88 protein-coding genes, 4 tRNA genes, 3 rRNA genes and 1 pseudogene (2 of these 96 cut by a window edge) are annotated in these 115343 nt (G+C 62.3%); 33 read left to right on the plus strand and 63 right to left on the minus strand.

The genetic code is table 11. The annotated features are described in order from the left end of the window. Positions 1-929: the 5' portion of a sugar ABC transporter ATP-binding protein gene (locus tag GMOLON4_RS09880; RefSeq protein ID WP_035732381.1), read on the minus strand. 607 nt of this gene lie to the left of the window's left edge; the window shows 929 of its 1536 coding nt (coding positions 1-929); its start codon is at positions 927-929; its stop codon lies off the left edge, out of view. A 250-nt stretch (positions 930-1179) separates the two neighbouring features. Between GMOLON4_RS09880 and GMOLON4_RS09885 the strand changes: the two genes are divergently transcribed. Together GMOLON4_RS09885 and GMOLON4_RS09890 are read left to right on the plus strand one after the other, a co-directional pair. Continuing rightward, positions 1180-2313: an FAD-dependent monooxygenase gene (locus tag GMOLON4_RS09885; RefSeq protein ID WP_026936504.1), complete on the plus strand. Its 1134-nt coding sequence runs from the start codon at positions 1180-1182 to the stop codon at positions 2311-2313. A gap of 91 nt (positions 2314-2404) precedes the next feature. Further along, entirely contained in the window at positions 2405-2887 is a 483-nt protein-coding gene (locus GMOLON4_RS09890) for a MarR family winged helix-turn-helix transcriptional regulator (protein WP_265415363.1), read from the plus strand. 143 nt (positions 2888-3030) lie between these two features. On the opposite strand, the gene rrf is transcribed toward GMOLON4_RS09890, so the two are convergent. The 3 genes from rrf to GMOLON4_RS09905 form a co-directional block, all read right to left on the minus strand. Further along, positions 3031-3147: ribosomal RNA gene (rrf, locus tag GMOLON4_RS09895) — 5S ribosomal RNA — on the minus strand. 126 nt (positions 3148-3273) lie between these two features. Further along, positions 3274-6350 (minus strand): 23S ribosomal RNA (locus GMOLON4_RS09900). Between the two features lie 361 nt (positions 6351-6711). Continuing rightward, positions 6712-8240: ribosomal RNA gene (locus GMOLON4_RS09905) — 16S ribosomal RNA — on the minus strand. Together the 16S, 23S and 5S rRNA genes form the textbook arrangement of a ribosomal RNA operon. A 662-nt stretch (positions 8241-8902) precedes the next feature. On the opposite strand from GMOLON4_RS09905, the gene GMOLON4_RS09910 reads away from it, so the two are divergent. Then, positions 8903-9241: an MGMT family protein gene (locus GMOLON4_RS09910; protein ID WP_035733985.1), complete on the plus strand. Its 339-nt coding sequence runs from the start codon at positions 8903-8905 to the stop codon at positions 9239-9241. On the opposite strand, the gene GMOLON4_RS09915 is transcribed toward GMOLON4_RS09910, so the two are convergent. The 3 genes from GMOLON4_RS09915 to GMOLON4_RS09925 form a co-directional block, all read right to left on the minus strand. Beyond that, a complete protein-coding gene (locus GMOLON4_RS09915) occupies positions 9238-9489 on the minus strand; it encodes a type II toxin-antitoxin system death-on-curing family toxin (protein WP_169516552.1) in 252 nt (83 codons plus the stop codon). The two genes, GMOLON4_RS09910 and GMOLON4_RS09915, sit on opposite strands and share 4 nt — an antisense overlap. A 440-nt stretch (positions 9490-9929) precedes the next feature. Further along, positions 9930-10019: transfer RNA gene (locus GMOLON4_RS09920), tRNA-Ser, on the minus strand. 53 nt (positions 10020-10072) lie between these two features. Further along, positions 10073-11221 carry an ISAs1 family transposase gene (locus tag GMOLON4_RS09925; protein ID WP_106486788.1) on the minus strand — a complete coding sequence of 383 codons (1149 nt, stop codon included), beginning with the start codon at positions 11219-11221 and terminating at the stop codon, positions 10073-10075. Between the two features lie 201 nt (positions 11222-11422). Here GMOLON4_RS09925 and radA point away from each other — a divergent pair, with 201 nt between their 5' ends. Beyond that, positions 11423-12766 carry a DNA repair protein RadA gene (radA, locus tag GMOLON4_RS09930; protein ID WP_026936426.1) on the plus strand — a complete coding sequence of 448 codons (1344 nt, stop codon included), beginning with the start codon at positions 11423-11425 and terminating at the stop codon, positions 12764-12766. An 87-nt stretch (positions 12767-12853) separates the two neighbouring features. Here the strand turns inward: radA and GMOLON4_RS09935 are convergent, their stop codons facing one another. From GMOLON4_RS09935 to GMOLON4_RS09950, 4 genes are all read right to left on the minus strand, one after another. Continuing rightward, entirely contained in the window at positions 12854-13525 is a 672-nt protein-coding gene (locus tag GMOLON4_RS09935; RefSeq protein WP_026936425.1) for a hypothetical protein, read from the minus strand. A 283-nt stretch (positions 13526-13808) separates the two neighbouring features. Continuing rightward, on the minus strand, positions 13809-16532 hold the full coding sequence (locus GMOLON4_RS09940) for a bifunctional metallophosphatase/5'-nucleotidase (RefSeq protein ID WP_051266508.1): 2724 nt from the start codon (positions 16530-16532) through the stop codon (positions 13809-13811). Positions 16533-16698: 166 nt separating this feature from the next. Continuing rightward, positions 16699-19404, minus strand: coding sequence for an ExeM/NucH family extracellular endonuclease (locus GMOLON4_RS09945; RefSeq protein WP_051266506.1), 2706 nt, complete (start codon positions 19402-19404; stop codon positions 16699-16701). Positions 19405-19640: 236 nt separating this feature from the next. Beyond that, positions 19641-20144: an amino-acid N-acetyltransferase gene (locus GMOLON4_RS09950; RefSeq protein ID WP_026936424.1), complete on the minus strand. Its 504-nt coding sequence runs from the start codon at positions 20142-20144 to the stop codon at positions 19641-19643. A gap of 35 nt (positions 20145-20179) precedes the next feature. Here GMOLON4_RS09950 and GMOLON4_RS09955 point away from each other — a divergent pair, with 35 nt between their 5' ends. Then, positions 20180-21121, plus strand: coding sequence for a Ppx/GppA phosphatase family protein (locus GMOLON4_RS09955; protein ID WP_026936423.1), 942 nt, complete (start codon positions 20180-20182; stop codon positions 21119-21121). Between the two features lie 7 nt (positions 21122-21128). On the opposite strand, the gene GMOLON4_RS09960 is transcribed toward GMOLON4_RS09955, so the two are convergent. Then, the gene (locus tag GMOLON4_RS09960) at positions 21129-22907 is read right to left on the minus strand and encodes a helix-turn-helix domain-containing protein (RefSeq protein ID WP_035732273.1); all 1779 of its coding nucleotides are present in this window, start codon (positions 22905-22907) and stop codon (positions 21129-21131) included. Positions 22908-23053: 146 nt separating this feature from the next. Here GMOLON4_RS09960 and GMOLON4_RS09965 point away from each other — a divergent pair, with 146 nt between their 5' ends. The 3 genes from GMOLON4_RS09965 (at position 23054) to GMOLON4_RS09975 (ending at position 27050) form a co-directional block, all read left to right on the plus strand. Then, the gene (locus GMOLON4_RS09965) at positions 23054-24232 is read left to right on the plus strand and encodes an alcohol dehydrogenase catalytic domain-containing protein (RefSeq protein WP_026936421.1); all 1179 of its coding nucleotides are present in this window, start codon (positions 23054-23056) and stop codon (positions 24230-24232) included. Between the two features lie 173 nt (positions 24233-24405). After that, the gene (locus tag GMOLON4_RS09970) at positions 24406-25890 is read left to right on the plus strand and encodes a flavin-containing monooxygenase (protein ID WP_026936420.1); all 1485 of its coding nucleotides are present in this window, start codon (positions 24406-24408) and stop codon (positions 25888-25890) included. After that, the gene (locus tag GMOLON4_RS09975; RefSeq protein ID WP_035732271.1) at positions 25890-27050 is read left to right on the plus strand and encodes an alpha/beta hydrolase; all 1161 of its coding nucleotides are present in this window, start codon (positions 25890-25892) and stop codon (positions 27048-27050) included. Before GMOLON4_RS09970 ends, GMOLON4_RS09975 begins: the two co-directional genes overlap by 1 nt. A gap of 174 nt (positions 27051-27224) precedes the next feature. Here the strand turns inward: GMOLON4_RS09975 and GMOLON4_RS09980 are convergent, their stop codons facing one another. From GMOLON4_RS09980 to GMOLON4_RS10025, 10 genes are all read right to left on the minus strand, one after another. Next, complete coding sequence (locus tag GMOLON4_RS09980) at positions 27225-28484, minus strand: MFS transporter (RefSeq protein ID WP_051266504.1); 1260 nt, start codon at positions 28482-28484, stop codon at positions 27225-27227. Positions 28485-28694: 210 nt separating this feature from the next. Beyond that, complete coding sequence (locus GMOLON4_RS09985; protein WP_051266500.1) at positions 28695-31262, minus strand: ATP-dependent Clp protease ATP-binding subunit; 2568 nt, start codon at positions 31260-31262, stop codon at positions 28695-28697. 172 nt (positions 31263-31434) lie between these two features. Then, positions 31435-32613, minus strand: a complete 1179-nt coding sequence (locus GMOLON4_RS09990; protein ID WP_146137557.1) for a hypothetical protein — start codon at positions 32611-32613, stop codon at positions 31435-31437. 164 nt (positions 32614-32777) lie between these two features. After that, entirely contained in the window at positions 32778-32981 is a 204-nt protein-coding gene (locus GMOLON4_RS09995; protein WP_035732269.1) for a hypothetical protein, read from the minus strand. A 153-nt stretch (positions 32982-33134) separates the two neighbouring features. Next, positions 33135-34214 (minus strand): type IV toxin-antitoxin system AbiEi family antitoxin domain-containing protein, encoded by a 1080-nt coding sequence (locus tag GMOLON4_RS10000; RefSeq protein ID WP_026936417.1) that lies wholly within the window; start codon positions 34212-34214, stop codon positions 33135-33137. 259 nt (positions 34215-34473) lie between these two features. After that, positions 34474-35979 (minus strand): lysine--tRNA ligase, encoded by a 1506-nt coding sequence (gene lysS / locus GMOLON4_RS10005; protein ID WP_026936416.1) that lies wholly within the window; start codon positions 35977-35979, stop codon positions 34474-34476. Positions 35980-36033: 54 nt separating this feature from the next. After that, positions 36034-36924, minus strand: coding sequence for a pantoate--beta-alanine ligase (gene panC / locus GMOLON4_RS10010; RefSeq protein WP_026936415.1), 891 nt, complete (start codon positions 36922-36924; stop codon positions 36034-36036). A 109-nt stretch (positions 36925-37033) separates the two neighbouring features. Continuing rightward, a complete protein-coding gene (locus tag GMOLON4_RS10015) occupies positions 37034-37768 on the minus strand; it encodes a Rossmann-like and DUF2520 domain-containing protein (RefSeq protein WP_026936414.1) in 735 nt (244 codons plus the stop codon). A 5-nt stretch (positions 37769-37773) separates the two neighbouring features. Further along, complete coding sequence (locus GMOLON4_RS10020; RefSeq protein ID WP_084147395.1) at positions 37774-39969, minus strand: PH domain-containing protein; 2196 nt, start codon at positions 39967-39969, stop codon at positions 37774-37776. Next, positions 39969-40451 (minus strand): PH domain-containing protein, encoded by a 483-nt coding sequence (locus tag GMOLON4_RS10025; protein WP_035732267.1) that lies wholly within the window; start codon positions 40449-40451, stop codon positions 39969-39971. The genes GMOLON4_RS10020 and GMOLON4_RS10025 overlap by 1 nt, the downstream gene beginning before the upstream one ends. Before the next feature lie 338 nt (positions 40452-40789). Here GMOLON4_RS10025 and GMOLON4_RS10030 point away from each other — a divergent pair, with 338 nt between their 5' ends. Both GMOLON4_RS10030 and GMOLON4_RS10035 read left to right on the plus strand, forming a co-directional pair. Continuing rightward, positions 40790-41791 (plus strand): ABC transporter permease, encoded by a 1002-nt coding sequence (locus tag GMOLON4_RS10030; protein WP_146137558.1) that lies wholly within the window; start codon positions 40790-40792, stop codon positions 41789-41791. Further along, positions 41775-42683, plus strand: coding sequence for an ABC transporter ATP-binding protein (locus GMOLON4_RS10035; protein WP_051266496.1), 909 nt, complete (start codon positions 41775-41777; stop codon positions 42681-42683). The genes GMOLON4_RS10030 and GMOLON4_RS10035 overlap by 17 nt, the downstream gene beginning before the upstream one ends. A gap of 72 nt (positions 42684-42755) precedes the next feature. Here GMOLON4_RS10035 and wecB read toward each other — a convergent pair whose 3' ends face one another. From wecB to GMOLON4_RS10090, 11 genes are all read right to left on the minus strand, one after another. Continuing rightward, entirely contained in the window at positions 42756-43919 is a 1164-nt protein-coding gene (gene wecB / locus GMOLON4_RS10040) for a non-hydrolyzing UDP-N-acetylglucosamine 2-epimerase (protein WP_026936411.1), read from the minus strand. Positions 43920-44105: 186 nt separating this feature from the next. After that, on the minus strand, positions 44106-45884 hold the full coding sequence (locus GMOLON4_RS10045; protein WP_169516486.1) for an asparagine synthetase B family protein: 1779 nt from the start codon (positions 45882-45884) through the stop codon (positions 44106-44108). A gap of 132 nt (positions 45885-46016) precedes the next feature. Beyond that, positions 46017-48167 carry a hypothetical protein gene (locus GMOLON4_RS10050; protein ID WP_156892033.1) on the minus strand — a complete coding sequence of 717 codons (2151 nt, stop codon included), beginning with the start codon at positions 48165-48167 and terminating at the stop codon, positions 46017-46019. Positions 48168-48180: 13 nt separating this feature from the next. After that, positions 48181-49617 carry a glycosyltransferase family 4 protein gene (locus tag GMOLON4_RS10055; protein WP_265415364.1) on the minus strand — a complete coding sequence of 479 codons (1437 nt, stop codon included), beginning with the start codon at positions 49615-49617 and terminating at the stop codon, positions 48181-48183. 153 nt (positions 49618-49770) lie between these two features. Beyond that, positions 49771-50754 carry a Gfo/Idh/MocA family protein gene (locus GMOLON4_RS10060; RefSeq protein ID WP_035732262.1) on the minus strand — a complete coding sequence of 328 codons (984 nt, stop codon included), beginning with the start codon at positions 50752-50754 and terminating at the stop codon, positions 49771-49773. 2 nt (positions 50755-50756) lie between these two features. Continuing rightward, a complete protein-coding gene (locus GMOLON4_RS10065; protein ID WP_026936407.1) occupies positions 50757-51854 on the minus strand; it encodes a DegT/DnrJ/EryC1/StrS family aminotransferase in 1098 nt (365 codons plus the stop codon). A gap of 13 nt (positions 51855-51867) precedes the next feature. After that, complete coding sequence (locus tag GMOLON4_RS10070; protein WP_026936406.1) at positions 51868-52470, minus strand: acyltransferase; 603 nt, start codon at positions 52468-52470, stop codon at positions 51868-51870. Beyond that, positions 52470-53786, minus strand: a complete 1317-nt coding sequence (locus tag GMOLON4_RS10075) for a nucleotide sugar dehydrogenase (protein ID WP_026936405.1) — start codon at positions 53784-53786, stop codon at positions 52470-52472. The genes GMOLON4_RS10070 and GMOLON4_RS10075 overlap by 1 nt, the downstream gene beginning before the upstream one ends. Positions 53787-53895: 109 nt before the next feature. Continuing rightward, entirely contained in the window at positions 53896-56106 is a 2211-nt protein-coding gene (locus GMOLON4_RS10080) for a glycosyltransferase family protein (protein ID WP_026936404.1), read from the minus strand. Then, positions 56103-56864, minus strand: a complete 762-nt coding sequence (locus tag GMOLON4_RS10085) for a hypothetical protein (RefSeq protein ID WP_146137458.1) — start codon at positions 56862-56864, stop codon at positions 56103-56105. Before GMOLON4_RS10085 ends, GMOLON4_RS10080 begins: the two co-directional genes overlap by 4 nt. Positions 56865-56894: 30 nt before the next feature. Beyond that, positions 56895-58658, minus strand: a complete 1764-nt coding sequence (locus tag GMOLON4_RS10090; RefSeq protein WP_035732261.1) for a glycosyltransferase family 4 protein — start codon at positions 58656-58658, stop codon at positions 56895-56897. Positions 58659-58868: 210 nt separating this feature from the next. On the opposite strand from GMOLON4_RS10090, the gene GMOLON4_RS10095 reads away from it, so the two are divergent. Both GMOLON4_RS10095 and GMOLON4_RS10100 read left to right on the plus strand, forming a co-directional pair. Next, on the plus strand, positions 58869-60521 hold the full coding sequence (locus GMOLON4_RS10095) for a heparinase II/III domain-containing protein (RefSeq protein ID WP_026936401.1): 1653 nt from the start codon (positions 58869-58871) through the stop codon (positions 60519-60521). A gap of 121 nt (positions 60522-60642) precedes the next feature. Continuing rightward, entirely contained in the window at positions 60643-62418 is a 1776-nt protein-coding gene (locus tag GMOLON4_RS10100) for a glycosyltransferase family protein (RefSeq protein ID WP_051266492.1), read from the plus strand. Positions 62419-62504: 86 nt separating this feature from the next. Here GMOLON4_RS10100 and GMOLON4_RS10105 read toward each other — a convergent pair whose 3' ends face one another. The 3 genes from GMOLON4_RS10105 to GMOLON4_RS10115 form a co-directional block, all read right to left on the minus strand. Beyond that, complete coding sequence (locus tag GMOLON4_RS10105) at positions 62505-64304, minus strand: glycosyltransferase family 4 protein (protein WP_026936400.1); 1800 nt, start codon at positions 64302-64304, stop codon at positions 62505-62507. 51 nt (positions 64305-64355) lie between these two features. Continuing rightward, complete coding sequence (gene wecC, locus GMOLON4_RS10110; protein ID WP_026936399.1) at positions 64356-65621, minus strand: UDP-N-acetyl-D-mannosamine dehydrogenase; 1266 nt, start codon at positions 65619-65621, stop codon at positions 64356-64358. A gap of 100 nt (positions 65622-65721) precedes the next feature. Then, the gene (locus GMOLON4_RS10115) at positions 65722-66957 is read right to left on the minus strand and encodes a glycosyltransferase family 4 protein (RefSeq protein WP_026936398.1); all 1236 of its coding nucleotides are present in this window, start codon (positions 66955-66957) and stop codon (positions 65722-65724) included. Between the two features lie 161 nt (positions 66958-67118). Here GMOLON4_RS10115 and GMOLON4_RS10120 point away from each other — a divergent pair, with 161 nt between their 5' ends. The 3 genes from GMOLON4_RS10120 (at position 67119) to GMOLON4_RS10130 (ending at position 70083) form a co-directional block, all read left to right on the plus strand. Continuing rightward, positions 67119-68117, plus strand: a complete 999-nt coding sequence (locus tag GMOLON4_RS10120) for an ABC transporter permease (RefSeq protein ID WP_084147394.1) — start codon at positions 67119-67121, stop codon at positions 68115-68117. Then, entirely contained in the window at positions 68107-69018 is a 912-nt protein-coding gene (locus tag GMOLON4_RS10125; RefSeq protein WP_245575390.1) for an ABC transporter ATP-binding protein, read from the plus strand. Before GMOLON4_RS10120 ends, GMOLON4_RS10125 begins: the two co-directional genes overlap by 11 nt. Before the next feature lie 324 nt (positions 69019-69342). After that, positions 69343-70083, plus strand: a complete 741-nt coding sequence (locus GMOLON4_RS10130) for a hypothetical protein (protein WP_026936397.1) — start codon at positions 69343-69345, stop codon at positions 70081-70083. A gap of 647 nt (positions 70084-70730) precedes the next feature. Here GMOLON4_RS10130 and GMOLON4_RS10135 read toward each other — a convergent pair. The 6 genes from GMOLON4_RS10135 to GMOLON4_RS10160 all read right to left on the minus strand — a co-directional run bounded on the left by GMOLON4_RS10135 (position 70731) and on the right by GMOLON4_RS10160 (position 82755). Further along, positions 70731-71537: a polysaccharide pyruvyl transferase family protein gene (locus tag GMOLON4_RS10135; protein ID WP_084147392.1), complete on the minus strand. Its 807-nt coding sequence runs from the start codon at positions 71535-71537 to the stop codon at positions 70731-70733. Between the two features lie 48 nt (positions 71538-71585). Continuing rightward, positions 71586-72944, minus strand: a complete 1359-nt coding sequence (locus tag GMOLON4_RS10140) for a glycosyltransferase family 25 protein (RefSeq protein WP_169516482.1) — start codon at positions 72942-72944, stop codon at positions 71586-71588. 107 nt (positions 72945-73051) lie between these two features. Next, positions 73052-78226, minus strand: coding sequence for an FkbM family methyltransferase (locus GMOLON4_RS10145; RefSeq protein ID WP_051266488.1), 5175 nt, complete (start codon positions 78224-78226; stop codon positions 73052-73054). A gap of 137 nt (positions 78227-78363) precedes the next feature. Next, positions 78364-80289 (minus strand): CgeB family protein, encoded by a 1926-nt coding sequence (locus tag GMOLON4_RS10150; RefSeq protein WP_026936395.1) that lies wholly within the window; start codon positions 80287-80289, stop codon positions 78364-78366. A gap of 114 nt (positions 80290-80403) precedes the next feature. Then, complete coding sequence (locus tag GMOLON4_RS10155) at positions 80404-81939, minus strand: hypothetical protein (RefSeq protein ID WP_026936394.1); 1536 nt, start codon at positions 81937-81939, stop codon at positions 80404-80406. A 15-nt stretch (positions 81940-81954) separates the two neighbouring features. After that, positions 81955-82755, minus strand: a complete 801-nt coding sequence (locus tag GMOLON4_RS10160) for a DUF6270 domain-containing protein (protein ID WP_026936393.1) — start codon at positions 82753-82755, stop codon at positions 81955-81957. Between the two features lie 105 nt (positions 82756-82860). Between GMOLON4_RS10160 and GMOLON4_RS10165 the strand changes: the two genes are divergently transcribed. Both GMOLON4_RS10165 and GMOLON4_RS10170 read left to right on the plus strand, forming a co-directional pair. Next, positions 82861-83850, plus strand: a complete 990-nt coding sequence (locus GMOLON4_RS10165) for an LCP family protein (RefSeq protein ID WP_169516480.1) — start codon at positions 82861-82863, stop codon at positions 83848-83850. 21 nt (positions 83851-83871) lie between these two features. Then, a complete protein-coding gene (locus GMOLON4_RS10170) occupies positions 83872-84477 on the plus strand; it encodes a hypothetical protein (RefSeq protein ID WP_026936391.1) in 606 nt (201 codons plus the stop codon). Between the two features lie 112 nt (positions 84478-84589). Here GMOLON4_RS10170 and GMOLON4_RS10175 read toward each other — a convergent pair whose 3' ends face one another. Further along, positions 84590-85189 (minus strand): acyltransferase, encoded by a 600-nt coding sequence (locus GMOLON4_RS10175; protein ID WP_026936390.1) that lies wholly within the window; start codon positions 85187-85189, stop codon positions 84590-84592. 404 nt (positions 85190-85593) lie between these two features. Here GMOLON4_RS10175 and GMOLON4_RS10180 point away from each other — a divergent pair, with 404 nt between their 5' ends. From GMOLON4_RS10180 to GMOLON4_RS10200, 5 genes are read left to right on the plus strand one after another with little or no spacing between them, the layout of a single operon-like run. Continuing rightward, positions 85594-86277: a hypothetical protein gene (locus GMOLON4_RS10180; RefSeq protein WP_051266485.1), complete on the plus strand. Its 684-nt coding sequence runs from the start codon at positions 85594-85596 to the stop codon at positions 86275-86277. An 18-nt stretch (positions 86278-86295) separates the two neighbouring features. After that, on the plus strand, positions 86296-86832 hold the full coding sequence (locus tag GMOLON4_RS10185; protein ID WP_051266483.1) for a signal peptidase I: 537 nt from the start codon (positions 86296-86298) through the stop codon (positions 86830-86832). Further along, on the plus strand, positions 86816-87544 hold the full coding sequence (locus GMOLON4_RS10190; RefSeq protein ID WP_146137461.1) for a hypothetical protein: 729 nt from the start codon (positions 86816-86818) through the stop codon (positions 87542-87544). Before GMOLON4_RS10185 ends, GMOLON4_RS10190 begins: the two co-directional genes overlap by 17 nt. Then, positions 87541-87729: a hypothetical protein gene (locus GMOLON4_RS10195; protein ID WP_026936388.1), complete on the plus strand. Its 189-nt coding sequence runs from the start codon at positions 87541-87543 to the stop codon at positions 87727-87729. The genes GMOLON4_RS10190 and GMOLON4_RS10195 overlap by 4 nt, the downstream gene beginning before the upstream one ends. Beyond that, on the plus strand, positions 87730-89316 hold the full coding sequence (locus tag GMOLON4_RS10200) for a choice-of-anchor G family protein (RefSeq protein WP_026936387.1): 1587 nt from the start codon (positions 87730-87732) through the stop codon (positions 89314-89316). It begins immediately after the preceding gene. Between the two features lie 25 nt (positions 89317-89341). On the opposite strand, the gene GMOLON4_RS10205 is transcribed toward GMOLON4_RS10200, so the two are convergent. The 9 genes from GMOLON4_RS10205 to GMOLON4_RS10245 form a co-directional block, all read right to left on the minus strand. Continuing rightward, the gene (locus tag GMOLON4_RS10205; protein ID WP_026936386.1) at positions 89342-89596 is read right to left on the minus strand and encodes a Txe/YoeB family addiction module toxin; all 255 of its coding nucleotides are present in this window, start codon (positions 89594-89596) and stop codon (positions 89342-89344) included. Next, positions 89597-89857, minus strand: a complete 261-nt coding sequence (locus GMOLON4_RS10210) for a type II toxin-antitoxin system Phd/YefM family antitoxin (protein WP_026936385.1) — start codon at positions 89855-89857, stop codon at positions 89597-89599. It abuts the gene before it with no gap. A 141-nt stretch (positions 89858-89998) separates the two neighbouring features. Continuing rightward, the gene (locus GMOLON4_RS10215) at positions 89999-90538 is read right to left on the minus strand and encodes a DUF3180 domain-containing protein (RefSeq protein ID WP_026936384.1); all 540 of its coding nucleotides are present in this window, start codon (positions 90536-90538) and stop codon (positions 89999-90001) included. Next, positions 90535-91656, minus strand: a complete 1122-nt coding sequence (gene folK / locus GMOLON4_RS10220; protein WP_084147390.1) for a 2-amino-4-hydroxy-6-hydroxymethyldihydropteridine diphosphokinase — start codon at positions 91654-91656, stop codon at positions 90535-90537. The genes GMOLON4_RS10215 and folK overlap by 4 nt, the downstream gene beginning before the upstream one ends. A 229-nt stretch (positions 91657-91885) precedes the next feature. Then, positions 91886-92788 (minus strand): dihydropteroate synthase, encoded by a 903-nt coding sequence (gene folP, locus GMOLON4_RS10225; RefSeq protein WP_322745116.1) that lies wholly within the window; start codon positions 92786-92788, stop codon positions 91886-91888. A 98-nt stretch (positions 92789-92886) separates the two neighbouring features. Then, on the minus strand, positions 92887-93663 hold the full coding sequence (folE, locus tag GMOLON4_RS10230; RefSeq protein WP_051266481.1) for a GTP cyclohydrolase I: 777 nt from the start codon (positions 93661-93663) through the stop codon (positions 92887-92889). Then, positions 93663-93785, minus strand: a complete 123-nt coding sequence (locus GMOLON4_RS10235; RefSeq protein WP_265576747.1) for a hypothetical protein — start codon at positions 93783-93785, stop codon at positions 93663-93665. Before GMOLON4_RS10235 ends, folE begins: the two co-directional genes overlap by 1 nt. 8 nt (positions 93786-93793) lie before the next feature. Continuing rightward, a complete protein-coding gene (gene ftsH, locus GMOLON4_RS10240) occupies positions 93794-95770 on the minus strand; it encodes an ATP-dependent zinc metalloprotease FtsH (RefSeq protein WP_051266479.1) in 1977 nt (658 codons plus the stop codon). Positions 95771-95945: 175 nt separating this feature from the next. Then, a complete protein-coding gene (locus GMOLON4_RS10245) occupies positions 95946-96479 on the minus strand; it encodes a flavodoxin domain-containing protein (RefSeq protein WP_026936382.1) in 534 nt (177 codons plus the stop codon). A 329-nt stretch (positions 96480-96808) separates the two neighbouring features. Between GMOLON4_RS10245 and GMOLON4_RS16410 the strand changes: the two are divergent. Then, positions 96809-96889 (plus strand): annotated as a pseudogene (locus GMOLON4_RS16410) (hypothetical protein); the annotation flags it as partial. Positions 96890-97231: 342 nt separating this feature from the next. Next, a complete protein-coding gene (locus GMOLON4_RS10250) occupies positions 97232-97678 on the plus strand; it encodes an endonuclease domain-containing protein (protein ID WP_169516478.1) in 447 nt (148 codons plus the stop codon). 272 nt (positions 97679-97950) lie between these two features. On the opposite strand, the gene hpt is transcribed toward GMOLON4_RS10250, so the two are convergent. The 4 genes from hpt to GMOLON4_RS10270 all read right to left on the minus strand — a co-directional run bounded on the left by hpt (position 97951) and on the right by GMOLON4_RS10270 (position 101603). Continuing rightward, positions 97951-98574: a hypoxanthine phosphoribosyltransferase gene (hpt, locus tag GMOLON4_RS10255; RefSeq protein WP_035732257.1), complete on the minus strand. Its 624-nt coding sequence runs from the start codon at positions 98572-98574 to the stop codon at positions 97951-97953. Positions 98575-98577: 3 nt separating this feature from the next. Then, entirely contained in the window at positions 98578-99591 is a 1014-nt protein-coding gene (gene tilS, locus GMOLON4_RS10260) for a tRNA lysidine(34) synthetase TilS (RefSeq protein ID WP_026936379.1), read from the minus strand. Further along, positions 99588-99869 carry a hypothetical protein gene (locus GMOLON4_RS10265; protein WP_051266475.1) on the minus strand — a complete coding sequence of 94 codons (282 nt, stop codon included), beginning with the start codon at positions 99867-99869 and terminating at the stop codon, positions 99588-99590. Before GMOLON4_RS10265 ends, tilS begins: the two co-directional genes overlap by 4 nt. A 237-nt stretch (positions 99870-100106) precedes the next feature. After that, positions 100107-101603 (minus strand): SulP family inorganic anion transporter, encoded by a 1497-nt coding sequence (locus tag GMOLON4_RS10270; RefSeq protein WP_026936378.1) that lies wholly within the window; start codon positions 101601-101603, stop codon positions 100107-100109. Positions 101604-101860: 257 nt separating this feature from the next. Between GMOLON4_RS10270 and GMOLON4_RS10275 the strand changes: the two genes are divergently transcribed. Beyond that, positions 101861-102346, plus strand: coding sequence for an inorganic diphosphatase (locus tag GMOLON4_RS10275; protein ID WP_026936377.1), 486 nt, complete (start codon positions 101861-101863; stop codon positions 102344-102346). A gap of 239 nt (positions 102347-102585) precedes the next feature. Here the strand turns inward: GMOLON4_RS10275 and GMOLON4_RS10280 are convergent, their stop codons facing one another. Next, positions 102586-104058, minus strand: coding sequence for a peptidoglycan DD-metalloendopeptidase family protein (locus tag GMOLON4_RS10280; protein ID WP_026936376.1), 1473 nt, complete (start codon positions 104056-104058; stop codon positions 102586-102588). Between the two features lie 552 nt (positions 104059-104610). Here GMOLON4_RS10280 and GMOLON4_RS10285 point away from each other — a divergent pair. The 3 genes from GMOLON4_RS10285 (at position 104611) to GMOLON4_RS10295 (ending at position 104967) form a co-directional block, all read left to right on the plus strand. Continuing rightward, a tRNA-Glu gene (locus GMOLON4_RS10285) sits at positions 104611-104683 on the plus strand. Positions 104684-104754: 71 nt separating this feature from the next. Further along, positions 104755-104828, plus strand: a tRNA-Asp gene (locus tag GMOLON4_RS10290). Positions 104829-104891: 63 nt separating this feature from the next. Then, positions 104892-104967: transfer RNA gene (locus tag GMOLON4_RS10295), tRNA-Phe, on the plus strand. A gap of 210 nt (positions 104968-105177) precedes the next feature. Here the strand turns inward: GMOLON4_RS10295 and GMOLON4_RS16415 are convergent. Then, positions 105178-105432 carry a type II toxin-antitoxin system RelE/ParE family toxin gene (locus GMOLON4_RS16415; protein WP_407648557.1) on the minus strand — a complete coding sequence of 85 codons (255 nt, stop codon included), beginning with the start codon at positions 105430-105432 and terminating at the stop codon, positions 105178-105180. A 53-nt stretch (positions 105433-105485) separates the two neighbouring features. Further along, on the minus strand, positions 105486-105770 hold the full coding sequence (locus GMOLON4_RS10300; protein ID WP_026936374.1) for a ribbon-helix-helix domain-containing protein: 285 nt from the start codon (positions 105768-105770) through the stop codon (positions 105486-105488). Between the two features lie 272 nt (positions 105771-106042). On the opposite strand from GMOLON4_RS10300, the gene GMOLON4_RS10305 reads away from it, so the two are divergent. Further along, positions 106043-107134 carry an LLM class flavin-dependent oxidoreductase gene (locus tag GMOLON4_RS10305; RefSeq protein WP_211222683.1) on the plus strand — a complete coding sequence of 364 codons (1092 nt, stop codon included), beginning with the start codon at positions 106043-106045 and terminating at the stop codon, positions 107132-107134. A gap of 19 nt (positions 107135-107153) precedes the next feature. Continuing rightward, positions 107154-108197 (plus strand): aliphatic sulfonate ABC transporter substrate-binding protein, encoded by a 1044-nt coding sequence (locus GMOLON4_RS10310; protein ID WP_051266474.1) that lies wholly within the window; start codon positions 107154-107156, stop codon positions 108195-108197. 122 nt (positions 108198-108319) lie between these two features. Here the strand turns inward: GMOLON4_RS10310 and GMOLON4_RS10315 are convergent, their stop codons facing one another. The 3 genes from GMOLON4_RS10315 to GMOLON4_RS10325 form a co-directional block, all read right to left on the minus strand. After that, complete coding sequence (locus tag GMOLON4_RS10315; protein WP_146137462.1) at positions 108320-109882, minus strand: hypothetical protein; 1563 nt, start codon at positions 109880-109882, stop codon at positions 108320-108322. A gap of 131 nt (positions 109883-110013) precedes the next feature. Further along, entirely contained in the window at positions 110014-110883 is an 870-nt protein-coding gene (locus GMOLON4_RS10320) for a response regulator transcription factor (protein WP_026936371.1), read from the minus strand. Then, positions 110880-112766, minus strand: a complete 1887-nt coding sequence (locus GMOLON4_RS10325; RefSeq protein WP_026936370.1) for a sensor histidine kinase — start codon at positions 112764-112766, stop codon at positions 110880-110882. Before GMOLON4_RS10325 ends, GMOLON4_RS10320 begins: the two co-directional genes overlap by 4 nt. Before the next feature lie 191 nt (positions 112767-112957). Here GMOLON4_RS10325 and GMOLON4_RS10330 point away from each other — a divergent pair, with 191 nt between their 5' ends. The 3 genes from GMOLON4_RS10330 to GMOLON4_RS16420 all read left to right on the plus strand — a co-directional run bounded on the left by GMOLON4_RS10330 (position 112958) and on the right by GMOLON4_RS16420 (position 114742). Next, positions 112958-113674, plus strand: coding sequence for a helix-turn-helix domain-containing protein (locus GMOLON4_RS10330; protein ID WP_026936369.1), 717 nt, complete (start codon positions 112958-112960; stop codon positions 113672-113674). Between the two features lie 514 nt (positions 113675-114188). Further along, positions 114189-114458: a hypothetical protein gene (locus GMOLON4_RS10335; RefSeq protein WP_026936368.1), complete on the plus strand. Its 270-nt coding sequence runs from the start codon at positions 114189-114191 to the stop codon at positions 114456-114458. Continuing rightward, positions 114455-114742 carry a type II toxin-antitoxin system RelE/ParE family toxin gene (locus GMOLON4_RS16420; RefSeq protein ID WP_026936367.1) on the plus strand — a complete coding sequence of 96 codons (288 nt, stop codon included), beginning with the start codon at positions 114455-114457 and terminating at the stop codon, positions 114740-114742. Before GMOLON4_RS10335 ends, GMOLON4_RS16420 begins: the two co-directional genes overlap by 4 nt. A 274-nt stretch (positions 114743-115016) precedes the next feature. On the opposite strand, the gene GMOLON4_RS10340 is transcribed toward GMOLON4_RS16420, so the two are convergent. Then, positions 115017-115343, minus strand: the 3' end of a protein-coding gene (locus GMOLON4_RS10340) for a globin domain-containing protein (RefSeq protein ID WP_035732254.1). The gene runs 885 nt beyond the window's last position; the window shows 327 of its 1212 coding nt (coding positions 886-1212); its start codon lies beyond the right edge, outside the window; its stop codon occupies positions 115017-115019.

Below are 115343 nucleotides of genomic sequence, written 5' to 3' on the forward strand. Positions count from 1 at the left end.
AACAGCACGGCTTGCCCGTCGCCGGCAGGCCCCAGGACGGCGACGATCTCGCCGCCGCGAACCCGGACATTCAGCCGCTGCAACCGACGGCCCGAGCTGAGGTCTTCGAGCGCGATCCGCTCTTCACCGAGAGCGCGATCGGCTCGATCAGGGCGGGTCTGCACCACGTCGCTGCCGACCATCGCGCGGACGAGCGTCGGCACATCCAGTTCGCTACGAGGCACCGTGAGCCGCTTGCGACCGTCGCGCATGATGGTGACGCGATCTGCCAACTCGAGAATCTCATCCAGGTGGTGCGAGATATAGATGATCGCGCGCCCCTTGCTGCGCAGTAGCTTGACGAGGTCGCGAACGCGCTCCGCCGCGGCACCGCCAAGCGTGGCCGTGGGCTCATCCAGGATCAGGATGTGGCCCTGGTGGTTCTCGCGCGCAATCTCGACAAGCGTCTGTTCGGCCGACGTCAGGTTGCCGGCAAGGATGCGCGGGTCAATATCGAGCCCAATCTCGCCCAGGAGCACGCGCGCCTGCTCGTGGACCCGCTTCCAGTCGATCGCGCCGCCGCGCTTGGGGAGTCGGCCGATGAGCAGGTTCTCCCCCACGGTCAGGCTGTCCACGAGATTGCGCTTCTGCGGCACAGTGGCAATCCCGTGCTCGCGAGCCTTACGCGGGGTGAGGGAATGCACCTCCGCACCGTCGATGTACATCTCGCCCTCATTGGGCACGATGCTGCCGCTGATGACGTTGACGAGGGTGGATTTACCCGCGCCGTTCATCCCGACGAGGGCGTGCACCTCCCCCGCACGGAGGTCGAAGTCGACATCGCGCAGTGCCGCCGCACCGCCGAAGTGCTTCGAGATGCTGTGCATGTCGATCACTGTGGCGCCGCGTTCGTCCGTCGGTGGCGCTTTGAGTTGCTGATCTGGTTTCACCAGGCCTCCTGCGTCGTTGCAGTGGAAGGCGATCTACCGTGAGGCGATCGCGTTGTTGATCCGCGAGACGTCTGTGTCTCGGCGTCGTGGGACAAAGTTAGCGCGATTTCGATATATCTGCAAACATAACTTGTGGAGCGAAGGTTATATATGCCAACATATGTTCCCAAGCGATCCTCACCGTTGAGCATCGCGAAATCTGGTGCAACAGGGCACCCCCAATCACACGACAAAGGTGTAGGTGATTCGAATGACCCGAGGCAAAGCTCTCATCGTTGGTGGCGGCATTGGCGGACTCTCGACTGCGATCGCGCTGGCGAACGCGGACTACGAGGTACGCGTCGTCGAACAGCACGAGGACCTCCGCTCCTCGATTTTCGGCGTGGGCATCATCCAGCCGATCAATGCGCTGCGCGCCCTTAAGATGCTCGGCGTGCTCGACGAGTGCCTCGACCAGGGCTTCCCCGCGAAGGCGTGGGGCGCCATGTACGACGTAGACGGCAATTTCCTTCACGAGATGGCAGGCTCCAAGATCGAGGATGACGACCTCCCCCCGATGAACGGCCTCACCCGCCCGAAGTTGCACAAGATTCTCACCGACGCCACGCTCGCAGCCGGGGCCCGGATCGACTACTCGACCGCGTTCTCGGAGCTCACCGAGGAAGAGGATGGCGTCGTCGTCACCCTCGCTGACGGCTCATCCGACAAGTACGACTTCGTGGTCGGGGCGGACGGCGTCCGCTCGGCCGTCCGCCTCTACGTGCTCGACGCAGAACTGCAGCCCCGCTACATCGGCCAGTCCGCCTACCGATTGAACATTCCCCGCGAACCCGAAATCGACCGCATCATCCTGCAGGAGGGGCCGAAGGGCATGGCCGGCCTGGTGCCGATCGGTAAGGACATGGCGTACCTCTTCTTCAACGCGGAAATGCCGCGCGAGGGTCGCCCCCAGGGTGCCGAGCTCGTGTCCTCGCTGCGCGAGTACCTCTCGGACTACAAGGGCATCACCGGCAAGATTCGCGACAAGTACCTCACCGAGGATGCGGACATCGTACTTCGCCCGGAAGAGTCACTAATGGCCTACGGCGAGTGGCACAACGGTCGCGTTGTGCTCATCGGCGACGCGGTGCACGCGATTACTCCACACCTCGGACAGGGCGCCGCTCAGGCCATCGAAGATGGCGTCGTGCTCGCCGACAGTCTTGTGAACGCTGGCTCTCTCGAAGAGGCATTCGCGAACTACACTGAGCGTCGCTTCGAGCGCTGCAAGCTCATCGTCGAGACGTCGCTCGCCATTGGCGAATGGGAATGCGGCCACCTGGACGACTTCGATAACGTGGCCGCCACGAACCATGTCCTCGAAATAATGGCACAGCCGCTCTAGGCGCCAAACGCTTCGACACGTATCTCGCTGGCCGATAGGTTGCCTGACCTGTCGGCCAGCCGCATGCGCCGAGGGTTGTTAGGCTCAGCCCATGACTGACCGCCAGGATACGGTGTCGGCGGAAGAAGTTCGCGCCCCCGAATCGGATGCATCCGTTCACGCATTGACCGTGACATTACGCGAATTAGCGTGGACCGTGCACTATCGGATTCCGGATCGAGCTCAAGTGCCGTCAACCGAATTGACGCTATTGAAGCAAATCATCGATCAGCCCGGATCGACGGTCGGCCAGTTGTCGGCGGCCCTGAATATCCGGCAGTCGAATACGAGCACTGCGGTCCGCTCGCTGGTAGAGCGGGGCTTCGTCGAGCGAGTGCCCGACACCTCCGATAAGCGAGTCGTGCACATTCACGCGACGGAGCAGGGCGAGACCGAGCACGCCGAGATTGCACTCGCCTGGGCCGCCGGGCTGGACGATGCGATCGCGGCGCTATCCCCGAGCAACTCCAGCAGCTCATGGATGCACATGACGCACTGCACGCGCTCGAGCGAATCATCCGCGCAAATTAACTAAAAATAGGCCCCACTTGGCGGGGCCTATTTTTTGTGCGTATTGAAGCGGGATGCGCCCGGAGTCTGGCTGCGCTCCCACGGGCATTTGTTTCGGAAACAAAAAAAGAGGGGAACACCCAAAACGAGTGTCCCCCTCAAAAAGAAGTCCGGCAGTGACCTACTCTCCCACACAGTCCCCCATGCAGTACCATCGGCGCAAAGACGCTTAGCTTCCGGGTTCGGAATGTAACCGGGCGTTTCCATCTCGCTATAACCACCGAAACACTATCGAATTATCAACCACCACACCCCACCACGAACACCAACCCACACGGATTGACACTCGTAACAGAGCACGGCACTCGACTATATATCGAGAACCACAAAGCGGACGCAAACATCGTTACACGAATCAAATCTTCGGTCTATTAGTACCGGTCAGCTCCACACCTTACAGTGCTTCCACACCCGGCCTATCAACCCAGTCATCTACTGGGAACCTCACCCCAAAATAGGGAAGGAAGTCTCATCTCGAAGCCGGCTTCCCGCTTAGATGCTTTCAGCGGTTATCCATCCCGAACGTAGCAAATCAGCAATGCCCTTGGCAGAACAACTGACACACCAGAGGTTCGTCCTTCTCGGTCCTCTCGTACTAAAGAAAGATCTCCTCAAACTTCCCACGCGCGCAGCGGATAGAGACCGAACTGTCTCACGACGTTCTGAACCCAGCTCGCGTACCGCTTTAATGGGCGAACAGCCCAACCCTTGGGACCTACTCCAGCCCCAGGATGCGACGAGCCGACATCGAGGTGCCAAACCATGCCGTCGATATGGACTCTTGGGCAAGATCAGCCTGTTATCCCCGAGGTACCTTTTATCCGTTGAGCGACAGCGCTTCCACAAGCCACTGCCGGATCACTAGTCCCGACTTTCGTCCCTGCTCCACCTGTCAGTGTCACAGTCAAGCTCCCTTGTGCACTTACACTCACCACCTGATTACCAACCAGGCTGAGGGAACCTTTGGGCGCCTCCGTTACTCTTTAGGAGGCAACCGCCCCAGTTAAACTACCCACCAGGCACTGTCCCTGAACCGGATCACGGTCCGAAGTTAGATAACTAAAATAACCAGAGTGGTATTTCAACAACGACTCCACACCAACTAGCGTCAATGCTTCACAGTCTCCCACCTATCCTACACAAGCCATTTCAATCACCAATACCAAGCTATAGTAAAGGTCACGGGGTCTTTTCGTCCTGCTGCGCGTAACGAGCATCTTTACTCGTACTGCAATTTCGCCGAGTTCGCGGTGGAGACAGCTGGGAATTCGTTACGCCATTCGTGCAGGTCGGAACTTACCCGACAAGGAATTTCGCTACCTTAGGATGGTTATAGTTACCACCGCCGTTTACTGGGGCTTAAATTCTAGGCTTCGCCAAAGCTAACCCTTCCTCTTAACCTTCCAGCACCGGGCAGGCGTCAGTCCGTATACATCGTCTTGCGACTTCGCACGGACCTGTGTTTTTGATAAACAGTCGAGTCCCACTGGTCTCTGCGGCCACCACACCCTGTCCGGAGTAAATCCGTATAAGTGGATGGCCCCCCTTCTCCCGAAGTTACGGGGGCATTTTGCCGAGTTCCTTCACCACGATTCTCTCGATCTCCTTAGTATTCTCTACCTGACCACCTGTGTCGGTTATGGGTACGGGCAACACTGCAACCTCACGCCGATGCTTTTCTTGGCAGCATAGGATCACCGACTACGTCCCAAAAGAGACTTCCGCATCAGATCTCAGGCTATTCAGTGACGGATTTGCCTATCACTGGCCCTACATCCTTGCCCGGATACAACCATTCACCCGGCTCGGCTACCTTCCTGCGTCACACCTGTTAATACGCTACACTCACGGATTCGGTTCACAACCTCCACCCCCAAGCAACCCGAAGGCCACAAGAAGACTTCACTTGCTTAGCATCACCCGCTCGCATTGGGCGGTCACACCATCGGTACGGGAATATCAACCCGTTCACCATCGACTACGCCTGTCGGCCTCGCCTTAGGACCCGACTAACCCAGGGAAGATTAGCTTGACCCTGGAACCCTTAGTCATTCGGAGGACGGGTTTCTCACCCGTCTTTCGCTACTCATGCCTGCATTCTCACTCGCGTGCCGTCCACGATCAGTTCACACTACCGCTTCACCCAACACGCGACGCTCTCCTACCAATCCAACAAAAAATTGAATTCCACAATTTCGGTGGTGTGCTTGAGCCCCGTTACATTGTCGGCGCGGAATCACTTGACCAGTGAGCTATTACGCACTCTTTCAAGGATGGCTGCTTCTAAGCCAACCTCCTGGTTGTCACTGCAACTCCACATCCTTTTCCACTTAGCACACGCTTAGGGACCTTAATTGGTGGTCTGGGTTGTTTCCCTCTCGACGATGAAGCTTATCCCCCACCGTCTCACTGCTACGCTCTCACTTACCGGCATTCGGAGTTTGGCTGACGTCAGTAACCTTGTCGGGCCCATCGGCCATCCAGTAGCTCTACCTCCAGCAAGAAACACGCAACGCTGCACCTAAATGCATTTCGGAGAGAACCAGCTATCACGAAGTTTGATTGGCCTTTCACCCCTAACCACAGCTCATCCCCCCAGTTTTCAACCTAGGTGGGTTCGGTCCTCCACAAGGCTTTACCCTCGCTTCAACCTGGCCATGGATAGATCACTTCGCTTCGGGTCTAGAACATGCGACTCAACGCCCTCTTCAGACTCGCTTTCGCTACGGCTACCCCACACGGGTTAACCTCGCCACACATCACTAACTCGCAGGCTCATTCTTCAAAAGGCACGCCGTCACCCCAAAAGGCTCCGACGGATTGTAAGCAAATGGTTTCAGGTACTATTTCACTCCCCTCCCGGGGTACTTTTCACCTTTCCCTCACGGTACTCGTCCGCTATCGGTCACCTGGAAGTATTTAGGCTTATCGGGTGGTCCCGACAGATTCACACAGAGTTTCACGGGCTCCGCGCTACTTGGGATACACACAAACGCACACACCATGTTTCAGCTACGGGACTCGCACCCCCTACGGTCAGGCATTCAAACCTGTTCACCTACACAATGCGCAAACGCCAGCCGCCAGATAGAACGACCACGCATGTCCCACAACCCCGATCATGCAACCCCTACCTGGTATCACACACAACCGGTTTAGCCCCATCCGCGTTCGCTCGCCACTACTAACGGAATCACTATTGTTTTCTCTTCCTGTGGGTACTGAGATGTTTCACTTCCCCACGTTCCCCCTCACAGCCCTATATATTCAGACCGGAGTGACCACACACAATGCGGCCGGGTTCCCCCATTCGGAAATCCTCGAATCAACGCCCGTTTATCGACTCCCCGAGGCTTATCGCAGATTACTACGTCCTTCATCGGCTCCAGATGCCAAGGCATCCACCATTTGCCCTTAGAAATTTGATACATGAATAGAAATCGAAAAAGAATCAACAATCAAAGAATCATTGAACTTTTCAGAAACTACTTATGAAGACACCAACCAGCACCCCCTCGAAAGGGAACACCAGCGATGCTTCTAAGATGCTCGCGTCCACTATGTAGTTCTCAACATACAGTCGAACCCAACCCCACCAACTTGGTCACAACCAACCTGGCGGGAACTGGCCCGAAGAAAACCATCACACCAACCCGCCACCCACACTCAAGGGGCAACCAATTGCTGTGTCCGGTCCCCCAGGACCCAACAGCGTGCACACGTCTAACGTTCCACCCACACCCAACAACGACATTCGCGCTGTACTGGATGCTCAAAAATACTCCTTAGAAAGGAGGTGATCCAGCCGCACCTTCCGGTACGGCTACCTTGTTACGACTTAGTCCTAATCACCGATCCCACCTTCGACAGCTCCCCCCCAAAAGGTTAGGCCACCGGCTTCGGGTGTTACCGACTTTCATGACTTGACGGGCGGTGTGTACAAGGCCCGGGAACGTATTCACCGCAGCGTTGCTGATCTGCGATTACTAGCGACTCCGACTTCATGGGGTCGAGTTGCAGACCCCAATCCGAACTGAGACCGGCTTTTTGGGATTCGCTCCACCTCACGGTATCGCAACCCACTGTACCGGCCATTGTAGCATGCGTGAAGCCCAAGACATAAGGGGCATGATGATTTGACGTCATCCCCACCTTCCTCCGTGTTGACCACGGCAGTATCCCATGAGTCCCCGGCATAACCCGCTGGCAACATAGGACGAGGGTTGCGCTCGTTGCCGGACTTAACCGAACATCTCACGACACGAGCTGACGACAACCATGCACCACCTGTATACCGACTGCAAGCAGGGCGACCATCTCTGGCCGTTACCGGTATATGTCAAGCCTTGGTAAGGTTCTTCGCGTTGCATCGAATTAATCCGCATGCTCCGCCGCTTGTGCGGGCCCCCGTCAATTCCTTTGAGTTTTAGCCTTGCGGCCGTACTCCCCAGGCGGGGCGCTTAATGCGTTAGCTACGACACAGAAACCGTGGAATGGTCCCCACATCTAGCGCCCAACGTTTACGGCATGGACTACCAGGGTATCTAATCCTGTTCGCTCCCCATGCTTTCGCTCCTCAGCGTCAGTAACGGCCCAGAGATCTGCCTTCGCCATCGGTGTTCCTCCTGATATCTGCGCATTCCACCGCTACACCAGGAATTCCAATCTCCCCTACCGCACTCAAGTCTGCCCGTACCCACTGCAGACCCGGAGTTGAGCCCCGGGCTTTCACAGCAGACGCGACAAACCGCCTACGAGCTCTTTACGCCCAATAATTCCGGACAACGCTTGCACCCTACGTATTACCGCGGCTGCTGGCACGTAGTTAGCCGGTGCTTTTTCTGCAGGTACCGTCACCCCAAAAGGCTTCTTCCCTACTAAAAGAGGTTTACAACCCGAAGGCCGTCATCCCTCACGCGGCGTTGCTGCATCAGGCTTGCGCCCATTGTGCAATATTCCCCACTGCTGCCTCCCGTAGGAGTCTGGGCCGTATCTCAGTCCCAGTGTGGCCGGTCACCCTCTCAGGCCGGCTACCCGTCGTCGCCTTGGTAGGCCATTACCCCACCAACAAGCTGATAGGCCGTGAGCCGATCCAGAACCAATAAATCTTTCCAACCACAGACCATGCGGCCATGGCACCTATCCAGTATTAGCGACGGTTTCCCGACGTTATTCCAGAGTCCTGGGCACGTTGCTCACGTGTTACTCACCCGTTCGCCACTAATCCACCAAAGTAAACTCCAGCTTCATCGTTCGACTTGCATGTGTTAAGCACGCCGCCAGCGTTCGTCCTGAGCCAGGATCAAACTCTCCGTAAATGAACAACACTCCCACCAACAAAACGCCGGCGAAAGCAAACATATTCACAAACCAACCCCCGCATCACCAAAGCAACACACAGGGCTGAGTTCAATCAACTGACAAAACAAACCAACCAACCAACCAACACGGTCGGACTGGCTTTTCTTTTATCCAAAATAAGGAACCACAAAAGGATCCAAAATGGCATTAGACAATAAAAGTGCACACTGTTGAGTTCTCAAGGATCGGATGCCTACCATGTACCCAACCAACCACACCCTCACTCGGATGTTCTCTCGTGGTGGGCCTCGCGGAGGCAACTTCACTAACCTACACCAGGCAATTCCAGCATGTCAACTCGCGCACTCCCGTGAGATCTAACCGATCTTTCGAAGCCACCAACCCAACAGGGCTATTCGTGACACGCACCGAACCGTTAGGCCCTGGTGTGTTGTTCCCGTTTCCGGCAACTCGATAAGCATATGACAACCCATCGATCCCACGCAAACCCACACCCCCAAACAAGCCGACTTCCGCACCACCACGCGGCACAGAGCCTTCAACCCGGGCGTGTCAAACGCCAGTATTCGATGCTCTTTCGAGTCTCAGGAGCAATCACAGTCGATTTCAGCGTGCATCTGGCAGCCGCATCCTCAAGTGACCGCCATAGTCTTTCTCCATGCCGAGCCAAGAGTTCATCCACGAGGTCCTTGCCGTGGTTCAGCGCATCCCCGCCGGCCGAGTCATGACGTACGGCGATGTTGCCGCAGCGGTGGGCTCTAACGCTCCCCGCGCAGTTGGCATGGTGATGGCTCGGTATGGCAGCGGTGTGGCGTGGTGGCGAGTTGTTCCCGCATCCGGACTCCCGCCGCAAGGGCACTCAGGTCGCGCACTCCCCCACTATGAACTCGAAGGCACGCCGCTCGCTCGCGTGGTTTCGCCCGAGGATTATCGGATCGCTCTCACCCGCGCTCGCCTCGAACCGGATCACGAGATCTTTCGCAACGTCGAGTCTTAGCCCGCCAGCCGAGAGGAATCTTTCAGCTTGTCAACTTCCGGGCTGATCCACTCATAGCCGTTCGTTTCGAGGAACAACGTCGCGGACAAGAATGACGTTCTCTTGTTCCCATCGTGGAAATATTGAGTCGTCGCGAACCCGTGAAGCAGGGCCGCTGCTTTCTCGAATACCTTCACGAAGAGTTCCCGGCCAAAATATTCTTGCTGAGGCCGAACAGCGATGCCGCGGACGACTTCTTCATCACGCAAGAAACAGAACATGAACCTGAGTAGCTGGGTGTCGCCGCAAACATCGCTGAACACTCGCGCGCTCAGTCGCCGAAGTATGCACAAGGAAGCGTACGCGGCGCTCACCGTCCAATGGACGCCGCACCAAACGAATCCCCGTCGAACCTCGAGCACAAGCGCGGCCCGTCTCACACATTTCGCATCAGCATCACGAGTCCGCCGGGATCAGTCAACAGGACGCCTCGCGGGTTCTCTGCCACCGCCTCCAAAATGCGGCGAAGGAGGCCTACTCCGGACCGTTTGACGACGATCTCGAGGCCGTCGCGGATGCTCTCGAACAGGCACGGATTAGTTCAAGTGTGGGCAGAATGTGGGCACGGGAGCGGTCTCGCGAAACGAGAAACGAGAAACGAGAAACCCCCGACTCCGTTGGTATTCCAACGAAGTCGGGGGTTATTTCGTGGCGGTGACGGTGGGATTTGAACCCACGGTGGAGTTGCCCCCACACAACATTTCGAGTGTTGCACCTTCGGCCGCTCGGACACGTCACCGCGGACAAATATACGGGCACACTCTCCAGAAATGCAAATTCATCAGGGCTCTTTCAAAGTCCGGTGATGGTTCTGATCGTGTTCGGGCGTGTGCCAGCATGGCGCAGGGCCGCGGTGATGTTCGTCGCGCCAGCCAAACGGTGCACGGTGATCGCTAGGTTTCGGATCGTGGCCATCAAGTGCGCGGCGTTGCCGGTACGGACCTGGGAAGCATCTTCGCGGTAGGCGGTATCGCGGATCCAATGCAACCGGTTCTCGATACCCCAATGCCCGCGAATGTAGCTCGCTAGGGCGGCGGGGCTGGCCTGTTCGGGTGGCAGCGAGGTGATCACGAACACGTGCTCGCGCGTGGACTCGCGGGTGCGGGGGTTGGTGCGGTCGCGCGTCAATCGCATTGTTTGTGCCGCGTGCGGGAACCTGATTCGCGTCGGGGCGGGCAGGCAGGTCGCTTCCCAGCGAGTGATCCTGCCGTGTTTCTTCTCGGTGTCGAGAAAGCCGGGTTGGTGGTGGGCCCAGTTCTGCTGCATGATCCGATCGCGCAGTGCTCGCTGGTTCGATTTCACGGTGAAGACATAGTGTGCGCCGTGCTCGTGTAACCAGTGTGCGTGGGATGTTTGGGTGTGGAGCGCGTCCGCAGTGACGATCATCCCCTGCAGGTCACCGAGCCTGGCGAGCAGGATCGGGAAGTGCGGGATCTCGTTCGTTTTCTCCGGGATGGGTTCTTGCTCGATCACACAGCCGGTACCGTGATCGAACGCGGCCATCAGGAACACGCGTTGCCCGTTGGCGTGTTTCGCGCCGCGGACTTCTTTGCCGTCGATGGCGACGACCTTGCTGGTGACGGAGTGCTGGTTGCGGGTCCACGCGCCTAAGTGTTCGTCGAGCCAGACCGGGTCGGCGCTGGTCGCGACGCGGTGCATCGTGGCGAGGGAGGGGGTTCGTCCTGATGGGAACGGCCGGGTTTGGGCTTGGTGGGCGGCCCATTCGGTGATCATGGTGAGGGATTTTGCGCCGCAGAGTACCGCGGCCACGAAGATGCTGAGGAGTTCCGCGAATTCGTACCGGCAGCCGCGTCGGGAGCGTGGGTCTGGGGTGGTCGCGAGGAGATTGCGGAGGGCCTCGAAATCGATTTCGGGGACAGCCTCGAAGTCGGTCGGAGCAGTGGTGGTGGCGCAAATCAGGTCGATCAACGATGATGACATGTGAGAACTCCTGTGTTCCAACGGTTGTGGTAACCACCGGATTAACAGGAGTTCTCATCGGTTAAAAGCGGCCACGCCGCGCGCACGCCTCATCCAGGACTTTGAAAGAGCCCTGGCAAATTCATACGCAAAATTGGCTCGATTCCCGCGCCCTGTGGGGTGCTCCCCGGCGATGTCGGTGGGTCGGAATACCCTTACGGCATGCCTCCGAAGACAAAAGCTCGCCCCAAGTCCGCGTACGTCTGCACCGAGTGCGGGTACGAGGCCGTGAAATGGGTCGGCCGCTGCCCCGAATGCCAGACTTGGGGCACCGTCGAGGAGCGCGGCGCCACCGCGAAGGGCGTGCATTTTCAGGCGACCGCCTCGAAGCCCGCGACGAAGGCACGCCCCATCACCGAGGCTTCGGGGGTGGATGCGCACCACCTCCCCGTAGGCATCAGCGAGTTTGATCGCGTCCTCGGCGGGGGCATCGTTCCGGGTGCGGCGATCCTGCTTTCCGGAGAGCCGGGTGTCGGCAAGTCGACGCTGCTTATCGAGGTGGCTTCTCGCGTGGCCGCGACTGGCGCGAAGGTGCTCTACATCAGCGCCGAGGAGTCCGTGAACCAGGTACGGATGCGGGCGGCGCGCACCGACGCCCTGCAGCCGACGCTCTACCTCGCCAACGAAACCGACCTCGGCTCGGTGCTCGGGCACATCGAGGAAGTCGAGCCGGCGCTGCTCATCCTCGACTCTGTGCAGACCGTCTCGTCGAGCGAGGTGGATGCGTTGGCCGGGCAGCCAAGTCAGGTCCGCACCGTCGCGAGCACGATGGTGCGGATCGCCAAGGAGCGCGAGCTGCCAACGATTCTCGTCGGTCACGTCACGAAGGACGGCAATGTCGCCGGTCCCCGGCTGCTCGAGCACCTGGTGGATGTCGTGGCCCACATCGAGGGCGATCGTCAGACCGCGCTGCGGTTCGTTCGCACGCTCAAGAACCGCTTCGGCCCGACGGATGAAGTCGGTTGCTTCGAGATGGAGGGCGACGGCATGAGGGAGGTCCCCGATCCCTCCGCGCTCTTCATCAGCGAACGAGACAACGCGGTCGCCGGTTCTTGCGTCACGATGTCGCTCGAGGGCCGCCGCGCGCTGCCCGTCGAGATCCAGGCGCTCGTCGTCGCCACGCAGGCGCCAAACCCCCGTCGCGTTGTGAACGGAGTCGACGGCAACCGCGTCGCGATGGTGCTCGCCGTGCTCGAGCGTCGCATCAACCTACCGCTGAGCAAATTCGATGTGTACGTCTCGACGAGTGGCGGCGTTCGCGTCACGGAGCCTGCGGCCGACCTGGCGATTGCGCTTGCGATCGCCAGCGCTTACAAAAATCAGGCGGTCCAGCAGCGCGCGGTGGTCTTCGGTGAAGTCAGCCTCGTCGGCGAAATCCGCGGGGTGACATCGGAACGCCAACGCGTGAACGAGGCGGCCCGGCTCGGGTTTACCACACCGATCGGGTCCGGCAACGGCACGGTGAAGCAGGCGCTCGACGCGGCGCTCGTGCGGCGCGACAGTTGAGGCATCCGGACTTTCGCCGAAGGATCAACTACCACAGCCACTCTTGCCGCGCGTTAGCTAAGGCACAAGCAATGAGCTCGCCAGTAGCTAGCTCAGGGTGAAATAGACGGGGTCGGAAGTGATCCCACCAATCTTCACCGTGAGGTTGTAATACGCTCCGCCGGCGACGGCGGCCGGGCGCTGCTCATCGTCACAGGTGCTCGTGTTCGAACGCTCACGGGACCACTCAATCGCGGGCGCGGAAACGTCCTTCCCCGCGACGAGTTCGACGACCTGCGACTTCGGCTCGACCTGGCAGTGCGTCGAAACCCAGATCGTGTCGCTGCCCGACATCACCGTGTACACCTGCGAGGCGGTGCCGATGTCGATGATGCACGGCGAGTCAGAGGTGTTCTTGAGCGTCACCGAGAACTGCGGCAATTCACCTTCCGCGTAGGCTTCCGCGTCCACGACCGCCTGCACCGAAACCTCATTGTCCGTGCAGACACTCGGGGTCGGTGTGGGCGTTGGACTCGGGGTTGGTGTCTCGGTGGGTGTCGGGGTCGGTGTTTCCGTGGCCACTGGTGGTGCGGATGTACCGGCTGCTTCGGCGGCCGTCGGTGGGGGCGTTTCTTGGGAATTTCCACCCCGAACCCCACCGATGATGGCGCTTACGAGCCACCAGATCAGCGCAATCACGATGATCAGCCCGAGCAACGCCATGAGCCGTCGACGTCGGTAGACGGCCGGACTTGGCTTGCTGCGCGGACTCTTGCTCATGCCCCAAGCCTAAGGATGCGCAGCCTCACGTGACCGGAGGCGCACCGCGCAACCCGATGCCTCCACGGTGACGTGCACGTCCGCACGGACCGTGCATCCGCCCGGACCCGCGCATCTACATAGCCCCGCGCGTTCGCCGAGGCCTGCGCATCCACCACGGCGGCCAGCTTTCGCACCTGCGGAAGGCGACCAGGAAAGCCACTCGCGGCCCGCATCCGGTGTGGATGCGAGCCGCGAGTGATTAGCGAATGCTGTGGCTAGCGTTCGCTTCGGTTGCTAGAACCTATGCGCCACGCTGGCGACGGAACAGCAGGAACGAACCGCCGAGGGCGATCGCGGCTGCTGCGGCAGCAAGCAGGCCGAAGATCAGCGTGCTGTTCGCACCGGTCTGAGCGAGGTTGTCGCCCTTCACGCCGCCGTTGTCGGTGTTGTCACCGTTGTCTCCCTGAGCGCCGGTGTCGCTGTCAGCGCCATCGGTCGGGGGCACAACGCCGCCGGTTGCGTCGCCGTTAGCGTCGTCGGCGCCAGCCGAGTCGTCGGTGCCAGTTGCGTCACCGGTCGAGTCATCGTCACCGGTCGAGTCATCGGTGCCGGTCGAGTCACCGTTAGCGTCGTCCGTCGCTGCACCGTCGGTCACGGTGAAGGTGGTCGTCGCGGTCACGGTCTCGCCGTCGATCTCCTGCGAAGCGTTGATCGTGTAGGTACCGACCGGGAACGGCAGGTTCGACTCAATGACGTTGCCCGACTCATCCGTGGTCTCCCACACGAGGCCGTCGGTGAACGCACCGGCGTCGTCGGTCTCAACACCCGTGATCTCCGTCACGGTGCCATCCGGCAGCGTTACCTCGATCTTGACTGCGGCGTTCGGTGCCCAGTTCGCGCCCGCGTAGACGACGCCTTCGGCCGATTCCTCAGCGGTGTAGGTGTCCTTCTCGGCCACGATCGTGGGCTCGGCAACAACCGGAGCCTCGGTTACCTCGAGCGGAACCTGGACGGTCGAACCCGACGGGTTTGCGGTGAGCTCGAGCGTGTACGCGCCAGCGGCGAGTGCGGCCGGAACCGTGATGGTGAGCTCTGCGGTGGTGATCTCACCGTTTGCGGTCACGCCGGTGATGTCGGCCTTGCCGACTTCCTGGCCATCGATGGTGGCGACCAGTTCAGTGTTCGCGACGTGGTCAAGCGAGTAGAGGTCAACATCCGACACCGTGAAGGTGTGGGTCGCGCCCTGCTCAACCTGCGGGGTCGAACCGTCTTCGGCGAAGTAGCCGTTCAGGTTGAAGCCGTTGCGGGTCTGCTCCGGCTGAAGCTCCTTGTTCTCGAGCGACTCGACGTAGGCGATGAAGGCCGAGAGGTCGACCGAACCGGTGTCGAACTTCGAGACCGCGTTGTTCAACGCGAAGAAGTTGTCGCCACCCGCTGCGAGGAACGACGGGAGCACTACCTTGTAGGTCTGGTCGTCAACGATGGCCTCACCGTTGATGTAAACCGACTGGATGTGCGTGCCCTGCGTGGTCGCGGGGTCATCCGAGGTCGCGCCCGAGTAGGTGTAGTTGATGTTGGTCGAAAGGCCGAGCTGGAGGTACGGGCGACCCGGGACGTTGCCGTCCGCGTCGAGCTGCCACTGCTGCTCGAGGACCGTCTTGAGGTCTGCGCCGCTGAGCTCGATGATCGAGAGGTTGTTCACGAACGGCAGGACCGACTGTGCATCCTTGTAGGTGAGCGAGCCGTCGCCGAGGATGTCCGCGCGGAGACCGCCCGGGTTCATGATCGACACGTCAGCGCCCATCTCGGTGTTGGCGTTCGCCCACGTGACCATCGAGTCGGCGACGACGCCGCCGAGGGTCGATTCCTGCGCACGGTTGTCTTCAACCGCGACCGCACCGGCGTCCCATGCCTTGCCGCGGGTGATGTCCTCATTCACGACACCAACCTGCTCGGCGCCGAGAACCTCTGCCTCAGCGATCGCTGCTTCCTGGATCGCCGTGACGTTGCTGTACGTGGTCGCGGCGTCACCGGTGAAGGTTGTGGCGTCTACACGAGGCGCGTCGCCTTCGTAGGTCGGGATGACCGACGAGCTCGAGGCGACGACGTCACCCTCCGTGTTCACGTCGAGGACGATCTGACCGACGTTACCGGCGTACTCGCCGGCCTGAACGATCTGGCGGTTGTTGTACTCGTAGTTGTAGACGCGGTGCGTGTGCGCGTTGAAGATCGCGTCAACCTCGGGCGAGGTGTCGTTCGCGATTTCGGCGAACGTAGCGTTCGCGAGGTTGTTGTCGATCGGGTCGCCGTTCTCGGGACCACCCTCGTGGTACGAGGCGATGATGATGTCTGCTTCACCGTTCGACGCGTCGCCGTCCTTGAGGTCGGCTGCGACGTCGTTCACCGCGACGACCGGGTCGCCGAAGGTGAGGCCCTGGATCCCGTCGGGGCTGACGCCCGAGGGGGTCGAGGAGGTGACCGCACCGACGACGGCAACGCTGAAGCCCTGCACCTCGTAGATCTGGTACGCGTCGAGCGCGAGCGAGCCGTCTTCCTTCGTGACGTTGGCGGCAAGCAGGTGACCGAAGTCCTGCTGGATCGCGACAGCGTCGTTGACGTCGTTGTCCGCGAGGTCGTAGCCAGCGTCGAACTCGTGGTTACCAGCAGTGAATGCCTCAACCCCGAGCGCCTTGAGCGCATCGCGGGTCGGGACATCGCTGGCCACCGAAGACTCGAATTCCGAAGCACCGACCTGGTCACCGTTACCGATGATGATCGTGTTTTCCGCGCCGAACGGCTCCTGCACGTCGAGCACGTTGGCGGCGAATGCCGAGGCGTGCGTGATGCGACCGTGGAAGTCGTTGAAGCCGATCAGGTTGATCTGCGTCGTACCTTCAGTCGGGACGATTGGCGCGTTGGTCTTGAGCGCTTCTGCCTGCGCCGGGAGCGCAAGCCCGGTGAAAGCCAGCGCGCAACCGGCAGCGGCCGCGACACCACCCTTCACAAACTTTGAAACCTGAGCCACGTGGGCCTCCTTGGGTGTCTGAGACGAAACGTGCACCACTCTCACAGCTTCAGGTAACGGTTAGGTAAATATCAGCTGATTTTGACAATTGTTTTGCGCGAAAGCGGGGGCAGGTCTGTAGACCTGCCCCCGCTTTCGAAGGGATTACTGGCGCGCGATGTGCTCGCTACTTGTTGCCGTTGCCCTTGCCGTTGTTGGTGCCACCGTTGTTGGTACCGCCGTTGTTGTTGCCCTGGTTACCGTTGCCGTTGTTGCTGCCACCGTTGTTGGTGCCGCCGTTGTTGTTGCCCTGGTTACCGTTGCCGTTGTTCGAGCCGCCGTTGTTGTTACCCGGCTCGTTGCCGTTCGGCTCCTCGGGGTCGACCGGCTCCTCGGTCACGGGGAACTGCAGCGCGATGATCGCTGGGTTGTGGTCCGAAGAGCGGAACGGGGTCGTGTCATAAAGGTCCGCAACGTTGTAGTTGAAGCGGCTGTATTCGAGCGCGATGGCCTCGTTCGCGTTGATCGTCCAGATGTCCTGGTCGACGATGAGTGCGTTCGCCGCCTGCGATGCGAAGACGTGGTCGAGCGAGCCGACCGTGCCGCCGAACGAGTACGAGTACTCGGGGCCGCCGACCGTGAGGTGTTCGTAGCCCGCTGCAGTGATCGCGGAGACAGGAGCCTCGCCCGAGTACGCGTTGATGTCACCGGTGAGGAACACGAGGTCGGTGCCCTGCTGCTCCTGGAGGTCGGCAGCGAACTGGACCAGCGCATCCGCCTGGTGCGTGCGCGCGAGGTTCCAGCCGCCGACGTTGTCGTCGGTGTTCGCGTTGCCGCCGGTACCCGCGCCGCCCTTCGACTTGAAGTGGTTGCCGATCACAATGAACTTGTTCTCGTCGGAGTTGATGCCTTCGGCCGCGGGGATGAACGAAGCGGCGAGCGGCGCACGGGCACTGGCGTACTCGCCGCCCGCGGTGAACGCGGGGCTGTCGAGAATCGCGAAGCTGTCCTCGACGTAGGTCACCTCGGCGGGCTGGTAGATGAACGCGGTGCGGATGACGTCGTTACCGCTCGTAGGAACGGTGTAGTCGGCGGGGGTCGCGACGTACTCCCACTTGTCGGCGCCTGCCTCCGCGTTGAGCGCATCCACGAGCTGGCTGAGCGCGTAGTCGCGGTCGAGGCCGAAGTCAGACGAGTCCTCGATCTCCTCGAGCGAAATGACGGATGCGTCGAGCGCGTTGATCGCGTTCACGATCTTGATTTCCTGGCGGTCGAAGCTTTCCGGCGTGTAGGCGCCGCGGGGGCCGTTTCCGGTGCAGCTGTTCGTGCCGATCGGGTTACCTTCGCGGTCCTTGTAGGACGAGCAGTTGTAGTCCTGGCCGAGCGTCGTGAAGTAGTTCAGGACGTTGAAGGTCGCCACCGTGACATCGCCGCGGGTGGTGAGGTTCGGCGCATCCTCGCGGACGTCTTCGAACGTGACGGGCGAGGTCTCGGTGCCCTTGACCGGTGCGGTGGGCTGGAAACGCCACTCGTCGAAGCCGTAGTCGAGGATGACGCCGCCGTTAAAGTTCGTGCTCGCACCGATAGACACCGGGGTGTCGAGTGTGAGGTACGGCAGCGGCGAGTTCTTCGCGGCTGTGTTGGTCATGTAGTTCCAGGTCTGGCCGTCGTCGAGCAGAACTCCGCGGGCCTCGTTGCTTGCAGCCTGGGCCTCTGCCTCGGCCGAGCCGGGTGCGCCGACCTCGGTCGGGGTGAGGAGGAGGCCTTCGAAGCCGAGGCCGATCTCGCCGAACTGGTTGAGCGAGTAGTTGTCGGTGACGACGTAGTCACCCTGCGGCGCGAGGAGCATACCTTCGAAGAGCTCGCGCTCAGCGTCGGTCTCGGGCCAGGCCGGGAGCTCAACAGCGATTGCCTCGCCGAGGGCCTCTTCGCCGGTGAGCACGGTGGTCGAGGTCGTCGTAATCTGGGTTGCCTCGAAGTATTCGCTGACCGAACCGGTCACCTCGACCGAGTCGCCGATCTGGACGCCGCCGGCGAAGCTGCTGCCGCCGTAGACGAACACGCCGGTGGATGCGTCGTGGGTGGCGAGGTCTACCGCGCCCGGCTCCTGGATGTAGAAACCGTTTTTGCTGCCCTGGCCGGTGTAGACCGCGGTAACGATACCCTCGGTCGTAACAGTCTGGCCCGCGAGCGGAGATGCCGAGCCGGTGCCCTGGACGTCAGAGATTTCGGTGATCTCGCTCGGGTCGACGGGCTCTTCGGGATCTACCGGCTCCTCCGGGTCCGTCGTGCCGCTGCCCGAGTTCTGCGGGGTCGGCGTCACGGCCTGGAAGTCGGCGCGGTTATCGTCCGTGTCGACCGCCGAGTCCTTGCGCTGCGCGGACGTGCTGTTCGACGTGGTCGGTGCGGGCGCCGAACCCTCGAAGATTGTGGTGTTTCCGTAGCCGACGAGGTCCACTCGCGCGCCGGAAGCATCGCGAAGCTCCGACCCGCCAGCGGTACCGGCGTAGGGCTGGTTACCCACCGCATCCGGCGTCGGCAGTGCCTCAGTGCCGCCGGTGCCGGCCGCCATCTGCACGAGGAAGTAGCCGCCGGGCTCGACCGTAGAGCCCGCGGGGAGCGTGAAGGTGTCGCTTTGCGCGTTCCCCGAAGCGGAGTAACGAACGATCTGGTAGCCACCGACGTCGATCGGAGTGGTCGAGAGGTTGTAGAGCTCGACGAAGTCGTTCGTCAGCGTGGCACCGGAGTTACCACCGCCGCCATAGACCTCGCTGATGACCACGGTCGACGATGCCGCCGCGGCGGGCTGCGCCGGAGCGAAAGCGGTAATACCGCCGAGCCCCAGTGCCGCAGCCAGGGCGCCGATGCCCAGCTTCTTCAGATGTGTACGCACGGAATTGATTCCTTAATTGCCAGGTTGAACACGAATTGCGCCCGAACATACTTGGCTGAAACGACCCTGCGGTAAACGTCACAATTCAATTACGCAGCGAACACTCCAGCCTGCGTTTACTTGGCATTCACCTGCGGCTGGGCGAACATTCGACAATCCGACCGCAGCGACGCATCCAACACTCTGGCATCCAACACTCTGGCAACCGCGCGACCCCGTCGCGCGGTAACCGGCTGTTACAGCCGCAGAATCATGCGCGTGTTGCCGAGCGTGTTCGGCTTGACCCATGGCAGATCCAGGAACTCGGCCGTTCCCGCATCCGGCGAATGCAGCATCTCGCGATAGGTTTCGGTGTCGACGACCTGCTCGTCCACCGCCCGGAATCCGTGGCGCCCGAAGAACTCCGTCTCAAACGTCAGGCAAAACAGGCGCTCGAGGCCGAGCTCGCGCGCATCCACCATGAGCCGCTCGAGCATCGCGTGGCCCACACCCTGCCCCCGCACCGCGGGCGAGGATGCGATCGTTCGCACCTCGCCGAGGTCACGCCAGAGCACGTGCAGCGCACCGCATCCAACCAGGTCGCCGTCCGGAGTCTCTGCGACGACGAATTCCTGTACGGCCTCGTACAGCACGACGAGGCCCTTTCCGAGCAGGATGTTCTGGTCGACCATCGGCTGAATCAGTGCCTGAATGCCGACGACGTCGTCAGTGCGCGCGGGGCGAATCGTGAACTGTGGCATCGAACCAGGGTAGCGCGCGCGTAGAATTACGCACTATGCGTCTCGGAGTCCTCGATGTTGGATCGAACACCATCCACCTGCTCGTCGTCAATGCACGACCCGGAGCAATGCCAGTACCGGAGGCGTCGAAGAAGTCGACCATGCGGCTGATGAAGTACCTCGAGCCGGACGGTTCGATCAGCTCCGAAGGTGTCGAGCACATCATGTCGAAGCTGCACGCCGCCGCCGCGCTGATTGAGGACTTGAACCTCGATGAGCTCATGCCGATGGCGACGTCCGCAATTCGCGAGGCGAAGAACGGACAGAAGCTGCTGAATCGCATCCGCCAGGAGACCGGCATTGAGCTGCAGGTCATGAGCGGTGAAGAGGAGGCGTCGGTAACGTTCCTCGCGGCGCGGCGCTGGTTCGGCTGGTCGGCCGGTCGAATCACCCTCGTGGACATCGGCGGTGGCTCGCTTGAGCTTGCGACCGGCACGAACGAGCTGCCGGAGCTCGCGATGTCGCTGCCGCTCGGGGCCGGGCGTCTGACGAAGCGGTTCCTCTTCGGGGATCCGCCCACGGACGGCGAGATTAAGAAGCTGCGACAGCATGTCCGCCGAACCTTGCCTGCAGCGGTCGAGAAGTTCGGTTCGCTGCCGAACGCCGACCAGTTCGTTGGTTCATCAAAGACGGTGCGATCGTGGGCGCGACTTGCCGGCGCGGTCACGGACGGCGTCGGCCCAGCCGACCGCGTGCGCCTGCGCAAGAAGCAGCTCGACGACTGGGTGCCGCGCCTCGCGGAGATGCCCGCGGCGTCGCGTTCGGCGCTCCCCGGCGTGACGAAGGATCGTTCCTACCAGATCGTCGCGGGCGGCATCGTGCTGTCTGAGGTCATGGATGCGTTCGGGATCGACGAGATGGACGTGTCGCCTTGGGCTATGCGCGAGGGTGTCCTGCTCGACTACCTCGACCGACTCCCCCGCGAGCACCACAAGTAGGGGTTAATCAGTGACCGCGATAGGGGCCGACGAGTCGGTTCGCGGCGAGCAGGATGTGGTGGTCGAGACCGCGCTGTCCCTCCGCCCAATCGTCCCCGAGCAGCTTCGCGAGGCGATCGAGCCGCTGCCGGACGGTGTTCGCGTGCACGTGCAGCATCGTGGCGGTCTTCGCGACGGAATGCGCTGAATCGAGGTAGGCGGATGCCGTGTCGGCGAGGTCGGTGCCGTGCTCTTCGTCGTAGTCGAGCAGCGGCCCGAGCGTGTCGACGATCGCCCGTTTAGTCGGCTCGATCGTCACCTTGGTAAGGAACGCGCCGATCGCCCCGTACGTGTCGAGCGACACGAGCGTGCGCGAATGCCCGGAGTGACGCGCGGCGTCGAGCACGCGCAGCACGAGCGAATACTCTTCCGGCACAATCTCGAGCATATGCAGCGCCGGCGAGTGGCCGACGAGCATCCCACCCCAACCGCGAGCGCCGCGAGCCTCGAACATCTCGCGGATGCGCGCGAACGCACGCTCCGGCATGATGCTCACGAGCTGCCCGTCGAACTCGCCGTAGAGGAGCGAGAGCCCGAAGTCGAGGTCGATGCGGTGCTGGAAGTCGCCGAGCGACGATTCCGAGCCGTCCACCACGACAATCCGGAACGGCTCCCCCTCGGCGATCCCGAGCTCGCGCAGCTGATTGGTCACCGCGATGTTGAGCCCGCCCGCACCAGCGGCGAGGATCTGCGCGATCAGCTCCCGGCGTCGCCGCACGATCGCGTCAAGCTCCCGGTTCTGCGCGCTCAGGAACACGCCGAGCACCCGGGCGCAGCGGCTCAGGATCGCCTCGTCTTGCGCATCCACCTCACCGTCGACCATCACCGCCCCGACCGGAGCCTCGTCCTGGGTCGCCGCCATCACGGTGAACGGCGTGCCGTCACCGCGCGTCGACGTCATCGGCTCGTCGGCGCGCGCTGAGAGCACGACGAGGGGCCGCTCGTTGTCACCAATTTTCGCGACCGCATTGCGCATGTCGTGCCGAACGGTGAGGTCGAGAATCTGCACCTCGCGCCCCATCACGCGGGACATCCCCTCACCGAGCTCCGTGAATCCGCCGCCACGGCCCATCACCGACAGCAATACCTCGTCGATGCGCGCGAGCCGCTGCTCGGCCTCGAGCCCCTCGCGGGCCTCCGCCTCGCTGAGCCGCAGCTGCGTGATCTGCGCGCCCAGCGCATCCAGCCGCGCCGAGTTCTCGATCGCGACTCCAGCGAGGTTCGCGAGCGCCTGCGCGATAAAGAACTGCTCGGTATTGAACGATCCCGGGTAGCGGTTCGCCGCCATCAGCGCGCCGATCACCTGCCCCTCGCTGCGCATCGGCGCCCCGAGAATCGCCCGCACACCCTCGGCCGCGACGATCCGGTCGACGTTCGGGTCGTGCACGAGCGCGGAGTCTGCCCCGTAGTCTGCAGACTGCGCGGCACTGCCGAACTTCGCGACCCGGCCGAGCACGCCCGCCCCGAGCGGCATGCTGAGGGTGCGGTATTCCTCGTTCCAGACGCCGTCGGTCGCGACGATGCTCGTGTACCCCGAACCGTCGGTGCCGTTGAGGCTGATGTAGACCATGTCCGACTGGATCAGCAGGCGGGCGCGCGACACCAACTCCTGGAGCGCATCCGAGTAGTCGCGGATGCGCGTGATCGACGCCGCGAAGTCACTAATTGAGGTGAGCAGCTGCTGTTGTCGCCTTGCCCACTCGACCAGCTGAGCGTGGTCGCCGGTGGGGATTCCCGCATCCATCATGGTGAAAATTCTACGAGTTCTCACAAAGTGTGGAAATCCACACACCCAACTGGCCTTGCTGGCCCGGCATGATTTTTCTCAGCAGCCAGGGAGCGACCACCGCAAAACGGCTCGCATCCACCAAACTTTCCATCAACGGAGATCTCATGACCGCCACCGCAAGCGTTGCCCGCACGATCCGCGGCGCAGTCCTCAACGAAATCGGCGCCGAGGCACCGTACGCGAAGACGCGCCCCATCACGATCGACACGCTGACGCTCGAGGGACCGGGCGAGAACGAGCTCCTCGTTCGCATCGAAGCGGCAAGCATCTGCCACTCCGACCTTTCGGTGGTCAACGGCTCGCGTCCTCGCCCGGTGCCGATGCTGCTCGGCCACGAGGCCGCGGGCATCGTCGAAGAGATCGGCTCGGGCGTCACGGATGTGCAGGTCGGCCAGCGCGTCGTCCTCACCTTCCTGCCCCGTTGCGGCGAGTGCCGCGAATGCAACACCGACGGCAAGCTGCCCTGCTCGAACGGCTCGAAGACCAACGAGGCTGGCACGCTCCTCGACGGCAGCGAGCACCTCCACCGCGGCGACGAAACGGTCAAGCACCACCTCGGGTGCTCGGGCTTCGCGGATTACGCGGTGGTTGACCGCCGCTCGATCGTGCCGGTCGGCGAGGATGTGCCGGCCGACATCGCGGCCGTGCTCGGCTGCGCGGTACTCACGGGCGGCGGAGCGGTGCTCAACGCGGCGAAGGTCACCTCGGAAGACTCGGTCGCCGTCGTCGGACTCGGCGGCGTCGGCATGGCCGCTCTCCTCACCGCGATTGGCATCGAACCGCGCGAGGTGATCGCCGTCGACTCCAACGAGGCCAAGCTCGACCTCGCCCGCGAATGGGGCGCCACCGCGGCGCACACCCCGGCCGAGGCAGTCGAGCAGGGCATCACCGCTGACGTCGTGATCGAGGCGGTCGGGCACCCCCGCGCCTTCGAGACCGCGTTCAAGATGATCGGCTTCGGCGGCACCCTCGTGACGGTAGGACTCCCCGCACCGGGCGCCGAGAGCGCGATCGAGCCGCTCAAGCTCACCGCGCGCGCCCAATCCGTCATCGGCTCCTACCTCGGCTCTGCCGTCCCGAGCCGCGACATCCCCAAGTTTGAACAGCTCTGGCGCGAGGGCAAACTCCCGCTCGAACGCCTGATCAGCGACACCATCACCCTCGACGAAATCAACGAGGGCATGGATGCGCTGGCCGCCGGCACCGTGCTGCGGCAAATCATCCACTTCCCCCACAACGAGGAAGCAACTCCCGCGGCCCACCTCGCCACCGCATCTGCGTAACCCACCGGCTCCTTGAGTAGCGGCGCAGCCGCGTATCGAAAGGAGCGGGCCTCGACAGCCGCACCCCACCCCGCGCATCCACCCCGCCCGCGCATCCACCCACCCCGCGCCCTCCTCGAGTGCGCCCAAAAACCACCAACTCTTCGGTACATCCCAAATTAGAAGGACACTTCATGACTACTCCGCAGCACTTCCGCATCGCAATCCTCGGGTCCGGCTTCAGCGGCCTCGGCATGGCCGCCCAGCTCGTCCGCACCGGCGAAGACAACTTCGTCGTCTTTGAGAAGGCCGACGAGATCGGCGGCGTCTGGCGCGACAACACCTACCCGGGCGCGGCCTGCGACACCCAGGCGCACGTCTACTGCTACAGCTTCTTCCCTCACCTTCGCGTGTCGAAGATGTTCGCCGCCCAGGATGAGATGCTCGGCTACCAGCTGCAAATGAAGGATGCGTTTGGTCTCGACAAGCACATCAAGTACAACTCGGAGATCGTCTCCGCTCGCTGGCTCGAAGAGGATGCACGCTGGCTGCTGACGCTGCGCGGCGGCGAGCAGTACACGGCCGACTTCTTCATCCCCGCGTGGGGCCAGCTCAACGCCCCGAAGGTCCCGGCCTGGGAGGGTCAGGACACGTTCAAGGGCGAGCAGTTCCACTCGGCACACTGGAACCACGACATCGACCTCAAGGGCAAGAAGGTCATCTCGATCGGCTCGGCCGCGTCGGCAGTGCAATACGTGCCGTTCGTCGCGCAGGATGCGGAACACCTCGAGGTCTTCCAGCGCTCGGCGAACTACATCCTGCCCCGCGAGCAGATCACCTTCACCGAGGAGCAGCTCGACGCGTTCGAGCAGGACCCCTCGATCTTCGAGGAGTCGCGCCGCTCGATCCACGAGCTGCGCGAGGCCGGCTTCGAGCGCACCCGCCTCAACACCGACGGCCAGCAGCAGGGCGCGCAGGAGTCGATCGACTACCTCAACTCCGTCATCACCGACCCCGAGCTGCGCGAGAAGCTGACCCCGACCTACGAGTTCGGTTGCAAGCGCATCCTGCGCACCTCGGACTACTACCCGACCTTCCTGCGCGACAACGTGTCGCTCGTGACCGAGGGCATCGACCGCTTCACCGAAAACGGCATCGTCACCGCCGATGGCGTGGAGCACGAGGCCGACGTCATCATCTACGCGACCGGGTTCTACTCGCAGAGCTTCCAGGGCGACCTTGAGATCGTCGGTCGCGACGGCGTCACGCTTGCCCAGCGTTGGGGCACCGAGGATGCCGAGGCGTTCGTCGGTACCTCGGTGGACGGCTTCCCGAACATGTTCCTTATTTACGGCCCGAACACGAACCTGAACCACAACTCGAACATCGCGATGTTTGAGATCCAGCAGGATCACGTGATCGACATGCTGCGTCAGACTTCGGAGCTCGAGGGCGTGTCGGTGGAGATCCGCCGTGACCGCCTCGCGTCGTTCAACGAGGCGCTGCAGGCCGAGATGGAGGGCTCGTCCTTCTCGAGCGACTGCTCGAGCTGGTACAAGAACTCGAAGGGCAAGGTCATCAACAACTGGTCGGGCACCGTCGAGGAGTTCCGCGACTGGGCCGCGAAGTTCAACACCGAGGACTACATCGTGAAGTCCACTGCGCTGGTGACCGCATAATGCAGATCCCACTTTCTCGCGTAGCTGCAGACCAGCGAGGGCTCATCGCGGCGTTTCGCGAGGCCGGCGGCAAGTCGTATCAGGATGCTTCGTCAGTGGCCGAGTCTCGTGCGAACTACGAGCGCTCGTGTGCGGCGAACGGTCTGGCACCGGATGCGGTGGCTCACGTCGAGGATGTTGCGGTTGGTTCGTTCGGGGTGCGGGTTTATGACCCGCGCCCCGCGCGGGCGTCTGCTTCGGCATCGGGTTCGGGTTTGGCTTCGGACTCGGCGGCGGCATCGGCATCGGTATCGACATCGGCATCGGCTCCCGGTTCGGATCGTTCGTTAGGACGCATAGACGGCCCGACCTCGACCGATTCCACGGGTGGTGCCTTCGAGGCTGCGTCCTATCGTGCGGCTGCCGACCCTGTCATCGTGTTCGCGCACGGTGGCGGTTGGGTCATCGGCTCGCTCGAGACGCACGACTCGGTGTGCCGCCGCATCGCGACGCTCACTGGCCTCCCGGTCGTCGCGATTGACTACCGACTCGGCCCCGAGGCCCCGTTCCCAGCTGGCCACGAAGACTGTCGCGATGCGGTGGCCTGGGTTCGGGATGCCGCAGCGGAACGCTCGTGGGACGCGAACCGCATCGTCACGATCGGCGACAGTGCGGGCGGCGGCATCGCCGCGGTGCTCGCGTCGCAGCCTTCGATGCACGTGGCCGACACCACGGTGATCGGCCAGGTGCTGCTGTACCCGATGCTCGATGTCGCCAACGAATCCGCCGGGTTCGCGCGCATCACCGACGGCGTGCCGCTCACCGCGGCGACCATCCGCTGGTTCGTCGAGAACTACGTGCTTGACGAGGCGCTGCGGTCGGACCCCCGTGTCTCGCCGCTGCCCGCAGTCACCGAGGATGGGCCGGCTCAGCCGCCAGCGTGGATCCTCTCGCTCGGGCTCGATCCGCTTGCGGATGAGGCGCTCGAGTACTCACGCCGCTTGGCCCTTGGCGGGACGCACGTCGAACTCGTGCACCTGCCGGACCACGCACACGGCCTGTTCACTTCGGCCGGGAAGATTGCCACCGGCGAGCGGATGCTCGAGCAGGCCGCGGACTTCATCCTCCGCGCCGTCGCCGCCGCGGCTAACGAGGACTCGCTCGCTCGGGCTTCGGCCTAGTCGAGTCAGCCGCCCGCTGCGGCCCGCCTCGCCCCGCAGTCAGCCGCCCACCTCCCGCCGCCGCCCCATTCCCGAGTACCCCCGAGGTTGCGGTTTACCCCTTTGCTGGAAGGGGTAGGCCGCCATTCCGGGGGTATTCGTTTGTTCGTGGGCGCGCTCAGAGCTTGGGCAGGGCTAGTCCCCCGCGAGGTCGATCGGCCCGGTCATTGGCGGCTTCGGAACGTACTTCGGGATGTATCGCCACAACAGGAACCCGCCGCCAAGCCCAATCACACCGAACACACCAGCAGTGAGTGGCAGACTCGCCACAGCCGCGAGCCCCGCAACGATGAACGGTACCGTCGCGCCCGACACGTCCGTGATCGTTCGCCACGCACCAAGGAACGGCGCGGGATCCCCCGGATCAGCGAGGTCCGCACCGAGCGTCATCACGACGCCCGAGCCAACGCCGTTCGACAGCGCGAGCCAGCACGTGATCACGATGAACCAGATGTCGGCGTGCGGCACCTCGAACAGGAACGCCAGCACCAGGAATCCGAGCCCCATGCCCGCCATAGCGGGAACGGCGCTCGCCGCACGACCGAATTTGTCCATGATCCAGCCGCTCGTAAAGAACAGCGCGAAGTCGATCGCACCGCCGATACCGATCACGATGGCGACCATCCCCGCATCCATGCCGATGGCGTGACCCCAAAGGGGCAGCACGACCTGCCGGGCCGACCGCACCATCATCATGGTGCCCGCGCCCGTGCCGAGCGTGAGTAGGACGTTGCGCTTGCGCTGGAACGTCTGCCACATCGGTTCTTTGTCGGGCCGCTCTTCCTTCGCCATGCTGAGCTTGGTGTTCGGCGAGCCGTACTTTTCGATGTCCGGCAGGATCAGTAGCACCACGAACACCAAGAGTGAGCAGGCGATGAATGCGAGGAAGTTGTTCTGCGGATCGCCCGTCAGCGAGATTAGCCACGCGGCGAGGAACGGCCCGACGAACATCCCCGACCGAAATACACCGCCAAGCGAGGACATCGCGCGCGCTCGGTACCGCAGCGGCACGTAGGTAGAGAGGAATGACTGTCGCGCGAGCGCGAACGTGGCCGTCATCAGGCCCTGAATCAGGATGCCGGCGAGGAGCATCCAGGTCGATGTCGCGAAGTACGAGATGGATGCGCCGATGATCGTCGCGAGGGCGGCGATCATCATCGCCTTCTGCTCGCCGAGTTTGCGCACGACGGATGCGGCGGGAAGGTTTCCGATTGCTTGCCCAATGAGCAGCGATCCGGCAATGAAGCCGGCGAACGCGACGTTGGCTCCGAGGGAAGCCGCGACCGCCGGGATCACCGGAACAATGGCGCCCTGCCCGATCGAATAGATAAATGTCGGCAGAAACGCGATCGTCAGCACGCGCGAAAGCGGCGCCTCCCCCTTGCCTTCAGTCATGCGCTCCAGACTACGCCCGCGTCGCGCGGGCGACTGACCGCCAGTACCCGTGACCCGACGCTTAGGACGCAGGGGAGGGCCGCCTCCCTCGAATTTGCCCACACACCGCCCTCACATGCGTCCTAACGAACAGGGCCTCAGCCACAGCCACAAAAAAGTCGCGCCCCCTCTCCCAATTGGGAAAGGGGGCGCGACTTCAGCTAGTCAGACCTAGTTGTCGAGATCCTGCGTCGTGGCGCTGCCCTCGGCGATGCCAGCCACGCCAGCCTCAGGCTTCGTGTCGATAACGCCCTCGGCGTTCACGTACCCGGAACCCGCACCGACACGCTGGCGCTCCTTGCGCTGAATGTCGAACTGGAATTCCTTGCCGTCGTAGTCGACCTCAACGTGGTCGCCACCGCGGAGCTCACCGCGAAGGATGTACTCCGACAGCTGGTCCTCGACCTCGTGCTGCATCGCGCGGCGAAGCGGACGCGCACCGAGTGCGGGGTCGTAACCAACCTTGATGAGCTGCTCCTTGGCGGGCTGCGACAGCTTCACCGTCATGTCCTGGTCGAGCATGCGCTCGGCGAGACGCTTGGTGAAGAGGTCCACGATCTGCAGGAGTTCCTTCGGCGAGAGCTGCGGGAATACGATCGTGTCGTCGACACGGTTGAGGAACTCGGGCTTGAAGTGCTTCTTGAGCTCTTCGTTGACTTTTGCCTTCATCCGCTCGTAGGACGTACCGGTGTCGCCCTCGATCTGGAAGCCAACCGGGCCACCCGAGATGTCCTTCGTACCGAGGTTGGTCGTCATGATGATGACGGTGTTCTTGAAGTCGACGACGCGACCCTGACCGTCAGTCAATCGGCCCTCTTCGAGGATCTGCAGCAGCGAGTTGAAGATGTCCGGGTGGGCCTTCTCGATCTCGTCGAAGAGCACGACCGAGAACGGCTTCCGGCGCACCTTCTCGGTGAGCTGGCCGCCATCCTCGAATCCGACGAATCCCGGAGGGGCACCGAACAGACGCGACACCGTGTGCTTCTCACCGAACTCGGACATATCGAGGGTGATCAGCGCCGACTCGTCGTCGAACAGGAACTCAGCCAGGGCCTTCGCGAGCTCGGTCTTACCGACACCGGTCGGACCAGCGAAGATGAACGAGCCGGATGGGCGGTTCGGGTCCTTGAGGCCAGCGCGCGTTCGGCGGATGGTCTTGGACAGTGCGGAAACAGCCTCTTCCTGGCCGATGACGCGCTCGTGCAGCGCATCCTCCATGAAGACGAGACGCGCGGTCTCTTCCTCGGTGAGCTTGAACACCGGGATGCCGGTCGCTTGGGCGAGCACCTCGGCAATGAGCCCCGCATCCACGGTGCCGGTCGCCTTGACGTCGCCAGCCTTCCACTGCTTCTCGAGGCGAAGTCGCTCACCGAGCAGCTTCTTCTCGTCGTCGCGCAGGGATGCGGCCTTCTCGAAGTCCTGGAGGTCGATCGCCTCTTCCTTGTCGCTCCGAACCTTGGCGATCTTCTCGTCAAGCTCGCGCAACTCCGGCGGCGAGGACAGCACCGACAGGCGCAGGCGCGCGCCAGCCTCGTCGATCAGGTCGATGGCCTTGTCGGGCAGGTGGCGGTCCGAAACGTAGCGATCCGACAGGTTGACCGCGGCGACGATCGCGTCGTCGGTGATGGTCACCTTGTGGAAGGCCTCGTACTTGTCACGCAGGCCCTTGAGGATGTTGATCGAGTGCGCTGCCGAAGGCTCATCTACGAGGATGGGCTGGAAGCGTCGCTCGAGCGCGGCATCCTTCTCGAAGTGCTTCTTGTACTCGTCAAGGGTGGTCGCACCGATCGTCTGCATCTCGCCGCGCGAGAGCATCGGCTTCAGGATGTTCGCGGCGTCGATCGCGCCCTCGGCCGAGCCAGCGCCCACCAGGGTGTGGATCTCGTCGATGAAGACGATGATGTCGCCGCGAGTCTTGATCTCCTTGGTGACCTTCTTGAGGCGTTCCTCGAAGTCACCGCGGTAGCGCGAGCCAGCGATGAGCGAGCCGAGGTCGAGGCTGTAGAGCTGCTTGTCCTTCAGCGTCTCGGGCACCTCGCCGTTGACGATCGCCTGCGCGAGGCCCTCAACCACGGCGGTCTTACCGACACCGGGCTCACCGATCAGCACCGGGTTGTTCTTCGTGCGACGCGACAGAATCTGCATCACGCGCTCGATTTCCTTCTCGCGCCCGATCACCGGGTCGAGCTTGTTGTCGCGCGCGAGCTGCGTGAAGTTCTCACCAAACTGGTCGAGCACGGCCGAACCAGTCGGGCTTGCGCCGCTAGTGCCCTCGGGTCCGGCGGCAACGGGCTCCTTGCCCTGGTAGCCGGCGAGCAGCTGGATGACCTGCTGGCGCACCGAGTTGAGGTCGGCGCCGAGCTTCACGAGGACCTGGGCAGCGACGCCCTCGCCCTCGCGAATCAGGCCGAGCAGGATGTGCTCCGTGCCGATGTAGTTGTGGCCGAGCTGCAGCGCCTCGCGCAGCGAAAGCTCGAGCACCTTCTTGGCACGCGGAGTAAAGGGAATGTGGCCATTGGGCTTCTGTTGCCCCTTGCCAATGATGTCCTGCACCTGATCGCGCACTGCCTCGAGCGAAATGCCGAGCGACTCAAGCGCCTTCGCCGCAACGCCATCGCCCTCGTGAATGAGGCCGAGCAGCAGGTGCTCGGTGCCGATGTAGTTGTGGTTTAGGAGCTTTGCCTCTTCCTGGGCGAGCACGATCACGCGTCGGGCGCGGTCGGTAAAGCGTTCAAACATGCGGATCTCTCCTTCGGGCTGGTTCCGGCGCCAGTGCTACACCGGTGGCCAGGTTGCTTTCGAGAGTACTTGCCGGGCCCCTGAAATCTCGCCCCTGTTCGCCCTGGGCGTGAGTCGGTTAGATAACAGCGAATTCTCGGCCGCTGGATGCATCCAGCACGTGGATGCGCGGCTACGGCGCCTGGGGATCAGTCGCCTCAGAAGAGTCGCCGGAGGTCTCGTCAGGATGCGCTTGATGGCTCTTATCCGACGGCTTCTTACAGGTTGGATCAGCGTCAAAGCGCGCCGAGGCTGCGTGCTCTTCCCAGACACCATTCAGTGCCGTAGCGAGCTCGGGCCACGTCGAATCGGCCTCGAATTTGCAGCCGTGGACCGAGAAATCGAGCTGGAAGTTCCCGCCATCGTTCAGTGGGTTAGCAAGCACGCGGACGCTGTAGTCGAGGGAGCCTGCAGTCTCAAGCAGCGCCACGAGGTCCACGAGGTGCGTCCACGCTTCCGTGTTCTCAAACACGGCTGCCGCGTCACCGCTGCCAACGCCATCCATCGCGTCGTCGAAGACCGCGATGCGGATCTGCAGCGGGGTGTCGTGCCCCGCATCCCGTATGACCTCGACGTTGGCAAGGCCATCGACCTCCGCAAAGTGATTGCCCGCGGTGACCGCATACGACAGCTCAGTCGTCGACGGGAACGACGGCTCAGCGTACTCGCCCTTGGTTTGTGGGGCGAGGTTGAGGAAGTCCCACTGACCGCCCGGCGCGCCAGGATCCTTGATGGCCGCGAGCCCGTCGATCAGGCTGCGCAGCGATTCCTCCGTGATGTCCGGCGGCAGGTCCACGAGCACATACCGCGGCGGCTGCTCGGTCGTCTTCGCCGCACCGACCGTCCCCTTCGCCGGAACGTTGTTGGTCGACGTGTAGGTGCGCATCTGCACCGAGTTCACGCCGGTGCGAACCAGGCCGAGCCAATAGCCCAATTGATCCTGAACCTGCTCGGTAGTGAGCCCATTGAAGTACGCATATACCGACTCGTCGAGTCGGATCGCAGGCCCCGTGGGTACGTAGCCGTGTTCTTCGGCCGTCGGGATGAAGTTGGCGACAGCCGAACCGATCTCGGCCAGCGCCGCGGGCTCGACGTCGTCAACGAGCTGGACATTGAGGCTCACGGATGAAGTTTGTTCGCTCGCATTCAGGTCGACTTGTTGGACACCCGGGAGCGCCTGAAGTTGAGCTGTGTAGGTGTCGAACTCGGTGACCTGCGTCTCGGTCTGTGGGCTGGCGGATGCGCAGCCTGAGGTTCCGAGGATGAGGACGAGAGAGATCGCGAAGGCGACGCTGACCACTACTTGCCGCAAGACCAACCCTCCCTCGACGACTGTCTGGGCACGTGATTCGTGCCCCACAATCACCCAAGGGTAGGAGTGCAATCCCGACGATTACTGATGTTTTCCCGAAGGCTCACAGGGTATTCGGATAGCGGACGCGACAGAAAGGGCGCCGGCGCAGCACCGGGCAGTCGCTACTCGCCTTCGGCGGTCCTCGTCTTATCGGCGGCACGCTCCGCGGCGAAGCGTGCGCGCTCCTCGCCTTCCACGTTCGCGCGCTCGCGGCGGACCTTACGGTCACCGTTAATCGCGGCGTAGATGATCAGGCCAAAGAGGATGCCGATGATGATCGTCGGCGTCACCGACCAGAGGGCGTTGAGCCACCATTCTTGCGTCATGATCGTTCAAGTCTACCGGCTGGCCTAATTCTGCAACCGGGACTCCCAGGTTCTCAGCACTCCCCTACTTCACGAGCGGTACGAGCGTCGTCACATGATTGGCGATGTTCGCGAACGCGAGGTGGATCCCGATAACCAGTGCGGATAAGGCCTTTACGTTTGCCTGTCCGGTCCGTCCATCTCGTCTGCCTCGTGCATCAGCTCGTTTGGCCCGTCTAACTGGTATGCCGCATCGTCTGACGTGTCCACCTGGCCAGCCTCGACATTCGACGTGGCCGATCGGAGTTCTTCGAATTCGTCAGCGAAATCGTCCGGGTCATGAACTTTGCGCCGATGCTTATTCATCTTCAGATAGAGAAGTATCTCCCGCAGAACCCGATCCCACTCGTAGAAGACCTCGGCCGCGGTGAATCGCAGCACAATGTAGCCCAGCGCATGCAAAATTCGGTCTCGACGACGGTCGGCGAGGACCTGCTCCTTAGTTCGGTGGTACTCCACACCGTCGACTTCGATCACAAGCGAGGTACCGATCAAGCCATCGACATGCATCTTGCTAATTGGTACTTGCACCTTCAGGTTGATGCCTCGCGAGGACAACCGCGCGCGCAACAGTGATTCCGCGCCCGACTGCGACTCGCTGTCGAGCATCGCGAATGCCCGACGCAGCTTGGAGGTGCCAAGTTTGGCGATCTCTTTGAGGGTGCTCATCGCCACGCCCAGCTGCAGGGCGGAGTCACCGATCGCGACGAGTTCATCCCAGGTGCAATCCGCTTCGGCGACGAGGATCGCGGTAGGAATCTCGTCTAGCGGCTGGCGGCGCAGCTGACGCCCGTTACCTCGTCCCCGGGGGTGATCGGTGTAGGAGTCCGGCACTGAATTCGGAAGCACACGTACCGACACAGATTTTGCTGTCTTGCGGCGAAACGGATGGCACACGTGCTTGCGGTCAACGTTGCGGGTGACACGGATGTTGAGCTTGGGGTTGCGGTGGCGCGATGGGAGCCACACACCCCATTGTTTGAGCGCGCTGAGGCCAGAAACCACACCGTTGAGCGCTCGCGCGGTGCCATAGTCGCTCAGCGTCCCCATCACGGCATAGCGTCCACGCGAGATGCGGCGGATGAGTTTGTTCTTGAGCGCGCGGCGGATCGTCGTAAACGCAATGCCCGCACCCAAAAGGTCTGCAGTCGTCAAGACCCCGTGGCCGGTGGCAAAGATCGTGTCCCAGTCCATACCGTCATGGTGGATCTCTTCCGGTCCGGTTGCTCTCGCGTCATCCGTACCTGTGGATCACTCGAGTTTCACACCCGGATCACGCGCCACCGGACAACCCCACCGTTCGCGCCGCACCTTAGGACGCACGTCAGGCAACGTGATCGCCGATTCCGCGAGGGTCGAGTCTGGCGTGCGCCCTAACGCGACTGAAGGCCCGCAACAGACCTCGCGCCCACCTACCTCGGCCAATCCCCACGCCAAAGCGGGGCCCGCTACCCTACTTCACGAGTGGGAAGAGCACCGTCTCACGAATGCCGAGCCCGGTCAGTGCCATCAGTAGGCGGTCGATGCCCATGCCCATGCCACCGGCAGGCGGCATACCGTATTCGAGGGCCGTGAGGAAGTCCTCGTCGAGGTGCATCGCCTCGACGTCGCCGCGGTCCGACTCACGCGCCTGCTCCACGAACCGCTCACGCTGATCGATCGGGTCGATGAGCTCCGAATAGCCGGTGGCCAGCTCGAAGCCTCGAACGTAGAGGTCCCACTTCTCGACAACGCCAGGCTTCGAGCGGTGAGCAGCGGTCAGCGGCGACGTCTCCATCGGGAAGTCGACGACAAACACCGGCTTCTCGAGCTCGCCCTTGACGAAGTGCTCCCACAACTCCTCGACGAGCTTTCCGTGGTTCGGCAGCTTCACTTCGACGCCTTCGCGGTCAGCGAGGGCCTGCAGCTCCTCGACCGAAGTCGAAGGCGTGACCTCGACGCCTGACTTTTCCGACAGGGATTCGTACATCGAGATGCGCGGCCAGTCGCCACCGAGGTCGAACTGCGTGCCATCGGCCCAGGTCACCACGGCCGAGCCGTCTTCCGACACCGCGCGCGCCGCGTTCTGCACGAGCTGCTGGGTCAGGTCCGCGATCGAGTTGTAGTCGCCGTACGCCTGATACGCCTCGAGCATCGCGAACTCCGGCGAGTGCGTCGAGTCCGCGCCCTCGTTTCGGAAATTTCGGTTGATCTCAAACACGCGGTCGAGCCCGCCGACCAACGCGCGCTTGAGGTACAGCTCCGGCGCGATGCGCAGGAACAGGTCAGTGTCGAACGCGTTCGAGTGCGTCGAGAACGGGCGGGCTGCCGCGCCGCCGTGCAGCGTCTGCAGCATCGGTGTCTCGACCTCGAGGAAGCCGTTTTCCGCAAACGTCTGGCGGAGCGAAGCATTCGCGAGCGCACGAGTCTGCACCATCTGGCGCGCGGCCGGCCGGTTAATGAGGTCGAGGTAGCGCTGACGCACGCGCGTCTCCTCATTCAGCTCGGTGTGGAGGTTCGGCAGCGGACGCAGCGCCTTCGACGCCATCTTCCACTCGGTCGCCATGATCGACAGCTCACCGCGGCGCGAGGTGATCACCTCGCCCTGCACGAAGATCTGGTCGCCGAGGTCGACGAATTCCTTCCACTGCGCGAGCGACTCTTCGCCAACCTCGGCAAGCGAGATCATCGCCTGGATGCGACCATCCCCATCCTGCAATGCAGCGAAGCAGAGCTTGCCCGTGTTTCGAAGGTGCACGATTCGGCCCGCGACGCCAACGATGTCACCGGTCTTGACGTCCGCCTCAAGACCCTGATGCGACTCGACAACGTCAGCGATTTTCGCCGTAATGGGCAGCTCGAGGGGGTAGGGCGCGAGCCCCGCCTCGATCATGCGCTCGCGCTTGTCGAGACGCACCTGCTTCTGTTCCGAAATTTCGGATTCGGTAAGCGGTTCGTGCTGCTCGGGCGTGTTCGCCATTACGGCTCCTTGCGAGGTCGTCGGGTTCGGAAGAGGAATGGATGCAGCCGACAGCTAGAACGTGACCTGTCGGTTGTCGAGGAGTCGGGTCTGACCAATTCGTGCGGCGGTGAGCGCGAGCGCAACGCCGTGGAATTCCTCGGTGATCGGCGCGAAAGTGGCGGCGTCAACGAGTTCTAAGTAGTCCATGCTAGCCAATGGTTCGGCCTCGTAGATTTCACGCCCTGCCGCGAGCGCCGCCGAAACGCCCTCGCCAGACGCAGCGGCCACCGCCACCAGTGCCCGAGACAAGGTCAGCGCAGCCTCGCGGTCTTCCGCCGAGAGGTACGTGTTGCGGCTCGAGCGCGCGAGCCCGTCCTCCTCGCGCACGATGGGCACGGCGACGATCTCGAGCGGGAAGCTGAGGTCACGCACCATTCGGCGCACGAGCGCGAGCTGCTGCGCATCCTTTTCGCCGAACACCGCAAAATCGGGCTCGACGATGTTGAACAGCTTCGCGACCACCGTGAGGACACCGTCGAAGTGCGACGGGCGGAACTCGCCTTCGAGGATGCGCCCGGCATCGCCCGCGGACACGATCGTGAGGTGCTCGAGGTCCGGGTACATCTCCTCGACAGATGGAGCGAAGACGTAGTCGACGCCCTCTTCCTCGAGGATCGCGAGGTCCGCCTCGAACGGACGGGGGTACTTGTCGAAGTCTTCGTTCGGCCCGAACTGCAGCGGGTTGACGAACAGCGAGACGACCACGATGTCCGCCTGCTCTCGTGCGAGGCGAATCAGTGCGCGATGCCCATCGTGCAGCGCGCCCATCGTCGGAACAAGTGCGAGCTTTCGCTCGACCACAGGGATGCGTCCGGCAACAATCCTGCCGCTGGCCTTTTGCGCCCCGCGAATGGGCGCGAGCGCCTCTTTCGTTTCGGCGATGGTCTGCAAAATTTGAGTCACGCGAAAAGACTAGCGAGTCGCCGCACGTTAGGACGCAGGCCAGCCGCAGGCGACCCACGAACGGGCAGTGGTCGGTCCTGACCTGCGTCCTAACGAACGCAGTGGCGGCCTAATCCTCCGAGAGCGGCAGCCCCGCGTCGCCGAACGGCGGCTCTGGCGTCGGGCTCGCGTCGATCAGGGCGTTATCCGCCGCCGAGCGCACGAGGCTCGAGAGCACGAACCCCGGCTGTTCGACCCCAATCCCCGCGAGCAGTGACGTCGCCTGCTTCACGATCGACCGGGTGAATGACGTCGCCGTCGTGATCGCCTCCGCGTAGGTCCCGCGGTTCTCTTCCGCGATCACGACCGGTTCGGCACCGAGCTCCACTACGAGCGCCTGCGCGATCGGCAGCACCGGGCGGGGCGCCGTCACGGCGCACCAGCCCTCGCGAAGTCGCGTGAGATCCAGCGATGTGCCCGTCACATCGATGGCCGGATGGATCGCCAACGGGATCGCGCCCTTGTCGAGCGCCGCCCCGAGCACGCCCGTCCCGAACTCGGCCACGTTGTGCATCACGAGCTGCCCCGGCACCCACATGCCAGCGTCGGTCAGCTCCGCGACACGGGCCGCAAGCGTCTCCGCTGGCTCGGCAAGAATCACGAGCTCGCTGCGCTCGATCACCTGCGCGTCGGTCAGTCGCTGCAGCCCTGGCAGTAGGGCTTCCGCGCGTTCGTACGCGGAGGGGTCCGGAATCGACGCGCCGATAATCGCGTGCCCGGCGCCCGCAAGTCCGCGTGCAAGTACCGGCCCGGCCGGATCATTACCGACGATCCCGATGCCGAGTCGTCCGTCTCGTTGGCTCATTCGCGCTATTTTATCGGCGGCAGCGGCGGCATGCCACGTCCGTCGCGCGGCGCGTTCGGCTGGCCGCCTTGCTGCGACGGGTCTGGTGTACCGCCGGGCGTAGGTTGGCCGGGCGCCGTCTGGCCCGGCGGCACCTGGCCAGGCGCCGTTTGCCCCGGCCCCATCTGACCAGGCGCAGCACCTGGCTGCCCCGGCGTCGCCGGTCCAACCCGCGTAGGCCCAGCCCCGGCCCCGCGCCCACGCGCCGCGGCCTGGTCGCGCATCCACGCGGCCTCGGCATCGAGCATGCGTTGCGAGTACGGGTCGATCCGCTCGCCCCGCCGAGCCGCATCCTCTGCTGCCATACGAGCCGTGTTCAGCGTCGTGCGCGCCTGCGCCTCGTTCCAGCGGTGCGAGGTATCTGCCGCCGCCTGCCGCACCGCGAGCCCCTCCAACGAATCGAAGAGCGAGACCGAAGTCGTTGCATCCACCGCCGGAAGCCGCGTCGTCACCGCGTTGCCGACCGTGTTGAGCCACAGCGATACGACGTTCGCGGCACGCTCGAGCGGGCTCGAGTGCAGCGTCACCGACTGGATCCGCTCCCCCGGCACCAGCGCGACGCGACGAGTCAGCCACCCCTTGCGGAGGTACACGACGCCGCGATCGATCGCGTAGCCGAGGCTCCGCCACTGCACCGGGTGCAGCCACCAGGACCTCGAGGGCGCCGGCACGAACGCATCCTGCCGCCCCTTCGCCATCGCCGTGCTCAGGATCCGCACGGTCTGCGGGCTCATGTGCATCGGCAGCACGAGCGCAAGCACGCGCTGCACTTCGTCCCACGTGCCAACCGGAAGAATCACCTGTCGACGCTGGTTCGAGTTCTGCTCATTGTTGTCGTCGCTCGCGCTCCCCATGAGGTCGGCGCGGTCGATTTTCACCTCGTACCACTTGAACGGTCGCCAGATCCACGGCTGCCGCACCTGTACCGCGTGGATGCGCCCGGGCGGCACGGTGTCGCTCATCTGGCTGAGCGCACCTCGACCGACCCGAATCCCGTCGGGCGTGCCCGCGATCGTGTAGTTCATGGAAGAGATGAGCGTGGAAAGTGACGCCATCCCGCCAAAAATGAGCGAGAGCACGACGAAACCGAGGAGAAACAGTAGTCCCGTGATGTAGGCGATGAACACCCTCTCTCCGGTCTCACCGGCAATCAGCAGCGAAATCGGGATAAGCGCGATCACACCGACGACGAACAGGACGATTCCGGCGAACGCGACGGTCAGGAAGGTCGCGCCCGCGATCCGCCCCGCTGAAACCCGCACGACGGCAGGTTCGGGCGCGGTCCCGGCCGGAAGTTCGGGATTCGAAAAGTCCTCGACCGCCGCGTCAATGTAATCGCCGAGCGTGCGTGCACGGCGTCGCGGCGCGGGCGTGGCCCCACCCGGCGCGCCCGGGGCACTTCCGCCTACCGGCACCGCAGGACCTTGCCCACCGGCAGGGCCGACTGGATGCGCCGGCCCGCTCTCGTAGGCCTCGCGGCGTTCTGCCTGCTTGTTTCGCTTCGCGCCGGATGCACGGCGCAAGATTTCGGCGCGCAGCCGCTCGGCCTCGTCTTTGCCGAGGTATTGGAGCTTGATGTCGGCGTCCTTACCAGCACCGCTGGTCTCGAGAATTGTGAGTCCGAGTGCCCGTGCAAACAACGGGCGATTGAGGTTCACCGACTGCAGCCGATCAAGCCTCGCCTGTCGGTTCGCCTTGCCGATCACACCGCTGCGCATCTCGAACACCTCGGGAGTCAGGCGGAAGTACTTGTTCCGATAGACCATGACCGAGCCGACAATCGACAACCCAATAATGACGAGCACGAGGATCCCTGCGATCAGCAGTATGAGACCGATCGACTCGCCGCCACCGCGCTCGACGATTCTCGCCAAGCTGCTGACGAATATCCAGAAAATCGCGAACAAGGCACCGAGCAGACCGGCGATCATCCCGACCCACGGCGTGAACTTGTGCAGCCGATGCCACTCACCGTCAGCGAGGTTCCGAACCGGTCCGCCAGATGACGGTTGCGAAGGTTGCTGCATCGGTGGTTGCTGCCTGGGATGCTGCTGCCAATGCGGCGGTACCTGACCTTGCGGGTGATAGCCAGGCTGCCCCGGCTGCTGATACTGGCCGGGCCCCTGCCCATTCCAGCCCTGCGGCGGATTCTGCTGCGTCATTAAAGACCTGCCCGGCGGGTCTCGGCCACGCGGATGAGGTGGTCACGCAATCCGTTCGCTTCTTCGAGCGGCAGCCCGGGAATCGCAAGTCCGGTGGATGCGGCGGCGGTGACCATCTTCAGGCTCGCGAGCCCGAGCATCCGCTCGATCGGGCCTCGGCTGATGTCGACGAGCTGGAGGCGACCGTAAGGCACGGCAACCATGCGGCTCCACCAAATGCCCTGGCGGTAGACGATGTCGTCTTCACGCAGGGCGTAACCAATCGCGCGCGTACGAATGACCACGAAGAAGATCTGTGAGGCGAAGATCACCGCGGGAATCGCGCCGAACAGCCACCACCAGCCGTCATCCGGGATAAAGCTAAGCCCAACGGCGACGGCGATAAAGAAGAGAGTCGTGATCGCGTAGTTGATAGCTCCGAGCGTCGCGTACTTGCTCGAGACGCGGCGCCATTGGATGTTCGGATGGTCGATAGCGCTCATTATTCTCCCGGTTACGTGCGTGAACGCTGCCTAAGTGTAGGCGAGGGGCCACACCCCGAACTGACTTCTCCGACGCCAGTTGTAGCGCGGTTCATCCGCCCGACCAGACCAAATACGCCCCGCATGACAACTGGGAATGGGCCGTTGCTAGAATGAATCGCTATTGAGCCTGAGTGGCGCGTCTGCTGCACACCAGGCTTCCCGCCCGCGACAGCGCGCCGGTTCCACCGGGGTGTTCCTCAGTTCGCGGGGCGCATTATGGAAGGATTGCGCTAGATATTGAAGACCTTCGCTGAGCCCGCATCCATGTTGGCCGCGTCTAAGGACGGTGACATCTCGTGAGCGATCAGCCCACAACACAAGCAGCGTCATCCCCAGGTGGCGTGACGGCGGCCGCGGCTCTCCCTCTCGCCACGAACCCGCACTCCAAGCATGAGGAGAAGGAATTCGAGAGCCTTAAGGACTCCGCCTTCGCTCAAACCGTCCGCAGGACGCGCGGCGACCTCAGCGACCTCCGCACGGTCAGCGGTCGCCCGCCCCTGGGCCGATACATCAAGCAGCTCGTTGATCGTCGCCACTTCATCTGGTGGGACTCGAAGAGCAGGGTCTCGACCGCGAACGTCGAAGACCGACTCGGGTCGTTCTGGCTGATCCTTCGCCCCCTGCTGGATGCGATGTTCTACTGGCTCATCTTCGGCCTCCTGCTCAACATGAGCCGCGGGATGTCGAACTACATTGCGTTCGTCATCATCGGTGTGTTCATGTTCCAGAGCACCTCATCGGCAATCAATGCCGGCACGAAGGTGATCTCGTCGAACAAATCGATGATTCGTGCGTTCCAGTTCCCGCGTGCGGCACTGCCGCTGGCGGTGCTCGTGCGCGAGTTTCTCCAGCGCATCCCCGCGATTTTCGTGATGATCGCGATCATCATGGTGATCCCGCCGCACGAGCTGCCGACCACCGCGTGGTTGCTGTTCCCGGTCATCCTCTTGATTCAGCTGTGCATGGACTTCGGCCTGCTGCTTGTCTTCTCGCGACTTGGGGTAATGCTGCCCGACCTCTCAAAGGCCGTTCCGTTCGCGACGCGTCTGCTGATGTATGGCTCGGGCGTGATCTTCCCGATCGATCGCTTCGTCAACCACCCGACGTTGATGGCGATTATCGAGCTGAATCCGATTTACGTGGTGCTCGACATGTACCGACTGGTGTTGATCGATGGCGTGGTCCCGCCGACGCACCACTGGATCGTGCTGTGCTCGTGGGCCTTCGGCCTGCTGATCGTTGGTTTCTTGTTCTTCTGGCAGGGAGAGGAGTCGTACTCACGTGAGCGAACCTACTGATACGTCTCAGGTCGAAGTGGTCGAAAACGAGGAAGGCGATCTTCTCCCTCCCCCGGAGAAGGTCGACGTCACGGATGCGGAGGTGACCGTATTCGCAGCCGACGTTCACATGGACTATCGGGTCACCCTCGACGCCGACAAGAACTCGAAGCGCGGCAAGCTGCAAATCGGCAAAGCCCGTACGACGTTCCACGCCTTGCGCGGCGTCTCGCTGTACGCCTGCGAGGGCGAGTTCGTCGGCTTGCTTGGCCGCAATGGATCCGGCAAGAGCACATTCCTGCGAGTCCTCGCGGGTCTCGAGACGCCCACCTCCGGCACCGTCATGGCCACCGCCAAGCCGCAGCTGCTCGGCGTCAGCGCGGCGCTCCTGCCGAATCTCTCCGGTCTCGAAAACATCCGGCTCGGGTTGCTCGCGATGGGAATGTCGCCGGAAGAGGCCGAAGCCCGTCGTGATCGCATCGTCGAGTTCGCTGACATCGGTGACTCCATCCGGATGCCGATGCGCACCTACTCGTCCGGTATGGGCGCGCGCCTGCGCTTCGCAATCTCAGTGGCCGCCGACCCGGAGATTATCATGATCGACGAGGCGCTCGCCACGGGCGACGCAGCATTCCTCGAGCGATCTCAGCTCGCGATGCGTCAGCTCATGACTCGTTCGGGCACCGGCTTCCTTGTAAGCCACTCTGCTGGCACGATCGAGAGCATGTGCAGCCGTGCGGTGTGGATGGACCAGGGCCAGGTCGTTGCGGATGGCGAGCCAAGCGAGGTGTTGCGCCAGTATCAGCGTTTCGCAAAGGCGCTCGCCAAGGGCCGTCCCGAAGGCGCGGCCAAGATTCGACGCGAGCAGCGCGAGGCGCTCGAGGCCCGCAATTTCCTGCCGGGTAACCACTAACACGACCCTACAAAGCGGCCGGGTAAGTCAGGATACTGACTCACCCGGCCGCTTTGTTGTCCAAGCCGGAGGCTATCGCTTGAGACCGTCGTCGAACTCAGGGATGCGGTTGCCCACGCCGAGTAGTTCGGCGATCGCGGAGAGTGTGCGTTCCGCCGCCTTGCCGTCACCGTAAGGGTTCACGGCGTTCGCCATTGCGTCATACGCCGCCTGGTCGGTCAGGAGCTCCGTGACGTCGTCGAAAATACGTTGCTCGTCGGTGCCGATGAGTCGGACGGTACCCGCCTCGACCGCCTCGGGACGCTCGGTGTTCTCACGCATTACAAGCACGGGCTTACCGAGCGAGGGTGCCTCTTCCTGGACCCCACCAGAGTCGGTGAGCACAACGGTCGCGAGGTTCAGCGCGTGGGTGAACTCCCCGTACGGCATGGGCTCGGTGACAATGACGTTCTCGAGCCCGTCGAGATACGGGAGCACGGCTTCCCGAACGGCCGGGTTCTTGTGCGCGGGGAGCAGGAACAGCACGTCGGGCTGAGTCTCAGCGAGACGCTTGATCGCACGACCCACACCGTGCATCGCTTCGCCCTGGTTCTCGCGGCGGTGCGTCGTAATGACCACGAGCTTGCGGCCTTCGTTAACCTGGCGCTCAACGTCAATAAGAGCCGCGTCGCTGAACGGCACGTCGAGCTCGACGACATCCAGCAGCGCGTCAATCACCGTATTACCGGTGACGTAGACGTCCTTCACGTCGACAGCTTCGCGGAGCAGATTTGCGCGACTCACCGAGGTGGGCGCGAGGTGCAGGGAGGAAATCTGCGAGGTCATCTTTCGGTTCGCCTCTTCGGGGAACGGCGAGAAGATGTCGAAACTGCGCAGACCCGCTTCCGCGTGAACGACAGGAATCCCCCGGTAGAACGCGGCAATGCCCGCCGCGGTGGACGTGGTGGTGTCGCCCTGGACGATCACGGCGTCGGGCTTTTCGGACTCGAGCACCTCGTCGAGACCCGAAATCGTCTTTGCCATGACGGCGTTGAGGGTCTGGCGGGGCGCGATGATATTGAGGTCGAAATCCGGAGTGATTCCGAAAAGCTCATTAACTTGGTCAAGCATTTCGCGGTGCTGACCCGTCACGGTGACGACGCATTCGAACTCTGAGGAAGCCTCCAATGCCTTGACGATCGGGGCCATCTTGATGGCTTCCGGACGCGTGCCGTAAATCGGCATGATTTTCTTCAAGATTCTCCTTGGACAGGTCGACGAGCGTGAAGGACGCCACGTGGCAGGGTGATCGTCCGCGCCGAACAAGCGATTTTCACATGAGATCACAACGCACACCAGTAGGCGTCACAGGTGTTGTCGCAATTTCAACACCGAGTTCACACTACCAAGATGAACGGCATTCATAAGTTGGGCATCAATTTGTCATCGCTTGACGCGCGGAATCCAGTCGCCTTCGAGCCACTGCACGGCGAGCACCAACCGCCATGTAATGAGCTGTAGCCAACGCGGGCTCTTGTCCGCGGGGGCAAGCCCGCGCGCGCTCTTTTCACCGACTGTCGCGGATTCTTCGACTATTTGGACGATTTCCGGGTCAAGGTTGCGACGCAAGGTGCGCCACTGGATGTGTGATGTCACGTATTTCGCGGCGCTCGAGATTGGTGCGGTTACGAACTCCCTGTCCGTAATGCGTTCCGCCGCGCTCTGGTCCACGGTGCCGGTATACGGCTGTGGCTTCGCACTGCGTTCCTCGAAGTAGTCATCTGAGATCCCAGGCACCGGACCGGAAGCTTCGAATCGAAATCGGCCATTATTGGCGAGCGGCACACGCAGCGATTCGGGCCACACCGCTTCGACTGCTAAGTAGGCCGAAATCTGCCGCATCCGGCTGAACGGCGGCAACTCATCGGCGACCGCGGTCACCTCTGAATCGACATACGGGTAGAAGATTTCCGAGTCACGATCTAGCTGTATGGCATGTGGCTGCAGGTATCGGCTCGAACGAATGTCACGCCCCCACATGTAGAGAATCTCGAGGTTCGTGAACGCGGGAACACTGGCCGCCCAGCGCTCCACCTCGCCTCTTACTTTGGCGTTGAGGGTAGGCGTCAAGACGTCATCGTTGCGACTGTCGAGTAGTCGCCACGTAGCCTCGAGGGCGTTGTCGGCCGTCCGTTCCAGCACTCCTTTAAACAAGGGCCATTGACCGGCAGCCAGAGACTCCCCTTGATGAATTGGGTCGCTCACCGCATATGGTGACACGAGTGCCTCGGAAGGGATGAATCCCTGTGACTCTCGGATGCTTGCGCGCATTGACTCAACGATGCTCGTGGGGTCAATGAGTTCGGGAGTCTTCACCTTCAGTTCGACGCCAGCTAAGGCCGCGAGTTGCGAGGCGACCATCACCTCTTCGCTGTTGGCGTCGCCTTGACACACCGCGGTGATTTTCGTGGCCGTGGATTCCTTGAGCAGCCCCAGGAGCAGGCGGCTATCAATACCACCGCTGAGCCGCAGCTGGATCTCCTCGCGAGGTTGCGCGTCCAAGAGCCGCGTGACGGCTGCCCGGAGGGCAGCAACGAGCTCGTCCGCCCCAGTTCGGCGCGGGTCCTCCCGCTCTTGCAGGTTTGTTTGCGGCGCGGTGGGCGCCGCTATCAGTTGGACCTTTCCGCGTGCGACCGACAAGGAGGTCCGTGGTGGCAGCGCCATAACTCCCGCAAACGGCGTATGACCGCTGACAGAGAACCCAAAATTGAGGTACTCCAGAAGATATTCTCGAGACACCTTGATGCGTCGACGCGAATTCGCCGCGAGGGCGATGGCGATCACGAGCGGTCGATTCGAGACATAGACAAAGTCTGCGTCTTCCGCATAGTGAATCGCTTCGAGGGTCGGAGCGGTGTTCCAAGCGACGATGCGGTCGGTGCTCTTATCACCACGGATGGCGGCGTATGAACCATACGAACTGTCGTCGAGTCGAATTGTGCCCGCCCGCGTCGTCGAGCCGTTGAGCAGTCGACTCGCTGTCTTGGGCGCAGATGCCGCAACCCAACGGCCCGACTTCAATACGAGTGAATCGTCGATCCCATCCGGATTCCAGCGGAGAAGAGTCCCGCCATCAGTCGAGATTCCCGCAAACGCAGTCGCCTTGGTCGAATACCGTTTTCCCAAATACTGCGGATACGTGCGCTCGCTAGCCCGCACCACAGCAGCAATTCTTCGCTCCGCACGTGCAGATTCCGGTTTTGGGATTACTGCGAGAAGTACTGCCATGGTGTTCCTGCTTTCTCTACTCGTGTAGGGGCGTAGTTCCCGCCGCTTGCAACGCGATTACGAGTGCTATCGGGTGACAGACGCCCCGACGCCCAAGTACCGCTTTACTTGACCAACTCGCGACGTCCAGGATTCCGATTTTCGTGCCTGAGCAATTGCATTCGTGAAGTCCATGTCATGCATCGACTCAAGTTTGGTCAGGATTGATTGTGGGTTGCGCTCCGCGACGACTCCGACGCCCTTCGCTTCGACGAAATCGGCAATCGCCATGTCGGAGTACGTGATGATCGGGAAGCCCTTCTCGAGCATGCTCACTGTCTTATATGGGAAGGAGAATTTGGCATACTCGCTGTCCAACAGGATTGCACCGATCGTAACCCGAGACTGCGGTAGGTACACATCGAGCGCATTTGTGGTGACCGACACCTGAGGGCTGTTTGCAATTCCGTATTCCTCGAGTTGCTGCTCAAGCTCTTCGCCTTCACCCGGTCGAATCACGAAGTCAAGGAAGTAGCCACGCTCAATTAGGGGTTGCGTCGCGGTAAGGAAATTCGTCATCGAATAGACCGCACCGATGCCTCCGGCGTAGAGAATCGTCGGCCTCGACCGAGTCGGTCGGAACCCCGCGGCGTCGACAACGTTCTGCTCCGCTACGCCTGGCGGGAGCGCAGACCATTCCGTGTCCGGCGCGTCGAACCCAGACAAGAGCCGCTGGAATCCCTCGACCGACGCGTCGTCTGGCGCCAAGAGGATGTCCGCGGGTTCCCCGACGGTCTTGAGCTCGTGAAGGCCAGCCGTCACGATCGGCGCGATAGTGCCGTCCGAGGTTGGGTCGGCGATTCCGGTGGCCTCATCGAGCCAATGCAAGTCCCGCACGAACCACGCGCTTCGGCCACCAGCCTCGCCCCAGAGCGCGAGCAGACTTCCAAGTTCAACACGCACGTCTTGGGCGGGGATAGGTGAGGTGGAGTTCTCCCCGTAGAACATCCGTGGTTCTCGGCCAGATTCGAGGAGCGCGCGAATCAGATCGCGACGACGTCGGAATCCGTTCTCGTTGGAGGCTAGTCGCACTGTTGGAAGATCGGCCTCGACGGCTTGAGCCATGTTTCGGATGCGTTGTGGGCGCGCCCCGTTGGTACGGTCCTCTAGTCCGGTGCTCGAAAAAAATGCGTTGAATGGGCCCTCGGCCGCAACGACTTCCAGTTCTTCAAAGTTGACCGGATACGAGTCGGACAGCCGTTCCAGCACTTGTGGGACTGAGTCCGCCAGATTGCGCTCGTTCGGAAGGTAATCCTCTGCCTTCGGGCCGTCGGAAAGCAGGTTCTCAACGACCAACGCGAGTCGTCCGCCCCGTGCTGTTCTCGTGAAACGCTGCTGACGGGCCCATCCGCCCTGACCGATGGTGTCCTCAACCACGAGACGATCGCTCTGGCCCGTGTCGAGGAGGTATTGCCCCAAGGATGATGCGTGCCGTGACGCTCCGACCATTACGACGTGAGACACTCCGGCCAATCGAGACTGTGCGGATTCCGCGAACGTGTGTCCACGCATCAGATCTCGAGCGCGATAGAGCGAATCGCTCGAAACAAGGACGACTTCGTTTCCGTGACGGGTCGCCACAGAATCGAGCATTTGCACGATTGCCTCGGCTCGAGGTTTGTCCCCGCCCTCGGGAAAGACCACCGCGATCTTTTTCGCATCCTGGGGGTTCCCGAGCAGCGGCGGAAGGCCGGCAAAAGAAGTTTGAGGGTGTAGCAAATGGACGCTCTTGGAGCCCTTGGACAACGCCTTATCGAACTCAAAGTCGTCCTCAAGGAATAACGCCGCCGCGGACTCCGTCAGGTCTTCGAATCGCCTGGTAAAGATCGTTCGTGCCCGTCGGAAATCAAGATCCTCACGCCACAGCAGCGGAATGACCGGAAGGCTGACTTGCCGCGCGGCTATGCCTGCCGCCTGAAGCCCCGAGGCCACGACAACCTCGTGTTTCCCAGAATTGATTACGGAGCCGAAATACGTCGAAATCTGGTTACCGAACTTTTGAAGCGTAATTGAAGTGACCCAGTGATCGGGCTTCGGGAAACGCTGTCTGGCATCGCGAGTCAGCCAAGACAGGTGACTGACACTGAGCACGTCGACATCATGTCCTTGACGTTGCAATCGCTCGTACCACAGAGCTTCGGCGGGCCCCATCGACGAAGAAAGAAACAAGATCTTCAAGAGATTTCCTCGGTTACTGATTCGCTGTCTCTGGAGCCAGGCCCATGAGCTTGATTTCCTTGGCGACTGTTTGCGTGGGGCCGCTTTGGCCAGCCACTCGGCTCGCCGCCGCGCGAGACATTTGCAAAAATCGATCAGGATGCTTGAGCAGGCCAACGATGCCGGACACCATGCCTTGGACGTCTTCAGGGCCAGCAAGGATTGCCTCGTCATTCCCGACAAATTCCGGAACAGCCGCTACCGCATTTGTAATGGGAACGAGCCCGCTCGCCATGGCTTCATCTCTCGAGACGCCCTGAGTGTCGAGCCGAGTTGGCACAAGGAATAGCCCGTACTGCCGGTGGAGCCTGGCGATTTCTTCCTGATTGATGAACCCGCGCTCGATCTCGACATTCTCATCCTCGGCAAACGTGGCTTCAAATTCACCGAAGTATCGACCGTCACCGATGACCTTGACCTCAAGTTGAGTCCAATACGGCGTCTCGCGGAGTTCCTTGAGTACGCGCACCGCAATGTCGCTGCCATAGTTGAAGTTATTGGCGGTTCGAACCCAAAGGATCTTGAACCGTTGCTCCGGCGACTTCTCTACGTACTTAAACAGGCCAGTGTCGACGAGATTATGAATAATCTCAACTTTCTGCCGAGGAATTCGTAGCTCGAGATCCTCCTGAGCCGCCTCATACCACCAGTTCGACACGAAAATAAACTTCTTCGGGGCATTGGGGTGAGCAATGACGTTTCGCCAGAATTGCTGTCGCCGGATGGATGCGGCCAGTTCGCGCTCAAGCACATCACCGCTTCGGTAATTGTGCAATGACCGGACCCACCGGCGTGCCTCGAACCCATGGATATAGCAGTAGAACGTCTGCCCCTCGAGGTTCGGGGCGAGTACTGACCACACGTATTCGGTCATGAAGTGCGTGCTGATGCTGGTGTATCGCGTTTGTTTGAGCAGCGCAGCGAGTTCGTGCCCCTGTCCGGCGATAACCCGAACTCCGTCATACTCGAATATTTCGCGCTCAGCTCGCGGCGATACCACCGCCACGTGGACCTTTGCGCCTGCTTCCTGATAAAGCTTCACTCGGCGATGAACGAACCCGTTGCCATATTCCTGTCCCTCGCGCGGGTACATTTCGACAACAACAAGATGCGAGGCTTGCCCCGGTTCGATCGGACCTGCGCTGTTGAGGTACTCCTCAACCCGATGCGCGGATTCCTCGTCGAGTCCGTCAAATAACTCGGGTTGTTTGAGCGCATCAAGTCGCTCCGTGGCCTGCCGATACGCTTCCTTGAGGTATGCCAGCTCATACTGCAGAAACGTCGAAATTTCTTCCTGTGAGTATGTCGACCCGGCCGCAGCCAGCGGCAACAGATGCCCTTGTTTGATGGATTCGCCAATGAGTGGTGCGGAGCCAGGTTGCTCTCGAATGGAGGAGCGCAGCTTGGTCACTGTGTCCTGCGGAAGCTTCCGGGCTACGTTCTTCGCGAGCCGTTTCACGCCCCCTGGCAGTTTTCCCGCGACCGCGGACGCTGCGCGTATCGTCAGCCTCCGGGCACTGCGAATCCCCGTGTTCACCTTTTTCTTGGCGCTCATCGGGTGTGCCTATGCCCGTTTGGTCTCGCCGGTGCGAGCCGATTCGATCATGAGTTCGGCGACTTTCAACGTCTCCAGCCCCTCGGCCATCGACACATACTCACTCGGCTGCCCCAAGATCGCATCCCGCCACGCCTCATGCTCCGTCTTCAACGGCTCCTGCTTCTCAAACGCATACCGCACCACATCGCCCTCGGTCACCCCACGGAAGTTCTCCACCGGCTGCCACGTGCTGCGCACCGTCCCATTCTCAAAAAACGTGAGATCCGCGGTCAACGTGTCCGCCACGAACACACCATTCTCCCCCGTCACCACCGTCTGCCGCGTCTTCGACGCCGACAACCAGTTCACCGTGTGATTCACAATCACACCATTACTCAGCTGCCCCACCGCGACCACCATGTCCTCATACGCACGACCCGTGATCTTCACCACATTTGCACTAATCTGCTCATACTTCGAACGGTTCAGCCACGCGGTCAAATCAATGTCATGCGTCGCAAGATCCTTCACCACACCCACATCCGCGATCCGCGACGGGAACGGCCCCTCACGACGCGTCGCGACCTGATACACCTGCCCCAACTGGCCCGCATCAATCCGCCGCCGCAACTCCAACAACGCCGGATTAAACCGCTCAATATGCCCGACCGCACCAATCAGGTCACGACTCGCGAACGCCTCCGCCAACCGCTCGCCTGCGGCCACGTTCTCCGCGATCGGCTTCTCCACCATCGCGTGCACACCCGCCTCCGCCAGCTTCAACCCGACCTCTTCATGCAGGCCCGTCGGTACCGCACACATCACCGCGTCCACACCGTAATCGATCAGCTCGTCCACCGACGCGAACAACGGCAAATCCCCCGCAACACCATGCGAATCACCAAACGCATCCGCCACGGCCACAAGCTCCATGCCCTCGATCGACCGCATCACCCGCGCGTGATGGCGGCCCATCATCCCCAGACCAATCAGACCGGTCCGAATCGTCATACTCAGGCCTCCTCAACCACGGTGTTCACCGCGGCGATAATGCGCTCCAGATCCCCCTCCGAAAGCGAAGGATGCACCGGCAACGAGAACACACTCGCCGCCGCAACCTTCGTGTTCGGCAAATCGGCCGCCACATTGAACGACGGCAACTCATTCGTCGGCACCGGGTAATACACCCCCGTACCCACCCCGAACTCGTCCTTCAACCGCGCCAACAACTCCGCACGACGCGGCGCGATCGCCTCCGGCAACCGCACCGTGTACTGGTGATACACATGCTCCGCACCCGCAGCCACCACCGGCGTCGTCACGCCCCGCAGACCGGCCGTCAACACCGCGGCATTGTCCTGCCGCAGCGATGTCCAGCCCGCGACCTTCGTCAACTGCACCCGGCCAATCGCCGCGTGAATGTCCGTCATCCGGTTGTTAAACCCAACCAGCTCGTTCTGGTACTGCACTTCCATGCCTTGGTTGCGCAGCAACCGCAGGCGGCGCGCCACCTCCGGGTCCGCGACCGACACCATGCCGCCCTCGCCACTGGTCATGTTCTTCGTCGGATACAAGCTGAACATCGCGAACGTCCCGAACGTACCCACCCGCTGGCCCTGCCACCTCGCGCCATGCGCCTGCGCCGCATCCTCAAACACCATCAGGCCGTGCTTTTCGGCGATCTCGCCAAGCGCGGTCATGTTCGCCGCGTGCCCGTACAAGTGCACCGGCATGATCGCCTTCGTACGCGGCGTGATCGCAGCCTCCACCGCGGCCGGATCCACACAATACGTGTCCAGCTCGATATCCACGAACACCGGCGTCGCACCCGTCAACGCGACCGAGTTACCCGTCGCCGCGAACGTAAACGCCGGCACGATCACCTCGTCACCCGGGCCGATCCCCGCCGCCAACAATCCAAGGTGCAGGCCCGAGGTGCCGGAATTCACCGCGACACTCTCCCGCCCGTCAACCATCGCGGCCGCGAACTCCCGCTCAAACGCCGCGACCTCCGGGCCCTGCGCGATCATCCCGGTCTGCATGACCCGGTCAACCGCCGCACGCTCCTCGGCACCGATAATGGGCTTCGCCGGTGGAATGAAATCAGACACCTAGCAACCTTCCTTAGTTCTTGGCGGCGAGACGGCCGTCGGTTTCAATAAATCGCTCGTGCGTGTCGGGGCATTCCCACTCACCATCCACCTCGACGAGGCGGTGGCCGGTCTTCCCGACCCAACCGATCTGTTTCGCTGGCACGCCAACCATGAGCGCGAAATCGGGCACGTTCTTGGTGACGACGGAGCCAGCCGCGATCAGCGACCACGCGCCGATCGTCACGGGTGCAACGCATACCGAGCGCGCGCCGATGGCCGCACCCGTCTTGATCGTCACGCCCACCGCGTCCCAGTCGGAAGCGGATTTTTGCGTGCCATCCGGGTTAATCGCTCGCGGATAAGTGTCGTTGGTGAGCACTACCGCTGGCCCGATGAAGACGCCGTCTTCGAGTTCCGCGGGCTCATAGACGAGTGCGTAGTTCTGCACCTTGCAGTTGTCGCCGAGCTTCACGCCGGTGCCGACATAGGCACCGCGGCCAATCACGCAGTTCTCGCCGAGCTGCGCATCCTCACGAACCTGCGCGAGGTGCCAGATCGACGAGCCAGCGCCGATCGACGCGGCGTCCGCGACATCGGCGGAATCAACGATGCGCACGTTTTGGCGCTCAACCATTAGGCGTTCGCCTCAGCGGTCTCGCCGGGGATACCGATGACGCGGCGGGTAACGCCCGCCCACTTCGCGGGATCAGTCACGTTACGACCATCCACCAGCGTGCGGATACCCGGCAGGTCCGCCGGCGTCAGCCCACGGTACTCGGCGTGGTCGGTCTGCAGCACCGCCGCATCCACCGACTCACCCAAGTGATACGCCGACCACCCAAACTTCGCGAGCTCCTCGTCCGTGTACATCGGGTCATGCACGAACACCTCGGCACCGCGATCGGTCAACGACTTCACCGTGTCAAACACGCCCGAAAACGCCGTCTCCTTCACCCCACCACGATAAGCAGCGCCAAGCACCACCACACGCTGACCAGCGAGATCCACATCATGCGCCCCCGCCAACAAGCCCACCGTGAACGACGGCATGTCCGCATTCAACGCACGCGCCGTACGCACAATCTCCGCCTTCGGGTCGTTCCACAAGTACAGCCGCGGATACACCGGGATGCAGTGGCCACCCACCGCGATTCCCGGACGGTGAATATGGCTATACGGCTGCGAGTTCGACGCCTCAATCACCTGATACACGTCAATACCGTTCTCACCCGCATACCGCGCGAACTCGTTCGCCAACCCAATATTCACATCGCGATACGTCGTCTCGGCCAGCTTCGCCAGCTCCGACGCCTCGGCGCTGCCGAGGTCCCACACCCCGTTCGCACGCTGCAGATCCGGGCGCTCATCAAAATCAAGCACCGCCTCATAAAACTCACGCGCACGCTCCGCACCCGCAGCCGACAGCCCACCGATCAGCTTCGGATACTTCCGCAGATCCTCAAACACCCGACCCGTCAGCACCCGCTCCGGCGAGAACACCAGGTGGAAGTCCCGGCCCTCCTCCAGGCCCGAGATTTCCTCGATCATCGGCTTCCACCGCGTGCGCGTCGTACCCACCGGCAGCGTCGTCTCGTACGAGATCAGCGTGCCCGGCGTCAAATGCTCCGCGAGCTCCTTCGTCGCCGCATCCATCCACCCAAAATCAGGCTTCGCATCCTGATCCACAAACAACGGCACCACCAGCACGATCGCATCCGCGCCCGGCACCGCATCCGCATAACTCGTCGTCGCCTTCAGATTCCCCGAACCGACAACCTCCACCAGCTTTTCCTGCAGCAGGTGCTCGCCGGGGAACGGCTCCTTCGCCTCATTGATGAGGTCGACCGTCTGCTGGTTCACATCAACACCGGTGACCTCGTGGCCCTTCGACGCAAACTGAACAGCCAGCGGCAAACCGATCTTGCCCAACGCAATAACGACAATTTTCAAGACAGTCGCATCCTTCTCTGAGTGAGTTCATTGGTGCTCGGGGCTGTGAGGCAGGACCGCACATCCTCAAGCGCTCAGGCTAACACGCAGGCCCTTTGCCGCCCGTGTGCTACCCCGTGATTGCGCGCACCCACGCGCTCTCGACAACCTGTTCGTCGAAGCGCGAAACGGCTGACATCGCATCCGCCTGCAGCCGCGTGAGTCGCTCGGCGTCGCGTACGGTGGCGAGGATGCGCTCTGCGGCCTCGGCGGTATCGCGCACGAGGAATTGCTCGCCGAACGTCGCCTCGGCGCCCGGCCGCTCCCATACGACGGGTACCGCGCCCGATGCCATGCCCTCGGCGGGTGCGAGGTGGAAGCTCTCGGTGGTCGAGGGCGAAAGCGTCCAACCAATCTTGCGGAACCAGCTCCCCATGTCAGCGCCGAACGGTTCGATGGCGACCGCCTCGAAGAGATCGCTCGCTCCGAGCTTCGCGAACATGTCGAGGTAGCTCTCTCGCTGTTCCGGCTTCTGCCAGAGGTGCGGGAACTCCCACGGCATGCGGCCGCGGATGTGCAGGGTGAATCGGTCGTCGACCTCGCGAAGGCGACCGAGCAGCTCAAGCGCGCGGTCGGGCCGTTTGAGCAGCGGCACGAAGCCGACAAGACCAAGGCGATATTCGCGCCCGGCCAGCGGTTCACGCTGGAGATCGGCGAGGCTCAGCGTATTCGGGATGATCGCGACCTTCGACGCATCCACGTCGAGGCGCTCGAGCAAGAGATCGTGCGTGAGCTCCGACACCGTCACGAAGAGGTCGACGTTCTCGGTCGCGATGTTTCCGAGCCAGCGGCCGCGGAACTCGAACATGTGCAGCCGCACGATGAGCCGCTGGCAGGGCTTCTTGTGCCGCGAATACCAAACGGCGTTCGAGCCCGCCCATTCGCAGATGATGACGTCGGCCCATTCGAGCGCCTTCTGGGACGCGACCTCGTTGTGCGAGTGCAGCGCCTCCCACTGGTCAATACGCAGTTCGACGCCCGGCAACCGGCGCAGGAGATCGACGAGTTCGCCGGCGAACTTGAGGTCGTGGCCAGCGAGCAGCACCTTGAGCGGCTTCGTCGGAGAGGCGAGGGATGCGGGCAGCACCGCCGAGTCGCGGAACTCGCCGTCGGCCCACTCGATGCCAATCCGGCGCAGGTAGCCCCGCAGCTCATCGGCGCGGCTCGAGATCCGATACGGCTGGATGATCGCCTCGACTCGGCGCGACACATCACCGCTCGCCCGCAGCGCATCCCGAATCTTTCTCGCGATCTCCGCCGGGGTGTCGGTGCGGGCATCCACAAAGAAGGGGTAGTCGGGCCCGAAAATCGCCTCGTGCATCGGCGTGCGGTTGATGACTGCGGGTACCCCGAGGGCACTGCTCTCGAGCACCTTCGTGGAGATCTCGAGACTCAGGTCAAGCTCGGGCGAGCGCCAGCTCAGCAGCAGATCCGAATCAGCGACCATCTGGAGGCTCGTCGCGCGGTCTTTGGCTCCGGCCCACGTCACGCGCGGCAGTCCCGCCGCCATGATGTCGCGCATATTGTCGGCCCAGTCCACGTCGGTGGGCTCGTTGTGCACCTTGTCGCCGACCATCGTGAGCTCGGCATGCACCCCGAGCTGTTCGAGCTCGCCCACGAGCGCGGGCATGAGGTCGGTGCGCCACGCCTTGGCGAACTTGCCCGTATAAATCAGGCGCAGGGGGTTTTCGGCCGTGCCGCGCGCCGCGAGATTGTGCGGTTCTTCACCTGGTCGCACTTCGTCCGGCACCATCGGCCGCAGCAGCAGCGTCTTGCCCGCGGCATCCGGGATGAGATTCTCGAGGACGGCCCGGGCTTCCTCGGTCTGCGCCAGCATGAATCGGGCCGAGTTCGCGATCTTCCCGATGCGCTCGCGCCGGGCCTCGTCGAAGTGGTCGGGCCCATACGCGTACTCCGTGACGTACGCCCACAGCTTCGCCGCGAGCGCTGGTCTGTTCCCGATCGCGATGGCGGCCTGTATGCCGCGCACGAGAATGACGTCGTAGTCGTGGGATGCGTCGAGTTGCTTGATCGCGTCGGCCGCTTCCTCAACCGTGAGGGTCTCGCGGTTCTTCGGATGCGCGTCAAAGACCCGCACGCCGGCAAGCTTGCGCAGGGGACCGGAAAGGAGGTCGCGCCGTTCGACGCCCTTGAGCTGCACGTGCACCTCGGCCCCGGCCTTTGCCCACGCCTCGGAGATCGACGGCAGCCAAATGGCCGAGCCGTCGATGACGTTGAGATTGACGTCGCCGTATACGAGTACCTTCACTGTCCGGCTCACGCCACTGCCTCCAGGTTGCGAATGATTTCGACGATGCCGCCCGGAACGTCGCCCGGGTTTTCGGTGAAGTGCAGCTGTTCGCGACGGGCCTCACCCGGAACGATCGTCTCGACGAGCTCAGACACCTCGAGCGAGATCGCCCCGTGACGATGCGCATCCTCCCCGCGAAGCACCAACCAGCACGCCACGCCGCGGGCGCGCGCCGCCTCGAGTGACGCATAGATCTCACGCATCAGGCCAAGCCCGCTCGGGTCGAGCGCGCCGTCCCACACGCCGTCGAAGCCGGCGAGGTCAATGACGATGACCTCGGCGCGCTCCGCGAGCGCCTTCGAGGTGCCGGGCACAAACGGCAGCACCGCGTGGCCCGCGCGATCGAGTGCGGCGCGGAGGTCAGCAGCAAAAATTCCAGCGACCGGGCGGCCGCCTGCCTCCGTTCGGGTCGGCGCGGCGGTTCCGAACATCGCGCGGTAGAGGCGATCAGAAGCCTGCTCATCAATGACCGTGCCAGCTGCGGCGCGGCCGGTGACGTTCTTCGCCGACCCCTTACCGAGCCGATCGGCGACGCCCGCGGCGAGGCCCAGGTGATCGAGCGGATACTTCGGTGCCGAGCGCCGCTGGGCGGGCCGGGCAATCGCCTTCTTCACGGGCGCCGGGAGCTGCTGCACGACTCGCTTGCCGGATGCCTTGATCTTCTTCCGCACCGGCTTCGGCACGAGCTTGCCGGCGCGTTTCATCGCCTTACTTACAAAATTCGACATGCGTGTCCTCGTGGTCATTCGAAGTGGCGGCTAGCGGGCGAGTCGGGCATAAACATTCTCGTACGTCGTCGCATTCGCCGCCCACGTCCGCGTCTCGAGAGCCCATTCGCGGCCATTCGCGCCCATGCGCTCTATCCGCGGCTGATCATCGAGCAGTGAGCGAAGCGTGTCCGCGAGCGCCCCAGCGTTCTCGGCCTCGAAGAGCAGCCCAGTTTCCCCGTCAACGACGAGTTCCTCGAGCGCGGGCAATCGGGATGCGACCACCGGCCGCCCAACCGCCGAGGCTTCGACGGTCTTCATCGGCGTCACGCTGCGGGTCACGGTGAGGTCCTTACGCGGCACGACGAACACGTCGAGCGCCGCGTGGTGCCAGATCGCCTCGGCGCGCTGCACGCGGCCGGGAAAATCGCAGCGGTCGGCGATACCGAGTTCTTCCGCGAGCACCTTCAGCCCGGGGAGGGCGACGCCATCGCCCGCGATGCGCACTCGCAAACGGGGATGCGACGGAATCAGTAGCGCAGCGGCCCGCAACAGTAGGTCGAGGCCCTCGTAATCGACAATGCTCGAGACGGTCCCGATCAGTTGCACATCCGGTTCGAGGCCGAGCCTCGCACGCGCATCCCCCTGCGTCGGCGGCTCATTAATAAAGGGAACGCCGACGGCGTTGGGGCACACCGAGATCTTGGCCTCCGAGACGCCCCCGGCCACGAGCTGTCGCTTCATGTTTTCCCCGAGGGTGACCACCGCATCCGCCGACTTTGCCGCGTCGAGCTCGCGAGCCGAGAACTCGCGGTATCGCTGCGAGGTCAGGGCCTGCGGCCCGCGGGTGGATGCCCAGGTATCGGCAAGCTGCCCACGCACCTCATAAACCCAGGGAATGCCGAATGCTTTGGCCACCGAGGCGACCGCGATCGCGTTCGTGAAGTGTGTCGTGGTGTGGAGGATCGCCGGACGATACCGGCGCACCTCCGCCGCAAGCAATGCCGCATGCTGATCGGCCCGCGCCTTGAGGCCCTGCCCGAGGCGCGTCGGCAACAGGCGCACATAGTGAATGTCCTCGACGATGTCCTCGGACGCGGCCCACGGGATGCCCACCTGGACCGGGTAGCCGGGCCGCGTCACGGCCTGCGCCTCGAATCCGCGCTCGACGAGCGACTTGAGAATCGAGTGGCTGCGCTGAGCGTAACCGCTTGCGGTATGCGGCAGCGAATTGGTGAGCACGTGCAACACGCGACCGGTCACGGGTTCGTAGTTCGGTTCCGCAGGTAGGTCGGGCCGGTATCCCGCGAACACCTGCTGCTCCCCCAGCATCCGTCGCGCGAGCGCAACATTGCGGGGGTGGCGGCTCGCGAACTCCACGGCGAGATCGTGATCGCCGCGATACAGCGCGATCCGTGCGGCAGCCGCGTACCACGCGGCGCGGCGGGATGCTGGCGGCACCTGCTGCAGGAGCCGCTCGGCACGCTCGTGGTCGCCCATCGACAGGGCGACGTCGGCGAGGTGCGCCGCCTTGCTGCCACCCTGACTCCGAGTGAGGGCCGCGCCCTGCGTGGCCTGATCGAGTGCCGCCTCGGCCCCCGCGCGGTCCCCCGCGATTTCTTGCCCGACCGTTGCGGCGGCGCCGAAGCGGTCACCCGCCAGGCTCGCGATTGCCTTACCGACGGGCCCCCGAGCCTTCGCGGGCAATCGCCGCGAAATCTGCAGCATCAGCTGAATCGGGTCATCGACGATGTGCTCGACGACGGTTTGCCCCGTCAGCGAAATGTTCTGGCGCCACGGCCGCTTGGGATTCATCAATTACCTTCTCGGGGCTGGCTCCGACCCGACCCGCAGTTCAATTCTTTGCGCGCTGAGTGCGCACGGGCTCTGAAGCCTCAACAGGCCGATTATGTCGCAAGGCGCTTTGGAGTCAGCTTTGCACTGGCCGTCGCGGCAGAATCGGTGTCCCCATTCCCCGTAGTAGGGTCACGAGGGCACCCAAGAATTCACCAAGGAGCGACCTACTTGAGCCGATCGGACTTGCGACGCGACCTTCGGCGCGGGCACATCACTGTGCCAGCGAAGTACCAGGTCGATCCCATCCCCTGGGCGGGTGGACTCGACTACGCCTCACTCAATCAGGGCTCTGAGTCGTTTAAATGGTGGCTCTCGTGCCTCGGCTTCCTCCGCGTTTTCTCAAATGCCGACCGGCTCAGCCCCGACGATGAGGCGGTCTGCGTTGAGATCATTCGCGACTGGGTCGCGCACAACCCGCAGGACTCCCCCGCAATCTCGAGGGCATGGGATGCGCACGCCGTCGCGTACCGAACCGACTCGTTCCTCGACGTCGCCGAGCGTGTCGAGGATCACGAGTGGCTCGACGAGATCCTGCGCGAACACAAGGTCTTCCTGGCGGCGGAGGAGAACTTCCAGGGCAATTGGAACCACGGCGTCGATCAGTCAAAATCGCTCATCAATGTCGCCGAGCGCCTCGGCGATCGCGAGGCCCAGCAGCTCGGACTCGCGCGCCTCGAGTCGGCGATGCTCAGCGTCGTCGACGATGAAGGCGTGACCATCGAGCAGGCCGTCCATTACGACTACTTCAACTACCAGCAGCTCAAGAGTTGTGTCGAATACCTCGACGGTCATCCCGGTTCAGAGGCGACCGTGACCCGCCTGCGCGCGCGGATTGAGAAGATGCCCGACTTTCTCGCCCACGCAACGCGGCCCGATGGCACGTGGTTCGAGATCGGCGATACCCCGATCGAGCCCGCCGGGTCAATCCCCGATACGATCGCCGAGTTTGCGGCCACCCGGGGAGCGTCTGGGCCCCGCCCCACGGAAAACGCCAAGACGTTCTCGGCCGGCTATATCTTTGGCCGTTCGGGCTGGGGCGAAAACCGGCCATTCGAGACAGAGTCTGCGTACTCCGTGCGATTCGGGCCCGGGCGGCTCATCCACGGTCATGCCGATAACTTGTCGATCCGTTTCGTCGCCCATGGCAAGGAACTCATCAAAGACGGCGGCTTCCACGGCTACACGGATGACGAGAATCGCGCGTGGCTGCGCTCGCAATCGGCCCACAGCACGATCATCGCCAGCCGCGGCCGAAAGAAGTCGACACAGAACCCCAGCGAAGTGACGTACTCACGTGTCGAGCCGGATTGGCAGTCGTACACCATCACGGCAAATCCGTTCGAGCACACCTATGTATACAGATCTATCTACATCGAGTTTGACCCCGACGTCCTCGTCGTCTGGGACCGCCTGCGCAGCCGCCGCGCCACGCCCTTCGAACAGCGCTGGATTATTCACCCGGATGCGCTTCTCACCCGCGACGGGAGTGTCACCCGCGGCGAAGGTGCCGGGCAGTTCACCGCAACGCAGCATTTCGCCGCGCAGCAAGTGAACGTGGTGAATTCGAGCGACGCCGGAGCCCCGCTCGGCGCAACCGACACCCACAACGAGCTCGCCCCGAACGGGTCGATCCAGTACCGACTGCGCGGTCGAGACTGTGGCTTCCTGACCGTGTTTCAGTTCGGCTCCGCGCACCCCGCACCAATTACGCTCGCATCCGAACGCCGCGGCTTGGGGAAGCAGGTTCGGAGCCTCACCGGCTTCGCGAAAGTCGGTTCTTTGCTGCTTGACGCGAATCTTGGGTTGGTGGCGCAGCCATAGTTCTTATAAAACCCGCTGCTACGCTTGTGCCGCTCTTCCAGTCACATCGTTGGCCGAAGGTCCATCAACCCGCCCCGGAGGCCCCGTGAATAACTTTGAGATTCCCCGCATTGTTCGGGGGGTGAAGACCCGCGCGCAGCGCTATGCGCGGGATGCGCAAGCCGGCTCGGCGCGTGCGCTTCACCTCTTAAAGCAGCGAGGCGATCTCAACAGCCACGTCCCGGAAGAGTACTGGCCTAGCCCCCAGCCGGACAGCGCCGATCCCCTTCGCACCTTCCTCCCCCTCCCACCGGCCGAGGGCCTGTCAGAGTGGTTCTTCGGCTCGGCAACGCGCTCGAACGACGGCGGGGCGCGGGATTCGAATTGCATCGTGCTGTTCGTGAGCGTCGATGGCAGCGAGGATGCATACCCAGTTTCGGCACTCGCCCGACTGCTTGCCAGCCGTCGCGGTCTCAAGGACTCGCTCCACACGATCGTGATTACGGCGCCCGATGCCACCCGCCGTGCCCGCGCCGTTCTCCGTTCCGGACGAATCCGCACCGGTGTTTCTGTCGTCGAGGCGCCGGACGCCACTCGGCTCAATGCCCTCTTCAGCCTCACTTCCGCGATGGTAATCCCAACACAAGTTCCAGCTACAGAATTGCCCATAAACAAGGTCAATTCGGCACAATTCAAAGCGCGCGCAGCGGGCGTTCCCGTCGCCGCATGGCCGGCAGAATCCCCGCTCCCTGCGATGGCTCACGAGCTCGTCGTACCCGCGCTCGCCGCATCGACTCGCATCGCGAGCAGAATCGCTCGATTCCAGGCGCTCGAGCAAACGGTCGATATCCCGAGCCACCGCCCCGACGTCTGGCAGGAGCCCACGCACCTCTACCATGGCGCATCCACAACGGACCGCCCGCAGCGCATCGTCGTGGCCGGTCACGACATGAAATTCGCGCACGCTGGCATCGACGAGTTGCGGCGCCTCGGCCACGAGGTGCAGCTCGACGAGTGGACGGGCCACGCGCGCCATGATGAGGAGCACAGCAACGAGCTCCTCGACTGGGCCGACGTCGTCTGGTGCGAGTGGACCCTCGGGAACGCCGCCTGGTATTCGCAGCGGATGAGCCCCGGGAAGCGGCTCGTCACCCGGCTCCACCTGCAGGAGCTCTCCACGGCATTCCCCTCGACGGTTCATTGGGAGAACGTCGACGCAACCCTCGTCGTTGCCGATCACGTCCGCCGGCAGCTCCTGCGCGATAGCGACGCGGCCGAGGAACGCACCGCGGTCATGCCGAACATGGTGCACATCCCCGAAACTGTTCCCGAGCACGCTGATGACGCTCGCTTCCGGCTCGGCCTCGCCGGCATGGTCCCCGCGCGCAAGGGGCTGCGCGAGGCCCTCGACGTGCTCAAAGCCCTGCGCGAGGTCGACCCGCGCTACTCGCTGTCGCTGCGCGGCAAGCGCCCAGAGGAATACCCCTGGATGGCCGACCGCACCGGCGAGAGCGAATATTTCGACAGGGAGCTCGCGCGCATCGAGAACGATCCGCTCCTGGGCGACGCCGTCGAGTTCTCACCGTTCGGGCCCGATATGTCTTCCTGGTATCAGCAGGTCGGCGTCGCGCTCTCAACGAGCGAGTTCGAGTCCTTCCACTTCACTGCCCCTGATGGCGCAGCGCACGGGGCCGCACCCTTCCTGCTGAGCTGGCCGGGTGCAGATTTGCTCTACCCCGCCGCTTGGCTGCATCCCGACACCGACGGCCTTGCCAAATCCATTCTCGAGACGACCCAGGATGCCGTGACTTGGCGAACCAGGGCCGCCGAGGCTCGCGAGTTCATTGCGGACACCTATTCCGAGCCCCGCGTGTTGGATGCGCTGGTCAGCACGATCCTCGGGTCGAGCGCGAGCTAACGACGACCAGACGAATAGAGGCGCGGCCAGCGCCGCCGTCGCAAGTGTATCGAACCCTCACGCACAATATGGTGCTTCGAAAAGCGCTATTCCTGCGAGCGTCGTGCTTGACTCTCGGTCAGCGCGTCGTAGATTCCGGCGTAGGTCTCGGCGTTCGAGGCCCACGTCCTGGTCGTCAGCGCCCATTCCCGCCCGGCAGCGCCCATTCGCACGCGCCGATCGGGGTCAGTGAGCAGCTCCCGCATCGCCTGCGCCAGCGCATCCACGTTCTCGGCCTCGAAAAGCAGACCGGTCACGCCGTCTTCCACGAGCTCCTCGAGCGCGGGCAGGTCGGCTGCGACCACTGGTCGACCGACCGCGGATGCCTCGACCGTCTTCATCGGGGTGACGGCTCGGGTGACGCGATGATCTTTCCGTGGGACGACGAATACATCGAGCGCCGCGTGGTTCCACGATGCCTCGGCACGCGACACTCGCCCGGGAAATTCGCAACGGTCCGCGATGCCCAGGCCCTCGGCCATGTACTGCAGGTGCGAAAGCTCGGCGCCGTCGCCCGCGATTCGCACGCGCAGCTTCGGGAAGTCAGGCGCGAGCTTGGCGACCGCGCGCAGCAGCAGGTCAAGCCCCTCGTAATACACGATGCTTGAGACCGTGCCGACGTAGAGCGCATCCGGCTCAATACCGAGATGCTCGCGGGCTTCCGCGATCGTTGGCGCTACATCGATGAACGGCGAACCGACCGCGTTCGGGCACACCGAGATCTTCTCGCTGCTAACTCCTGCGTCGATGAGCTGCTGCCGCATATTGTCGCCGAGGGTGACCACGGCATCCGCGTTCTGCGTGACCTCGCGCTCGCGCGCCACGAACTGTTGATAGCGCTGCGATTCAAACGCCTTTGGCCCACGCGTCGACGCCCATGTGTCGGCGAGCTGGCCGCGAACTTCATAGACCCACGGGATGTCGAAGGCTCGGGCGACCGCTTGCACCACGAGCGCGTTGGTGAAGTGGGTCGTGGTGTGCAGCACCGCGGGGCGGAACCGCCGCACCTCGTCGGCGAGCATTTCGACGTGCTGGACGAGCCGACACTTGAGGCCGGTCGCAAGCCGAGCGGGAGTGAGTCGCGCGTAGGTGATTCCGTCGATCACGTCTTCGTCGGCGCTCCACAGCACGCCGGTGTATGCGGGATACCCCGGGCGGGTGACGGCCCGCACCTCGTAGCCGCGGTCGGCGAGCGAGCGCAGTATCGAGTGGCTCCGCTGCGCGTACCCGCTGCGGGTGTGTGGGAACGAGTTCGTGAGCGCGTGCAGGATGCGCCCTGGTATCGCCTCGTAGGAGGGCTCGGCGGGGTACTCGGGTGTGAATTCCGCGAAGGTGTCGCGCTCGCCGATCATCCGTTTCGCGAGATGGGTATTGCGGGGGTGCCGGGATGCGTATTCGACGGCCGCGTCGTGATCGCCGCGGTAGAGCGCGAATCGAGACGCGGTCGCGAACCAGGGCGCGCCGCGCTTGTCGACGGGCACGTTTCGGAGCAGCTCCTCGACGCGGTCTTGATCACCGATCGACAGCGCGATGTCGGCCACGTGCGGCACGAGTCGGTGCCGCTGGGCGTCGACGCCCTCGTTCTCGATGCGACCGATGATGGTGTCGAGCGCCTGTCGCGCCTTTTTGTGGTCGCCAGCCAGCTCGTACCCGAACGCCTCCATCGTGCGAGAACCGCGCGACCCGACCTGCGCGAGGAGGTTGCCGAACGTGCTGCGGAGCGAAGCCGGAAGCTTTCGCGAGGTCTGCAGCGCGAGTAGGGCCGGGTCGTCAACGACGTGCTCGGAAACCGTTTGAGCGGTGAGCGCGACGTTGCGCGCCCACCGCCTGCGGGGAATCGATGTCACGTCAGCGTGCCTGGGAGAACCAAAGTGCCTGGATCAGCGAAAGTGGCCCGGCTAGCGCCAGACGCCCTTCGTGTCGACAATGACCTTCTCCTTCAACAACTCCTGATCAAGCGTCTTGAACGAGTCGTGATCCACCAACAGCAGCACGATATCCGCGTCCGCGATCGCACCCTCAAGATCCTGCTTGCGCACATTCTCATGACGCGACAACTGCTCCGGCAGCTCCTCAACATTCGGCTCCACCACGCGAACATCAACCCCAGCCACGTCGGTCGCCAGCTTGTCCACAATGTTCAACGACGGCGACTCCCGCAGATCATCAATGTTCGCCTTGAACGCGATACCCAGCGCCGCAACCACCGGGTCCTTGAACCGCTGCGCGAGCGCCTCAACCTTGTCGAGTACGTATACTGGCTTGCCGTCGTTCACCTCGCGGGCGGTACGGATCAGGCGCGACTCCTCCGGAGCCGCGTTCACAATAAACCACGGGTCCACCGCGATGCAGTGTCCACCCACGCCGGGGCCCGGCTGCAGAATATTCACGCGCGGGTGATGGTTCGCGAGCTCGATCAGCTCCCACACGTCAATCCCGAGCCGCTCCGAAATGATCGACAGCTCGTTCGCGAACGCGATGTTCACGTCGCGGAACGAGTTCTCTGTCAGCTTCGCCATTTCGGCCGTCTTCGCGTCCGTCACGAGCAACTCGCCGTTGCTGAATGTCGCATACAGGTCACGCGCCATCTCCGACGCACGCGGCGTCACCCCACCGATCACGCGGTCGTTCGCGGACATCTCCGCCATAATCCGACCCGGCAACACCCGCTCCGGAGCGTGCGCGAAATACACCGAGTTCTCGAGGCCATCTTCCATCGTGAGGTCCGAACGCTCCGCGAGGATGAACTCCGCCATCTTCTCCGTCGTTCCCGGAGGCGAGGTCGACTCCAGCACAATCAACTCCCCACCCTTGAGCTGCGGGGCAATGTTCTTCGCTGCGGCCTGGATGTACTTCGTGTCCACCGCATAGTCGTCCTTGAACGGCGTCGGCACCGCGACGATGTACGCATCCGCGACAGGGGTGTCGGTCTGTGCCGAAAGCTTGCCGTCCTTGACGACCTCCTTCAGCAGCACGTCGAAGTCGGGCTCGAAGAATGGCACCTCGCCCGCGTTGATCTGATCCACAAAGCTCTGCTTCACATCCACACCAATCACCCGCGGACCCCGCGACGCGATAAACGCCGCCGTCGGCAGGCCGATATACCCCAGCCCAACCACACACACGGTCTCAAAAACGGTCTTCGGTGATGCGGAGGTCGTCATCCCTGTGCCTTCCATGAAGTTCAAAACGTTCGAGTTCCCACGAGAAAAAGAGGCCTCTCAGAGTGGCAACATCTCCGTATCCTATGCCCACCCGGCGACATTAGTCATGTCGTACCCGTTCGATGATTTCGAGGTAGTCGCTGGAAAGCCTGGTGAAATCAACGTTTTTCTGAACCCAGTCCACCCCAGTTGTACCAATCTCGAGGCGCTCAGGATTCTTCGAAAGATCCGTCCAGCGTTGGATAAGCCCAGCGAGATCCCCGGGCGCTACGACGTCTCCGGCGCGTGAGTCCTGCAGGATGCTCGCACCCTCGCCTGCCATGATCCCGGTCACGTGTCGGCCAGTCGAGAGAAGCTCGTAGAGCTTCGACGGGACTGTCCATTCGAACGGCTCCCAATCGCGCAGGCTCGCGATGGTGGTATCAGCCCACGCGTATTGCTGTGCAACGTCCCGAGGACTGATCTCTGACAGGATCTCGGCCGGAGACCCAAGCGACCGGTTGAGCTCAACGAGGTCTTCACGGTGGTGACCGTCGCCGATAATGCGAAGTTGCAGATCCACGCCCTGCTCCCCAAGCGCGGCGGCAGCGCGGACAACCATGTCGAGGCCCTGACTGCGCCCGATCGTGCCGAGGTAAAGCGCTCGCAGCTCTGCGTGATTACCGTCACGTGCTGGCAATTCCGCAAATCGATTCGCATCGGCTCCGTTTCGGATTACCTCAACGCCCCGCATCCCTCGAGTTTCGAGCACTCGCGCAAATGCGTCGGTCGTCGTCACCACTTGCGTCGCCGAGCGTTGTAGTCCAGTCACCCACCGCTGCACCAGTCGCTTAGCCAGCGATACTGCACCGCCCGCTCCCCCGTCGCCTCCCGACATGTGCGTCACGAGATCTGGCCAGGCATCCCGCATTTCGACGATAAGTGGAATGCGATGCAGCAACTTCAGCCACCGGCCCGCGATGAGGGTCGGTATCGCGGGCGCCGTCGCGATGATCACGTCGGGCACGAAGCTCTCTGACCGGAGCAGTCGGCTTCCTCGGCCGATCGACGTCAGTGCCGAGGCGAGATGATCAAGCGTCCGCGTCACCATGTCGCCGCGGTGTGGAAGGTACCCAACTCTAAACACGAGCGCGCCGTTCTCGGCGCGCTCGGCATTACCGGTGCGGTAATAGCTGCGGTATTCGTTTGGAATCCGACCCGTGCGATTATGCGGCGGCGGGCACAGCACTGCGACCTCATGACCGGCCTCAACGAAGTGTCGAATGAGCGAGTCCCAGCGACGCTGCGGCGCCCCGTTCTCGGGCGGAAAATAGTGCGTAATGAGAAGAATGCGCAAGCGCTACCTTCCTGCCAATCGAGTCGAAAACTGGTGCCCAGTGTACTGACGAGGATCCCAGACACCGCTGACGAATTCGCTTCGGCTTCGACCCCAATAGCGGCTACCCCTATGATTGCGTAGGTACTACGAAGGTTTAGCCTCAATAACAACGTGAAGGGATGCGCGATTTGGCACGAGCAAAGCGGGCGCCTTCGACGCCACCCCAAATCCCGATGAGCGAGCCGCCGCACCACGCGGCAGTGCCGCTGACTCCGGACGAGCAAAACCTTCGGAAACGGATGAACGCCTCGGAGTTTATTTTCGATGTGGAAGTGGCCTATGGCGACCTCACTCACTTGAGCAAGGTGGGCGGGCGCCCATCGCTTGTGCAGTACATCCGCGAAATCTGGGAACGGCGACACTTCATCCGGCGCGAAGCGCGCAAGAAGGTTGCGACGGGGCATGCTCGAGATCGTCTCGGCCTCGGCTGGCTCGTCATTCGTCCATTGCTGGATGCAATTTTCTACGTGCTGATTTTCGGCTTGGTTCTCCAAGCGGGGCGCGGCATCGACAACTACGTCGCATTTGTCGTGATCGGTGTATTCATGTTCCAGCTGACAAGTGCGGCTATCACCGGGGGCACGACGGCCCTGCGGACCTCACGTGCAATGGTGCGCGCTTTCAGCTTCCCGCGTGCATCAATTCTTGTGGCGATGCAGCTCCGCGCGACCCTCGAACGGATTCCGGCGATGATTGTCATGCTCCTCATCATCGTTGCCTGGCCACCACATGAATGGCCCTCATTTACATGGCTGCTCGTTCCCGTCGTTTTTCTGATTCAAACCATCATGAATTTTGGCGTATACCTGATATTCGCGCGCCTCGGCGCTAACCTGCCCGATTTCGCTAACGCCGTGTCGTTCGTCGTCCGAATTCTCATGTATACATCCGCAGTGATATTCCCGGCGACGAGATTCGATCGTTTCCCGATAGCGATGGCAATCATCGAGACCAATCCGGTTTATATCATTTTGGATATGTACAGAAGCTTGTTGATGTACAACACAATCCCCGGCGTTCAATCCTGGCTTATCGCTGCGGCATGGGCTGTCTGTCTAATGGTGCTCGGATTCGTGTGGTTCTGGAAGGGCGAGGAGTCGTACGCGCGTGAGCAGTAACTCGAAGACCGATAAGCCAAAGAAAACACAACAAGATCTGGCAGAATCGCCACGCGAATACGGCGATGTTACTGTCCTCGCGGATGACGTTCGGCTCCGATACCGCACCACCGAAGATGGACAACCCACGGATCGACTCATGAATCGTTTTCGCCAAAAATCAAGCTTCTTGGCCCTGCGTGGGATATCGTTCGCGGCCAGAGAAGGCGAGTTTATCGGTCTCATCGGGCGTAACGGCTCGGGCAAGAGTTCACTCCTCCGCGTTCTGGCTGGTACGGAACCGCCGACGAAGGGCCTCGTTGTCACTTCTTCCAAACCTCAGCTGCTTGGAGTGAGTGCTGCCCTGATGCCAGACCTCTCCGGTGACGAAAACATTCAGCTGGGGTTGCTTGCGATGGGCATGACCCCGGCGCAAGCACGGGAGCGCAGGAAATCGGTAATCGAACTGGCCGATATCGGCGAATCAATCCGCCGACCGATGCGAACGTACTCTTCAGGAATGGGCGCTCGCCTCCGTTTCGCAATCTCTGTGGCAGCCGAGCCACAAATCCTCATGATCGACGAGGCGCTGGCCACCGGTGATGCCTCATTTCTGGAACGCTCGAAACAAGCAATGAATAGGATGCTTCAGAAAACGGGGACAGTCTTTCTCGTCAGCCACGCGGCACAAACTGTAGAAGAAATGTGTTCGCGTGCCATCTGGCTTGACACCGGCAAGATTGTCGCGGACGGACCAGCCGTAGAAGTCGCCCGCTCCTACCGCTGGTATGCACACAACCTGGCGCAAGGAAAAACCGAGACAGCTGCGAAACTCCTTCGTAACGCCACACAATCACTCGAGGAACGCCGGGCGAATCTTCGAGCATCATCTCCGCATGTGCGTCGTATCCCCAACAGTTAAGAGTGGAGTGAACTGCCGCCCCTGCCCCGGCGGTTATACAACCGGTCAGGATGTATTTGCTGTTGAGTACGCTCGCGATCATCACAGGTACCTTTCAGCTGATACTGGGCGACCTAAACACCGACTCAAAAAACACCGGCCGCGTACGCCCCCAGAGCCGAAGAGCATACTGGCGACTAGACAGACGTTAAGGATGGTCGTGTTGCTACCACCACTTGCGGTCACTCATGACGGCACCACTCCACTCAGACTCACCGGCCTTCTTGAGAAGTGCTTCGTATCTATCGATAAACTACGGTCGTTTCGCAGAGAAATGAGGACACCTTGATCGTGCTTGTCATCGGTGATTCACACACCGCCTACTTCCGCAAAACGCGCCAACTCGCGAACCTCGTGCCCGGGCTCGAGGACATCACGCCGTATGTGAAGGTCGAGCACGGCGCGACCCTCACCGGCGTCGGAAGAATGAACTCCACCCTCGCGCTCGGCGAAAACGCGAGGAAATGGATCGGCAATGCGAAGCCCAAACACCTCGTGTTCAATCTCGGCCAGGTCGATGTTGAACTCGGTCTGCCGTTCCGCCACTTCGTGAAACAAGACGGTATCCCCATCGAAACCCACATCGACGGATTCATTCGCTCCTACATGGAGTTCATCCAAGGGCTCGACTTCGATCCCTCGAGAATCACTGTGAAGGGAATCAACCTCCCCGTCCTTGTCCACGACCGAACGAAGGCGGTGCAGTACATCACCCGGATTGTCACCGAGCGCTTCACCGAGTCCGATGAGGACGAAGCACGACGCGCTACGATCCTCGAACGCATCACAGCCGAATATTCAGATGACCGTGAACGTACATGGCTCGCGGGCGAGTTCAACACCCGCCTCGCTGACGCTGCACGCGAGAACGGCGTGGGCTATTTCGATATCAACAGGCACATCCTCGATCCTTCGACAGGCATGGTTGCTGCCGAACACATTCCGTTCGGCAACGACCACCACCTTGTTCCGTCACTGAAAGTCCACGCCCTACACTGGCAAGGGCTCTTACCGCTTATCCTCTAGACCGTGGCTGATGCTGACCAGGCACCGCGACTAACATGGATACACGAATACATTGCAAGTCGTTGCGCACATCAGACGTGCAGTGCAGGAGGGAAAGGCCTCACAGTACCGAAAGAAGCCCCACGAAGACGTGACCGATCTACGGTGCGCGACCACCACTGATTCTGAGAATGTGCGGCCCGCCTGACCATGCGGAAGCCGAGTCGGCCCAACCGTAAACAAATCGATCGTGGAGGTAACCGTTGACAACCGACAGGTGTACTCGAGTATTCGTGGAACAACGCTACTATCTAAGGCTACGTTCCATAGGTTTAGGAGCCACTTGACACTGTATTTGGGAGCCACATAATTTGCGATCGAGAGCCAGCAGCCCCCGATATTGGAGCCACTGGCCCTCATCACTCACTAGCCGTCGTTCATCGCGGCGTGTTCCAACATGTTGTAGCTGCCACTCGACCCATATGACGCGTTACAACACATGTTGGTCGCGGTAGTGCCAGCATGCACACCAAAGCCAAGACAACGATTATTCGAACTTCCAATGGCCATTCGTGGTGACAGCCTCCAAACAGAAGGGACCGTTGACGCAGGTTGACCTATCAAGAGTTAGCGCAGCGTCCACTCTACCTGATTAACCAGCGTCCACTCTAACTGATTAACGAGAGCGCTTCCTCGAAACTCTTCTTCGCATTACTCCTTAACCTCTCAATGTGTGCCTGGGAACCCACGTCGGCCATACGCACTACGTCGGCCGACGTTCGAGGAGGAGTATTTATCCCTGAATCAAAATCCCTTCCCACGGTTGAAAAGTAATCCAAATATTTGAAATCACCCTTGCCGACCACCCCCTGCAATCTGAGCCACACGTTCGGGACCCCAATTGCATCTGCAAAAATAAGCCCATGGAGCGATTGACTTATAACTGCTTCACAGGAAGCCAATTCAGTCATAAAACCGTCGATATCATTGGTCCTGATATCAATCTTTCGAAAACCCGCATCGATGTACGGGCGACAAAACACTTCATCATCCACTCGAGAATGGTGCGGGATAAAGCCAATACCCTGACGCACAGGCGTGTTTCCTATGGAGGCGAACTCCGACACCAAGACACCGGGATCTCCGATTGCAATGGACTGCATCGGAAGCCAATCCAACTTCTGCCGACTAAGGTGTCCCCGCACGGAATGAATCTTTAAATTATCGCGAGCAATGACAACATCGCTGCTATACATGAACCCAGAGCCTACGACGTGCTGTGGCTCAGCTCTCCCCGACTCTTCCACCTGGTCTCGGCGAAGCCATCCCAAAATGCTACCGGTCGAGATAAGGTCAGCCACCTTACTATTCCTGAGAACGACATCAGAATTGTACATCCTCTTGAGTAGAATCGGTGTTATTTCATCTCCTAAGTTCGGGTGATCCCTACCTTTATACCAATAAGCAGATACCATAAATGCCCCTATCAATTAATTGCGTTCGAGCTCAAATGCATTCAAATATTAGGAATCACGACCAACGGTAACCGTGGAAGAAACCCCAAAAGGTCTCGCGCGGAAAGCTGGCACGTTCACACTCGTTGCTTTCATCCTCTCCGCAGGCAGACTCATACCGCGCTGCATCGTCTCAATTCGACGCTGAATCCCATTCAACGGCTCTGAACGGATTGCGGTTGAAAAAGCACCCACCTGTCCGTCGACATGGTTCTGGATCCCGTCCTGTTCCGCCATCGCCAAAAGCTTCTGTGCGCCCTGCCGAGTTAACAGATATGCGTCAGCACCCCAACCTTGCCGAGATCCCGGCCAAGATCTGAGCTGCTCCCAAGGATCCAACAACGAAAGTCCCCAAGTAACATGCTCGCCGTGGGCAATGCTCGACATTCTATCGTTAACCCAGACTAGGTCGAAATCAGTGGTCGCTTCGATTATTCGATCGAGGTATTCCGCCCCAGTAAAGGGCAGCGCATCATCCTCAAGGACGAGCCCAACTCCGGAACTTGAATCGTCAGCGATCTCTTCCCAAACAGACCAGTGACTCAGCCAACACGCCGTCGCCCCCTTACCCAGCAAACGAGTCGCGACTTCAGATGCTATGATTCCCGCAACCAGCGCATCCGGCAGCGCACTTCCAGCAACTGCAATGTGACGCTGAACATTTTTGTATCCGGCGCGCGTAAGCGAAGAACTACCTATCCTCCACTTTCTATCCTCGTGAAGCAAATTGATGATACGAATAGGAACTGCGGAATGGGCTCCCGAAAGAAGAGAGTTTATTCGCTCCCGTAAGAACACGGTTTCCTCGCTGGCCGTTGCGAGTCCAGCAAATTCCAATGCAATCGACGCTTCTCCGGCATCTGCGAGCAAGTTCGCCCACCGCAGCACTTCCCTATCCCCAAACTTTTTCGTTGAAGCATCCTCAAGGACGGAAAGTGCGAACCGACGAAACCCAACAAGATCACCTGAAGAGACCAATGACTCGCCCAGAAAGTAGCCAATATAGGGAGACTTACTGGAGCGATAATAAATCTCGCGGAGATACTCTGAGCCTCGGTCATAATCCTTAAGCCTACGACTGACTTGCAAACTAGTAATTGCAACGACATCACCTGAAAGACCCCGATCAAGTTGTTCCAGCAACAATCCCTGCGCTGCAACATTTCCATGCATCACGGCCACGTACTTTGCCGCCACCGTCAAATATCGGCGCGCCGCAAAGAGGTCTTGAACGGACTGACCGAAATAGTTTGAAACAGTACTCGCGAAACGACCTGCAAACTCGGTATCAGAGGCGAGGCTCTCAATCGACCTTGTCGATATTTCTCGTTCGAGTGATTCGAAATTATGGGCTTGATCTCTATCCATCAACATCTCCTAAAGATTTCCTAGCGACAGTCGGCATACGTAAGCAGCCACCACTGCAGTCATGGCGAGCCTAGCTCACACCAATATCCGGAACCGGAACTCAGATTTCATTCACTAATGCTCCGTTCCACCTTCCGACCTAATATCAGATCCAGCTCACGATTGATTATTTGTTTCTTGCCAGACTGCGCCCTAACCCGCGCCGCCGCACGCCGGGACATCTCCTGAAATCTCTCGGCATCTTCGCTAATAGCTAGAATCCCTTCAGCTAGCGAAACAAAATCATCTAGCGGAGCAAGGACGCCGCAAGACTCATCAACAAACTCAGGTACAGCCGTGACCCCCGAAGTGATTGGCACTAGACCGGAACTCATTGCTTCGTCGCGAGAAACACCCTGCGCATCCATTCGTGTCGGAGTAAGGAAGATGCCATATTCTTTGTGCACGTTCGCCATCTCCGAGTGGGTCAGGAACCGCCGCTCAATTTGAACATTCGACATGTCCCATACTGGCTTCAGAGTCTCCTCAAATAGGACACCGTCGCCAATAAATTTGAACTCAAGATCCTTAAAATTGGGATGACGCGACAGCTCAATAACTGCGTTAACCGACAAATCATTTGCATACTTACGAGACGCGTAGGGCCTTATCGAAAGGATCTTCTTTCGCTGATAATCTGGCTTGGGTATATAGTCAAATAACTCACCATCGATGGGGTTATGGATGATGTGGTAGGCCTCCTGAGGGAGCCTGATCCCAACATCTTCAAAAACTTCCTCTGCGAAGTAATTCGACACAAAAACGAAATGTGTGTTCGGACGCCTTTCTGCAAACACTTTTCGCCAGAAGTTCAGACGTTCATCCGATTCCTTCTTTAGTGTGTTCAACGCCTCCTCAGTGACAGCGTTGTATTCACGTCGCCACCACGGTTGAATTTCGGAACCATGTATCCAGACAATTACGCGAGTTTCTGGGGGACTCATTGAAATTGAATGCCACATCGCTGGATTCAAGAAATGCACGAGTACGGATTCAAAATTACCCTGGCTAAGGCTAGATCCCAAGTCAGCTTGGTTGAGAGTTGAGACTCTTACACCTTCGAATTCTCGCGACTGAGGGGCCGCGACCTGGTCAAGTGTGACAACCTCGACGTCCAGGCCTTCCTGCCTGTAAGCGCTGACACGGGAGTGTACAAATCCATTCCGGTAGAGGTCACCGTAGGACGGATAGATGTTTGTCAGAACGATATTTTTTGTTCTCGTTATCAGGCCAGCATTGGGTTCTTGATACGGCGAAGCGTACATTCCTCGTAACACTGATTGACCAGGTCCCGACGCGCGTATTCCGAACTTGATACGTGTCGTGAGATCAGGGATTGCAAAGGAATGGTTTCGGTTAGCATACGCCATAGCATGACCTAACCGCTTACCGTTAGCATCATGAAAAATTATCGCAACCTGAATATCTAGGCCAAGCGAAGAATCCAAATAGAAGTGGCCCACGTCGCTCCACCCAAGATCCTCCAGACTGATCGTACTGGGGAAGTAGCCATATCCGTGACTACCCGCCTCCAGTTCCGAGCGGATCGCGAACGATCCTTCCTCCCATATGACTGTAACCTTCCCAGTCATTCCTTTAATTAGGTGTCGGAGTTGATCAACACTAATTGAATGGTTGTTGATTCGCTGTCGCTTTGTCACATTACTCGAGATCTGATTCAACTCTTTCAATGTGAACGGCTTCGCTGAAAGCTCAGATCGCGGTCCCTTGGAGTCTACTGGTACGGACTTCGCCCCGTTCTTGATGTACTCGAGATCGTCAATCTTAAATTTCACGAGTTGGCCTCGCCGACTAAACTTCTGCTTCTTCAGCAATCGGAAGAGCGTGTCTACGTCAATCGAATCAAGTCGAATAGCTGAACTCCGAATCTCGGCAGTCTTTACGGTCCGATAATTTCTGGACTTCTTTCCCGAGACTCTAGTTCCTGTAAGCTCCTTTGTAACGACATCGACATTCGCGTACCGCCAAGTCAAAATTAGATCCTCGAGGAAGTGGGGGCCGTAATAATCGGCTTCATGAAAGAAGGCGAGGTGGCTGTGAGCTTCGAGAATCTTCCCGAGCTGTGAAATCGCTTCGGGCAACTCAAGCGATATTGTTTGGATGTTTTCATCTTGATCATTATCCCCCTGCAATTGCTTTAGGGAATAGATAGCGTCGGGTTTGATGCTTTGCCCCTTGATCGTTTCAAGAACGGCGGCGTTGTCATCCGCAGAAGATTCTAGAATTATGACAGCCATCGAGTGTACTTCCGACACGTAATCGAGACCTACCGCCTTGCAGATTGTCTCGACTCGATCGGCATAAGTGTGCTCCCTTAGTACCTGCCGCAATGCCGCAGACCGCATTCGCGCTGTACCGTCGGGAGTGCTTTCTAGCCTGCGTAGTCGATCCGCCGCCAAAGCACCACTGTCTGTGGCGATGACCAGATCGCCGAAGAATATCTTTAGAGCTGGACTATAGTTTGACACCACTAAAGTATTACTGGCGATCAATTCAAATACGCGCCGTGCCATCATAGACTGCGAGTGCTTAACCGAATTCAGGTTAAGCCCGGCTCCGTAACCCTTGTATGCGATAGCAATTTCACTCGGCGCTAAATTGCCAACAATGTATGGTTCGTATTTATCTGGGAACTGGTAGTCAGGATTGTCCTGTCCATACATGCGGTCGAAGATCGTCAATGGCTTGACCGCTGGCAGATATTCCACGAACTCTTCGAGATCTTTAGTCCTTTCCTTATATTTTGAATAGTACGCGCCAGCAAATGCGATCTCGTCAATGCGTTCGTATTCTTCAATCGGATTATGCATACGCGTTTGCGCTGCAAACGGGAGAAAGTAGACTCGATCGTGACCGAGATGACTGCGGTAACGTGGTACACAGTCTATGTCGGTGGTCATGACAACGTCGAAATACGAAGCCACGCGTAGAAAAGTTGCGAAATGAACGGGATCTTCTTTGTTCCAAAATACGGTGGGTATTTCTCGCGCATTACACCAGGCCACAATTTCCAGAATTTCCTTGCCTGCTTTCCCAACCATGTTCGTCCAAGTATTTTCATGCCCACGCCAAGCCGATTCTACGAACAAAACATCCGGGTGTGCCAGTTCGAGTTGTTCCTCCCATGCGGTGGGCGTGAGCTGTACTAGATTCGCCTCCGGCGCAAAACATTCATAGCTGAATTCATCGAGTATGCATGCAATTGTGATAAAACTCTTAAGCGCTCCACGTACCTGGTCGCTGTTCGACTTAATCGCCTTTGGCTCAACGTAAGAAGGTTGTCGCGATCCAACCCGACCATTTGCTGCGGTCTCGTTTCGTCCCGGCTCAAGCTCCAGAGTGGGAACACTGGGAGAAGCAATGGCTGCAAATGGTGCTTTTATTGTGCCATTTAGCGCTTTAGCGAAACGATATGAACGACTCCTTCGCAGTTCGACGAGCGTCTTCTTTGCCGCGTCTCTTTCACGACCCAGGATCGCAATTCTTTCCGCTAATCTAATTTTTTCCGCATGGAGGCGACTTATTTCACTCTTCGCGTCTTTGAGGTGACCTTGCTGTTCTATAAGTCGACTCGATTTTTCTCGAGTGACCTCCATTTGCTTAGCTAATTGCACGCCTCTATCGCGAAACTTTTCGCTGATATCTTTGCGTTCTGAACGTGCCTTTTTGGCAACTTCTTGTAAGGAGCGGAGCTCTTCCTTGGCCTTGTCCAGACTCGCTCTGAGTTCCTCATTTTCGTTCCGCGCACTAGTCACGGCCTGCTCTTGGTCGGCGAGCTTGGCCTGATATTCGCCTAGCCTTTTCACCATGGAGTCGATTTCGACGAGGGAGTCTGATCGCAGGACAGCGAGTTGTTGCAACTTTTCTTTTAGCTGGTTAAGCTCTTCCTCGAGTCGACCAGTGGCTTCTTCTGCCCGCGATCGAAGGGCTCGCTCAGTGCCAAGATCTCGCCGGAGATCATTGACTTCTTTTATCGATTCTTCGGTCAATTTAAGTTGTGCCGCAAGATCCTTTTCTTTGGCTTCCTGGTCCATTTTTAGCGTTTCCAACTCGTTCTTAATTATCTTCGCCTGAGCGAGAGCCTCAGACTTAACCAACTCATATTCTTTAGTGGTCGCAGCGGCTTGAAGGCACGCCTCTTCTAGACGCTTGTTTTCAAATACCAGCGCGTCCAATTCGCTTCTGAGGCCTTCTTGAACCCGAGCTGTATTGATTGCGTGTTCATTTACTGATCGAGACTCCTCAATCAATAGCTCAATCCGAGTTTGGATAGAGGCCAAAGAATCGCGGGCAATTTGGACGGTGTCTCCGGGCGCCATTGAGCTTATGGTCTGATTATCCTCACCATCTTCAACGTTCGATGGTTTGGTTTCCTGGCCGGAATAACTAAGCCTCTCCTTGAGTTCTCGCTCATGCTGCATGGCATAGCGGTACCGCAAGTTTATCTCCCGGATTTTAGCAGCGTCTTTATCCTTCTGAGCCCTAGCTTCGAATTCGAGTCGGGCAGCGCGGGTTGCGCGATCTTGAAGGTGGGCAATGGAGAGTTTCTCGAGAGGAATGAATATGTGCGTTGGTGAAGCATTGTGCGTACTCCAGTGCAAATACTTATTCTCGTTCAGTATTCTCGCGGCCTCGACTAACGCTTCATCAGTTAGCGTTTCGATAACGACGATAGGTCGCTGTGATGCTAACGTTTCCCGAGCCCCTCGCAGAACGTCTACATCCATGCCTTCGACATCTATCTTGATTAGGGCCAGGTTCTCTATGGACAAGATATCGACGGTCGTTATAGGCACGGGGCCGTTAGCATCTAAGACAATCTGACCTGCTCCAGAGTTACTCGCGCTGACTTCTGTTAGATACCCATGTGATTCGCTGGCGCCAAGCGCGATTTCATGGAATTCAGCGCTGTCTTCGAGTGTATTTATCTGAAAGTTGCGTCGAGCAATGTTCATAAGTTCACTGTTTGGCTCGACCAAATGCACAAAGTGTCCGTGGCGCGCCCAGTAGATTGCATGGTTCCCTATATTGCTTCCGACGTCAAGCACATTCGTACCATCTTCCAGCCATGGAATTGTGGCCTTTAATAGCTCGAACTCATACGGCGACTTTGCCGCTACTATGCTCTTCTGAATATGATCTATTGAAGCTTGAGGCAAGTAGAGGTTATATAAACCTTTATCATCATTCAGTTCGTACTTTTCGTTGATTTCGCCAGCCATTTTAGTTCCTAGTTGTAATATTAAATTCATTACGGCTTTGGGCAACCATCAATCTGTGTTGCACACCTGCCACGGAGCGCACTTGTGATAGTTACTGAGGGAATTCTCAACATTTCATACATTTTGACCTTGTTGTCCTACACGAATGAATGTTGGCGATTGATGCCGTAGCTCTCTACGCGGGAATTCGCCAATACTTCCAGGTCATTAACCTGCCAGGTGTGTGCTTGCTTGCCCCGTTGTTGAATGAAATTGAACCGATCCGAGGAGTACGCACGTCCGCCACGATTCGTTAGATCTTTAAGGAATTGGGAGTCCTCACCCCGAGTTGCTTGGGGGAAAGGTATTGCACGGTAGGTGGAGGCAGGCCCGACAAATGTAGGCCCTGCAAGGAATGTGGTCCATCGATGTTCCCGCTCCGAACTTCGCAACACCATTGCATCTTGTGCCGCTAGATAAACGTAAACTGCCTGTTTTCCGATCAGATCAGCATTGGTAAATCGTAGAGCATTGCTCGAATCCAAAAGGTAGTATTTTCCGTAATAGTCATCGTCATCGAATTTCGCGATTATTTCACCATCGGACATCTGCACGAGCCTATTGAGGCAGCCTCCCAGCGTGACGTCATTCGTGGCACTTGTGAGTATTACGTTTTCCAACCCCAAGTCTCTTGCTTTTGACTTGAATTCTCTTGCATTTATCGAGAAATTATGAGTCAGCATTGCAAGTTGCACTGGAACGCCGACCTGATCGGCCACCGTGCGCAACACATGGTCAACCTGGTAAGGACGATTTGTCGAAACCATCACCGTGACAGGCTTTGGATCGACTGCGTCTTTTGGGAATTCAATCCCAGCTGCTTTGAGTACTTGAGTGGCCCGGTGCGCGTATGTGTGATTACCCCATATTCGTCGTTGTGCTTTGTGCACCATGCGATCCCGCATGTGAGGCGAGTTGACGAGTGCACGGAGCAGCCAGCCTGCTTCTTGTTTCCCGTCCACCACGGGGACTTCGTCTTGCGGGAAGAACTGCGGGATCGCGACGCTCGGCGCTGAAACAACCGGTGTTCCTGACGCGGTGATTTCGAAGACGCGACGTGCACACATGCTCGGACTGTCGGTCACGGAGTTGACGTTGAGGAACACTTTGTGTAGCCGATACGCGGTGAGCATCTTTTGGTACGTTAACCCGCCGCGCACGCGCTTGTTCAGCGGCTTGGGGAACTGGTAACGAGCATCCCCGCCTTCGAACCTTGAGTAGATTTCGAGGCCCTTGTTCATCCGTCCTGAGACGTCGTTGGCCGCTCCAAGCAGCATGTCCATCTGCGCGCGGCGCTCGGGGAACTTGTGTGCGAAGTACATGCCCGCGAACGCAACGTCGCGCTTCTGGTGCACTGACGGGATACGAATCGGGTTATGGATTGCAGGTGCCGCGGCGAAGCTCATTACCCCGATGCGGTCGTGTTCGAGTTCTTCACGGTACTCCGGGAGCGTATTGGCATCGCTCGTGAATACGGCATCAAAAAGCCTGGCCGTGTCGAGGAAGTCGTCGAAGTGGGGTGGGTCTTCTTTGTTCCAGAACACCGTGGGGATCTTTTGCACGTTGCAGTATGAGACGAGCGCACGCAGTTCAGGGCTCGGTGCGTTCGACCCCGTGAGCTTAAAGTCCCACTGACCGTGGTTACCGTGCCAAGCCGACTCAACGAAGAGGAGGTCGATCGGTGTCTTCTCTATCTGCTGCCGCCACCACTTCGGTGTGAGCTCGACAGTCTCGAACTCGTGACTCCACGCCGAGAGCGAGAAGTCATCCATGATCACCCCGACTCGGATATCGGGGAACGTCAGCGGCAAATCGACCGGAATGTAGTCGGGGATCTTGTCTGCGAGGGTCGGTTTTTCGCTCTTCGTCTTACCATTCTTAACAGGACCGACTAGTTCGGTACTCCGCGGCAGGTTCTCATTTGCCCGCTCGCGACGCTGCCACTCCTTGACTCGCTGGATTCCGCCGTCACGGAGGTGCCAAAGTGCTCTACGCCATTTGGCGGCCCGATTCTGCTCCGACACGTACGGTCTCCTCTAAGTCACGGCCACGACCAGGGAAGATTGTTGCACCCTGCGCCGTATTCAACGAATTTCTCATAAATGGTAGCGGAGGGATGGGAACCGCTGTCTCTCCCCTCATGGCTGTCGCAGCCTCGCGTAAAGAGACTTTGACTCGCGATGCTCGAGCGTGACACTCAGCGCTGTGCTCAGGAGGCGTCGAGAGCTGAACACCGGCGCGGGGATCGTAGCAAGGTCGTACTCGGAGTACCCTGCGCCAGCCCATTTACTGAGTCTGTGCTCCCAATGGAAGAAGTCGTGGAAGTCGTATCCGCGGAGGTGTTCCACCGAGAAGTCGGCGAAGACTGTCCATCGCGCCATTTCTTGCTGCAGTTCCGAGTCACTCGCGACCTTCGACTGCGCATACTTTTTTGCAAGAAGTTCGGTCGTTGGTGCAGACGCGCTGCGATCCTTATACACGCCCGTCGCGATGCCACCGCCGATGCCAAATAGCATCGCCGCTTTCGCTGGGGCGCCCACGTAAAACGCGTTCGCGAGGTTCGCGTATCGCTGCCAAGTGGGGAACGTACGCGTGTATAGCCTCGCCATTTGAGATGTCGGTGTCATCTGCGCCACGTCCAGCACAAGTTGCGGGAGCCTGGCCGCCGCCGCGACGCGGTTCGCCTGCACGAGATCGTCGTAGGTGCTCTTCTTCGCGACGTGGAACGGGTGATACGTCAGAGTCACGGCTTCCGCCTCCTGGAGATCGACGATCCCAGCTTCGAGTACCGCGCGGGAATCGCTGCCCGCGGTGAGCGCCAGCACGGTTTGGGGTGCGACTGCGATCCAGTTGCGCACCTGTTGCTGCAGTTCTTCACGAAACATCTCGGCAGCCTCGTCAAGCGAAAGTTCCGTGCGGTCCTCGGACGGGTAGAACCGCTGGTTCGTCACTTCGCGGCCGCGGACAGTGAGTCGGCCGTTCGCGAAGATCTGCCCTACCTCGTCGTGTGGAGTGATCAGGCCGGGGAGCCATTTGCCTGCCGGCGACTTGTAGTCGGGGTGCCGGAGGATCCATTGCATCCTCTTTGATGGGAGGCCGCCGACGAGTTCCGAGAGGATCGCGGTGTGGGATGTGAGCGCGACACTCTCGCCCGTATCGTGCCAGTAGCAGGATCGGGTCGCCATTGGGTCGCCGTAGATGTCGAGGGTTTCACCGCGACGGACGAAGACAACGTAACGGCCGGAGAGCCAGGTGATCGCTTCATCCATTGCCTTGCGAGGGACCTCGACAGGCTCGGCCAGGTCCTCGACAGGTTCGGCCAACGGTCGAGGCTCGACCGACCGTAGGGTTTTGAGAAGGCGCGCGGCGATCTCGTGGCGCTTTGCGGGGCCGCGATCGTCGAAGACCTGGCCCAGGATGAGAATGCCGAAGTCGCCGTACGACGCCGACTGGCGCTCAAGTTCCGGGTCGAGCTGCGCCCGCCACGGGCCGAACTCGAGCGTCTCCCACTTCTCGTGCGGTGCGTAGTCGATCGCGCCCTTCGTGATGAGGAAGCCCTTCGCGAAGACATTTTTATAGCCCCAGATTTTGTAGGCGGGGCGCAGTCGCTGCTGCCGCTGCTCAAGGTCTGCCAGCGTCTTCAGTCGCTTGGTCTCGCTGCGCTGGCCAAACATTCCTTGGGGTATCTCCTAATTGGGTGCGTTCGAATCCTCGACCGGATCCGCGTCCGACACAGATTGTTCGCCCGCGCGACGCTCGGCAACGAAGGCGTCAATCGCCTCGTGGACCCGGTCATATATCTCGGGAGTGTAGTGGAACGGCGCCAACCCCCAGCGATGATCGGGGTCGGCCACCGCATCCTCGACCGCAAAAATCGAGAGCCCGAGCTGCCCCAGGTAGTCGTAGTACCGACGAAACTGCGAGTTCGCCTGCCCGGAACTTTTCCCCATCGACAGCGGGGTCGGCGAGCCCTCGACGTCGAAGGGCGCCCAGTTCACCGAGAGCACGAGAACGCGCTCCTTCAGGCCGGCTGCCTCAAGTCTGGCCACGAATGCATCCGCCGCCTTTGCCCACCGCTCGAAATGCTCGTCGCTCCCGAACGGGATGTGCCGAGCCTGCTTGATCGCATCCTCGAACTCGGGAATGTCAAGCACGTCGATGCTTCTGGTCACGACCGAACCATCCGAAAACTCGAAAATTCCGTGTCGTTCGTCGACGAGGTCCCAGAGGAGCACATCCGGCCGACCGGCGTCTTTGATCGTCTCGAGCTGTTTGCCCTCGACGTCGCGGCGGACGTTCCGCAATTGGAACCGGCTGGAAGTCGTGTATTTCTTCGGGAGGTTGCCCGATGCATCCGACCCCTCGGTGAGCAGCGACTGGCGCGACACGTACGCGAGAATCGGGTACTGCTCGCGATCCATCGTCTCGAGCGTGTCTCGGCTCACGCAGCTGCCGAGGATCGTGACGGCGATCGGTTGCGAAGGGTCCATCGTTCGATTCTAGGTAAACCATTGGTGAACCGCAGTGCCGTCTTGAAACCAAGTGCGCGGTGCCATCCTGGGCTCTGAAATTTGGCCCATGACAGAATGGCCGTCATGAGTTCAGCAGAAGCGCCGCGCCGTCGACGGCTCAAGACCTGGCAGATCATCCTCATCGTCTTGTTGGTGCTGGTGCTCGCCGCCGCCGGAATCCTCTGGTGGAACGTGCAGTCCAAGCTGAACCAGGTCGAGACGATCGAGACCGCGTTCCCCGACGAGACCGCGCGTCCCGACGTCTTCGACGGCGAGAACCCACCGACGAACATCCTGATGCTCGGTTCCGACTCGCGCGCCGACACATCCGAATCGATGATGACCGACCTCGGCAACCGCTCCGACACCATCATGGTGGCCCACATCTCGGGCGACAAGCAGAGCATCCAGATCATGTCGATCATGCGTGACTCCTGGGTCGAGATTCCGGGCCACGGTGAGATGAAAATCAACGCGGCGCTCTCGCTCGGCGGTGTGCCGCTGCTGGTGGAGACCGTTGAAGGGTTGATTGACCAGCGCATCGACCACGTCGCGATGATCGACTTCAACGGATTCAAGGGCGTCACGGATGCGCTCGGTGGCGTGAGCCTCAACAACCCGTACGCCTTTAGTTCGGATGGCTACGACTTCCCCGCCGGCCCCATCACCCTCGACGGCGAACAGGCCCTCGTGTTTGTGCGCGAGCGCTATTCCTTTGAGGACGGCGACTATCAGCGCGTGCAGAACCAACAGATCTTCCTCAAGGCCGTGATGGCCCAGGCAATGTCGGGCGAGACGCTCACAAACCCCGGCAAGCTCAACGATCTCCTCGGTGCCGTCACGCCGTACGTGGCCACCGACTCGTCGCTGAACGGTAGCGCGATGTTCGACATGGCGCAGTCGCTCACCTCGGTGCGGATGCGCGACATCACGACGTTCACGATGCCCACCAACGGCACCGGGATGATCGGCGACCAGTCGGTCGTATACGTCAATTGGGACGAGATGGAAGTGCTGCGCGAGAAGTTCAAGACGGACGAGCTGAAGAACTACAACCCGCCGGCTCGGCCGTAGGGGTTTTGGAGTCGTACCGGCATGGGGCTGAACGAAGATCCGATCGAGTTTCACGCGCTCGGCGACGAGGAAGTAACGGCGGCTGCGCCGATTCCGCTGACGTTCCGCGAGCGCATGTCGTCTTTGGCGCGAAAGCCGCTGTTTTGGGGCGGACTTGCGGTGGTGTCCGCTGGGGCGGTTGTCGGTGCCTCGTTCGGGCCGCAGTGGCTCGAGGCCCTCGCGACTCCCCCGCCGAGCGAGACCGCGGTGCCTGTGGTGACGGCGACGCCGACTGAGAGTCCGACTGTGACGCCCTCGCCTACTGCGACTCGGACGCCGACGCCGACGCCGACCGTTGCGCCGGAACCTGAGCCTGAAGTGCCGGTTGAGGAGCCGCCCGTCGAGGAGCCACCGGTTGAAGACTATGTCGAGCCGGATTACGTCGAGCCGGATTACGTCGAGCCCGAACCCGATTATTACTACGAGGAGCCGTACTACCCGCCGGACGATGGCGGGCAGGGTGGTTCTGTGCCTGAGCCCGATCCTCCGGTTGACCCGGATCCTTCCGTAGACCCACCGGTCACTGAAGGTCCAGGCCCGGGCGAGCAACCTGCGCCAACCGAAGAACCAACGCTCGGCGGCACATAGCGGCTACCAGCTTCGCGATGTGGCTACATCGGCGCAGCAGCCGAAACTTGTCGAGCCTCCCGGTCAAATGAGCCGAGTCGCCGCCCGCACGCGAAACGGTCAGCTTGCCTCATCAGGCGGGCGACAGCATCCCCTCGTTCTCGACGAAGCGGTCGCCGGTGTCCGGGCAGACCCACACGTCGCCCTCGAGCTTGAGTCGGTGGCCCGTCTTCCCCACCCAGCCCAACTGCCTCGCCGGGACGCCGACCATGAGCGCGAAGTCGGGCACATCCTTGTTAACGACCGCCCCTGCCGCGACCATCGCCCACGCACCGATCGTCACCGGCGCGACGCACACCGCCCGCGCACCGATCGCCGCACCCTGCTGGATCGTGACACCCACCGCATCCCAGTCGTCGGCCGATTTCAGCGAGCCATCCGGGTTGATCGCGCGCGGGTACGTGTCGTTCGTCAGTACAACCGCCGGGCCAATGAACACACCGTCCTCGAGCACCGCGGGCTCGTACACGAGCGCGTAGTTCTGCACCTTGCAGTTGTCGCCGAGCGTCACCCCAGGGCCGACATAGGCTCCCCTGCCGAGGATGCAATTCTTGCCGAGTCGCGCATCCTCACGAACATGCGCGAGGTGCCAGATCGTCGTGCCCTCTCCGACGTGGGCCTCGGAAGAGATATCGGCGCTCGCCTCGATGCGGGTGTTTGGATGCGTGCTCATGACCGCTTGCCCCTCCGTCGCGGCCCGGCTGACTCGAGCCTTTGGCGCCCGATATTACTCGCCGACCAGGGATTATTGAAGGGCTTCGGCGGTGTTGGTGGTCGTCTTGGGGCGAGTCTCGCGGGAAGGGCAAAGTGTGCGGTGGTACGCAGCAATTCAGCATGCCAAACGCACGCTCATCGACATCGGTTGTCGGATCGAGACGGAATCACGCACTGTCCATACACATACCCCCGTCGCGCCGCCGAAGCCTACAAACTTTCTCGCCCAAACGATTGGGGATTCGACAGTTTTTGACCTTGGTCACGAAATCGTTTGGGGAGCTGTAAAGCCGCCAACTATTGTCGTGAAAAGGTGCGTATTGGCGCACGATTCGTCGTCACCATACGAGAAAGCAGGCAGTCATGGCTACCGAACCCGTTCGCTCCCGAAAGGCCGCAAAGATCGGCGCCATCACCGCTGGCGCGATCGTCGTCGGCATTGCAGGAACCTTCACCCTCGCGAGCTGGAACGACTCCGAGTGGGTGTCTGGGTTTACCGACAACATCCCGGGGATCGGCACCAGCGAGTTCGAGGTGCAGCAAAACGCGGACCCAGGTATCGCTGCAGGGGCTTGGACGGATCGTGAGTCGGAGACCGACCCGAATCCGCTGACCTTCGCAGTCAACCCGCTTGCACTGACCCCTGGCGACACCATTTATGCGCCGGTATCGCTCCGGACCACCGCCGAGTCGATCGCGGGCACCGTTACGCTCCAGCCCGCTGGCCAGTCGACAACTGCCGTCACGGATGCTGCCCTCTGGGAGGCGCTCGAGCTCACGGTCTACACGGCGGAAGGAACCGACCGACCCGCTTGTGACGCCACCGGCCTCACGGGAGCCACGTGGGGTGCCCCCATCGTCGCAACGAGCACGCTCGCGACCACCGCAGTCGCAGGCGCGTCGCAGCAGCTGCTCGAGCAGGGAACGTCGACGCAGCACTACTGCTTCGTGATGTCGCTGCCCGACACCGAGGCGAACCGCACCAACGATGCGCTCCACGGCACGACCGTGGCGCCGATCTGGGAATTCGCGGCCGTCTCCGAATAGGCCTTCACCCCGTAGCTCTTGCGCCGAATCAGCCGCGCCCTCGGTCGAGTCGCCGCCGTGCTCTTGAGCGCGGCGGCGCTAGTCGTCGTCGGTTGGATCGCCTATTCGGCCATCACCGGGGCGACGCTCGTGATCTTTCGCACGGGCTCGATGTCGCCGACCATGCCGCAAGGCGCACTCGCGATCGCCGAACCGATCAGCGCATCCGACATCGTGGTTGGCGACGTCGTGACGGTCGACCGCAGCGACGAAGGTCGACAGCCGATCACCCATCGCGTCATCGAAATCCGCGAGGGCTCGGTGCCGGGGTCGGCCGAGATTCGGATGCAGGGCGACGCGAACCCCGCGCCGGATCAGGAGGCCTACGTGGTCACCGACGTCATGCGCGTGACGTGGTCGATGCCGGGGCTCGGCACGGTGCTGATGGTGCTGCAGAGCCCGCTCGGGATGACTGCGCTCACACTGCTTGCGGGCACCCTCACCGTGTGGGCGTTCTGGCCGGCGCCGGCGGCCGCGAGACCGTCCAATGAGGTCGCGCGTGACGACGCACGATAGGACGCGCGTGGCGCGAGCGATCGCCGCATTCTGCGCGGTGCTCTCGCTGGTGGGCGTCCTATGGACCGCCGAGCGCGCGAACGCGCTGCTTGCCGACGTCGCCGAAACCGGCGAGGCCGGGCTGCTCACGCTGCGTGCCGACCCGCATCCATTTCACTGGCAGGATGCGGGCCCAGGCGAGACACACGACTGGCTGATCGAAGCATCCCTGGCCGACGCCACCGCCGGTACCTTGAGCCTGGAGATGCGCGCGGACGGCGCGCTCGTCACCGAGGCCGGAATGACCGTGAGCGTCGACTCGTGCCCCGTCGCCTTCTCGCGCGCGGCCGAGGATGCGCCGCCCCAGTGCGCGGGAACCGCGACTCCGGTGTTGCCGGTGACGCCCATTCGCGAAATTGCGTTGCCCGAGTCCGGCGACGTTTTCCCGCTCGCCGACCTGCGCGCCGATGAGCCGCGACACCTGCTCGTGACCCTCGGCATCCCCGCCGATGCGTCGCCTGCGGAACTGTCGGGCGCATCCGCGACCCTGTCCGTCGGCCTGCACGCGCGCGGCGATTCCGTGCCAGGGAACGACGACACTGGATCTCATGCCGGCCTCGCTGCGACCGGCGCGAACGTGCTCGCGCTCATACTGCTCGCGGTTGGACTGATCGGATACGGGCTGAGCGTTCGTTGGTTGCGAGTGCTGCGGCGTCGCGAGGGGCACGCATGAGGCGCTTCGTGCGACGGGGCATCGTTCGACAGGGCATCGGGCGACGCGGCATCGGGCGACGCGGCATTGGGATCGCGACGGCGGTGCTGCTGACCGTCGGAATCGCGTCCCCGGGCGGCGTCGTGACCAGCGCATCCTGGCAGGATTCCGAATGGGCAGGCGGCACGGTGGGGACACTCGACTGAGTGGATGCGACCGGGCAGTTCACGTCTCGAGGCGAGGGGCAGCTACTCAGCGGCTCGCTGCTCGGCGCGGATCTCGACGCGATTGCCGAGGTGAAGGGCGTCGAGGTCCTCAATGACGGTTCGGGGAGTTTGGCCGATCCGACGTCGGCCGTGCCCCTCGGAAATGACGCCTACTCCGATCCCTTGAACGTCGAGGCGCTGTCCGCGCTGAATGTGGACCTCACCCGGTTCCTTGCGCTGCCGCTCGATACCTCCACGGGGGTCGTCGGTCAGTACGGGCAGGCGACGAGTTCCGGATTATCGGCGGGCGCGAGCGGCCTGATTACCGAGTCGGGCGGCATCGCGCTCGAGCCCGAGGGCGGCTACCCGAATCTCGCGACGTTACAGCTGTCGCAATTGCTTGGCAGCGTGAACCCGGGCGTCGCCTCTGCCTTGAGCGGTGTCGCCGACGTGTCGCTCGAGGTAGGAGCGGTCACCGGTCGCGCCGAGCTGGATGCGTGCAATCTCGCGTGGAGCGGTCAGGTCGCGGATGCGCTGACCCGCGAATACCTCGCGACGTCGCTGACGACGGTGATTGATTCGCCAACCGTGGGGACGCTCGTGTCGACGGTCGACGGGGTTGTCGGCGATCTTGAAACGGCTGTGAACGCGCTCGCCGGAGACACGGGGCTCACGACCGCGATCGCCGACGGCCTGTCCGGCTTGCTGGGTGGGTTGCTCGGCACGCTCAGACTCGGGGACGTCAGCGTCGAGCTTTCCGCGACAATCGATCTCGATCCGGTTCGCGCGCTACTGACCGAGCAACTCACCGACAGTGGCGGCATCCTCACCGTCGATCTCGCTGGCGGCACGATTCGCGTCGATACTGCGGCGTTGCTCGCCGCCTCCTACCCGGACGAGTACAGCGCCGGGCTGAATGGGCTCAGCCCGAACACGAACATCCTGTCGGACCCCGTGGTGGTGAACACGCTGACCTCGACGCTGGCAAGTGTGCTGGACGAGTGGCTCGAACGCGTGACCGGCGCGCTCACCGCGGCCGTCGACGCGATCACCGTGAATGTCGCCGCGACCATCGAGCTGAGACTGCTGCTCATCCCCGTCGCGGAGATTTCGGTGAGCGTGAGTGGATCCCTCGCGCAGCTGCTCAGTGGCGAGCCGGGATTCGTGACCGTCAACACGAAGCTGCTGGGCGCGATCGAGCTCGGGCTGCTCAACGGCCTGGTCTCTGCGCTCACGCAGGGAGCCGGGTTGGCCGTCGGCACAGCGGTCGACGCGGTGCTCGGCCTCACGGTCGATGAGCTGATCGGCGACCTTGTCGACGTCACCACTCCGGTCGTCGAAGCCGTCTCGCTCGTGTACAGCTCGCTGTTCCTCGACGGCGTGGTCGTCGTCACCGTGAACGCGCAGAACGATCCGCTCGCGGGATCGGCGGAGCCGCCGGATCTAGCGGCGCTACCGGATGGTCAGTTCGACGTCGCGGCGCTGCGCGTCGGTGTGTTGGATGCGCTGGGCCAGTCTGGCGTTGCCCTCTACCTCGGGCGCGGCTCGGTAGGGCCCTCGTGTTTGATTGGTGCGGCGAGGTGTTAGTGGGTACTTGGTGTAGTGGCCTTGGTCAGTAATGATAGCGGGCCTGCAGAATCACAAGGTCGTCATCCAGCACCATGTAGACCAGCCGGTGCTCGTCGGTGATACGTCGCGACCACGACCCCTGCGCCCCATATTTCAGTTGTTCAGGCTTACCAATTCCGGTGAACGGCTCGCGAAGGCATGCCTCAATTAACGTATTGATTCGCTTTAGGATCTTCCGATCGGCCGTCTGCCAGTGCTTGTAGTCTTCCCAGGCCGACTGATCCCAGACCAGACGCACTCAGGATTCCTCATCAACGTCGTCGAGTGCATGAAATTCAATCTTCCCTGCACGGGCGCGATCATACGCATCGAGCAGTCGGCGAGCGTTCGCCGGCGAGCGGAATAGATACGCCGTTTCCTGCCATGCCGCGTACTCGTCAGCTGGCATGAGGACGGCATTACCTTTGCGGGAAACGATCTCCACGGCCTCGTGGTTCTCATTCACACGCTCAATGAGCGGGAACAGAGTCTTTCGCGCTTCGCTTGCACTGATGGACATAACGGAACCCCCTTCATTCGCTATATCTGGTACCGGATAATGGTACCAGTGAAGCGAGCGAATCACACTAGAGCAAGCGTCTCCGCTGGCTAGCCTGTAACCGTGGCGATCAGGTCGAAGTCGTCATCACCGGCGAACTCGCTACGCAGTTGTGGCCGCGTCGCCGTTTTCTGGGGGTAGCGAACACCAAGACTCGGCGATCAGGCCCGCGACGACCAGCAGCGCAGACGCGATGAGCGCGATCACTGCCTCAACCACGCCATCACCGATCACCGTGCGGCTCGTGAGCCACGCGACCACCGCCGCAGAGCCACCGACAAACACGCTGCCCGCGAGACTCGCGGCCTTCGCGAGCGCAACGGCGAACGTCGCGCGAAACGGGTCCACGCGGTACTTAGCCACCTCGCGAGCCGCCGATTCCGCATCCTGTGTGGATGCATCCTTGACCCGCTTTGCTTTGTCGCGCGCCGCATCCGCCCGGCGAAGCGCCGCCGTATAGCGGCGCACCGGCCACGCGATCGCGAGGACGACCGCGGCCATCACCACGAGCGTGATCGCGAACGCGATCGACGGGACGAGCGAGCCGCTGCCGGATGAGGTGAGCCACGCCTCGATCGCCCACGTGATCGCGCCGCCCGCCACGGCGAGCAGAACGAGCAGCCACGGATTCGTCCGCGTCATGCTTGGTACCGCTCTACCTCGTCGTTGGTCTGCTCGAGCAGCTGCTTGATCGGGCCGCGGCCCGTGAGCGAGGCCTCGGGCTCGATCTCGGCCCAGGGCGCGAGCACGAATGCGCGCTCGAACGCGCGGGGATGCGGGAGCGTGAGCCGCGCATCCTCAAACTCGAGACCGCCCTGCTCGATGAGGTCGAGATCGAGCGTGCGACTCCCCCAGCGTTCCTGGCGGACGCGACCGTGCGCATCCTCGATCTGCTGCAGCTTGTCGAGCAAGAGGTGCGGCTCGAGATCGGTGTGGATGGTGATTACGGCGTTGAGGTAGGCCGGTACCGTCTCGTCGACGCCGTGGGTGGTGAGCGCCGGGGTCTCGTAGAGGCTCGAGCGGCGGTGCGGCCAGACGCCGTCGAGCGACTCGATCTCGTCCATCGCGTCGCGGATCGCGGCCTCGCGCGCGCCGAGATTCGCGCCAAGGGCGATCACCGCGCGGGAGTGCGGGCGGCGGGCGGCCTCGGGCTCGGCACCCTCGGGGCGGTAGCGGAGCACCGACACTGTGACGTCCTGGAAGCGGAGTTTCACCGGCGCCTGCGGCTTGTGCACCGTGATGCGGACGGCCTGCGGGCCCGCGAACGCGAACGTGACCGCGGCGAGGCGCTCGGCGAGGGTCTCGAGGAGGTCGACGGGCTCCTTCATCGCGACCTCGTACAGCGCGCGCATGAGGTGGCCGTAGTGCAGCGTGTCTTCGATCTCGTCGGTCTGTGCGGCGGCGCGGGTGTCGATCCAGACCTCGGCGTCGATGTAGAAGTCCTGGCCAGATGCGCGCTCGTGGGCGAAGACGCCGTGGCGGCCGTGGACGTGCAGCCGATCGATGCGGATGCGGTCGAGCTCCGGGGCAGGCAGCGCGGGATGCGCCTCTGGGCCGGGGCGAGTCGGCATCAGGCGGATGGCCTGCTCGGCGGGGTGTTCCGTGAGCTGGGCTCGCTGCTGCATTGCGGGTGCGGTGTTGGCGGGCACGGTGCTGGCGGGCGCGGTTGGCTCGCTGTTTGCCTGCGCGCTGTCGGCGGGAGTGTTGCCGGTCGGTTCGCTCCCGGTAGGGGTGCCGCCGCTCGAGGTCGCGTCAGTCATAAACCGCCGCCGAACGCTGGGGAGTACTACCGAGAGTCATGCATCCATCTTGCCGTATGGCCGGGGTTGGCGGTGGTGTTGCGGGAGGTGCTGCAATTTGCGGCACGTATAGCTCGTCAGGGGGTCGCATATGGATCTTGGTTGGCTAGGCGTGTCTTGGATTGCAGCGGGACCCCGCGCCTGCTCGGTTCGCGGGGCCAAGTCTGTGACTGCAGTGCCGTTTGTGCCATTAGCGGTGGTCGGCGCGGGTGTCGGCGCCCTGCCGCCAGGCGTTCACGACGTCGAGTGCGATGCGGGTCGCCGCCACGTTGTGCACGCGGACTCCCCAGACGCCGCGCTCGGCGCACAGGGCCGAGACGACCGCCGTGGGGAGATCGCGATCGGTGACCGGCGCATCCGGGTCGAGGAGCGCGCCCATGAAGCGCTTGCGGCTGACGCCGATGAGGAGCTCGTGGCCGAGGGCCTGGAACTCGTCGAGCCGCTGGAGCACGGCCCAGTTATCGTCGCGGTCCTTGGCGAAGCCGAGGCCCGGGTCGAGCACGATGCGCTCCGGCGTGACCCCCGCATCCACCGCCCGATCGCGCATCTGCAGCAGCTCGGTCTTGATCTCGTCCGCCGCGTCCTCGTAGACCGCAAGGTCGTTCATCACGACCGAGTGGCCGCGCCAGTGGCTCAGGATGAACCGGCCATCGCGGGCAGCGACCGTCGCGAGCATCTCGGGGTCGGCCAGGCCGCCCGAGACATCGTTGATGTAGACGTCGCCCGCCTCGAGGCATGCGGCTGCGGTTGCGGCGTACATCGTGTCGACGGAGACAATGATGCCTTCTTTCACGAGCTGCCGGACGACCGGGACGACGCGCGCGGACTCTTCTTCTTGCGGCACGCGCTCGGCGCCTGGCCTGGTTGACTCGCCACCGACGTCGATGATCGTCGCGCCCTGGCTGATGAGGTCATGTGCCTTGTTGATCGCCTTGGCGGTGCGCTCCGCGGGAGTCGGGGCCTCGACCGCGCCGCCGTCCGAGAAGGAGTCCGGGGTGACGTTGAGCACCGCCATGATCTCGGTGGTGACAGGCTGTTGTGTAGGAGCGGTCATGGCGTCCATCTTCTCGCAGATCGCGGCGGTGGTGCGCACGGTCGGTCCTTTCGATACCGCGGGCTCCGCCCGCGTACTCAAGGGCCCTGGTTGTGCGACCCTTTCGATACACCGCGCGTCACGCGGCACTCAAGGGTCTAGGCCGACTCGTCGCGCGAGGTGCCGCCGAGCGCGATCAGGCGCAGCGCATCCGCCCTCGTCTGCGGATCAGTGAGCGCACCGCTGGCTGCCAAAGTCACCGAATCGGAATCGGACTGTCGCGGGCCACGGTCAGCCACGCATCCCTGCCGCGCCTCGATCACCGCGAGCGCGCCCTGCGCATCCAAGCCCGCCATAATCGCGTCAACGAGTTCCTCGCCGAGTCGTTCCTGCAGCGTGAGCCGGCTCGAACAGACCTCGACGAGGTCGTAGAGGCGGCCGAAGCCGATGATCGAGTCGCCGGGGAGGTACGCGAGGTGCACCCAGCCGTCGAAGGGCAGGAGGTGGTGCTCGCACATCGCGCGGAAGCGGATATTGCGCAGCAGCACCAGGTTGCCGGATGCGGGCGGCTGGCCGATCGTGTCGTGCGCGGCGTCGCGCGCAGAAAATTGTGCACGCCTGTGCTCGACTGACGGCGCGTCGGCGGCGTGTCCTGGCGTGTCGTGCACAATTCTCTCGGTGGGCGCTGCCGGGGCTGCGTTCTCGGGGGATGACGCTGGGTCGGGGGGCGCGACCGCAGACGCGTCGCCGTCGATCGAGATGCGGCCAGCGCGCAGCATCGGCACCGGGTCGATGCCCTCGCCGCCGAGCAGTTCCTCAGCCGCCGCCGCAACGCGGGCCGGGGTACGCGCGACTCGCGCATCCGCACCGTCGATTCCGGCAGCGAGCAGGAACTCCCGGATCGCTCGCTCGGCGCGCTCTCGATCAATCGCCATTACGCGACCCGCCTCGGATCGGGGGCCAGCGCATCCGAGCCATGCGACGCATCCGCGACCTGGCCCAAGGCACCGACCACAGCATCCGCGACCGACACCCGCGCCGCGAGCAGCGCATCCACCCGAACCACTACTCGGCCCGAGTGTTGCTCGCCGAACCGCCGCCGTGGTGGCCGCCGCCCTGGCCGAGCTCGTCGACCGGCAGGTGCGGCTTGAGCTGCACCGGCGGCTTATCGCTCACGGGACGCTCGGGGCTCGAGAGCCACTGCTCGCGCATCGGGAGCTTCTCGATGTTCGCGAAGATCTGATCGAGGCGCTCGTGGCCGATGGTCTCGACCTCGAGGAGCTCTGCCGCGAGTGCATCGAGAATGTGGCGGTTGCGGTTCAGGATGTACCAGGCCTCCTGTAGCGCGCTCTCGAGCAGCGACTGCACCTCGCGGTCGATGATGCCCGCAGTCGCGTCCGAATACGGGGCGCCGTGGCTCTGCGCGTACGGCGACTCGCCCTCGCCATCGCCGAGCTTGATCGCGCCGACGTTGTTCGACATGCCGTACTCGGTGATCATCTTGCGGGCGGTCTTCGTCGCCTTCTCGATGTCGTTGGATGCGCCGGTCGTCGGGTCGTGGAACACGATCTCCTCGGCGATCCGGCCGCCCATCGCGTAGGTGAGCTGGTCGAGCAGCTCGTTACGCGTGACCGAATACTTGTCTTCGAGCGGCACGACCATCGTGTAACCGAGGGCACGACCGCGGGGCAGGATCGTGATCTTCGTGACGGGATCGGTGTGGTTCAACGCCGCCGCCGCGACCGCGTGGCCGCCCTCGTGGTAGGCGGTAATGAGCTTTTCCTGATCATTCATGACGCGACTGCGGCGCTGCGGGCCAGCGATCACGCGGTCGATCGCCTCGTCGATCGCGCGGGCGTCGATGATCTGCGCGTTCATGCGCGCGGTGAGGAGCGCGGCTTCGTTCAGGACGTTCGCGAGGTCGGCACCCGTGAACCCGGGAGTCTTGCGAGCGACCGAGTGGAGGTCCACATCCTGCGCCAGGGGCTTGCCCTTCGCGTGCACCGCGAGGATCTCCGCGCGACCCTGGAGGTCCGGCGCATCCACGCCGATCTGGCGGTCGAAGCGGCCGGGGCGCAGCAGGGCCGGGTCGAGCACATCCGGGCGGTTCGTCGCCGCGATGAGGATGACGTTCGTGTTGGCGTCGAAGCCGTCCATCTCGACGAGCAGCTGGTTCAGCGTCTGCTCGCGCTCGTCGTTGCCGCCGCCCATGCCGACACCGCGCTGGCGACCGACCGCGTCAATCTCGTCGATGAAGATGATCGCCGGCGCGTTCTGCTTTGCCTGGTCGAAGAGGTCGCGGACGCGGCTCGCGCCGACACCGACGAACATCTCGACAAAGTCCGAACCCGAGATCGAGTAGAAGGGAACGGCCGCCTCGCCCGCGACCGCGCGCGCGAGCAGCGTCTTACCGGTTCCCGGAGGGCCGTATAGCAGCACGCCCTTGGGGATGCGCGCCCCGACCGCCTGGAACTTGGCCGGTTCCTTCAGGAAGTCCTTAATCTCGGCAAGCTCCTCGAGCGCCTCGTTCGACCCTGCGACATCCGCGAACGTGACCTGCGGGTCTTCCTTGGAGACCAGCTTTGCCTTCGACTTCGCGAACTTCATCGCACCGCCGGCGCCGCCGCCCTGCATGCTCGAGAACATGATCCAGACGAAGAAACCGATAAGCATCAGCGGCAGCAGGAGCGAGAGCGCCGTCGAGAGCCAGTTGGGGCCTGGGACGACGTCGTTATAGCCGTCGGCTGGCGCCGCCTTGTCGACGGCCGCGATCACCTGGTCGGCGCGCGCATCCACGTAGTAGAAGAAGACGTTCTCGCCGTACTTGTCGTCAGCCTTCGTGAGCACCATGTTGACGCGGTTGTCACCCTGCGTGATGGTGACTTCCTTCGCCTTCTCGTCCTGCAACATCGTGAGGCCCTCTTGCGTGGTGACCTCGCTCGTTCCCTGCGCGGTGAAAAAGCTAAACCCGATGCCGATCGCGATGAGCGCAATCAGCACAATAAAGATCGGGCTCTTGATGATTTTCTTAAACGTCTTCATGGATTGAGGGCGAGCTCGCTCGCGACCTTTCGATTTGGCGGCATGCATCTGCAGCGGCATGCATCACAACGGCATGTATCTGCAAGGATGTCGCAAATATTACCCGCGCCAGGCTGGCTGAGGGCCTTGTCCCGCCTGAATAGACGCCTTGTCCGCTAAGGGCGTTCTGCTTTATCTACGCTGACGCGAGCGAACGGACGTGCTCGACGAGGGGCGCGACGTTTGCGCGGTCGAGCTCGCGGTTCGGGTTCGCGATCATCTTGAGGATGCCTTCTTCCGAGGGCTTACGGTTCGGCTTGAGCTTGAGTGCCGTGCGCATGCCGGACATGATCATCTTGTCGGCGCCGCGCAAGAGCTTCATGTCGAAGCCGCCACGGAGGTAGAAGAGTGTGGCCTTGTCGCGCTGCTCGTCGGTGAGTGCCTGGCCCCAGACGTTGGCCTCGGCGTGTGGATTCGCCGGGCTCGCGCCGGTGTACCAGAGCACGACCTGCTTGTTCTTGAGCTCGTCCCAGTGGTTGAGGAACTTCTTGAGTCCGCCGATGTTGCCGGCGCGGTTGCCACCGCCGTGGACGATGACATCGTGGTCGCGGATCAGATCTGCGGAGAGCTCATCGGTCGTGACGAGGGTTGCGCCGAGATCGGCGGCGATCCACTCAGCGTAGGTCTTCGTGAAGCCGGTCTTGGACGTGTAGGCAACCAGGATGCGCATGCGGTCAGTGTACTTCGGGCGCGCGGTTCGATTCGCCGCTTTGCGGCTACTCACCGAGCGGGGCGGCCGCTCGCCGAGCGGTTCGATCCTCGATTAGCGAGACGCACCGAGAGAGCCGCGCGATTTGCGGCATACCTGGGTATTCGGAACCCGATAGTTCCCTCCTGTGCAGCTATGCGTGCCGCAGATTGCTGCGCTGCCGAGGGTCCCGTCCGCAAAGCCCAGTACCCGACCCAGTTGGCGCACGATCACGCTGTGGACTGCTCGTTCTGCACAAGGTCGCGCCCTCTTCAGGCGATCACTGACCCGCGGCCGCTGAGATCCGTGACATGAACAACCTCGCAGACATCTTGCGTCGGCATTTCGGAGTCGTAAGCTCCGCTCAACTCCAAAATATCGGACTCACACACGTCCAAATTCGCCGATTAGTTGCAGGCGGCGAACTCACAAGACTTCGCCAAGGCTGGTATTCCGATGAAGCGGCGAATACGTTCGTGGCAAGCGCGGTCCGAGCCGGAGGCGTTCTCTCTGGCCCGGCGGCGCTTCAGCTCCACGGGGTCTGGACGCCACCCGACCAGCCCGTTCATGTCCGGCTTCGGCGTGGGGAAGGCTTCAATCCGCGGACAACCGCGGTCCCACTCAGCCCAGTTGTGCTCCCCCACAGCCGCGCCGTCCGACTCGACCGAAGCGTCGACCGCCCCGGAAGCGCGCTCCTGACGAGTATCCGCGTCTGTCCGCGAGACGACGCGATCGTGCTCGCCGATTCGGCCCTCAACCTCGGACTATTGTCCGAATCCGAGATCGAGGTGATTGCCAAACGCGCTGGCGAACGTGGAGAAAAAGTGTTGCGTCTTGTGACGCCATCCGCCGGTTCAGGCACGGAAACGCTGTTTCGATTATGGCTGGTCCGCAACAGGATCGAATTTCAGGCGCAAGTGCAGATTCCGTCGGTAGGCCGCGTCGACTTCGTGATTGGCGAGCGGCTCGTCGTCGAGATCGACAGCAAGACCCATCACATGTCAAGCGAGAACTACGCGAACGATCGGCGTCGAGATCGCGCGCTCGTTGAACAGGGCTATCTCGTGATCCGCCTCACATACGCGGACGTGATGTACCACCTCGACGACGTTTGCCAGGACATTCTTGCGCTCATCCGACGCGACGAGCATCGGCGGGCGCCGCGGGTGCACTGGCGGTGAGTGCCATCGGCGTCATGTCGGGCCGCCCTCAAGGGAGCATTCACTTCCTATTGAGCTATACGTGCCGATTTTCGCGCGGCGAGGCACTGCTGAAGTTGGACAACATCGGCTGCGCGGGAATCGTGGGCGTGAGCCTGCGCGCAATTCCGGGCATGCCCAGCCACCAAGGAGCCCGCATTCACTTCTTGATGCGCTATGCGTGCTGATTATGGGGCTCGGCGACGCGGACGACGACAGCGGCAACTCGCCGAGCGGGGGCGCGCCCACGGACCTTAGGCGTCGGGGAGGCCGGGGGTGAGCACCTTGCGGGCTGGCTCGACCGGGCCGTTCGGGTCGACGTCGTCCGCGCCGAATACTGCGGGATGCAGCACGACGACGTCGCGCAGATTGCGGTAGCGCTCGTCGTAGTCGAGGCCGTAGCCGACGACGAACTCGTTCGGCACGTCAAAGCCGATGTACCGCACCGCGAGGTTGGTCTTCAGTCGCTCGGGCTTGCGCAGTAGCGTGCACACCTCAACCGACGCGGCACCGCGCGACGCGAGGTTCTGCGTCAGCCAGGTCAGCGTCAGCCCCGAGTCGATGATGTCCTCAACAATGAGCACGTCGCGCCCCGAGAGGTCGGTGTCCAAGTCCTTCAGGATGCGCACGACACCGGTCGATTCGGTGCCCGAGCCGTAGGACGACACCGCCATCCAGTCCATTTCGAGCGGCATGCGCAGCTCGCGCGCGAGGTCGCTCACGACCATCACCGCACCCTTAAGCACGCCGACGAGCAGCGGCACCTTGCCCGCGTAATCGCGCTCGATCTCGCGAGCGAGCTCCGCGATCCGTTCCCGAATCTCCTCTTGAGAGAGGAGCACCTGGCGAATCTCGTCCTGACAGTCTTGCGCGCGCATCCGCTAGTCCTCCTCGTGTCCTCGTCCGGCAGCTCCGAACAGCAGTCGGCCCTCGGCTCGCTCGACGCGAATCCCGGGCAGGTCGATCGGCCCCTGGCCGCGCCACTCGGTCGCGAGCGCCGACACCATCATGGTGTGCGCGCGAGAGAGCGAAACGCCGAAACCCTGCTCCGCAACGATTCGGCAGATGCGCTGACGAAGGGCTGCCGGCTGGGTCACGAGACCCCCGACGTCGAGCGTGATGCGACCCTCCGCATCCGTGTCGACAATCTCCTGCGCCCACTCGAGCGCGAGCGCGTCGAGGGTCTCCGAATCCTCGCGCAGCGTGGTCGCGGTGCGCGCGAGCGCCTGGGCGATCCCCGGCCCGAGCTCGCGCTCGAGCGTCGGCATCACGGTCTTGCGGATGCGCACCCGCTTGTAGCTTTCATCCTCGTTCATCGGGTCGAGCCAGGGTTCGAGGCCCTGATCGGCGCACGCCTCGTGCGTCTCCTTGCGCTCGATGCCGAGGAGTGGCCGTACGAGGTAGCCGTTGACGACCGCCATGCCGTGCAGCGACTTGCCGCCCGAACCGCGAGCGAGACCCAGCAGGACCGTCTCGGCCTGGTCATCCAGCGTGTGCCCGAGCACGACCCAGCTCGCGCCGATGCGCTGCTTGACGTCGTCGATCACGTCATAGCGCGCCACGCGGGCGGATGCTTCGGGCCCGGCGCCCTTTTCCTCGACGGTGATCGTTTCGACAATGACCGGGTCGAGGCCAAGGTCTCGGGCCTGCTGCGCCGCGCGCTGCGCGACCTCGGCGGAGCCCGGCTGCATCTGATGATCGACGATGACCGCTCCCGTGCGCAGCCCCGCCCGCGGCGCCTCAAACGCGAGGCCAGCGGCCAGCGCAAGCGAATCCGGCCCGCCGGAGAGCGCAACGAGCACGAGGTCCCCCTCGGTCGCCCATCCACGCAGCGCGTTGCGTACGGCCCTGCGGATGTTCGCGACCGCCGGAGTCAGGCGAGGTCGATCAATCACGTGGGCAAGCCTAGCCTGGGCCACGCCTCAGGGCTACGCCGACGCCCGAACAACAGGAACGAAACCGGGCCCGCGAAATTCACGAAGTTTCCGAGAAACCACGCCCACTTCTTGCCGCGAACCTGATCTTTCTTGCTCGTGAGGAGTTCGGCCTGCGCGACGACGAGCAGTGTGATCTCGACGGCCGCCGCGGCCACGATCGCGATCTTCGATCCCTCGCTGAGCTTGCGCCAGTCCTTCTGCGCGTTCGCCTTCGGGTTCTTGCTGCGTGCTGCCATGGTCTTCGCCTTTCCTTCGGGTGCCCGCTGTCAGCTCTCTCGGCTCGCGTCGAGCGAGCGTGGATGCGAGTGTGGAGCGAGCGTGGATGCGTCACTCAATCTTCGAGGGTCTGGCTGGACGTGGCGTGGCCGGCCCTGCACCCTGGTCGGGACTGCCCTGCTCAGAACCGTCCCTCGGAACCGAGCTCTGGACACCGGGTCGGGACCGTGAGGCTACCTCCGCGTTGTACCGTGAAGCTACGTCGGCGTCGTGCCGCGAAGGCGGCGATGCAGAATCCGCGACTCCGCGTTCATCCCGACGAACTCCACCTCGATGTCGTGCTGCTGGTATTTCTGCTCGATCGCATCCAGCGTGACGACCGAAGACGCATCCCACACGTGCGAATCGCGCATGTCGATGACGACGCGACCCGGATCATCCGCGTACCGAAACTGCGTGACGAGGTCGTTGCTCGAGGCCCAGAACAGCGGGCCGGAGACCTTGTAGCGCGCGACCGCCCCCTCCCCCTCCCCCTCGACCTCGCGGGTGACGCGCGTGAAGTGCGCGACGCGGCGCGCGAAGGCGATCATCGCGGCGAGCACGCCGACGAGGACGCCGATCGCGAGGTTCTCCGTCCACACGACGACCACGACGGTGAGAAGCATCACGAACGTCTCCGCGCGGGGCATGCGCTTGAGGGTCGCCGGGGCGATCGAGTGCCAGTTGAACGTGCCGATCGCGACCATGATCATCACCGCGACGAGTGCCGCCATCGGGATCATCCCGACCACGTCACCGAGCAGCAGGATGAGTAGCATCAGCCAGATGCCCGCGGCAAAGGTCGACACGCGCGTGCGCGCCCCCGACCCCTTCACGTTGATCATCGTCTGGCCGATCATCGCGCATCCGCCCATGCCGCCGAACGCGCCGGCGGCGATGTTCGCGACGCCCTGGCCGATCGACTCGCGCGTCTTGGACGAATTCGTCTCAGTGATGTCATCGACGAGCTTCGCGGTCATGAGCGATTCCATGAGGCCGACGAGGGCGATGCCGATCGCGGTGGGGCCGATGATCTGGAGCGTCTCGAGCGTCCACGGGATATCGGGGAAGAAGAGGGCCGGGAGGGATGAGGGCAGCTCGCCCTGGTCGGCGACGGTCGGGACGTCGATGCGGAAGATGAGCGCGACGGCGGTGACGACGACGATCGCGACCAGCGGCGCCGGGATTGCCTTCGTGAGCTTCGGGAACAGCCACACGATCAGGATGCCGAGTGCGACGAGTGCGTAGACCTGCCAGCCGACGCCGACAAGGTGCGGCAGCTGCGAGAGCGCGATGAGGATCGCGAGGGCGTTGAGGAACGCCGTCATGACGCTGCGCGGGATGAAGCGCATCAGCTTGCCGACGCCGAGGAGCGCGAGGACGATCTGCAGCACGCCGGCGAGGAGCACCGCCGCGACGACGTAGTTCATGTCGTACTCGCGCGACACCTGCGCGAGGACGAGCGCGGTGGCGCCCGCGGCGGCGGTCACCATCGCGGGGCGGCCGCCGGAGACCGAGATCACGAGCACCATCACCATGGACGTGTAGAGGCCGACCGCGGGGTCGAGCCCCGCGATGATCGAGAAGCCGACGACCTCCGGGATGAGGGCGAGGCACACGACGAGGCCCGCGAGTACCTCGCGAACGAGGATGCGGGGATGCTTCAGCGCGGGGGAGACGCGTTGCTCGACCACTGGCGATACGGCGGTACTCATCTTGATCCTTCGGCTCGCTGCCCAAAGTGCTAAGCGTAGGGCAGACGCCGGTTGCGGGCAGCGTCGGGGACCGCACGTTAGGACGCACGACGGGGGCATCCGCCGCGCTCAGCGGCACGAGCCGTCATACCGTGCGTCCTAACGTGCGGCCTACCTGAGGCACGGAATCGGCGGGCAGCGCGACCGTTCGCATCCGCGCGCTAGCCTTGACCCACACGCATCTTTTGCAACACCGACCCACAAGAGGAGCATTCTTCATGGCCGCATATGACGTCGTCATCGAGATTCCGCGCGGAAGCCACAACAAGTACGAGGTTGACCACGAGACCGGTCGCGTCTACCTCGACCGCGTCCTGTTCACCCCGTTCGTGTACCCGGTTGACTACGGATTCTTCGAGCACACCCTCGCCGACGACGGCGACCCGCTGGACGCGCTCGTGCTGCTCGAGTACCCGGTCTTCCCCGGTGTCGGCCTGAAGGTGCGCCCGATCGGCGTCCTGCGCATGTCGGACGAAGCTGGCGGCGACGACAAGATCCTCTGCGTCCCCCACAAGGACCCACGCTTCGCGCAGTACCAGGAGCTCGAGGACGTACCGCAGAACACCCGCGACCAGCTCCAGCACTTCTTCGAGCACTACAAGGACCTCGAGCCCGGCAAGTGGGTCAAGGTCGACGCATGGGGTTCGGCGGCCGAGGCGGACGAGATCATCCAGCGCTCGCTGGAGGCCTACCCCGGCGAGTAATTTGCGGCTGCGCTGGCTGCATCGGCTGGATAAGCCGCGATCGCTGAATTGGCTGCACCTGCTGCACTGAAAATCCGCGGTGACGAGTGATCGTCACCGCGGATTTTGTGTTTGCGCTGCTGGTGCGGCAATTTGCGGCACGCTGGGCACATCAGGAGGTAGTGAGGGGCCTGTGGGTGGCTAGGCGTGCCGCGAATTGCGACCGGTCCGGCAAGCGGTCCGCCCGGCCAGCCGGCGGCCTAGTAGTAGTACATGCCCCGGTTGCTGAGCCAGACGGTCGGGTCGACGTAGCTTCCGCCCTGCAGAATCTCAAAGTGCAGGTGGCAGCCGGTGGAGTCACCGGTCGTACCCGCGTAGCCGATCACATCGCCAGCCGAGACGTACTGGCCCACGTAGACGTTGATGCCACCCTCGGAGATGTGGCCGTTCTGGATCACGCTGCCGTCCGAGGTCGTGTACGACACCATGTTGCCGTAGCCGCCGGTCCAGCCGGCGATGCCGACGGTACCGTCCGCGACCGCGTAGATCGGCGCCCAGCAAGTGCCACCGGGGACGACGAGGTCAATGCCGTTGTGCATCTTCCAATAGAAGAACACCGGGTGCATGCGGTAGCCGAAGGGGCTCGTGATCCACGCGGATTCCGACATCGGGTAGTGGAAGCCAGCGCTGACCGACGAGCTGCTGGAGCTGGAGCTGGACTCGCTGCTGGAACTGGAACTAGAGCTGGAACTACTGCTTGAACTGGAGCTGCTGCTACTGGATTCGCTGCTCGCGGGCGGCGTCGACGAGCCGCCACCGCCGCCACTGTTCTGCGCCTGCTGGGCGGCTTCTGCCGCCGCGGCTTCCTCGGCGGCCGCTTCTGCTGCGGCCGCCTCGGCTGCTGCCTGAGCTGCTGCCGCAGCTTCGGCCCGCTCGCGTTCGATGCGCTGGCGCTCTTCTTCGCGGAGTCGCTCGCCTTCTTCGTAGTCGGCCTGGACGACATCGCGGTGTTCCGTGAGCGGGATGAGCATCGCTTCGAGCTCGGAACCCTCGTTGATGGCGGCGTCGCGCTTGTCTTGGAGATCCTGCTGGGCGGCCGCAGCGGCTTCGTACGCGGCCTGCGACTCGGCTTCGAGCCGCTGGAGTTCGTCAAGTGCCGTGTTGGCCTGCTCGCCAAGCTGCTCAGCGTTATTGCGCTGGCTCAGTGCGGTCTCGTACGTGGAGCCGTTGTGGGTGCCGAGCTTCGAGAGCGTCGACATGCCCATGAGGAAGTCATCCGCGTCGCCCGGCTTGGTCAGCAGCTGCACTGTCGGATCGACGGTCACGCGGTTCGACATCGCCGCCACCATCGCGCCGGCCTCTTGCTCGGACTCACTCGCAAGTTGGTCGGCTTCGTCGGCCTGAGTCTGCAGGTTGAAGACGACGCCGTTCTGCTCGGTCGTGGCGTCGGCTGCATCCGAATAGGCCTGGCCCGCATCGAGTGCGACCTGTTCCGCGACGGCGACGTCGGACTTCAGTTGCTCGATCTGCGCGTTGATGTCGTCGATAAGTGCGTTCTGCGCGTCGATATCGCCTTGCGCGGCAACGACGTCATTCCACGTGGCGTATTCGTCGAGATCTTTCGCGGTCGACGTGAGAGCGCCCTGCGCGATGAGCACGGTGCTGAGAACGGCAACGGCACCAACCTTAAAGCTGGCGCGACGGACTCGAGCAATTAGACCTGTCGAAGTCATCCGTTCCTCTCGTTTCTGCTTCTGACGAATGCTGTCTCACCCTGGGTGCGACACATTAGGCGTCAACTTTCACATTCGTCTCGCACACAACATTTGCCACGCTAGTCACTCTGGCCAATCTAATCAATAACTTTCCCAGCGACACACGCAATTCCAACGCGGAGTTAACCGCGGAATGAGGTAAAAGATCGCGGTTTCGCCGGGGTGTCGCGGACCTCTCATCTTCAGAATTTGGCGAGCGCCGCATCCTGCTCACCGACAAGCGGCATCTTCTGCTCGCGGGCGCGAGGGTTGTATCGCACCGTTAGCTTCAGTGGCCAGAAGGAATTCGCCCTGCACACGCGCGCGAGGTTCGAGTGCGCATCCGACCGTCGCGAAAAAGCCAAGGATGCGCATCATCGGCGGTCGAAATTCAGGTCGCGTTCGAGCGCGCCACGCCGAGGACTTCCCTGCAATTTGGCCGATTCTGCAGATTTCTTGAGGCTCAAGTTGCAAGGTAGAGAAGTTTGCCCCTAAGCTTTATTCTCGGCGGTCAACAAGAACGCAACTCTCGGCCCCATCGTCTAGTGGCCTAGGACACTGGCCTTTCACGCCGGCAACACGGGTTCGAATCCCGTTGGGGTCACTGTGGTAGCCCGAGTGGCACCGAAGCCGAGAGATCTGATACTGTTGGACGTCGTCAAAACAAAAGAATATGGCCCTGTAGCGCAGTTGGTTAGCGTGCCGCCCTGTCACGGCGGAGGTCGCGGGTTCAAGTCCCGTCAGGGTCGCGAGTGCGACGCCCTTGTCGAAAGATAAGGGCGTTTCATCTCGGTAGAGGTTTTCCTCTACCTGGCTCTGTAGCTCAGTTGGTAGAGCGCACGACTGAAAATCGTGAGGTCACGGGATCGACGCCCGTCGGAGCCACCACTGCCCCGGGTTCGCCCGGGGCTTTTTCGATTTCCGCGGTACCGCCGAAGCATCCGCGGACGTTGCGGAAGCCACCTACCGAGCGATGATCGGCGCGTTCATCGAGCACGAACGCGGAATTCATCGCGCTGAACTCAATCGCTAACCCAGATTCCATGCGGACGACCGCCGCATGCCAGTCACCGCATTGTCGACCGCATCATGGCTGGCCTAATCAATTGAGCCTTCTATGAGGGATTCATAGTCTCGGCCGCCGTAGTAGACACCGAAGATGACAACTTCACTGTCAGAAAAGGTATAGGCGATAGTCACTCGCCGCCGGAATCCCAAGGTCCGCAGCCCCGGGTAAAGATCGTCTCTTGCAGTCCCACGTCGAGGGAAATCCGTCAAACTTGCGCAGTAGTCACTGATCGACATCACGTAGCGTTCCGCGGCTTCGGGTGACCCTTGATCAGCGATCCACATGAAGATGTCAGTTAGGTGCTCTTTGGCTTCAGGCGAGTAACTGACCCGATACTTCACGAGCGGCGGTCGACCTCATACTGCTTGCGCAGTTCCGCGAGATGAGCGCGCATGTCCTCCGAGCTAATCGCCCGGGAAGGATCGGCACGCATTTCTTCGATGGACTGCACGACTTCGGTGCGCAACCAGCGTTCAACCGCATCTTCCTGCGCGAAAAGCGCGCGAAGCCCTTCTCGAATTACTTCGCTCTCACTTGCATATGCACCAGTGGCGACGCGTTGTTTCAGCTGTTCCGCCATTTCGTTCGGAAGTGTGATACTGAGCTGTTTCGTCGTGCGCATTGTTGGTCCAATCCTTGAGTAGGACTAAATCCTACTTATCGAACCATGTGGATGGCCGAATAACTGAAAACCGTAAGGTCACGGGATCGACGCCGGCCCATCCTGTCTCGACGCGAGCGACCCGACCAAACGTTGCCGCGCATCCAACCGACCGACCCGGTTCGTTTACCTACGCAATCTAGCCTGACTCGCATCCACGCATACAACCCGAGCCGGTAACCATACAGTGGCTACGGATAGCAAAGAGGGGCTACATGACTCGAGCAGCATCTATGCATTGGTTTCTTCCCACGACGGGAGACTCGCGAAGCAGCCTCCTGACCGGCAGCGCGACTTACAACCTTGCGGATGCGGTGGGCGGCAACGAGCGCCCCGCCAGCCTCGAGTACCTCACGCAGATCGCCCGCGCGGCCGAGCAGATGCAGTTCGACGCCGTGCTCATCCCGACCGGCAGTTGGTGCCTCGACGCCTGGACCGTCGCGACGGCAGTCGCCACCCAAACCTCGAGAATCGACATGCTCGTGGCACTGCGCCCGGGCCTGATCTCCCCTACCGTGCAAGCTCAGCAGATCCGCTCGTTCCAGGAGCTCATCGGCGATCGCCTCAGGCTCAACGTCGTTGCCGGCGGGGAGGATGCGGAGCAGCGCCGGTTCGGCGACCGCGTCGACCACGACCAGCGCTACGCCCGCGCCAACGAGTACGTCTCGGTATTGCGCGGCCTTGCGACCGGCGAGCACGTCGATTTCCTCGGCAACCACTTCACGATCGAGGATGCATTCCTCCCCACCGCGACGACGATGCCGCCCGTCTACCTCGGCGGCTCATCGGATGCGGCGATCGAGATGGCTGCCGAGCAGGCGGATGTGTTCCTCACCTGGGGCGAGCCGGTCGCCCAAGCCGCGGCGAAGCGCGAGCGCGTGGTCGCGGCGGCGCAGCAGCGCGGGCGCGAACTCGAGTACGGCATCCGCTTGCACGTGATCACGCGACCCACCTCGGAGGCCGCCTGGCAGGCCGCCGACGACCTCGTCGCGAGCATCCCGCAGGAGCAGATCGACGCGGCGACCAAGGAGTTCGCGGGCTCCGGCTCGGTCGGCCAGCAGCGCATGGCGGCGCTGCGCCCGAAGGGACGCGACCGCGAATCGCTCACAATCGAGCCGAACCTGTGGGGCGGCATCGGGCTCGTGCGCGGCGGCGCGGGCACCGCGCTCGTCGGCAGCCACGTCGAGGTCGCGGACGCGATCGAGCGGTACATCAACGCGGGCTATAGCCAGTTCATCTTCTCGGGCACCCCGCACCTCGAAGAGACCTACTGGTTCGGCGAGGGCGTGACCCCAATCCTCCAGCAGCGCGGACTGCTCGGCTGAGTCGCGCATCCACCCCGGCATGGTCAACTCACTCCGCAAGCTCCGGCGAACCCTCGCAGCGACGCTCAGCCTCCTCTTCCTCGGCGGCGGCCTGACGGCGTGCGCGTCTGATTCGGGCGAACTCACCGAGCTGAATATCGACTACGCGACGTACAGCCTGCTGAGCCTCGTCGTGAAGGATCAGGGCTGGCTCGAGGCCGAACTCGAGGGCGTGGACGTGAACTGGGTGTTCTCGGCCGGTTCGAATAAGGCGAACGAGTACCTGCGCTCGGACACCGTCGATATCGCCACGACCGGCGGCGGGCCCGCGGTGCAGTCACGCGCGAACGGCACGCCCATCAAGACGATCATGCTGACGCACGCGAGCGAGGGGTACGCGTTCGTCGTTGCCGAGGATTCCGCGCTGACCTCGGTGTCGGAGTTCGACGGACTCTCGGTCGCCGCGACCCGCGGCACCGACGCCTATTACTTCGCGCTGCAGGCCCTCGAGTTGCACGGCCTCTCCCCCGACGACGTCACGCTCGAGAACATGCCGCACGCCGACGGCCGCTCGGGCCTCGAAACCGGTTCGGTGGATGCGTGGGCCGGCATCGACCCCATCCTCGCTGGGGCAGAACTCGGCGGCGCCCATGTCGTCTACACGAATCCGGAGCTGATTAGCCCGATCTTCCTCAACGCATCCGAGTCGTTCATCGAGCAGCAGCCCGAGACGGTGCAGCTCGTCGTCGACACGTACGAGCGTGCCCGCGAGTGGGTTCTCGCGAACCCGGACGAAGCGATCGCGATCTACGCGGATGAGGCCGGCGTCGAACAGGATGTGGCCGAGCTCACGTTCGAGCGGCTCGACTTCGGCATCGATCCGGTGCCCGATCCGGATGCGCTCGCGCCGACGCTCGAGACGATCGGAGGGTACATGGTCGACAGCGGCGACGTCGTGAGCCAAGAGGCCTACGACGAGGCACTCGCGACAATGTACGACAGCCAGTTCATCGAGGCGGCGACAAGTGAGCCGGATGCGTCGGGTGCGGCCTCGGATGCGGCCGGCGAGTCGGTCGGTGAGTGAATCGGTCGCTGAGTGAATCGCGCAGCGATTCGTATCGAAGCGACCGAAGCCGGGCATCCACGCCAAAGAGGGTGCGCATCCGACGCCGGATGCACACCCCCTCTATAGAGGCCACTACGCGATTAGCTGCGCTGTTCGCGACGCTTCTGCATCGTGACCAGTGCGGCTCCTCCGGCGACGAGCGCCAGGGTTAGCGCGACGAGCGGGGCGATATTCGCGCCGGTCTGAGCGAGACCGTTGTCGTCCTTCTTGTCGTTGACAGCCGGTGCCGCAGCGACATCGGTCTGGGTTGGTGGCACCGTCTCGGACGCAGCCGGGGTCTTCGTCGGGGTCGGCGCCACAGTCTCGGTCGGAGTCAGAGCCGGAGCAGGCGTCACGGTCTCAGTCGGCGAAGGTGCAGGCGTCACAGTTTCAATCGGCACCGGCGTCGGGTCGCCGCCATCGGCGACGGCGTGTGCGGTATAGCAGTTATCCTGCCCTGAGCTGTCGACGACGCCCTCAGGGATCACGAGGCACGCTTCGAACGCGTTCGCGGCAGTCGTGCCGGTGAGAACAAGGCCGAGACGAACCGTCACGGATTCGCCGGGTTGAAGCGCTTCGGCTCCGTTGATGCGGTACTGGCCAGTCGCTGGATCAAGCGTCGCGGTGAACCCGTCGGTCAGCACGAACGGGTCGCGCACGGCCATGTTATTGCCGAGCGTCACAAGTACGTCGACAGGTAGTGCCTGCGGCGTGGTGGTGAATACACTCTCGTCGTTCTCGATTACGAGCTCGATCTCGAATTCGGTGCCTACGGCGCCGGAAACTCCGTCGAACTCGAAGTTAACGTCGCCGACAACGTCGCCACTGAGTGACGCGTCTACGTTTGCGTTCACCATAGTTGTCGAACAGGTCGTCAATGTGCCCGCGGTCAAAGTGACCGTGCCGCCAGGCGCAAAACTCTCCTTGCCAGCGCAATACCAGGTGGCCGCCGTCCACGCATTAAGGTCGAACCCCGGCTGCGCATCCGGTGCTGCAATCACGACGGGCGTGTACTCGCCAGGAGCAACGCTGATGGACTCTCCCCTAGTAACCGCGTGGAGTGTCCCGGCACCGTCTTTGAGTGCCACCTGGAAATCGGCGTCTTCGCCAATCGCGGCCGGGGATCCGTCAGGATTCACGCCGCCGACTGCTATAGCCACGGCCTCAAAGCGCGGATCGGGTAGCGGCTCGCCGGCCGTAAAGGTCTCCACGCAGCTCGTCGAAAGCGTCCCGCTGACGGGGATCTGCCACCCCGCCGCCGAGCTGCCGCCGGTGGCGACGAAGTCGAACGCCTCCGGCGCATCCACGTCGAAGACGGTGCAATTCAGGTCGCTCGAGACGAGGCCCGACTGGTACGGATCGACGGTCACAGTGTACGTAGCAGCGGCGGGGTCGTCGATAACGAGCCCAAACGGGTTGCCTTGGTCGTCATCCTGGTTTGAGTGGGTCACGCCGCCACCTACCGCGGTGATGCCCCACGGCTGATCGACTGGCGGAAATATGGCGTCGCCGTTCTCATCAACCACGATGGCAACGTAATAGAACGATTGCCCCGGCGCCGCGTTCGCCGCCGTCGCACCGAGGCCGACCAACCCGGCTCCCGCAATCAGCGCGGCCGCACCGACCGCCGCTATACCCCTCTTCTGACGCGCGCTTCTTAGCACCGGTCACATCCTTCGGTTCGGGCGGAGCGCCTCGCTCACAGATTCCCCTCAGCCAAGCGTGACGTGACCGTTACCAAAACGGAATCACCCGATGTCAGCTGCACCACTGACCTTTGGTGACACCGGGTCGCTTAATTCTGTCGCGTGACAAAGCCGGTCTCGAAGGCGAGCACGACGGCCTGCACCCGACTCGCCAGGCCCACCTTGCTCAGGATGCGCGTGACATAGGTCTTCACGGTCTTTTCGCTGAGAAACAGGGTCTCGCCGATCTCGGCATTCGAGCGGCCACGCCCCACTTCCCGGAACACCTGCAGTTCGCGCTCGGTGAGGGATGCGAGTTCCGGCGGGATGGGTGCGCTCTGAATATCGGTATGCTTGGCCACCGCCACACCGGGCTGCCCGCTCGCCTGGCCCGGCCCATCCAGACCGCCGCGACCCAGGCTCCCGCGACCCGGCCCCGAATCCTCGGCCCGCGCATCCGGAGCGCCGCGAGTCAGCCGCGCATCCTCGTCCCGACCACCCGGAGCGCCGCGACCAGCATCCTCGGGACCCGGCTCCTCGAAGCCCGGCTCCTCCAAGCCCGGCCCCGCGAACCCCGCCGCGAGCTGGTCGAGCACGGAAGGTGCGAAGGAACGGCGGCCGCGGTGCGCATCCCTTACGGCCTGGATGAGCTCGGTCGCCGAGCTTGTCTTGATCAGGTATCCGTGTGCCCCGGCCTGGAGCGCGGCGCGAACGTTGTCGCTGTCGGGCAGGGTCGTGAGCATGATCACGGTAGTTGCGGGCGATTCCAACGCGGTTTCGCGGGCGGCCTGGATGCCGTCGACGCCTGGCATCGCGATGTCGAGCAGCACGACGTCCACGTTGTTTTCCGCCGCGAAGCGCGCGACGTTGGCGCCGTCCGCGAGTTCGCCAACGACCTCGATATCCGGCTCCGAGCCGATGATCGTTCGGAGTCCGTCTCGCACGAGCTCGTGATCGTCGACGATCGCTACGCGGATCATGCGGACTCCTCTCGAAGCGGCTCGCGGTCGAGCACCTCGAACCCGTCCCCCGCGGCGTCCCACTTCAGTGGCCAGTCTGCCCGAATTTCGAAGCCCTCGTCGACATCCCCAAAGCTGATATTGCCGCGCGCATCCTGCACTCGCTCGGTCAGGCCAGCTAACCCCGAGCCGGAACCCACGTGCGCGACCACGGTCGTGTCGGTGCCGGCGACCCCGTTGCGCACCGTCACGTGCCGCCGCGTGTCGCGCGTCCGCACCGCAATCTCGACGGTCGAGCCGGGCGCATAGCGCGCGGCATTCGTGAGGCCCTCCTGCACGATTCGATAGGCCAGCTCGTCGTCGAGCGCGTTGTCGTCGAGGCCCGCGCGGATGGTGAGGCCGAGGTTGCAGGCGCCGTCGACGAGATGCTGCAGGTCGAGCTTCAGTTCCCCGCGCTGGAGCCGATCCGCGATGGACTCGAGCTCGAGCGCGGTACTTCCAGCGATATCGAGCACGTTGCCGAGCGCCGCATTTGACTCCTGCGGTTTCGCGTCGAGGTGGATGCGCGCCACCTGCGCCTGCAGGCTCACGCTCGCGACGGCGTGGCTCACGACGTCGTGCAGTTCGCGCGCGATGCGGCGACGTTCCTCCCGAATCGCGCCGATCTCGGCCTCCGCGAGCTGCGCCGTGTACTTCGCCGCGCGGGCCTCCTCACGGTGCTGGGTCTCATCCTGATGCGCCCACGCCAGCCCGCCGAAGATGCCGAGGGTAAGCAGCAGGAGCACATAGCCGACGCCTTCGTGCCCGTGCTCGGCCCCGAGCCAGACCGACGCCAACCCGACCGCGCCAATGGCCCACCACCGCTGTGGTGATTCCGCCTGCCCGAGCCGCCAGCACAGGGCGGCGAGCGGCAGGCCGATCGGTACGAGCACCTCGGGCGGATGCGGGGTGTCGAGTTTCGCGACGATGAGCGCGCAGGCCGCGAGGAGGCCAGCCGTAATCGGTAGCCGCGGGGCGATGAGCGCTGCCGCCGGCACCAAGAGTGCGGGCACGAGGGTAACTGGACGCTGCCAGTCGCTGCCCATGAGGCTGGGGCCCACGAGCATGAGGGCCGACGTGAGTACGGCCGCGACGACTTGCAGGCGCAGGATCGCAGCGGGAGTCAGGCTCCTGCGTCGCTGCACGACGGGCAACACGCGTCGTTGCGTGTGTGTCGTGCCGCGAAGCGCCCCGAGCGTGGCGTGGAGTCGGTCGATCGCGGTGCGTGCCGCATCCTGAATCGAGCCAATGCGCGCATCCGTTGCGTGTTTTGAGGCGGCGGTCGCGCGCATCCGGATCTGGTCGAGGGCAGCGCGCAGCGTCGCGATCGACTCGTCGATGACTCGGCGGCGCTCCTGCGCGGCCGCGCCGTGCGCGACGCGGGCGACGTCGATGGCGCCGAGACGCTCCGCCATGTCGGCGGAGCGGTGCGCGGCATTCTGGCGACACGTAACGATGTAGCCAAACGCCCACGGCACCAGGCACACGAACGACGCTGCGGGCAACGAGCCGAGCGTCGCGCCGTCGCGGAGCATCATCGTGCCAGTAAACGCAACCACGAAGGCTAGCGCGAGCGACACCGGGACCTGTACACGAGCCAGTCGGTACAGCGCCGCCATGACCGGCAGGACGAGGTCGATGCCGCCGTATTCGACGCCGGTCAACGCAGACACGAGGCTCGCGAGCAAGATCAGCGCCGCACCAAGCACCGGCCGCGGGCCGAGCAGCCACGCCCCGAGCATCGCGATCGGTGGGACCACCCACGCCCATGGCGTGGGTGCGGGGACGAGAAATACCGCCGCCCACACGCCTACGAGGACGGCGAATACCCAATGCCAGCGGCTGCGCCACCACGGACTCGCCATGCGGTCAGCCTAGTTCGACCCTGCGACAATTTGCGCAAGTTTCTAGGAGCACATTCGATTGCGTGCGCACAGGTTTGCAAGCCTGGTTGTCAGCGTGCGCGGAGCGCATCGTGCCCCTGTTATTGGGCCCCCGGGAGGCCTAGAGTTGAAGGATGCCTCGCCGGGTTCGTGATTATCGAGGGCTCACTGAGATGAGCCGGCTGAGACTGCTCCACGCGGTCCAGCGGCGTCCCGGCCGACTCTTGAAAGACCTCGCTGCCGATGCGGGCATCCACATTAACACCGCGCGCGAGCACATGCGCGTGCTCGAGGACGAGGGGCTCGTCGCCTCCGCACCTGTCGAGACCGGCCGTCGCGGCCGCCCGCCGGTCGTGTTCTCGCCGGTGGTCGATGCCGAGTCGAGTGCCGAGGCTGGCCGTCGGGTGAAGGATGCGGTGGCTCGCGGCGAGCTGCTGCGGCGCGTCCAGCCCGACCTGCGCGGGTCGCTCGCCGCCGAGACGCTGCACCAGCTCGACACGCTCTTCGAGCACCTCGACGACGTGGGGCTCGAGCCCGAGATCGATCAGGATGCGCTGGCCGTCGGACTGCGACCCTGCCGCTACGAGCCACTCATTGAAGAGGAGCGGCCCGTCGTCTGCGCGGTGCACGCGAAGCTCGTGCGCGATCAGCTGCAGCAGATCGATGGCCCTTTGGAGTTGCGGCGGCTGCATCCATACGTGGGTCCGGAGCGCTGCGAAATCGTGCTCGGGGTCGCTGGTGAGTCGGCGCGCTCGGTGCGGGATGGCGGCGTTGACGCGGATGCGGACGACGGCGAGCTCGCCGCGCGGGCCGATGCGGCGATGCGCGAGTGGGAGCGCAAGTCGTCGCGTGTGCTACTCAACGGGCCCGAGGGCGCCCGCGAGGCGTGAGTAGCGTGCGTCCCGCAGATTAGCGCGCGGCACACGCATCCAGCCATTGCCGACAGCGCCCGCGCTTGCCATTGCCATTGCCGATAGCGCTCGCCCTTGCCCGTACACAGGCCCGGGCAAGCGATAGCGACCATGTCTAGCCGACGGCACGCATCCAACCATTGCCGGTATCGCTCGCAATTGCCCGTACACAGGCCCGGGCAAGCCACAGCGACCATGCCTAGCCGACTGCGCGCATCCAACCATTGCCCGTATCGCTCGCAATTGCCCGTACACAGGCCCGGGCAAGCCACAGCGACCATGCCTAGCCGACTGCGCGCATCCAACCATTGCCCGTATCGCTCGCAATTGCCCGTACACAGGCCCGGGCAAGCCACAGCGACCATGCCTAGCCGACGGCACGCATCCAACCATTGCCCTGCCTCTCGCCAGACGTGATCCCGGCAACGCACACTCACTCGTAAGCCAACCGATCTAGGGTTTGTATATACGTTGTACATACCGGAGGTCGCAGATGACAAAGGACGCAGTCTTTACGCTCAAGCTCGAATCAGAGCTACGAGACGAGTTTCTGGCTGCCGCAGCCGCGGCCCAGCGGCCAGCATCCCAGGTCGCACGTGAGCTAATGCGCGAATACGTTCAATCTCAGAACCAGCAGCGCGAATACCAAGAGTTCCTCGCCGAGAAGACGCGATCCGCGCGTGAATCGCTGCAAGCCGGAGACGGAGTCGACAACGCCGAAGTTGAGGGTCGGTTCGCTGAGCGTCGAACCCCGCGCACGTGAAAGTCATATGGGCTCCGCAGGCCATATCCGATCGCGATGAAATCTGGGCGTACATTGACGAAGACAATCCAGTGGCGGCGGCTCAAGTAGACGAACGGTTCAGCGCAGCCGCAGCGCGCCTCGCTTCATTCCCCGAACTTGGGAAATCGGGGCTGATCGCTGGCACTCGCGAACTCACCCCGTACAACAACTACCGGATGGTCTACGAAATAGCGGGAGACGAAGTGTGGATACTCGCCATCGTTCACACCTCAAGGTTGTGGCCACCGACCTCGCCGCAATAGGGCGAACGAGCAGAAAGAACGCGGACTAGCCGGCTCGCCTCCCCCAGCTATTGCCGGGGCGCTCTCCATTGCCGATAGGGCTCGCAATTGCCCGTACACAGGCCCGGGCAAGCGATAGCGACCATGCCTAGCCGACGGCACGCAGGCACCCATTGCCGGTAGCGCTCATGGTGGCCTGTATACGGGCCATCGAGAGCGCTACCGGCAGTCCCAACGCCAAGCGCTGGCCACTCGCGGCCAAGCGCCCGCCGCTAAGGCGCTCAAGCGCCCGCCGCTACTGCGGGTTCTGCGCCCAGAGGTCGGGGCCGAACACCTCGTAGTGGATGTTCTCGCTCGGCACGCCCTGCTCCATGAGCGATTTGCGCGCCGCCTGCATGAACGGCAGCGGGCCGCACATGAAGACCTGAGCGTCGCCCGGCACATCAACGTCCACCAGGTTCATGAACCCGGAACGAGCGGGGTTCAGCGTCGGTGCAGTCTCGGCGCCCTCCTCGTACCAGTTCTGCGCCTTCGCGTCCGACATCGCGAGGACTTGGCGGCGCAGGCCGTCGTACAGCGCGTGGTTCGCGTGCGACTTGTCGGCGTGGAACAGGCGCACCTT

This window comes from Gulosibacter molinativorax, assembly GCF_003010915.2.
GTDB lineage: Bacteria > Actinomycetota > Actinomycetes > Actinomycetales > Microbacteriaceae > Gulosibacter > Gulosibacter molinativorax.

Excerpts from the sequence above, each read along its gene's own strand:
- GMOLON4_RS09885 (WP_026936504.1), top strand. The coding sequence starts at position 1,180 with ATGACCCGAGGCAAAGCTCTCATCGTTGGTGGCGGCATTGGCGGACTC.
- GMOLON4_RS09890 (WP_265415363.1), top strand. The coding sequence starts at position 2,405 with ATGACTGACCGCCAGGATACGGTGTCGGCGGAAGAAGTTCGCGCCCCC.
- GMOLON4_RS09910 (WP_035733985.1), top strand. The coding sequence starts at position 8,903 with ATGCCGAGCCAAGAGTTCATCCACGAGGTCCTTGCCGTGGTTCAGCGC.
- GMOLON4_RS09925 (WP_106486788.1), bottom strand. The coding sequence starts at position 11,221 with ATGTCATCATCGTTGATCGACCTGATTTGCGCCACCACCACTGCTCCG.
- radA (WP_026936426.1), top strand. The coding sequence starts at position 11,423 with ATGCCTCCGAAGACAAAAGCTCGCCCCAAGTCCGCGTACGTCTGCACC.
- GMOLON4_RS09935 (WP_026936425.1), bottom strand. The coding sequence starts at position 13,525 with ATGAGCAAGAGTCCGCGCAGCAAGCCAAGTCCGGCCGTCTACCGACGT.
- GMOLON4_RS09950 (WP_026936424.1), bottom strand. The coding sequence starts at position 20,144 with ATGCCACAGTTCACGATTCGCCCCGCGCGCACTGACGACGTCGTCGGC.
- GMOLON4_RS09955 (WP_026936423.1), top strand. The coding sequence starts at position 20,180 with ATGCGTCTCGGAGTCCTCGATGTTGGATCGAACACCATCCACCTGCTC.
- GMOLON4_RS09960 (WP_035732273.1), bottom strand. The coding sequence starts at position 22,907 with ATGATGGATGCGGGAATCCCCACCGGCGACCACGCTCAGCTGGTCGAG.
- GMOLON4_RS09965 (WP_026936421.1), top strand. The coding sequence starts at position 23,054 with ATGACCGCCACCGCAAGCGTTGCCCGCACGATCCGCGGCGCAGTCCTC.
- GMOLON4_RS09970 (WP_026936420.1), top strand. The coding sequence starts at position 24,406 with ATGACTACTCCGCAGCACTTCCGCATCGCAATCCTCGGGTCCGGCTTC.
- GMOLON4_RS09975 (WP_035732271.1), top strand. The coding sequence starts at position 25,890 with ATGCAGATCCCACTTTCTCGCGTAGCTGCAGACCAGCGAGGGCTCATC.
- GMOLON4_RS09980 (WP_051266504.1), bottom strand. The coding sequence starts at position 28,484 with ATGACTGAAGGCAAGGGGGAGGCGCCGCTTTCGCGCGTGCTGACGATC.
- GMOLON4_RS09985 (WP_051266500.1), bottom strand. The coding sequence starts at position 31,262 with ATGTTTGAACGCTTTACCGACCGCGCCCGACGCGTGATCGTGCTCGCC.
- GMOLON4_RS09995 (WP_035732269.1), bottom strand. The coding sequence starts at position 32,981 with ATGACGCAAGAATGGTGGCTCAACGCCCTCTGGTCGGTGACGCCGACG.
- GMOLON4_RS10000 (WP_026936417.1), bottom strand. The coding sequence starts at position 34,214 with ATGGACTGGGACACGATCTTTGCCACCGGCCACGGGGTCTTGACGACT.
- lysS (WP_026936416.1), bottom strand. The coding sequence starts at position 35,979 with ATGGCGAACACGCCCGAGCAGCACGAACCGCTTACCGAATCCGAAATT.
- GMOLON4_RS10015 (WP_026936414.1), bottom strand. The coding sequence starts at position 37,768 with ATGAGCCAACGAGACGGACGACTCGGCATCGGGATCGTCGGTAATGAT.
- GMOLON4_RS10020 (WP_084147395.1), bottom strand. The coding sequence starts at position 39,969 with ATGACGCAGCAGAATCCGCCGCAGGGCTGGAATGGGCAGGGGCCCGGC.
- GMOLON4_RS10025 (WP_035732267.1), bottom strand. The coding sequence starts at position 40,451 with ATGAGCGCTATCGACCATCCGAACATCCAATGGCGCCGCGTCTCGAGC.
- GMOLON4_RS10060 (WP_035732262.1), bottom strand. The coding sequence starts at position 50,754 with ATGACGATTCGGACCGGTCTGATTGGTCTGGGGATGATGGGCCGCCAT.
- GMOLON4_RS10070 (WP_026936406.1), bottom strand. The coding sequence starts at position 52,470 with ATGGTTGAGCGCCAAAACGTGCGCATCGTTGATTCCGCCGATGTCGCG.
- GMOLON4_RS10085 (WP_146137458.1), bottom strand. The coding sequence starts at position 56,864 with ATGTCGAATTTTGTAAGTAAGGCGATGAAACGCGCCGGCAAGCTCGTG.
- GMOLON4_RS10090 (WP_035732261.1), bottom strand. The coding sequence starts at position 58,658 with ATGAATCCCAAGCGGCCGTGGCGCCAGAACATTTCGCTGACGGGGCAA.
- wecC (WP_026936399.1), bottom strand. The coding sequence starts at position 65,621 with ATGACGACCTCCGCATCACCGAAGACCGTTTTTGAGACCGTGTGTGTG.
- GMOLON4_RS10120 (WP_084147394.1), top strand. The coding sequence starts at position 67,119 with ATGCGCGATTTGGCACGAGCAAAGCGGGCGCCTTCGACGCCACCCCAA.
- GMOLON4_RS10135 (WP_084147392.1), bottom strand. The coding sequence starts at position 71,537 with ATGGTATCTGCTTATTGGTATAAAGGTAGGGATCACCCGAACTTAGGA.
- GMOLON4_RS10140 (WP_169516482.1), bottom strand. The coding sequence starts at position 72,944 with ATGGATAGAGATCAAGCCCATAATTTCGAATCACTCGAACGAGAAATA.
- GMOLON4_RS10145 (WP_051266488.1), bottom strand. The coding sequence starts at position 78,226 with ATGGCTGGCGAAATCAACGAAAAGTACGAACTGAATGATGATAAAGGT.
- GMOLON4_RS10155 (WP_026936394.1), bottom strand. The coding sequence starts at position 81,939 with ATGTTTGGCCAGCGCAGCGAGACCAAGCGACTGAAGACGCTGGCAGAC.
- GMOLON4_RS10160 (WP_026936393.1), bottom strand. The coding sequence starts at position 82,755 with ATGGACCCTTCGCAACCGATCGCCGTCACGATCCTCGGCAGCTGCGTG.
- GMOLON4_RS10165 (WP_169516480.1), top strand. The coding sequence starts at position 82,861 with ATGAGTTCAGCAGAAGCGCCGCGCCGTCGACGGCTCAAGACCTGGCAG.
- GMOLON4_RS10170 (WP_026936391.1), top strand. The coding sequence starts at position 83,872 with ATGGGGCTGAACGAAGATCCGATCGAGTTTCACGCGCTCGGCGACGAG.
- GMOLON4_RS10175 (WP_026936390.1), bottom strand. The coding sequence starts at position 85,189 with ATGAGCACGCATCCAAACACCCGCATCGAGGCGAGCGCCGATATCTCT.
- GMOLON4_RS10180 (WP_051266485.1), top strand. The coding sequence starts at position 85,594 with ATGGCTACCGAACCCGTTCGCTCCCGAAAGGCCGCAAAGATCGGCGCC.
- GMOLON4_RS10195 (WP_026936388.1), top strand. The coding sequence starts at position 87,541 with ATGAGGCGCTTCGTGCGACGGGGCATCGTTCGACAGGGCATCGGGCGA.
- GMOLON4_RS10210 (WP_026936385.1), bottom strand. The coding sequence starts at position 89,857 with ATGTCCATCAGTGCAAGCGAAGCGCGAAAGACTCTGTTCCCGCTCATT.
- GMOLON4_RS10215 (WP_026936384.1), bottom strand. The coding sequence starts at position 90,538 with ATGACGCGGACGAATCCGTGGCTGCTCGTTCTGCTCGCCGTGGCGGGC.
- folK (WP_084147390.1), bottom strand. The coding sequence starts at position 91,656 with ATGACTGACGCGACCTCGAGCGGCGGCACCCCTACCGGGAGCGAACCG.
- folE (WP_051266481.1), bottom strand. The coding sequence starts at position 93,663 with ATGGCGATTGATCGAGAGCGCGCCGAGCGAGCGATCCGGGAGTTCCTG.
- ftsH (WP_051266479.1), bottom strand. The coding sequence starts at position 95,770 with ATGAAGACGTTTAAGAAAATCATCAAGAGCCCGATCTTTATTGTGCTG.
- GMOLON4_RS10245 (WP_026936382.1), bottom strand. The coding sequence starts at position 96,479 with ATGCGCATCCTGGTTGCCTACACGTCCAAGACCGGCTTCACGAAGACC.
- hpt (WP_035732257.1), bottom strand. The coding sequence starts at position 98,574 with ATGCGCGCGCAAGACTGTCAGGACGAGATTCGCCAGGTGCTCCTCTCT.
- GMOLON4_RS10265 (WP_051266475.1), bottom strand. The coding sequence starts at position 99,869 with ATGGCAGCACGCAGCAAGAACCCGAAGGCGAACGCGCAGAAGGACTGG.
- GMOLON4_RS10270 (WP_026936378.1), bottom strand. The coding sequence starts at position 101,603 with ATGAGTACCGCCGTATCGCCAGTGGTCGAGCAACGCGTCTCCCCCGCG.
- GMOLON4_RS10275 (WP_026936377.1), top strand. The coding sequence starts at position 101,861 with ATGGCCGCATATGACGTCGTCATCGAGATTCCGCGCGGAAGCCACAAC.
- GMOLON4_RS10280 (WP_026936376.1), bottom strand. The coding sequence starts at position 104,058 with ATGACTTCGACAGGTCTAATTGCTCGAGTCCGTCGCGCCAGCTTTAAG.
- GMOLON4_RS16415 (WP_407648557.1), bottom strand. The coding sequence starts at position 105,432 with ATGTGGATCGCTGATCAAGGGTCACCCGAAGCCGCGGAACGCTACGTG.
- GMOLON4_RS10300 (WP_026936374.1), bottom strand. The coding sequence starts at position 105,770 with ATGCGCACGACGAAACAGCTCAGTATCACACTTCCGAACGAAATGGCG.
- GMOLON4_RS10305 (WP_211222683.1), top strand. The coding sequence starts at position 106,043 with ATGCATTGGTTTCTTCCCACGACGGGAGACTCGCGAAGCAGCCTCCTG.
- GMOLON4_RS10310 (WP_051266474.1), top strand. The coding sequence starts at position 107,154 with ATGGTCAACTCACTCCGCAAGCTCCGGCGAACCCTCGCAGCGACGCTC.
- GMOLON4_RS10320 (WP_026936371.1), bottom strand. The coding sequence starts at position 110,883 with ATGATCCGCGTAGCGATCGTCGACGATCACGAGCTCGTGCGAGACGGA.
- GMOLON4_RS10325 (WP_026936370.1), bottom strand. The coding sequence starts at position 112,766 with ATGGCGAGTCCGTGGTGGCGCAGCCGCTGGCATTGGGTATTCGCCGTC.
- GMOLON4_RS10330 (WP_026936369.1), top strand. The coding sequence starts at position 112,958 with ATGAGCCGGCTGAGACTGCTCCACGCGGTCCAGCGGCGTCCCGGCCGA.
- GMOLON4_RS10335 (WP_026936368.1), top strand. The coding sequence starts at position 114,189 with ATGACAAAGGACGCAGTCTTTACGCTCAAGCTCGAATCAGAGCTACGA.